The sequence below is a fragment of the Amycolatopsis sp. NPDC005961 genome (assembly GCF_040629235.1).
GTDB classification, from domain to species: Bacteria; Actinomycetota; Actinomycetes; order Mycobacteriales; family Pseudonocardiaceae; genus Amycolatopsis; species Amycolatopsis camponoti.
Map to the genome: position 1 here is coordinate 111514 of NZ_JBEXVF010000003.1, position 113640 is coordinate 225153.

General features: G+C 70.7%; 104 protein-coding genes and 2 tRNA genes (2 of these 106 cut by a window edge). 62 read left to right on the forward strand and 44 right to left on the reverse strand.

The features are described 5' to 3' along the window. From ABZ342_RS03945 to ABZ342_RS03965, 5 genes are all read right to left on the reverse strand, one after another. Window positions 1–173, reverse strand: the 5' portion of a protein-coding gene (locus tag ABZ342_RS03945; protein WP_360468500.1) for a VOC family protein. 277 nt of this gene lie to the left of the window's left edge; the window shows 173 of its 450 coding nt (coding positions 1–173); its start codon is at window positions 171–173; its stop codon lies off the left edge, out of view. A gap of 13 nt (window positions 174–186) precedes the next feature. After that, window positions 187–684, reverse strand: a complete 498-nt coding sequence (locus ABZ342_RS03950) for a pyridoxamine 5'-phosphate oxidase family protein (protein ID WP_155545029.1) — start codon at window positions 682–684, stop codon at window positions 187–189. 86 nt (window positions 685–770) lie between these two features. Then, window positions 771–1178, reverse strand: a complete 408-nt coding sequence (locus ABZ342_RS03955; RefSeq protein WP_360468502.1) for a YciI family protein — start codon at window positions 1176–1178, stop codon at window positions 771–773. A gap of 112 nt (window positions 1179–1290) precedes the next feature. Beyond that, the gene (locus ABZ342_RS03960) at window positions 1291–2415 is read right to left on the reverse strand and encodes a C40 family peptidase (protein ID WP_360468746.1); all 1125 of its coding nucleotides are present in this window, start codon (window positions 2413–2415) and stop codon (window positions 1291–1293) included. 23 nt (window positions 2416–2438) lie between these two features. Continuing rightward, window positions 2439–3401, reverse strand: coding sequence for a nucleoside hydrolase (locus ABZ342_RS03965; RefSeq protein WP_360468504.1), 963 nt, complete (start codon window positions 3399–3401; stop codon window positions 2439–2441). Between the two features lie 52 nt (window positions 3402–3453). Here ABZ342_RS03965 and ABZ342_RS03970 point away from each other — a divergent pair, with 52 nt between their 5' ends. Next, entirely contained in the window at window positions 3454–4206 is a 753-nt protein-coding gene (locus ABZ342_RS03970) for an acyltransferase (protein WP_360468506.1), read from the forward strand. Window positions 4207–4249: 43 nt separating this feature from the next. Continuing rightward, window positions 4250–4633: a DUF6234 family protein gene (locus ABZ342_RS03975; RefSeq protein WP_360468508.1), complete on the forward strand. Its 384-nt coding sequence runs from the start codon at window positions 4250–4252 to the stop codon at window positions 4631–4633. Between the two features lies 1 nt (window position 4634). Here the strand turns inward: ABZ342_RS03975 and ABZ342_RS03980 are convergent, their stop codons facing one another. Next, entirely contained in the window at window positions 4635–5960 is a 1326-nt protein-coding gene (locus tag ABZ342_RS03980) for an APC family permease (protein ID WP_360468510.1), read from the reverse strand. After that, a complete protein-coding gene (locus tag ABZ342_RS03985; RefSeq protein ID WP_360468512.1) occupies window positions 5957–6832 on the reverse strand; it encodes a carbon-nitrogen hydrolase family protein in 876 nt (291 codons plus the stop codon). Before ABZ342_RS03985 ends, ABZ342_RS03980 begins: the two co-directional genes overlap by 4 nt. A 75-nt stretch (window positions 6833–6907) precedes the next feature. Between ABZ342_RS03985 and ABZ342_RS03990 the strand changes: the two genes are divergently transcribed. Then, window positions 6908–7639, forward strand: coding sequence for an FCD domain-containing protein (locus ABZ342_RS03990; RefSeq protein WP_360468514.1), 732 nt, complete (start codon window positions 6908–6910; stop codon window positions 7637–7639). Between the two features lie 206 nt (window positions 7640–7845). Here the strand turns inward: ABZ342_RS03990 and ABZ342_RS03995 are convergent, their stop codons facing one another. Beyond that, window positions 7846–8412, reverse strand: a complete 567-nt coding sequence (locus ABZ342_RS03995; protein WP_155545038.1) for an NADAR family protein — start codon at window positions 8410–8412, stop codon at window positions 7846–7848. A 20-nt stretch (window positions 8413–8432) separates the two neighbouring features. Beyond that, window positions 8433–9689: a threonine ammonia-lyase IlvA gene (ilvA, locus tag ABZ342_RS04000; protein WP_360468517.1), complete on the reverse strand. Its 1257-nt coding sequence runs from the start codon at window positions 9687–9689 to the stop codon at window positions 8433–8435. Window positions 9690–9777: 88 nt separating this feature from the next. On the opposite strand from ilvA, the gene ABZ342_RS04005 reads away from it, so the two are divergent. Together ABZ342_RS04005 and ABZ342_RS04010 are read left to right on the forward strand one after the other, a co-directional pair. Further along, entirely contained in the window at window positions 9778–10269 is a 492-nt protein-coding gene (locus ABZ342_RS04005) for a SigE family RNA polymerase sigma factor (RefSeq protein WP_360468519.1), read from the forward strand. After that, entirely contained in the window at window positions 10266–11252 is a 987-nt protein-coding gene (locus ABZ342_RS04010) for a hypothetical protein (RefSeq protein ID WP_360468521.1), read from the forward strand. The genes ABZ342_RS04005 and ABZ342_RS04010 overlap by 4 nt, the downstream gene beginning before the upstream one ends. On the opposite strand, the gene ABZ342_RS04015 is transcribed toward ABZ342_RS04010, so the two are convergent. Next, window positions 11242–12666 carry a short-chain fatty acyl-CoA regulator family protein gene (locus ABZ342_RS04015; RefSeq protein WP_360468523.1) on the reverse strand — a complete coding sequence of 475 codons (1425 nt, stop codon included), beginning with the start codon at window positions 12664–12666 and terminating at the stop codon, window positions 11242–11244. The two genes, ABZ342_RS04010 and ABZ342_RS04015, sit on opposite strands and share 11 nt — an antisense overlap. Window positions 12667–12894: 228 nt before the next feature. On the opposite strand from ABZ342_RS04015, the gene aceA reads away from it, so the two are divergent. From aceA to ABZ342_RS04035, 4 genes are all read left to right on the forward strand, one after another. Further along, the gene (gene aceA / locus ABZ342_RS04020; RefSeq protein WP_155545043.1) at window positions 12895–14175 is read left to right on the forward strand and encodes an isocitrate lyase; all 1281 of its coding nucleotides are present in this window, start codon (window positions 12895–12897) and stop codon (window positions 14173–14175) included. 100 nt (window positions 14176–14275) lie between these two features. Continuing rightward, entirely contained in the window at window positions 14276–15883 is a 1608-nt protein-coding gene (aceB, locus tag ABZ342_RS04025) for a malate synthase A (protein ID WP_360468526.1), read from the forward strand. 183 nt (window positions 15884–16066) lie between these two features. Further along, a complete protein-coding gene (locus tag ABZ342_RS04030; RefSeq protein WP_360468528.1) occupies window positions 16067–16558 on the forward strand; it encodes a SigE family RNA polymerase sigma factor in 492 nt (163 codons plus the stop codon). Window positions 16559–16568: 10 nt separating this feature from the next. Continuing rightward, complete coding sequence (locus tag ABZ342_RS04035; RefSeq protein ID WP_360468530.1) at window positions 16569–17435, forward strand: hypothetical protein; 867 nt, start codon at window positions 16569–16571, stop codon at window positions 17433–17435. Here ABZ342_RS04035 and ABZ342_RS04040 read toward each other — a convergent pair. Next, window positions 17426–17959 carry a TetR/AcrR family transcriptional regulator gene (locus tag ABZ342_RS04040; RefSeq protein ID WP_360468532.1) on the reverse strand — a complete coding sequence of 178 codons (534 nt, stop codon included), beginning with the start codon at window positions 17957–17959 and terminating at the stop codon, window positions 17426–17428. The genes ABZ342_RS04035 and ABZ342_RS04040 overlap by 10 nt on opposite strands. Before the next feature lie 81 nt (window positions 17960–18040). Here ABZ342_RS04040 and ABZ342_RS04045 point away from each other — a divergent pair, with 81 nt between their 5' ends. Next, window positions 18041–18499: a nuclear transport factor 2 family protein gene (locus ABZ342_RS04045; protein WP_360468534.1), complete on the forward strand. Its 459-nt coding sequence runs from the start codon at window positions 18041–18043 to the stop codon at window positions 18497–18499. On the opposite strand, the gene ABZ342_RS04050 is transcribed toward ABZ342_RS04045, so the two are convergent. After that, complete coding sequence (locus ABZ342_RS04050) at window positions 18496–18912, reverse strand: hypothetical protein (protein WP_360468536.1); 417 nt, start codon at window positions 18910–18912, stop codon at window positions 18496–18498. The genes ABZ342_RS04045 and ABZ342_RS04050 overlap by 4 nt on opposite strands. A 143-nt stretch (window positions 18913–19055) precedes the next feature. Between ABZ342_RS04050 and ABZ342_RS04055 the strand changes: the two genes are divergently transcribed. Together ABZ342_RS04055 and ABZ342_RS04060 are read left to right on the forward strand one after the other, a co-directional pair. Further along, window positions 19056–19835, forward strand: coding sequence for a methyltransferase domain-containing protein (locus tag ABZ342_RS04055; RefSeq protein ID WP_360468538.1), 780 nt, complete (start codon window positions 19056–19058; stop codon window positions 19833–19835). Window positions 19836–19976: 141 nt separating this feature from the next. Then, window positions 19977–20105 (forward strand): hypothetical protein, encoded by a 129-nt coding sequence (locus ABZ342_RS04060; protein WP_277875417.1) that lies wholly within the window; start codon window positions 19977–19979, stop codon window positions 20103–20105. A 105-nt stretch (window positions 20106–20210) separates the two neighbouring features. Here ABZ342_RS04060 and ABZ342_RS04065 read toward each other — a convergent pair whose 3' ends face one another. Continuing rightward, on the reverse strand, window positions 20211–21488 hold the full coding sequence (locus tag ABZ342_RS04065) for a glycosyltransferase family 4 protein (protein ID WP_155545051.1): 1278 nt from the start codon (window positions 21486–21488) through the stop codon (window positions 20211–20213). A 125-nt stretch (window positions 21489–21613) separates the two neighbouring features. Between ABZ342_RS04065 and ABZ342_RS04070 the strand changes: the two genes are divergently transcribed. Beyond that, window positions 21614–23377, forward strand: coding sequence for a sugar-binding domain-containing protein (locus ABZ342_RS04070; RefSeq protein WP_360468540.1), 1764 nt, complete (start codon window positions 21614–21616; stop codon window positions 23375–23377). A gap of 53 nt (window positions 23378–23430) precedes the next feature. Here ABZ342_RS04070 and ABZ342_RS04075 read toward each other — a convergent pair whose 3' ends face one another. Then, on the reverse strand, window positions 23431–24498 hold the full coding sequence (locus tag ABZ342_RS04075) for an ROK family transcriptional regulator (RefSeq protein WP_360468542.1): 1068 nt from the start codon (window positions 24496–24498) through the stop codon (window positions 23431–23433). A gap of 136 nt (window positions 24499–24634) precedes the next feature. Between ABZ342_RS04075 and ABZ342_RS04080 the strand changes: the two genes are divergently transcribed. Beyond that, window positions 24635–25864 (forward strand): YbiU family protein, encoded by a 1230-nt coding sequence (locus ABZ342_RS04080; protein ID WP_360468544.1) that lies wholly within the window; start codon window positions 24635–24637, stop codon window positions 25862–25864. A gap of 48 nt (window positions 25865–25912) precedes the next feature. Here the strand turns inward: ABZ342_RS04080 and ABZ342_RS04085 are convergent, their stop codons facing one another. From ABZ342_RS04085 to ABZ342_RS04100, 4 genes are all read right to left on the reverse strand, one after another. Next, the gene (locus ABZ342_RS04085; RefSeq protein ID WP_360468546.1) at window positions 25913–26125 is read right to left on the reverse strand and encodes a hypothetical protein; all 213 of its coding nucleotides are present in this window, start codon (window positions 26123–26125) and stop codon (window positions 25913–25915) included. Between the two features lie 217 nt (window positions 26126–26342). Next, on the reverse strand, window positions 26343–26831 hold the full coding sequence (locus tag ABZ342_RS04090) for a glutathione peroxidase (RefSeq protein WP_360468548.1): 489 nt from the start codon (window positions 26829–26831) through the stop codon (window positions 26343–26345). Window positions 26832–26840: 9 nt separating this feature from the next. Beyond that, a complete protein-coding gene (locus tag ABZ342_RS04095) occupies window positions 26841–28346 on the reverse strand; it encodes a glycoside hydrolase family 57 protein (RefSeq protein ID WP_360468550.1) in 1506 nt (501 codons plus the stop codon). Next, window positions 28343–29116, reverse strand: a complete 774-nt coding sequence (locus tag ABZ342_RS04100; protein WP_360468552.1) for a class I SAM-dependent methyltransferase — start codon at window positions 29114–29116, stop codon at window positions 28343–28345. Before ABZ342_RS04100 ends, ABZ342_RS04095 begins: the two co-directional genes overlap by 4 nt. Before the next feature lie 53 nt (window positions 29117–29169). On the opposite strand from ABZ342_RS04100, the gene ABZ342_RS04105 reads away from it, so the two are divergent. Continuing rightward, entirely contained in the window at window positions 29170–29595 is a 426-nt protein-coding gene (locus ABZ342_RS04105) for a hypothetical protein (RefSeq protein ID WP_360468554.1), read from the forward strand. Here ABZ342_RS04105 and ABZ342_RS04110 read toward each other — a convergent pair. Next, window positions 29573–30418, reverse strand: a complete 846-nt coding sequence (locus tag ABZ342_RS04110) for a DegV family protein (RefSeq protein ID WP_360468556.1) — start codon at window positions 30416–30418, stop codon at window positions 29573–29575. The genes ABZ342_RS04105 and ABZ342_RS04110 overlap by 23 nt on opposite strands. A gap of 243 nt (window positions 30419–30661) precedes the next feature. Between ABZ342_RS04110 and ABZ342_RS04115 the strand changes: the two genes are divergently transcribed. From ABZ342_RS04115 to ABZ342_RS04130, 4 genes are all read left to right on the forward strand, one after another. Continuing rightward, entirely contained in the window at window positions 30662–31447 is a 786-nt protein-coding gene (locus tag ABZ342_RS04115) for an electron transfer flavoprotein subunit beta/FixA family protein (RefSeq protein WP_155545061.1), read from the forward strand. Window positions 31448–31476: 29 nt separating this feature from the next. Beyond that, a complete protein-coding gene (locus tag ABZ342_RS04120) occupies window positions 31477–32436 on the forward strand; it encodes an electron transfer flavoprotein subunit alpha/FixB family protein (protein WP_155545062.1) in 960 nt (319 codons plus the stop codon). Window positions 32437–32594: 158 nt separating this feature from the next. After that, the gene (locus tag ABZ342_RS04125; protein WP_360468559.1) at window positions 32595–33377 is read left to right on the forward strand and encodes a GNAT family N-acyltransferase; all 783 of its coding nucleotides are present in this window, start codon (window positions 32595–32597) and stop codon (window positions 33375–33377) included. Beyond that, window positions 33374–34258: a lysophospholipid acyltransferase family protein gene (locus tag ABZ342_RS04130; protein WP_360468561.1), complete on the forward strand. Its 885-nt coding sequence runs from the start codon at window positions 33374–33376 to the stop codon at window positions 34256–34258. Before ABZ342_RS04125 ends, ABZ342_RS04130 begins: the two co-directional genes overlap by 4 nt. 196 nt (window positions 34259–34454) lie before the next feature. Here ABZ342_RS04130 and ABZ342_RS04135 read toward each other — a convergent pair whose 3' ends face one another. Further along, window positions 34455–35357 (reverse strand): NADP-dependent oxidoreductase, encoded by a 903-nt coding sequence (locus ABZ342_RS04135; protein WP_360468563.1) that lies wholly within the window; start codon window positions 35355–35357, stop codon window positions 34455–34457. Window positions 35358–35507: 150 nt separating this feature from the next. On the opposite strand from ABZ342_RS04135, the gene ABZ342_RS04140 reads away from it, so the two are divergent. The 4 genes from ABZ342_RS04140 (at window position 35508) to mnmA (ending at window position 40560) form a co-directional block, all read left to right on the forward strand. Beyond that, complete coding sequence (locus tag ABZ342_RS04140) at window positions 35508–36791, forward strand: LuxR C-terminal-related transcriptional regulator (RefSeq protein ID WP_360468565.1); 1284 nt, start codon at window positions 35508–35510, stop codon at window positions 36789–36791. A gap of 44 nt (window positions 36792–36835) precedes the next feature. Then, window positions 36836–38203, forward strand: coding sequence for an MFS transporter (locus ABZ342_RS04145; RefSeq protein ID WP_360468567.1), 1368 nt, complete (start codon window positions 36836–36838; stop codon window positions 38201–38203). Window positions 38204–38267: 64 nt separating this feature from the next. Next, the gene (locus ABZ342_RS04150) at window positions 38268–39464 is read left to right on the forward strand and encodes a cysteine desulfurase family protein (protein ID WP_360468569.1); all 1197 of its coding nucleotides are present in this window, start codon (window positions 38268–38270) and stop codon (window positions 39462–39464) included. A 4-nt stretch (window positions 39465–39468) separates the two neighbouring features. Then, window positions 39469–40560 carry a tRNA 2-thiouridine(34) synthase MnmA gene (mnmA, locus tag ABZ342_RS04155; RefSeq protein ID WP_360468571.1) on the forward strand — a complete coding sequence of 364 codons (1092 nt, stop codon included), beginning with the start codon at window positions 39469–39471 and terminating at the stop codon, window positions 40558–40560. A 7-nt stretch (window positions 40561–40567) separates the two neighbouring features. Here the strand turns inward: mnmA and ABZ342_RS04160 are convergent, their stop codons facing one another. The 5 genes from ABZ342_RS04160 to ABZ342_RS04180 all read right to left on the reverse strand — a co-directional run bounded on the left by ABZ342_RS04160 (window position 40568) and on the right by ABZ342_RS04180 (window position 44983). Next, on the reverse strand, window positions 40568–41773 hold the full coding sequence (locus ABZ342_RS04160) for a DUF222 domain-containing protein (RefSeq protein ID WP_360468573.1): 1206 nt from the start codon (window positions 41771–41773) through the stop codon (window positions 40568–40570). Window positions 41774–42077: 304 nt separating this feature from the next. Further along, complete coding sequence (locus ABZ342_RS04165) at window positions 42078–42530, reverse strand: GNAT family N-acetyltransferase (protein WP_360468575.1); 453 nt, start codon at window positions 42528–42530, stop codon at window positions 42078–42080. Window positions 42531–42540: 10 nt separating this feature from the next. Continuing rightward, window positions 42541–42942, reverse strand: a complete 402-nt coding sequence (locus tag ABZ342_RS04170; protein ID WP_360468577.1) for a GNAT family N-acetyltransferase — start codon at window positions 42940–42942, stop codon at window positions 42541–42543. A gap of 68 nt (window positions 42943–43010) precedes the next feature. Next, the gene (locus ABZ342_RS04175) at window positions 43011–44054 is read right to left on the reverse strand and encodes an MBL fold metallo-hydrolase (RefSeq protein ID WP_360468748.1); all 1044 of its coding nucleotides are present in this window, start codon (window positions 44052–44054) and stop codon (window positions 43011–43013) included. A gap of 104 nt (window positions 44055–44158) precedes the next feature. Beyond that, window positions 44159–44983, reverse strand: coding sequence for a phospholipid scramblase-related protein (locus tag ABZ342_RS04180; protein ID WP_360468579.1), 825 nt, complete (start codon window positions 44981–44983; stop codon window positions 44159–44161). A 134-nt stretch (window positions 44984–45117) separates the two neighbouring features. Between ABZ342_RS04180 and ABZ342_RS04185 the strand changes: the two genes are divergently transcribed. From ABZ342_RS04185 to ABZ342_RS04200, 4 genes are all read left to right on the forward strand, one after another. Continuing rightward, complete coding sequence (locus tag ABZ342_RS04185; RefSeq protein ID WP_360468581.1) at window positions 45118–46155, forward strand: methionine synthase; 1038 nt, start codon at window positions 45118–45120, stop codon at window positions 46153–46155. An 84-nt stretch (window positions 46156–46239) separates the two neighbouring features. Next, on the forward strand, window positions 46240–46947 hold the full coding sequence (locus tag ABZ342_RS04190; protein WP_360468583.1) for a hypothetical protein: 708 nt from the start codon (window positions 46240–46242) through the stop codon (window positions 46945–46947). A gap of 11 nt (window positions 46948–46958) precedes the next feature. Continuing rightward, entirely contained in the window at window positions 46959–49139 is a 2181-nt protein-coding gene (gene ligA, locus ABZ342_RS04195; protein WP_360468585.1) for an NAD-dependent DNA ligase LigA, read from the forward strand. Beyond that, window positions 49132–49626: a GNAT family N-acetyltransferase gene (locus tag ABZ342_RS04200; protein ID WP_360468587.1), complete on the forward strand. Its 495-nt coding sequence runs from the start codon at window positions 49132–49134 to the stop codon at window positions 49624–49626. Before ligA ends, ABZ342_RS04200 begins: the two co-directional genes overlap by 8 nt. A gap of 65 nt (window positions 49627–49691) precedes the next feature. On the opposite strand, the gene ABZ342_RS04205 is transcribed toward ABZ342_RS04200, so the two are convergent. Then, window positions 49692–50345, reverse strand: coding sequence for an amino acid-binding protein (locus ABZ342_RS04205; RefSeq protein ID WP_155545079.1), 654 nt, complete (start codon window positions 50343–50345; stop codon window positions 49692–49694). A gap of 235 nt (window positions 50346–50580) precedes the next feature. Here ABZ342_RS04205 and gatC point away from each other — a divergent pair, with 235 nt between their 5' ends. From gatC to ABZ342_RS04245, 8 genes are all read left to right on the forward strand, one after another. After that, window positions 50581–50880 carry an Asp-tRNA(Asn)/Glu-tRNA(Gln) amidotransferase subunit GatC gene (gene gatC / locus ABZ342_RS04210; protein WP_360468589.1) on the forward strand — a complete coding sequence of 100 codons (300 nt, stop codon included), beginning with the start codon at window positions 50581–50583 and terminating at the stop codon, window positions 50878–50880. Beyond that, window positions 50877–52394, forward strand: a complete 1518-nt coding sequence (gene gatA, locus ABZ342_RS04215; protein WP_360468591.1) for an Asp-tRNA(Asn)/Glu-tRNA(Gln) amidotransferase subunit GatA — start codon at window positions 50877–50879, stop codon at window positions 52392–52394. The genes gatC and gatA overlap by 4 nt, the downstream gene beginning before the upstream one ends. After that, window positions 52391–53896: an Asp-tRNA(Asn)/Glu-tRNA(Gln) amidotransferase subunit GatB gene (gatB, locus tag ABZ342_RS04220; protein WP_360468593.1), complete on the forward strand. Its 1506-nt coding sequence runs from the start codon at window positions 52391–52393 to the stop codon at window positions 53894–53896. The genes gatA and gatB overlap by 4 nt, the downstream gene beginning before the upstream one ends. A gap of 3 nt (window positions 53897–53899) precedes the next feature. Beyond that, a complete protein-coding gene (locus ABZ342_RS04225; RefSeq protein ID WP_360468595.1) occupies window positions 53900–54430 on the forward strand; it encodes a hypothetical protein in 531 nt (176 codons plus the stop codon). Between the two features lie 581 nt (window positions 54431–55011). Next, complete coding sequence (locus ABZ342_RS04230) at window positions 55012–56115, forward strand: Gfo/Idh/MocA family oxidoreductase (protein ID WP_360468597.1); 1104 nt, start codon at window positions 55012–55014, stop codon at window positions 56113–56115. Continuing rightward, window positions 56112–57032: a PmoA family protein gene (locus ABZ342_RS04235; protein ID WP_360468599.1), complete on the forward strand. Its 921-nt coding sequence runs from the start codon at window positions 56112–56114 to the stop codon at window positions 57030–57032. Before ABZ342_RS04230 ends, ABZ342_RS04235 begins: the two co-directional genes overlap by 4 nt. Beyond that, on the forward strand, window positions 57029–57778 hold the full coding sequence (locus ABZ342_RS04240) for a cupin (protein ID WP_360468601.1): 750 nt from the start codon (window positions 57029–57031) through the stop codon (window positions 57776–57778). Before ABZ342_RS04235 ends, ABZ342_RS04240 begins: the two co-directional genes overlap by 4 nt. Continuing rightward, a complete protein-coding gene (locus tag ABZ342_RS04245; RefSeq protein WP_360468603.1) occupies window positions 57775–58917 on the forward strand; it encodes a Gfo/Idh/MocA family oxidoreductase in 1143 nt (380 codons plus the stop codon). Before ABZ342_RS04240 ends, ABZ342_RS04245 begins: the two co-directional genes overlap by 4 nt. 42 nt (window positions 58918–58959) lie before the next feature. On the opposite strand, the gene ABZ342_RS04250 is transcribed toward ABZ342_RS04245, so the two are convergent. Further along, window positions 58960–60168 (reverse strand): PQQ-dependent sugar dehydrogenase, encoded by a 1209-nt coding sequence (locus ABZ342_RS04250; RefSeq protein WP_360468605.1) that lies wholly within the window; start codon window positions 60166–60168, stop codon window positions 58960–58962. A gap of 65 nt (window positions 60169–60233) precedes the next feature. Between ABZ342_RS04250 and ABZ342_RS04255 the strand changes: the two genes are divergently transcribed. Together ABZ342_RS04255 and ABZ342_RS04260 are read left to right on the forward strand one after the other, a co-directional pair. Further along, a complete protein-coding gene (locus ABZ342_RS04255) occupies window positions 60234–61142 on the forward strand; it encodes an NAD(P)-dependent oxidoreductase (protein ID WP_360468607.1) in 909 nt (302 codons plus the stop codon). A gap of 37 nt (window positions 61143–61179) precedes the next feature. Continuing rightward, complete coding sequence (locus ABZ342_RS04260; RefSeq protein ID WP_360468609.1) at window positions 61180–61755, forward strand: DoxX family membrane protein; 576 nt, start codon at window positions 61180–61182, stop codon at window positions 61753–61755. 176 nt (window positions 61756–61931) lie between these two features. Here the strand turns inward: ABZ342_RS04260 and ilvD are convergent, their stop codons facing one another. Further along, a complete protein-coding gene (ilvD, locus tag ABZ342_RS04265) occupies window positions 61932–63776 on the reverse strand; it encodes a dihydroxy-acid dehydratase (protein WP_360468611.1) in 1845 nt (614 codons plus the stop codon). A gap of 93 nt (window positions 63777–63869) precedes the next feature. Further along, window positions 63870–64319: a PH domain-containing protein gene (locus ABZ342_RS04270; protein WP_196425500.1), complete on the reverse strand. Its 450-nt coding sequence runs from the start codon at window positions 64317–64319 to the stop codon at window positions 63870–63872. Window positions 64320–64665: 346 nt separating this feature from the next. Here ABZ342_RS04270 and ABZ342_RS04275 point away from each other — a divergent pair, with 346 nt between their 5' ends. From ABZ342_RS04275 to ABZ342_RS04290, 4 genes are all read left to right on the forward strand, one after another. Further along, window positions 64666–66549: an acetolactate synthase large subunit gene (locus tag ABZ342_RS04275; protein WP_196425501.1), complete on the forward strand. Its 1884-nt coding sequence runs from the start codon at window positions 64666–64668 to the stop codon at window positions 66547–66549. A 1-nt stretch (window position 66550) separates the two neighbouring features. Continuing rightward, complete coding sequence (gene ilvN, locus ABZ342_RS04280; RefSeq protein ID WP_086842284.1) at window positions 66551–67057, forward strand: acetolactate synthase small subunit; 507 nt, start codon at window positions 66551–66553, stop codon at window positions 67055–67057. Window positions 67058–67089: 32 nt separating this feature from the next. Further along, entirely contained in the window at window positions 67090–68103 is a 1014-nt protein-coding gene (gene ilvC, locus ABZ342_RS04285) for a ketol-acid reductoisomerase (protein WP_013223583.1), read from the forward strand. Between the two features lie 102 nt (window positions 68104–68205). Continuing rightward, window positions 68206–68484, forward strand: coding sequence for a DUF397 domain-containing protein (locus tag ABZ342_RS04290; RefSeq protein WP_155545093.1), 279 nt, complete (start codon window positions 68206–68208; stop codon window positions 68482–68484). Here the strand turns inward: ABZ342_RS04290 and ABZ342_RS04295 are convergent. From ABZ342_RS04295 to ABZ342_RS04310, 4 genes are all read right to left on the reverse strand, one after another. After that, window positions 68481–69344 carry a nuclear transport factor 2 family protein gene (locus tag ABZ342_RS04295; RefSeq protein ID WP_360468615.1) on the reverse strand — a complete coding sequence of 288 codons (864 nt, stop codon included), beginning with the start codon at window positions 69342–69344 and terminating at the stop codon, window positions 68481–68483. The genes ABZ342_RS04290 and ABZ342_RS04295 overlap by 4 nt on opposite strands. Before the next feature lie 70 nt (window positions 69345–69414). Then, a complete protein-coding gene (locus ABZ342_RS04300) occupies window positions 69415–70743 on the reverse strand; it encodes an ankyrin repeat domain-containing protein (RefSeq protein WP_360468617.1) in 1329 nt (442 codons plus the stop codon). Between the two features lie 147 nt (window positions 70744–70890). Next, window positions 70891–71703 (reverse strand): TIGR03620 family F420-dependent LLM class oxidoreductase, encoded by an 813-nt coding sequence (locus ABZ342_RS04305; protein WP_360468619.1) that lies wholly within the window; start codon window positions 71701–71703, stop codon window positions 70891–70893. After that, the gene (locus tag ABZ342_RS04310; protein ID WP_360468621.1) at window positions 71700–72599 is read right to left on the reverse strand and encodes a TIGR03620 family F420-dependent LLM class oxidoreductase; all 900 of its coding nucleotides are present in this window, start codon (window positions 72597–72599) and stop codon (window positions 71700–71702) included. Before ABZ342_RS04310 ends, ABZ342_RS04305 begins: the two co-directional genes overlap by 4 nt. 87 nt (window positions 72600–72686) lie before the next feature. On the opposite strand from ABZ342_RS04310, the gene ABZ342_RS04315 reads away from it, so the two are divergent. From ABZ342_RS04315 to ABZ342_RS04340, 6 genes are all read left to right on the forward strand, one after another. Next, window positions 72687–73250 carry a helix-turn-helix domain-containing protein gene (locus ABZ342_RS04315; RefSeq protein WP_360468623.1) on the forward strand — a complete coding sequence of 188 codons (564 nt, stop codon included), beginning with the start codon at window positions 72687–72689 and terminating at the stop codon, window positions 73248–73250. A gap of 124 nt (window positions 73251–73374) precedes the next feature. Beyond that, the gene (gene serA / locus ABZ342_RS04320) at window positions 73375–74973 is read left to right on the forward strand and encodes a phosphoglycerate dehydrogenase (RefSeq protein ID WP_360468625.1); all 1599 of its coding nucleotides are present in this window, start codon (window positions 73375–73377) and stop codon (window positions 74971–74973) included. A 236-nt stretch (window positions 74974–75209) separates the two neighbouring features. After that, window positions 75210–78569 (forward strand): S8 family serine peptidase, encoded by a 3360-nt coding sequence (locus tag ABZ342_RS04325; RefSeq protein WP_360468627.1) that lies wholly within the window; start codon window positions 75210–75212, stop codon window positions 78567–78569. Between the two features lie 228 nt (window positions 78570–78797). Next, window positions 78798–79835: a 3-isopropylmalate dehydrogenase gene (locus ABZ342_RS04330; protein ID WP_155545099.1), complete on the forward strand. Its 1038-nt coding sequence runs from the start codon at window positions 78798–78800 to the stop codon at window positions 79833–79835. Between the two features lie 265 nt (window positions 79836–80100). Further along, a complete protein-coding gene (gene cimA, locus ABZ342_RS04335) occupies window positions 80101–81732 on the forward strand; it encodes a citramalate synthase (protein ID WP_360468629.1) in 1632 nt (543 codons plus the stop codon). Between the two features lie 4 nt (window positions 81733–81736). Next, window positions 81737–82507, forward strand: coding sequence for a fumarylacetoacetate hydrolase family protein (locus ABZ342_RS04340; protein ID WP_360468631.1), 771 nt, complete (start codon window positions 81737–81739; stop codon window positions 82505–82507). Window positions 82508–82521: 14 nt separating this feature from the next. Here ABZ342_RS04340 and ABZ342_RS04345 read toward each other — a convergent pair whose 3' ends face one another. Next, complete coding sequence (locus ABZ342_RS04345; RefSeq protein ID WP_360468633.1) at window positions 82522–83760, reverse strand: FAD-dependent oxidoreductase; 1239 nt, start codon at window positions 83758–83760, stop codon at window positions 82522–82524. A gap of 104 nt (window positions 83761–83864) precedes the next feature. Between ABZ342_RS04345 and gltX the strand changes: the two genes are divergently transcribed. From gltX to ABZ342_RS04365, 4 genes are all read left to right on the forward strand, one after another. Further along, entirely contained in the window at window positions 83865–85343 is a 1479-nt protein-coding gene (gltX, locus tag ABZ342_RS04350; protein WP_360468635.1) for a glutamate--tRNA ligase, read from the forward strand. Between the two features lie 202 nt (window positions 85344–85545). Beyond that, window positions 85546–86280 (forward strand): HAD family hydrolase, encoded by a 735-nt coding sequence (locus ABZ342_RS04355; protein ID WP_196425690.1) that lies wholly within the window; start codon window positions 85546–85548, stop codon window positions 86278–86280. Window positions 86281–86339: 59 nt separating this feature from the next. Next, a tRNA-Gln gene (locus tag ABZ342_RS04360) sits at window positions 86340–86411 on the forward strand. Window positions 86412–86513: 102 nt separating this feature from the next. Further along, window positions 86514–86589: transfer RNA gene (locus ABZ342_RS04365), tRNA-Glu, on the forward strand. Window positions 86590–86841: 252 nt separating this feature from the next. Here ABZ342_RS04365 and ABZ342_RS04370 read toward each other — a convergent pair. After that, on the reverse strand, window positions 86842–87255 hold the full coding sequence (locus ABZ342_RS04370) for an Lsr2 family protein (protein ID WP_360468637.1): 414 nt from the start codon (window positions 87253–87255) through the stop codon (window positions 86842–86844). 953 nt (window positions 87256–88208) lie between these two features. Between ABZ342_RS04370 and ABZ342_RS04375 the strand changes: the two genes are divergently transcribed. Further along, window positions 88209–88895, forward strand: a complete 687-nt coding sequence (locus tag ABZ342_RS04375; protein WP_360468639.1) for an HU family DNA-binding protein — start codon at window positions 88209–88211, stop codon at window positions 88893–88895. 493 nt (window positions 88896–89388) lie between these two features. Here ABZ342_RS04375 and ABZ342_RS04380 read toward each other — a convergent pair whose 3' ends face one another. The 3 genes from ABZ342_RS04380 to ABZ342_RS04390 form a co-directional block, all read right to left on the reverse strand. Further along, window positions 89389–89802 carry an Lsr2 family protein gene (locus ABZ342_RS04380; protein ID WP_155545107.1) on the reverse strand — a complete coding sequence of 138 codons (414 nt, stop codon included), beginning with the start codon at window positions 89800–89802 and terminating at the stop codon, window positions 89389–89391. A gap of 197 nt (window positions 89803–89999) precedes the next feature. Further along, window positions 90000–90161: a hypothetical protein gene (locus ABZ342_RS04385; RefSeq protein ID WP_360468642.1), complete on the reverse strand. Its 162-nt coding sequence runs from the start codon at window positions 90159–90161 to the stop codon at window positions 90000–90002. A gap of 302 nt (window positions 90162–90463) precedes the next feature. After that, complete coding sequence (locus tag ABZ342_RS04390; protein ID WP_155545108.1) at window positions 90464–91141, reverse strand: HU family DNA-binding protein; 678 nt, start codon at window positions 91139–91141, stop codon at window positions 90464–90466. Between the two features lie 671 nt (window positions 91142–91812). Here ABZ342_RS04390 and ABZ342_RS04395 point away from each other — a divergent pair. From ABZ342_RS04395 to ABZ342_RS04410, 4 genes are read left to right on the forward strand one after another with little or no spacing between them, the layout of a single operon-like run. Further along, a complete protein-coding gene (locus ABZ342_RS04395) occupies window positions 91813–93555 on the forward strand; it encodes an ATP-binding protein (RefSeq protein ID WP_360468644.1) in 1743 nt (580 codons plus the stop codon). A gap of 35 nt (window positions 93556–93590) precedes the next feature. After that, entirely contained in the window at window positions 93591–94751 is a 1161-nt protein-coding gene (locus tag ABZ342_RS04400) for an exonuclease SbcCD subunit D (protein WP_360468646.1), read from the forward strand. A gap of 1 nt (window position 94752) precedes the next feature. After that, window positions 94753–98157, forward strand: coding sequence for an SMC family ATPase (locus tag ABZ342_RS04405; RefSeq protein WP_360468648.1), 3405 nt, complete (start codon window positions 94753–94755; stop codon window positions 98155–98157). Next, a complete protein-coding gene (locus ABZ342_RS04410; protein WP_155545114.1) occupies window positions 98154–99131 on the forward strand; it encodes a hypothetical protein in 978 nt (325 codons plus the stop codon). The genes ABZ342_RS04405 and ABZ342_RS04410 overlap by 4 nt, the downstream gene beginning before the upstream one ends. 261 nt (window positions 99132–99392) lie before the next feature. Here the strand turns inward: ABZ342_RS04410 and ABZ342_RS04415 are convergent, their stop codons facing one another. Then, window positions 99393–99884, reverse strand: coding sequence for a hypothetical protein (locus ABZ342_RS04415; protein WP_360468650.1), 492 nt, complete (start codon window positions 99882–99884; stop codon window positions 99393–99395). Between the two features lie 163 nt (window positions 99885–100047). On the opposite strand from ABZ342_RS04415, the gene ABZ342_RS04420 reads away from it, so the two are divergent. Beyond that, complete coding sequence (locus tag ABZ342_RS04420; RefSeq protein WP_360468652.1) at window positions 100048–102102, forward strand: glycoside hydrolase family 3 C-terminal domain-containing protein; 2055 nt, start codon at window positions 100048–100050, stop codon at window positions 102100–102102. Window positions 102103–102446: 344 nt separating this feature from the next. On the opposite strand, the gene ABZ342_RS04425 is transcribed toward ABZ342_RS04420, so the two are convergent. Beyond that, window positions 102447–103025 (reverse strand): hypothetical protein, encoded by a 579-nt coding sequence (locus ABZ342_RS04425; RefSeq protein ID WP_360468654.1) that lies wholly within the window; start codon window positions 103023–103025, stop codon window positions 102447–102449. A 52-nt stretch (window positions 103026–103077) separates the two neighbouring features. Next, complete coding sequence (locus ABZ342_RS04430) at window positions 103078–103329, reverse strand: hypothetical protein (RefSeq protein ID WP_155545118.1); 252 nt, start codon at window positions 103327–103329, stop codon at window positions 103078–103080. 99 nt (window positions 103330–103428) lie between these two features. Between ABZ342_RS04430 and ABZ342_RS04435 the strand changes: the two genes are divergently transcribed. After that, the gene (locus ABZ342_RS04435; protein WP_155545119.1) at window positions 103429–103743 is read left to right on the forward strand and encodes a nuclear transport factor 2 family protein; all 315 of its coding nucleotides are present in this window, start codon (window positions 103429–103431) and stop codon (window positions 103741–103743) included. A gap of 21 nt (window positions 103744–103764) precedes the next feature. Here ABZ342_RS04435 and ABZ342_RS04440 read toward each other — a convergent pair whose 3' ends face one another. Then, window positions 103765–104466, reverse strand: coding sequence for an IclR family transcriptional regulator (locus ABZ342_RS04440; RefSeq protein WP_051183801.1), 702 nt, complete (start codon window positions 104464–104466; stop codon window positions 103765–103767). A gap of 142 nt (window positions 104467–104608) precedes the next feature. Between ABZ342_RS04440 and leuC the strand changes: the two genes are divergently transcribed. From leuC to ABZ342_RS04460, 4 genes are all read left to right on the forward strand, one after another. Then, window positions 104609–106042, forward strand: a complete 1434-nt coding sequence (gene leuC / locus ABZ342_RS04445; RefSeq protein ID WP_360468657.1) for a 3-isopropylmalate dehydratase large subunit — start codon at window positions 104609–104611, stop codon at window positions 106040–106042. Window positions 106043–106075: 33 nt separating this feature from the next. Then, window positions 106076–106678 carry a 3-isopropylmalate dehydratase small subunit gene (gene leuD, locus ABZ342_RS04450; protein ID WP_155545121.1) on the forward strand — a complete coding sequence of 201 codons (603 nt, stop codon included), beginning with the start codon at window positions 106076–106078 and terminating at the stop codon, window positions 106676–106678. 239 nt (window positions 106679–106917) lie between these two features. Beyond that, window positions 106918–107649 carry an HU family DNA-binding protein gene (locus ABZ342_RS04455; RefSeq protein WP_360468659.1) on the forward strand — a complete coding sequence of 244 codons (732 nt, stop codon included), beginning with the start codon at window positions 106918–106920 and terminating at the stop codon, window positions 107647–107649. 664 nt (window positions 107650–108313) lie between these two features. After that, window positions 108314–111169, forward strand: a complete 2856-nt coding sequence (locus tag ABZ342_RS04460; protein WP_360468661.1) for a BTAD domain-containing putative transcriptional regulator — start codon at window positions 108314–108316, stop codon at window positions 111167–111169. Window positions 111170–111317: 148 nt separating this feature from the next. On the opposite strand, the gene ABZ342_RS04465 is transcribed toward ABZ342_RS04460, so the two are convergent. Beyond that, entirely contained in the window at window positions 111318–112271 is a 954-nt protein-coding gene (locus ABZ342_RS04465; protein ID WP_360468663.1) for an NUDIX hydrolase, read from the reverse strand. After that, window positions 112268–113640, reverse strand: the 3' portion of a protein-coding gene (locus ABZ342_RS04470) for an RNA degradosome polyphosphate kinase (protein WP_196425504.1). 1003 nt of this gene lie beyond the right edge of the window; the window shows 1373 of its 2376 coding nt (coding positions 1004–2376); its start codon lies off the right edge, out of view; the stop codon is at window positions 112268–112270. Before ABZ342_RS04470 ends, ABZ342_RS04465 begins: the two co-directional genes overlap by 4 nt.

Genomic DNA, 113640 nt, shown 5'->3' on the forward strand with positions numbered 1-113640 from the left:
ACGTCCGAGCGGACCCCGTCGAGCCCGGTGATGAGGTCGACCACGCGGCCTTCGACCGTCATCTCGCCCTCGAGCTCCAGCCCGAGCTCGGTGAAGAAGGCTTTGGCGACGCCGAGGTCCTCGACGACGATGCCGACGTGTTCGAGGCGGGCCGGCACGCGGTTGGCACTCATGTCGATCTCCTTCTCAAGCCTGCTGGCGTTCCTTCTGCCGCTGCATCAGCTCTTCGACGGCGCTGGGCAGCGTCGTCTCGAAGTCGATCAGCTTGGCCCACGTCGGCGTGACCACGATCCGGACCATGCCGTCGTAGAGCGACCGCACGCCCGCCTCCCACTCCACCCGCTGCTCGGGCGTCATCTGGTAGGTGCCGTTGAACTGCAGGTACTCGTCCGGGATGCCGTCGACCACGTCCAGCTCGACCGTGCCGCGGATCAGCAGGATCTTCGGCGGGTGCACCTCGGTGTCGATGGTCAGGGCGACCGCCGGGTGCCGGCGCAGCGCCGGCAGCTTCGGCGCGTTCGTCGACGTGCAGAGGACGATCTCCGAGCCGTTCCAGGTGAAGCCGATCGGGATCGAGCGGGGCGTGCCGTCGAGGGCGGTGTAGGCCAGCCTCGTCAGATCCCGGCCCAGCAGCTCCCGGCTGAGCGGGCGGTTCAGGACTTCGTCGATGGCGCTCTGGTCCATGGCGGTCTCCTCGTCGATCGGCGGTGCGTTCGAGCCGGGGACGGAGCTGTGGGCGGTTTCTCGACAACGCCTGATTGTGACGCAGGTCACTCAGTGATGGTCTGCATCGGGCCCCAGAACGGACGCACCTCGAGCCACTCGCACACCGGCTCGCCGCCCGCACCCGGGGCGGCCGACAGCTCCGCGGCCAGCTCGAGGGCGCGCTCGTAGCTGTCGACGTCGATGACCGTCCAGCCGGCGATGAGGTCCTTCGTCTCGGCGAACGGGCCGTCGGTGACCGGCGGGCGTCCCTCACCGTCGAACCGGACGAACGTCCCGTCGGGAGTCAGCGCCTGGTGCTCGACGAACTCGCCGGTCTCCTCGAGCCGGGTCCCGAAGTCCTGCATGTACTTCACGTGGGCCGTGATCTCCTCCGGCGTCCACTGGTCCATGGGCACGTCGTTGCCCGAAGCCGGGGCGCCGCGGTAGTGCTTGAGCAGCAGGTACTTGGCCATGGTGGTTCTCCTCGGTGCGGGTGCGGCCCATCTTGGCCGCGTTCGGCACGGGGACGCAGCCGGGCACGGGATCTCGACATCACCCGGCCAGGTTTTTGCCCGGCGGCCGCGATCAGGCCGTCGGGCGGCCGGCTCCGGCGTAGTCGTCGCCGTTCTTGCGGTAGGAGTGCACCTGCACGGCCTGGCCGGTCTGCGGCGCGTCGATCATCTGCTGGTTGCCGATGTAGAGCCCGACGTGGTGGATCTTCGTCGCCGGCTCGCCGTAGAAGATCAGGTCGCCCAGCTGCGGATCGGTCACGTGCGGGACGCTCCGGAACTGCGTGTCGGCCGTGCGCATCAGCTTGACGCCGGCGCTCCCGTACGCCGCCGTCGTCAAGCCGGAGCAGTCGAAGCCGGGGTCGTTGCCGCCGGTGCCGTTGCCGCCCCAGATGTAGGGGAGGCCGATCTTGTCGATGGCGAAGTTCACCGCGCTCAGCACCGCCGGGTTCGGCGCCGCCGCGCCCTGGCCGACCGTGCCGTAGACGTTGACCGTGGCCAGCGTCCGGTGCAGGAGCAGAGGAGCCGACTGCAGCTTCGCGACCGAGTCCCACCACGGCTGGCCCTGGGACAGGTCGGTGCCGCCGTCGCAGAGCGCGCGTCCGGTGGTCAGCGCGGCGTCGTCGATGTTCTGGACATCGGGCTTCCCGCCGGTGTAGCTCGCCTGGTACTTCGCCCAGATCGCCGGGGCGACCTGCATCGGACCGGCGGCGTTCGCCGTCGAGACGACCTTGTCGTAGAAGTCGCGCACCTCGATCGTGCCGAGCGGCTTGTCCAGCACGCCGGTGGTGCCGATCTGCCCGCCCTGCGCGCGGCCGTGGTCCGTGGTCACTTTCCCGACCGCGGCCAGCGTCACCCACGACAGGTGGCAGCCGGGGAGGTCCTTGCCGATTTTCGTCGTCGCCTTCGCGTAGCCGACCATGGCGCGCAGGGGCACGTCGAGCCACTGGCTGGTCTTGGACGCCCAGGCGTCGAACTCACTCGCTTCGGGCACCTTCGGCGGCGCCGACGTCTGCGGCGGCGTGGTCATCTTCGGAACGGACGTCGACTGCGCGACCGTCGCGGCGGCGTTCGTCGTCTCCTGCTGATCCGGCGCGAACCGGACGCCGACCACGAGCGCGGCGGCGACCACGACCACCGCGGCGACCACGACGGCGGCCTTGCGCCGACGGGGCTCAGCCTTCTCGCCGGTCTCCTCCACCGGCACGACCTCGGGCTCGTCGCTCACCGCGCGGCCCCGGTCAGCCGGTCGAGGACGAAGCCGCGGAGGCCGTCGAGGTCGGTGTCCATCGCGACCTCGATGGGGCGGCCGGGACTGAACTGCGGATCGTCCTCGCCGAGTCGTCGCCGATCGACCAGGGTCTGCCCGCGCGCCGGGCCCAGCCCGCAGTCGACGTCGACGCGGTAGGTCTCGGTGTGCAGGATCCCCGGTGAGATCGCTTCCGCGACCGCGACGGCGTCGTGCATGACCATCCGGTCCTCGCCGAACACGCGCGTGTAGTGCTGCCGGTAGGTGGACGTGAGGCCTTCGAGGGTGGCGCCGACCGGACCGGACGCCGCGAGCTTCGCCAGCCAGTCGGCGTCGACGGCGCAACGGTGCGTGAGGTCGAGCGGCACCAGCACGACCGGGACGTCTTCCTCGACCAGCACGCGGCGAGCCGACTCGGGGTCGCTCCAGATGTTGAACTCGGCGGCGGTGGTGCTGTTGCCGAAGGTGACCCCGCCGCCCATGATCACGAGCCGGGCGATCTTCGCCGCGGCGCCCGGGTGGGCGGCCAGCAGCGCGGCGATGTTCGTCAGCGGCCCGATCGGCGCGATGGTCACCGGCTCGTCGGCGGCTTCGAGGAGGTCGAGCATCAGGCGGACGGCGTCGCGCTCTTCGAGGGGACGGGTCGCCTCGGGCAGCGTGTAGGAGTGGCCCGACAGGCCGTCGCCGCCGTGGACCTCTTTCGCGTCACGCGGCTTCGAGTAGACCAGCGGTCGCGCGGCCCCGGCGGCCACCGGCACGTCGGCGCGGCCGAACAGCTCCAGCAGCCGGCGCGCGTTCGAGGTCGTGCGGTCCAGCGGCACGTTGCCGAAAACCGACGTCACACCCAGCAGGTCGACGTCCGGCGACAGCGCCGCCAGCGCGATCGCCAGCGCGTCGTCGACGCCCGGGTCGGTGTCGATGATCAGCTTCGTGCCCATCCAGCTCCCCTTGCCTGTGAACCCGTCCCGCACACAGGTTACGGTCACCGGCATGACGTCGATGTGGGGTGCGCCCGCGCTGTCGCGGGTGCGGGCCTGGCGGCGCGCACGGCGCGATCCGCGGCAGGCGAAGTTCCTGACCGCCGACTCGCTGCGCTGGGTGCTGCGCAACCGCGCGTACACGCCCTGGTACCTCGTCCGGTACTACCGGCTGCTCAAGTTCCGGCTCGCCAACCCCCACATCATCCTGCGCGGCATGCTCTTCCTCGGGAAGGACGTCGAGATCCACTGCCGCCCGGGCTACGGGCGGCTGGAGATCGGCCGCTGGGTCCACATCGGCGACGGCAACGCGATCCGCTGCCACGAGGGTTCGCTGCGGATCGGCGACAAGTCCGTGTTCGGCCGCCAGAACGTCATCAACTGCTACCTCGACATCGAGCTCGGCGCGGCCACCCTGGTCGCCGACTGGGTGTACATCTGTGACTTCGACCACGTCATCGCCGACATCCACGTGCCGATCAAGGACCAGGGCATCGTGAAGTCGCCGGTGCGCATCGGACCGGACACGTGGCTCGGCACAAAGGTCAGCGTCCTGAAGGGCACTCGCATCGGCCGCGGTTCGGTGCTGGGCGCGCACGCGGTCGTTCGTGGTGACATCCCGGACTACTCGATCGCGGTCGGTGCGCCGGCCCGTGTGGTGCGTAACCGCGAAGAGGACTACGCGGCCGACGCTGCTCGCCGTGAAGCCGTCGCGGACATGGCGCGGAAGGCGAACAAGGCGCTGCAGAAGACCCTCGAGCAGTAGATCTACTCAGGTCCTTCGTCTCCCGGCCGGACATACTGACGGCGTGGGGGAACTCCGGACCGCGTGGTCGTCGATCGTGCTGGCGCTGTGCGCCGTGGGCCTGCTGCTCGTCGTGCCGTTCTTGTTCTTGCAGGGTTTCGTGGCGAGCTTCCCGGTGTTCGGGTCGAGCGGTCACGCGGGCGACGGCTACCTGACCTGGGCGGCCTGGCTCGGCGCCGGGCTACCGCTGGTGGGCGTGATCGTCGCCGCTCTCGGGCGGCGTCGCGGGTGGACGTGGTTCTTCGGGGTCTGCCTGGTCCTGGCCGTCGCGGTCGCCGGGATGAACTGGGTCGATCACGTCCGCCACGCGCCCCCGCCCCCGCCCCCGCCGGAGCCGCGCCACTGCGTCGAGCGCAGCGGCGGCGACAACGAGTGCCCGGGCGACTGAGCTACTCCTCGAACGTCATCTCGGGCGGCGGCCGCCGGAAGCCACGGGTGATCGCCGCCAGCACGACGATGCCGATCGCCAGCCAGACCAGCCCGAACACCAGCGCGATGCCGTCCAGGTTGACCAGCAGCCACAAATCGACCACGGCACCGATCACCGGGAAGACCACCCAGGTCAGGACGCGTTTCCCGGCCCGGTCGCGCAGCCACGTCGCCAGCACGCTGACGTTGACGAACGTGAACGCCGTGAACGCCCCGAAGTTGATGAACGACGTCGACGTGCTGACATCCAGCGACAACGCGACCAGTCCGACGAGCCCGGTCAGGACGATGCCGAACACGGGCGTCGCGAACCGCGGCTGGAGCTTGCCGAAGATCCGCGGCAGGACACCGTCGCGGCCCATGGCGAACATCAGCCGCGACGCGCTCGCCTGCGCGGCGATCCCCGACGCGAACTGCGCGACGACCAGACCGGCGAGGAAGAACGACGCGAAGAGGTTGCCCCCGATCGTCGTCGCGATTTCGAACGCGGCGGACGACTCGTCGGTGAACGCGCTGCCCGGGTGCGCGAGCTGGGTGAAGTAGGCGAGCACGATGAAGATGCCGCCGCCGATAAGCGCGGTCAGCAGGATGGCGCGGGGGATGGTCCGGCGCGGCTCGGTCGTTTCTTCGGTCAACGTCGTGACGGCGTCGAAGCCGAGGAACGAGTACGTCGCGAGCGCGGCGCCGCCGGAGATCGTTCCCAGCGTGCTGCCCGCGTGGAAGAACGGCTGCGTGCTCGCCAGCGAGCCGCCGACGTGCAGCACCTGCTTGACCGAAAGAACGACGAAGAAACCGATCACGAGGATCTGGAAGGCCATCAGCACGAAGTTCGCCTTCTCGGCGATCTTGATGCCGAGCACGTTGAGGATCGTGGTCAGCAGAATAAAAGTGATCAACCAGAGCCAATTGGGCACCGACGGGAACTCGGCCGACAGGTAGGCACCGCCGATCAGCCAGATCACCATCGGCAGGAAGAAGTAGTCGAGCAGCACGGCCCAGCCGACGAGGAACCCGGCGCGCGCGTCGACCGATTTCCGGACATAGGTGTAGGCCGAGCCGGCGACGGGGTAGGTCGCGGCCATCTTCCCGTAGCTCGCGGCGGTGAACAGCATCGCGACCAAGGCGAGCAGATAGGCCGAGGGCACGGTGCCGTCGGTCGACGTCGCGACGATGCCGAACGTGCCCAGCACGATCAGCGGAGCCATGTAGGCGAGCCCGAACAGGACGACGCCGGGCAGCCCGAGCCGGCGCTGCAGGGCGGCCGGGGCCGCGGCCGTGGAGGTCATCGGTCGTCTCCTTCTCGTGGACGCCAGCGGTCCGGGTCGATGCGGCCCTGGTAGAGCGGCAGGTCGAGGGGCGCGTCCGCGGACGTGAACTGCGCCCACATGCGGTTGGTGCCCGCGGTGCCCACGCGGCGAACGCGCGCCACCTCGTCGAGGTCGATCGTGTCGGCGAGAACGCCTTCGGCGCTGCCGGGCAGTGCGCCGAGCACGTCGCCTTCGGGGCCGACGAGCAGGCTTTCGCCCATCCCGAACGGCCCGGCCGTGTTCACGCTGGCGACGAAGACCTGGTTGACGATGGCGTTCGCCCGGGCCAGCACGAGCTCCTGGGCGCGGTCGGGGGTCGTGGTCTGGACGGGGTTGAGCACGACCTCGGCACCCATCCAGGCGAGGTGCCGGGTCACTTCGGGGAACCAGGCGTCGTAGCAGATGGAGAACCCGACGCGGCCGGCCTCGGCCAGATCGGCGACGACGAACCGGTCGCCGGGGTCGTAGGGCTCGTGCGGTCGCCAGGGGAAGACCTTGCGGTACCAGCCGGCCAGCTCGCCTCGCGGGGAGAAGACCAGCGCGGTGTTGAACAGCTCGCCGTGGTCGCCTTCTTCGCAAACGGTGCCGGGCGCGAGCCAGATCCCCAGGTCGCCGGCCAGGTCGGCGAGTGCTTTGGTCCGTTTTCCGGCCAGGGGCTGGGCGGCGGCTCGGAGCTGCTCGGTGCGTTCGTCGCCTTCGCCGTCGACGCCGCAGAGGTGCAGTTCGGGGAAGGCGACCAGGCGCGTGTCCGGGAACCGGCCGAGGACGGCTTCGACCTCACCCGCGAACCCGGCGTCTCCGACGGGCCGGGGCGGGGCTTGCACCAAGGCGATCGGCAGGGGGCGCGGCATGGACGAAAAATAGTCCATCTTGAACACTTAAACAAGAGTGCTCAAGATGAGCAGTTTGTGCGGTACGGTCGATTCATGGCGACGGCAGACCTGAGCGCCCCGGCCCTGACCGGCATCCGGCGGCTGTCCGCACTGGACACCGTCCGCGCTCGCATCGCGCTCGCCGTGGAACTGGGCCTGCTGAAGCCAGGGGAGCGACTACCGGCGAACGCCGATATCGCGCGAGCGCTCGGGGTCGCCGAGATCACCGTGCGGAGGGCCCTGGAGTCCCTGGCCGGCGACGGGCTGATCGAACGCCGCCGCGGCCGAGCCGGCGGAACGCTCGTGGCCGCGGATCCGCCGGCGGAGCGAGTCCGCGAGGTCGGCGCCTACCGCGAGTCCGCGCCCGAGGTTCGTGACCTGATCGACCACCGCCTGGTTCTGGAGGTGGGTTTGGTCCAGTTGGTGGCGAAACGATCACCGGACCTCCCGCGCCTGCGGACGTTGGTCGCCCGCATGGACACGGCGACGGGCTGGGCGGAGTTCCACGAACTCGACGTCGAGTTCCACCGAACGGTGGCGGCTCCCGCCCCGGCCGCCGTGGTGGCGCAGTACGAGACGGTGCTGGCCGAGCTGTACCGGTTCTACCTGCCGTACCCGATGGCAAAGCTGCGCGAGTCGAACCGCGACCACGCGCGCTTGGTGAAGGCACTGGCAGCGGGCGACCCGGACGCGGCGGCCCGGGTGACCAGAAAGCACGTGCGCGGCCTGCACCAGACGATGTTCGTCGGCCTCGACGCAGGCGACTCGGCGACGACCGATAGTTGACGACGGCCTTGGCTGGCCACCTCTAGGAGCCGGTCACGCCGATCGGCAGGGCGCTCCGGGTGCGGCAGAAGATCGGCGGCGCGCTGATGACCGTCGAAGACGACGCCCACGGCTCGCTGTCCTCACTCCCGTGCGCTGACGGCGCGACGACACGGGTCAGACGACGTCGGAATCGTGCCCGAGCGCGCCGGTCCCCACGCCGTGACTCAGCGGGGTCGCAGCTGCTCGCGGACCTCCATCAACGCGAAGCCGAGCAGGTTCAGCCCGCGCCAGTAGTCCGGCTTGGTCGCGTTCTTCTCCTCGCGTGCGAGGCCGGTGCCCCACACCAGGTCCTTCTTAGACGCCTCGACGATCACCGCTTCGCCCGTCCCGAGCAGGAACCGGCGCAGGTCGCGGTGAGCGCGGAACTTGGCCAGGTTGCCGTCGACGACGATGTCGAACCGGTGCCGCTCCCAGGTGGCGGCGTCGAACCCCTCGACCTCGCGGCCGAGAACCTTCGCCGTCTTCGCGTCGGGCGTCTCCCGGATCAGCGCGGCCTTCTCGTGGTCACCGAACAGCGCGGCCTTGCCGGCCATCATGTAGTGCTCGGCGGTCGGGTAGACGACGCCGTCGGCCTCGAACGGGTCGACCCACCACTGGCTCAGGCAGCTCGACGTCACCCGCCCGGACTTCGTGGGCGTGTGCCCGTAGAACAGCAGGTATTCGGGCTCCGCACCCTCGTGGACCTTTTCGCGCAACGCCTCGACACTGCGGACCCCGTCGACCTTCACCATCCGCCTAGTGGACCACGGCCTTAAAGCAGGAAGTGGAACAGGGGGCTGCCCGGCTCGATCCGCTCCACCTGAAGGGGGCTCGCATCCATCCGCGCCAGCAGGCCGGGGAGGTCGGATGACCGGGCGATTTCCACGCCGACCAGGGCCGGGCCCATCTCGCGGTTGGTGCGCTTGACGTACTCGAAGCGGGTGATGTCGTCCTCGGGCCCGAGCACCTGCTCGAGGAACCGCCGCAGCGCGCCCGGCTCCTGCGGGAAGCCGACCAGGAAGTAGTGCTTCAGCCCTTCGTGCATCAGCGAGCGTTCGAGGATCTCGCTGTAGCGGCTGACGTCGTTGTTGCCTCCGGAGACCACGACGACGACGGTCTGCCCCGGCTCGACCCGGACCACGGAGCCGAGCGAGGCCGCGGCCAGCGCCCCCGCCGGCTCGGCGATGATGCCGTCGGACTGGTACATCGCGAGCATCTCGGTGCAGATCGCGCCCTCGGCGACCGACGTCAGCTCGGCGCCGCTCTCGCGGATCAGCGGGTAGGTGACCGCGCCGGCTTCGCGCACGGCGGCGCCGTCGACGAACGTGTCGAGCTCGGGCAGCCGCACCGGGTGTCCGGCGTCCAGCGCCGCGGCCATGCACGCCGCCCCCGCGGGTTCGACGCCGACGACCCGGACGTCCGGGTGCCGCTCCCGCAGCCAGCTGCCGACGCCGGCGAGGAGCCCGCCGCCGCCGACCGGAACGACCACGACGTCCGGGATGAAGCCGAGCTGCTCGATGACCTCCAGAGCGACCGTGCCCTGGCCGGCGACGGTGCGGACGTCGTCGAACGCCGGCACGAGCGTCGCCCCGGTCCGCTGCGCGTCCTCGTTGGCCGCGGCGAAGGCGTCTTCATAGGTCTCGCCGACGACGATGACCTCGATGTGCGCGCCGCCGAGCGTCGCGATGCGTTCGCGCTTCTGCCGCGGCGTGGTCCCCGGGACGTACACGCGCCCGTTCGCGCCCAGCCGCCGGCACGCGTACGCGACGCCCTGGGCGTGGTTTCCGGCGCTGGCGCAGACGACGCCCAACGCTCGAGTGGTGTCGTCCAGCTGGACGATGAAGTTGTAAGCGCCGCGGATCTTGTACGACCGGACGGTCTGCAGGTCTTCGCGCTTCACCCAGACCTGGGCGTTCACCCGGGACGACAGCCGCGCGCTCGGCTCCAGCGGCGTGCGGGTCACCACCCCGGCCAGCCGCTCGGCGGCCTTTTCGATGGTCGCCGCGGTCACCGTGTCGATGTCGTGCACCTCGATGAATCTACGACTCGCGCGTGACGGGCAACCGTCCGGCCCTCCGGCCGCATCAAAGGGGTGACGAACAGGACAGGGGGCGCCGGTGAACGACTTCACCGAGTACGTGACGGCACGGTCGGCTTGGCTGCGCAAGGTCGCGTACCTGCTCTGCGGCGACTGGCACCGGGCCGACGACCTGGTCCAGGCGGCGATCACCCGGCTCTACGCGAGCTGGCCGCGCGCCGCCCGGGCGGACAACCTCGACGGTTACGTGCGCCGCACGCTGGTCAACGTGTACTTGGCCGAGCAGCGCACGGCGTGGTGGAGACGGGTGGATCTGCGCGGCGCCGACCACGACTCGCCACCGTCGCCCGGCCCGGACCTCGATTCGGCGCTCGACCTGCGGGCCGCGCTGGACCGGCTGCCCGCGCGCCAGCGGGCGACCGTCGTCCTTCGCTACTTCGGCGACCTGTCGGTCGCCGAAACCGCCCGGGCCCTCAGGTGCTCCGAAGGCACCGTCAAGAGCCAGACCGCGAAAGCCGTCGACACGCTCCGCGGCCTGCTGGCCGAACCCATCCGGGAGGGACGGGCATGACCGACCACGAGCTGGCCACCAAGCTGAAGGAACTCGCCGACGCGCCCGCGCCGCCGCCCCGGATCGACCTCGACCGCGCCCGCCGGCTGGGGGGACGTCGTCGTCGCGCGCGGACCACGGCGCTGGTCGTCGGCTGCGCCGCGGTGGTGACGGCCGCCGGTCTGACGGCCGTGTCGGTGTTCCGGACCACGCCCCCGCCGGCACCGCCCGCCGTCCTGCCCACACCCGCCCCCGTCGCGCCGGCGCCCACCGACAACCCGCTGGTGGCGAAGGCGAGCTTCGGCTGGCTGCCGGAGCCGATCACGGGCATCGAGTACGGCGCCGGCGGCCACGGCGACTACGCGCTGGCCATCGGCCGCGGGGATCTGGCGCCGATGATCTGGCTCGCGGTGTACGACCAGGAACCGCCGTTGGACCGCAGGCACGACATGGGCGGTCGGGCGGTGCGCGTCCCGGTCCGGGTCGGCGACCGCGACGGCTACTGGGTCACGACCGATGCGCGGGACCCCCTCAACCAGGGCAACAGCTACCTGCGCTGGCCGACCCCGGACGGCCGCTGGGCCGAGCTGAACGCGTACTACCTCGCGCTTCCCGACCTGCAGCAGGTCTTGCTGCGTGTCGCCGGCGAGGTGAAGTTCGCGAACCGCGCGGTGCCCCTGCCGCTGCACGTCACCGGTCTGCCGGAGACGTTCCGCGTCGCCGACGTCAACCTGTGGCGCCGTCCCGACACCGACAACGTCCCGTGGCGGGCGGTGCTGCAGTACTCGTCGAACGGCGCGTTGGCGACGATCACGGTCACTCTCCCCGGGGGCCGCGCGGACGGCCTCGGGACGCCGGTGTGCACGACGAAGAACGGGCTGCGGGCGTGCGTCGCGATCGACCACCCCCAGGCCGCGGGCGTCACTTCGCAGGAGCTGCTGAACCGGATCACGCTGCTCGGCCCGGACGAGTCGAAGTGGACGACGCACGTGATCAGCCCTTAGGGACCGCCGGGTAGGGGACGAAGGTGCTGGTGTTCTCGTCGACGGTGAGCTGCTTGCCGATCGTCGGGAAGGCGCGCTGGGAGCAAGCCGGCCGTTCGCAGACTTTGCAGCCCATCCCGATGGGTGTCGCGGCGGCCGGCTCGTCCAGGTCGAGCCCGGTCGAATAGACGAGGCGTCCCGCGTGGCGAAGTTCGCAGCCCAGACCGACCGTGAACGTCTTCCCGGGGCTGCCGTACCCGCCGATGTTCCGCGAGATCGTGCGCGCGATCCAGAAGTAGCTCTTCCCGTCGGGCAAAGTCGCGATCTGCGTGAGGATCTTCCCCGGCTGGGTGAACGCCTCGTAGATGTTCCACAGGGGACAGGCGCCGCCCACCCGGGAGAAGTGGAACCCGGCCGCGGACTGGCGCTTCGACATGTTCCCGGCCCGGTCCACCCGAACGAAGGAAAACGGCACCCCGCGCTGCTTCGGACGCTGCAACGTGGACAGCCGGTGGCACACGGTCTCGAAGCCGACGCCGAAGTGGTCGCACAGCCGCTCGATGTCGTAGCGGAACCGCTCGGCCGTGGCCAGGAACGGTCCATAGGGGAGGATCAGCGCCCCGGCAAAGTAGTTCGCCAGGCCGACGCGGGCCAGCGAGCGCGCGGCCGGGCCGGAGAACGCCCACGAGTCGGCCAGCTCGGTGATCAGGTCGTCGTACTCGAGCAGCGCGATCTGCGAAGCCATGCGAAACGCCTGCTGCCCGACGCGCAGGCTCGGCGCCAGCCGCAGCACCCGCGTCACCGGCTCGTAGCGGTGCTGCTGACCGGCGGATTCGTCGATCCCGTCGCTGGTCACCTCGACGCCGTAACGCTGCCAAAGCCGTTCCTTCAGGGCGCCGAGCACCTGGCCGCGCTGCAGCGGGATGTCGGCCGCCATCTTCTCGGCGCGTTCGTCCAGCTCGGCGACGTAGTTCTCGCGCTCGTAGAAGAAGTCCCGCACCTCCTCGTGCGGCAACGGCGCCGCCGCGCTGCCGTGCAGGCCCAGGCCGTTTTCCGTGGTCAGCGCGGCGGTGCTTTCGACGGCGTTGCGGTAGCGGCGGTGCAGCTTGACCAGCGCCTGCGCGAGGGCCGGCAGGTTCGTGGCCAGCTCGTTGAGCTCGCTCATCGTGACGTCCACGCCGAGAACCTCGTCGAGCAGGGCTTCCTTGACGTCGGCGACCAGCCGGGACGTGTCGTTGTTCGCGAAGAACTCGGTGTCCACCCCGAACGCCTGCGTGATCCGCAGCAGCACCGGGACCGTCAGCGGACGCGAATTGTGCTCGATCTGGTTGAGGTAGCTGGGTGAGATCTCCAGCACACGAGCGAGGTCGGCCTGGCTCATCGACCGGCTTTCGCGCAAGTGGCGCAACCTCGCTCCGGCGAAAGTCTTCTCCATTCGAGCCCACCTCTCCGGAAGGTTTCCGGTCCTGAACGGTTACGTGAACGGTCAAGAACGCGGATTTTCGTGGTGATTGCGAAACGGCAATTCGCAACCTTCGCAAGGAGCCTACGTACCCTTCGCATAAATTGGCAACTTGGACAACTGGACCCGGTTTTCCCAGCCATGCGAGGGTCAGGCCAGGCAAGGCGAGCAATCGCAAACTTCGCAACACCGGGAGTACCGATGACGGAACAGGCCAAGCAGGCGGCCGCGGAGCTGGCGGCGCAGTGGGCGAACGACCCGCGCTGGGCGGGCGTGCAGCGCTCCTACTCGGCCGAAGACGTGATCAAGCTGCGCGGCAGCGTGGTCGAGGAGCACACCCTGGCCCGCCGCGGCGCGGAGAAGCTGTGGAACCTCCTCCACACCGAGGACTACATCCACGCGCTGGGCGCTTTGACCGGTAACCAGGCCGTCCAGCAGGTCCGTGCGGGCCTGCAGGCCATCTACCTGTCGGGCTGGCAGGTCGCGGCCGACGCCAACCTGTCCGGCCAGACCTACCCGGACCAGAGCCTCTACCCGGCCAACTCCGTGCCGGCCGTGGTCCGCCGCATCAACAACGCGCTGGGCCGAGCCGACCAGATCAACTGGGCCGAGGGCAACACGGACATCGACTGGTACGCCCCGATCGTCGCCGACGCGGAGGCCGGCTTCGGTGGCCCGCTCAACGCGTTCGAGCTGATGAAGGGCATGATCGCGGCCGGTGCCGCGGGTGTGCACTGGGAAGACCAGCTGGCGTCCGAGAAGAAGTGTGGTCACCTCGGCGGCAAGGTCCTCATCCCGACCAAGCAGCACGAGCGCACGCTGAACGCCGCCCGCCTCGCCGCGGACGTGCTGAACGTGCCGTCGCTGATCGTCGCCCGCACCGACGCGCAGGCCGCGACGCTGCTGACCAGCGACGTCGACGAGCGTGACCAGCAGTTCCTCACCGGCGGCCGCACCGCCGAGGGCTTCTACGAGGTCACCAACGGCATCCAGCCGTGCATCGAGCGCGGCCTGGCCTACGCCCAGTACGCCGACCTGCTCTGGATGGAGACGTCCGAGCCCGACCTCGAGGTCGCGCGCAAGTACGCCGAGGCCATCAAGGCGAAGTTCCCGGACCAGATGCTGGCCTACAACTGCTCGCCGTCGTTCAACTGGAAGAAGCACCTGGACGACGCGACGATCGCGAAGTTCCAGCGCGAGCTCGGCCACATGGGCTACAAGTTCCAGTTCATCACGCTGGCCGGCTTCCACGCGCTGAACTACTCGATGTTCGACCTGGCGCACGGCTACGCCCGCGAGGGCATGACCGCCTACGTCGACCTGCAGGAGCGCGAGTTCGCTTCGGAGAGCCGCGGCTACACCGCCACCAAGCACCAGCGCGAGGTCGGCACCGGCTACTTCGACAACGTCGCGACGGCGCTGAACCCGGAGAGCTCGACCACCGCGCTCAAGGGCTCCACCGAAGAAGCCCAGTTCCACTGATCCCGGCCGCGGCCTGACGACGTCGCCCCCCTCGTCGTCGTCAGGCCGCGTCCCTCCCCTTCTTTCCTTCCCTGCACAGCTCTGCTCGCGGAGGCACCCCATGGTTGATCGGCTGAACTACCGCATCGAGGTCACCGGCGAGGTCGACGGCCGGTTCGCGGAGATCCTGACCCCGGCGGCCCTCGACTTCCTGGCCAAGCTGGACAACACGTTCGCCGGCCGCCGTCGCGAGCTGCTCGACGCCCGTCGCGTGCGGCGGGAGGAACTGCAGTCCGGCGAGAAGCCGCTCGGCTTCCTGCCGGAGACGCGCCGGGTGCGCGAGGACCGCTCGTGGCAGGTCGCCCCGACCGCGCCGGGCCTGGAGGACCGCCGCGTCGAGATCACCGGCCCGACCGACCGCAAGATGACGGTCAACGCGCTGAACTCCGGGGCGAAGGTGTGGCTGGCCGACTTCGAGGACGCGACGTCGCCGACGTGGCACAACGTCATCGACGGCCAGATCAACCTCTTCGACGCGATCCGCCGCAACATCGACTTCACCACGGACGCGGGCAAGCACTACACGATCGGCGACGACCCGGCGACGATCGTCGCGCGTCCCCGCGGCTGGCACCTGGTGGAGAAGCACATCCGCATCGACGGCCGTCCGGTCTCGGCGAGCCTGGTCGACTTCGGGCTGTTCTTCTTCCACAACGCGCGCCAGCTCGTCGCGCGTGGCGTCGGCCCGTACTTCTACCTGCCGAAGCTCGAGAACCACCTCGAAGCGCGGCTGTGGAACGACGTCTTCCTGCTTGCCCAGCGCGAGCTCGGCATCCCGCGCGGCACGATCCGCGCCACCGTGCTGATCGAGACGATCACCGCCGCGTTCGAGATGGACGAGATCCTCTACGAGCTGCGCGAGCACGCGGCGGGCCTCAACGCCGGCCGCTGGGACTACATCTTCAGCATGATCAAGAACTTCGCCGCGCACGGCGCCGACTTCGTGCTGCCGGACCGCGCGCAGGTCACGATGACCGTGCCGTTCATGCGCGCCTACACCGAGCTGTTGGTGAGCACCTGCCACCAGCGCGGCGCGCACGCCATCGGCGGCATGGCCGCGTTCATCCCGAGCAAGGACCCGGAGATCAACGCGACCGCGGCCGAGAAGGTCCGCGCCGACAAGGAACGCGAGGCCAACGACGGTTTCGACGGCTCCTGGGTCGCGCACCCGGGCCTGGTGCCGATCTGCCGCGAGGTCTTCGACGGCGTGCTCGGCGGCTGGCCCAACCAGCTCGGCAAGCTGCGCGAGGACGTCCACGTCACCGCCGAGGATCTGCTCGACGTGGCCAGCGCCGGCGGTGAGGTCACCGAAGCGGGCGTGCGCGCGAACATCAATGTCGCGCTGCGCTACGTCGACGCGTGGCTGCGCGGCACCGGGGCGGCGGCGATCCACAACCTGATGGAGGACGCGGCCACGGCGGAGATCGCGCGCTGCCAGGTCTGGCAGTGGATCCGCAACGGCACGAAGCTCGAGGACGGCACGGCGCTGACCCGCGAGCTGGCGGTCGAATTCCTGGACGACGAACTCGCGTCGGTGCGCGCGGAGCTGGGCACCGGCAACCGCCTCGACGACGCGTACGCGATCTTCACCGAGACCGCGCTGGGCGAGAAGCTGCCGAGCTTCCTCACCACGGGTGCCTACGCGCGGTACCTCACGGACGCCCGGTAGCAGGGCTCCGAGGACCTCTACCTGACGAGGGGTCCTCGGACACCACACTGGTTGGGATGGTGTGGTCACGAACCGGTCCGGCGACGGTGGCTCCCCGTCGCCGGACCGGTTTTTCGCGTTCCGGGCAACCTCCTCGTCGACCGGCCCCGTTGAAGCGGGTGTGGGGGCGACGAGGAGGAACGCGTGAAACGCTCGGAAGAGGCGGGGTTCCGCGACTACGTCACGGCCAGGATGGACGTCCTGCGCCGGACGGGCTTTCTGCTGTGCCGGGACTGGCATCTCGCCGACGACCTGGTGTCGATCACCATCGGCAAGCTGTACCGGCACTGGCCGCGAGTGCGGCTGATGGACCACGTCGACGCCTACGTGCGCCGGGTCCTGGTGCGGACGTGGCTCGACGAGAAGTCCCGGGCGTGGCGGCGGGAAGAACCGGCGGAGACGCTGCCGGAACCGGCCGTGCTGCCCGGCGACGACGTCATCGAACGGCTCGGGCTGCTCGAACTGCTCGACGCGCTGCCGCCGCGGCGCCGGGCCGCCGTCGTGCTGCGCTACTACTGCGACCTCTCCGTCGAGGAGACCGCCGAGATCCTCGAGTGTTCGCCCGGAACCGTGAAGAGCCAGACCGCGCGCGGGCTCGACTCGCTGCGCGCGCTCGTGGCCGCGAGCCAGAGCTGAAGGAGGGGCCATGAGCAGGGAACAGTTCGACGCCGCGATCGGTGCGGTGCCGCCGTCCACAGTGGACTTCGAAGCGGTGCTGGACCGCGAACGCCGTCGCGCACGGGTGCGGCGGGTGGCGGTCCCGTGGACGGCCGCGGGGGCGGGCGTGGCGGCGGTGGCCGTCGGCGCGGCTTTCGTGCTCGCGCCCGGTGATCCGGCCGGGACTCTGGTGCCGGCCGGCACGCCTTCGGCGCCGGCGTCCCCGGATCCGTGCGCGGTCAGTCCGTACCCGCCGCAGACCGGCGCGCCGATCCCGGAAAAGACGGACGTCGCGACGCACCGGCTGACCGGTGTGCTGACCGCCGCCGTCCAGCAGCGGGTCGCCCGCGGGACGAAACTGCAACCGCACGCCGATGGCGAGTATCCGAAGGGGACGCAGCACGGGCCGCTGACCTTCAACCACGTGTTTTCCGCGCAGGTGCGGCACGAGAGCTCGTGCAGCGGCGGCGAGGACTACTTCCTGGCCGCGGCGACGACGGTCGACGGGCCGCGCAAGGGCAACGTCTGGGCGATCGTCACCCGGCTCGGCGGCAACGCCACGCCGGCCACGGAGTGCGGTAAGCCGCCCGAGAACATGCAGCAATCGTGCGAGCGGAAGGCCGGGCCGCACGGCGAGACGGTCGTCGAGGAAACACTCAAGTCCCCGGGACAGGCGACGGTCAACCGGACGAACGTCACCAAACCCGACGGCACTGGCGTCATGGTGGAGGCGCAGAACGTCGCCGACGACGCCAAGAAGCCGCACCCGAGCGGGCCGGACATGCCGTCGCCGCCGCTGAGCCTTGCCCAGCTGACCGACATCGCGCTCGACCCCGGGCTGACGCTCTACCCGTGAGCGGCTAGGAGGACCTTCGCGGCTTCGCGCGCCGTGCTCGCTTCGCCCGCGTTGCCGGTGATCGCGGCGAGCACGGTCGCGCCTTCGACGAGCGAAAACAGCCGGTCGGCGATGCTTTCGTCGCCTACGAGACCACGCAGGTAGGCCCGTACCCGGTCCTTGTGCTCACGGATCGCGGCCGCGACGCCCGGCGCCGGCTCGCCGAACTCGCCGAAGGAGTTGGTGAACGCGCAGCCGCGGAAGCCAGGCTCGGAAAACCAGTTCCGCAGCCAGTCGAACACGGCCAGCGGGTCGTCACCGCGGGCGTGGACGAATTCGCGCAACGACCTCCGCCAGCGCTCGTCGCGGCGTCGGAGGTAGGCCTCGACCAGGTCGTTCTTCGCCGGAAACGTCTGGTAGAGCCGCTTGAGCGAGACGCCCGAGCGCGCGCGGACGGCGTCCATCCCGACCGCCTGGACGCCGTGGGCGTAGAAGAGCTCCTCGGCGGCTTCCAGTAGCCGGTCGGTTGCCTCCGTGGGAGTCATGTCAGCTGCCTCTGGTGCGGAGAATGGGCGTTCTCTAGACTACCGGAGAACGCACGTTCTCCACGTCTCGAAGGAGTGCTCATGACCCCGCGTCCGCCGTTCCCGCCGTTCGACGAGGACACCGCCCGCCAGAAGGTCCAGGCCGCCGAGGACGCGTGGAACACCCGCGACCCGGAACGGGTCTCGCTGGCGTACACGGAGGATTCGGTGTGGCGCAATCGCGACCAGCACGTCGTCGGACGCGCGGAGATCGTCAGGTTCCTGACGGCGAAGTGGGAGCGCGAGCTGGACTACGCGTTGCGCAAGGAGCTGTGGGGCTTCCGCGGCAACCGCATCGGCGTCCGGTTCCAGTACGAGTCCCGCACTGCCGGCGGTCAGTGGTTCCGCAGCTACGGCAACGAACTGTGGGAGTTCAGCGACGAAGGCCTGATGCGCCGGCGGGAGGCGAGCATCAACGACGTGCCGATCGAGGCATCGGAACGCCGGATCTTCGGCCCGCGCCCGGAGTCCGAGCACGGCGTCCTGCTGCCGATCTTCTAAGCGGCCGAGCCGTCGCCGGTCCGGGGTGCACCGTGCGGGACGACCTTCACCTGCCCGGGCCGGGACTTCGCCGCCAAGACCGTAAAGCGCACGGTGACGGGCTTTCCCGCGCAGCGGAAGGAAACCGGGTAGGTGCCGGGCGCGACGGCGGCGACGACGCTTTCGCCGAACAACGCCCACGGCTGGTGTCCTTCGGTGTTGGGGGCCGGGGGTGTCGTGATGCGTAGCGCCTTGGTCGTGACAGGGGCTGCCTCACCATCGCACGCGACGGTGAGGGAGACCTTCTCGCCGGGATGTCCGCTGTAGACGGACAACTTCAGCCAGGTGGGCAGTGGTGGTGGTGACGTGGTCTGCGCGGCGGCCGCCGGTGTGAGCACGAGCAGGCACGCGGCGGTGAGGGAGAGGATCTTCATGGTGACCTCACGGAGTTCGATGCGTGTAACCAAGGCGTTTGCGCAGGCCAGGGGGTTGCCGGTCGAGATCCGACTGTGACGCTCGAATCCGCCCTGAGCGGAAGGAGGACCGGCCGGGGGCGACCTCGGACAGGCTCAGGGCCATGACGGGATCGGCGTTCGGCGGCGAAGTGAGCGAGTTCTACCAGCGGTTCCGCCGCGGCTACCCAGCCGCGGTGGGGGATGCCCTGACGGCGGCGTTCACGCTGACGCGCGACGACGTCGTGCTCGACCTCGGCTGCGGCACCGGCCAGCTCACCCGCGTCCTGGCTCCCCGGGTGGGCGCGGTGCTGGGCATGGACCCGGAACCGACGATGCTCGACCAGGCCCGCAAGGCGGGTTCGCCACCCAACGTGAGCTGGCTCCTGGGTGCGGACTCCGACGTCGGCGCGCTGACACCGGCCCTCGGCCCGCGCCGGCTGGGCGCGGTGACGGTGGCGCAGGCGTTGCACTGGATGGACCACGCGACGCTGTTCGCGGCGGCGCACCCGCTGCTGCGTCCGCGCGGCGGTGTCGCCGTGGTGACCAACGGCGAGCCGCTGTGGCTGCAGGACACGGCCTGGTCGGCGGCGCTGCGCGAGGTGGTCTCGTCGTATCTGGGGACACCGTTGCACCGGACGTGCGGCACGGACGAGACGAGCCAGTCGCGCTACGCGGACGCCCTCTCGTCGGCGGGGTACTCGGTCGATTCCCTGGTCGTCTCGTACGACGCGCCGCTGAGTGTCGAGGAGATCGTCGGTGGCGTGTTTTCGGCCATGAGCCCGGCGCAGCTGCCGGCGGTCGAGGCGCGGGCGGCGTTCACCGAGCGCGTCCGGGAGGCGTTGTCGCCGTTCGGACCACTGCGTGAGCAGGTCCGGGTGCGCGTGCTGACCGGGATCCGCTGACCGGACCTTGGCCGGCCCCCGACCGGTCACGCAAGGCGAATGGGTAGCGGCCCCTGGTGTTCCGCTTATTGTTTCCGCGGGAACCGGCGCGGATGCTCGCTGCGAGGCGCGTCCTTGCGCCGGTCGTCCCGAGGAGTCCCCATGACCAGCAGGTTGAGAGCTGTCGTCGCCGCCGTCTTCGTCGTGTTTTCGTTCTCGTTCGGTGCCGTGGTGGTCGTGACCGCGCCCGCCTCGGCGCACTCCGACTGCTTCCGGCCCTGCCGCTTCTGAGCGGGCCGCTACCTACAGTTCGGCTTCCGAGCTGCGGCTTTCGGTCGATGCTCGGTAGGCCACGGCGTCGCTTCGCCCGGGTTTGGTCGCCATCGCGACGGTTACCTACAGTTCCGGCAGCCCGGCCGCGACCGGCTCGAACGCGTTGCCGGTGGCGATCTTCGGCCGCGGCAGCTCGACGGGTTCGCCCGGCTTGGTCCGCTTGTAAACCGCGGCGGTCGCCTCGGCGATCCGGCCCCAGTCGAAGTCCGCGGCCAACCGCGACTGCGCGGCCTTCGCCCGTTTCGCGGCGGCCGGCGCGTCGTCGAGCACGGCCGTCACCGCGTTGGCCAGTTCCGCGACATCGCCGGGGCTGAACGCCAGCCCGGTCTCGCCGTGCACCACGACCTCGCCGAGACCGCCGGCCGTCGACGCCACCAGCGGCGCCTTCGCGGCCGCTGCCTCCAGCGCGACGATCCCGAACGGCTCGTACCGGCTGGGCAGCACCACGGCATCGGCTGCGGCCAGCGCCGCCCGCAGGTCGCGGTCGGAAAGGTGCCCGACGAAGTCGACGGCGCGCCGCACCCGCAGCTTGCGCGACTGCTCGACCAGCTCGTCGAAGTGTCGTCCTTTTCCGGCGACGACCACCCGCGTGCCGGGGTGGCGGCGCCGGATGCGGGGGAGCGCGGCCAGCAGGTCCTGCACGCCCTTCTCCCACTCGAGTCGTCCGAAGTAGAGCAACAGCGGCGCCCCGGCCGGGCTGTAGACCTCGCGGGCGTGGGCGATCTCCTTCGCCGGCACCTGCCAGCCGCGTTCCTCGATGCCGTTGTGGATCACCGTGACGTCGTCGGCCTCGACCTCGAAGAGGTGCGCGACCTCGCGGCGCATGGCCTGCGAGCAGGTGATGAGCGCGTCGGCGCGGTTCGCCAGCCACCACTCGACCGAGTGAACTTGCTGGTTCAGCGGGTGCGACAGCCAGCCGGAGTGCCGACCGGCCTCGGTCGCGTGGATCGTGCCGACGAGCGGCACCCGCGCGGCCTCGGCGATCGCGATGGCCGGATGGGCGACCAGCCAGTCGTGCGCGTGCACGACGTCCGGCTGCCAGCCGCGCAGCAGGTCCTGCGCCGCGCGGATCATGGCGTGCCCCATGGCCAGCGTCCAGGCGACGAGGTCGCGTTCGAACGTCACGTGCATGGGGTCTTCGGCGACCCGGATGATCCGCACGCCCTCGACGACCCGGTCGGTGCGCGGATGCGTCCCGGCGTCGGTGCCCGCCGCGTGCCGGCAGAGGACGACGACCTCGTGACCCTGCCGGGCTAGGTGGCAGGCGAGCGCGTGCACGTGCCGGGCCAGGCCGCCGATGGCCACTGGCGGGTACTCCCAGGACAGCATCAGCACACGCATGCGCAGAGGTTACTCGCGAGTCGGGACGGTCCGGCGGCGCCCGTGCCAGCCGACCGGCCAGATCGTTCGCGGAATGTGGTCCGACTCACTGGCGAGCCCGGCGATCTCTGCCACCATCGGCCGGGATGACTTCACCAGAGGACACCGGCTGGCGCCGGCTCGACCCGCCCCTGTCCACCCCGTGGACCGGCGAGGCCGGCCCGGACAACGCCCTGCCCGAGTACCCGCGGCCACAGCTGACCCGGCCGCGCTGGCTGAACCTCAACGGCGTCTGGGAGTACGCGGGCTGGCCGTCGTCGCCGGAGGAACCACGGCCGTCCGGCTACGCCGAGCGGATCCTGGTCCCGTTCCCGCCGGAGTCGGCGTTGTCCGGAATCGGCCGACGCGACGAGGTCCTCTGGTACCGGCGCCTGATCGAGATCCCGGCTGAGTGGTCTGGCCGGCGGGTCCTGCTCCACTTCGGCGCGGTCGATCAGACGGCGAAGGTGTGGGTCAACAACCAGCTCGTCGCGACGCATGAGGGCGGCTACACGGCGTTCAGCGCGGACATCACCGACGTCCTGCGGGCGTCGGGCCCGCAGGAGCTGACCGTGCGGGCCGAGGACCGCACCGACATCGAGCCCTACCCAGTGGGCAAGCAGCGCAACGCACCCGGCGGGATCTGCTACACGGCGTCGTCCGGAATCTGGCAGACGGTCTGGCTCGAGCCGGTGCCCGAGACCCGCGTCGAACGCCTCGACCTGACCCCGGACCTCACCGGCGTGACGGTGTCTCCGCAGGTCACCGGCGGTGCCGAGGTCGTGGTCGTCGTTTCGGACACGGACGGCGAAGTCGCCCGCGGCTCGGGCGCGGCCGGGACGTCGGTGCGCGTGGACGTTCCCGAACCACGCCTCTGGACGCCCGACGATCCGCACCTGTACAAATTGCGTGTCCGGCTGCTCGACCGGCATGGCGCGGTTCTGGACGAAGTCGGCAGCTACGCCGGTCTCCGGACGGTGAGCCTGCTCCCGGGCACCGAAGGCCGCCCGCGGATCGCGCTCAACGGCCGGCCCGCGTTCCTACACGGTCCGCTCGACCAGGGCTACTGGCCGGACGGCATCTCGACCGCGCCCACCGACGACGCCCTGCGCTTCGACCTCGAGAAGACGAAGGAGCTGGGCTTCAACTTCGTCCGCAAACACGTCAAGGTCGAGCCGGCACGCTGGTACTTCTGGGCCGACACGCTGGGCCTGGTCGTCTGGCAGGACATGCCGTCGCTGACGGTGTCGTTCGACGGCCCGCCCGGCATCGCGCCGGACCCGGTCCCGCGGGCCCGCGAGCGGTTCGAAGCCGAATTGATCGAAATGATCATTCAACTCCGAGCGGTCCCGTCGATCGTCGGCTGGGTGCCGTTCAACGAGGGCTGGGGCGAGTTCGACACCGCCCGTGTCGCGGAACTGGTCAAGGCCCTCGACCCGACCCGGCTGGTGATCGCGAACAGCGGGGTCAACTGCTGCTTTTCCCGCCCGGACACGGGCGCGGGTGACGTCTACGACGACCACACGTACGTGGGCCCAGGCGAGCCGACAGTCACCGATGGCCGGGCGATCGTCGACGGCGAGTACGGCGGCCTCGGTCTCGTCTTGGACGACCACCGCTGGCCGGGCCCGCCGAACGCGTACGAGATGACGACGACCCGGGCGCGGCTGACCGAGCGCTACGCGGAGGTGAGTGCCGTGCTGGAGCGTGTGGTCGTCGAGCGAGGCTTGTCCGGCGCGATCTACACCCAGACGACCGATGTCGAGAACGAGGTCAACGGCCTGCTGACGTACGACCGTCGCGTGGTCAAGGTCGACCCGTCGGTGGTCGCGAAGTGCGTGCGAGCGGTGATCGACGCCGGCTCGGCCTGAGCGGCCTCCCCGGCAGCTGTTCGCACCGGCGTCTCGCCCCGACCGGCTCGTGGTCAGCTTTCGGCGACGGCCTTGACCAGGCGATCCCGCCCGTGGTCGAGCGCCGACAACAACGCGCCGCGCAGGGCTGCGGAGTCCGTCACCGTGCCGGCCTCCACCTGAACCGGTCCCGGCGCTGCCGCGCGAACCGTTCGCCGGATTTCGGCCACGAGATCCGGCCGGCTCCCCGCCGGGCCGCCGAGCAGCACCAGGTCCGGATCGACGATCGTGCAGATCGCGGCGACGGCCCGGCCGAGCGTCACGCCGAGCAGCCGTAGTCGTTCGGCGGCCACGGTGTCGGCGGCGGCCTGGTCGAGCGTGGTCGAGATCGCGTCGATGTCCAGCGAAGGCGCGTCGGACCTGCCGAAACCCTGGTCGGCGAGAGCCGACGCGAGCGTGGATCCCGAACTGTCCAGGTAGCCGATCTCGCCCGCCAGCCCGTGAGCCCCGCGCACGAGCTGGTCGCCGACGTAAAGGCTGACGCCGAGCCCGGCGCCGATGTAGACGTAAGCGAAGCTCTTCGCCTCCCGGGCGGCGCCCTCTCGTCGTTCGGCGAGCGCGGAGAAGTTGACGTCGTTGTCGAGCAGAACGTCCCGTCCGATCTCGTCGGCCCGGAGCGTCCCCTCGGGAAAAGGTGACCCCGGCAGCGCGACGACCTCTTGCGTGACCGGGTCGACCGGGTTGGCCACCGAGATCGCGATCGCCCGCACCGGACCTGAGCCAGCTTCGGCCGCCGTGGCGACGGCGTTCCGGACGGCGGTCGTCACCGGCCGGTTGCCGGGCGGGCGCCGCTCGGTCGCCAGGACCGTCCCGATCAGGTCGGTGGTGATCGTGCGGACGCCCTGCTGGTTGACCTCCACGGCGACCACACGGCCGGCGTCGGCGGCCAGTTCGTAGAAGGTGGCGATCCGGCCGCGGCGGCCGGTCTGGTCGGTGCCGGTGGCCCGCAGCGCGCCCGCCGTCTCCAGCCGCCGGACCGACTCGGAGATCGTCGGCTTCGAGATCCCGGTGGTCGCGGCGAGCTCCGCACGGGTGGTCCGGCCGTGGACGAATACGTGGTCGAGGACTGCGCGGTCGGTCATGGCCCGCAGCATCGCCAGGCGCGGAAGCGGCCGGTCGGGGTCGGACATCGCACCTCTTGTGGCGGGAGACGGACAGGGGTTACCGTAGCCGGGACATTCTAGTAAGGAGTCCTAACCAAAGATCGTGAGGACACCGATGACGACCTCAGAGCTGCCCGCGAACATGTCCGAGGCCATCTCGCGGACCAAGCACGAGCTGCGCGCCCGGATCGGCGACGTCGCCGGCGTATTCGCCGAGGTCCGTGACGGGCTGCGGCGGGAGGTCGACGCCGTCGCCGCCGACCCGGACGCCTTCCCCGTCGTCCGATTCCGCGACATCGCCGACGGGACCGTGTCGCAGCGGACGCTCGACGCGGTCCGACGCCGTGGCTGCGCCGTCGTCAAGGGCACCTTCGCGCGCGAAGCGGCCGAAGCCTGGGACGCCGAACTGGCCGCGTACCTGGCCGACAACGACTTCGCCGGGACGTACCAGGGTCCTGCCGACGACGTCTTCGCCGGCCTCGCGTCGAGCCAGCCGCAGATCTACCCGGTCTATTGGTCGAAGCCGCAGATCGAGGCTCGGCAGCACGAGCACATGGTCGCCGTCCGGCGGTTCCTCAACTCCTTCTGGCGGCACGAGTCCGAGGGCCGCGTCTGGTTCGACCCCGATCGCGACACGGCCTACCCCGACCGCATCCGCCGCCGCCCGCCCGGCTCGGCGTCACTCGGCCTGTCCGCCCACACCGACTCCGGCTCGGTCGAACGCTGGCTGCTGCCCGCCTACCAACAGGTGTTCCGCCACGTCTTCGCCGGAAACTGGCGGGAGTACGACCCGTGGGACGGCGCCTACCGCACCGAAGTCGACGAATACCCGTCGACCGTCATGTGCTCGGCCTTCCGCACCTTCCAGGGCTGGACGGCGTTGTCGGAAATGCACCAGGGTGACGGCGTCCTGCACGTGGTGCCGATCCCGTCGGCGATCACGTACGTGCTGCTCCGCGCGCTGCAGGACGACATCCCCGAGGACGATCTCTGTGGCGCCGCCAACGGCCAGGCCCTGCCGGTGAGCGACAAGTACCACGACGACCTGCTGCCCGCGTTGACCTCCATCCCGGACGTCGAACCGGGTGACACGGTCTGGTGGCACGGCGACGTCATCCATTCCGTCGCCGACGGCTCCAATCCGGATCGCTGGGGAAACGTCATGTACATCCCGGCGAGCCCGCATTGCGCGAAGAATGCCGCCTACGCCGAAAAATGCGGTCGCGCATTCCTGGTCGGCGCGAGCCCGGGCGATTTCGCACCCGAAGACTACGAAGTGAACTGGGCCGGCCGCGCCACGATCGGCGACCTCAACGCGGTCGGGCGCGAACAGCTCGGTCTCTGACCGGCGCCACGCCGGGGCGGCCGCACTCCGCCCCGGCGTGGCCGGGAGCTACAGGTGCAGCCAGAGCCCGAGGTGCAGACCCAGGAGATGGATGTGCCCGTGGTGATGGTGGTGGCCGACGCACAGCACGCAGTGGCGAGCCTGGTCCGCCGCGTCGGACGACGGCGCGGCCGACGCGGTGCCCGCCGCGGGGCCGGCCAGCAGCAGCCCGAGTGCCACGGGGAACGCGGCCAGCGCGGCCCGTCGCCTGGAGGTAGTCATCCCATGATCCCTTCTCCGCACATCGGCGCCGGAGTGGCGTCGTGAAAAGTATTCGGTGCGAAGCGGGGGAAATGGCAGGCTGATCACCCGGGATCCGCCCGACCGGATCATGGGAATCATTTTCGGTACCGTTTCGGTGGTACCCGGATGGCCGCAGAAACCCGTCGATCCGGTGAACTCCGGGAAAGGCGGGGGACACGACGTCCCCCGCCCCGTGTCACGCCGGGAGCGCGGCCTCGATGGCCTTGACGACCGCGTCGTCCTCCGGCTCGGTCCGCGGCCGGAACCGCGCGAGGACCTCGCCGTCGACGCTGACGAGGAACTTCTCGAAGTTCCACTGGACGTCGCCGGAGGCGCCTTCGGCGTCGGCGGTCTTGGTCAGCTCCGCGTACAACGGGTGCCGGCCCTCGCCGTTGACGTCGATCTTCTCGAACAGCGGGAAGGTCACGCCGTAGGTCGTCGAGCAGAACGTCTGGATCTCGTCGGCGCTGCCCGGCTCCTGTCCCGCGAACTGGTTGCACGGAAAACCGACGACGGAGAAACCCTGGCCGCCGAAGCGCTCCTGCAGCCGTTCGAGGCCGGAGTACTGCGGGGTCAGGCCGCACTTCGACGCGACGTTGACCACGAGCAGCGCTTTGCCCGCGAGCGAGCCCAGTGAGCTGTCCTGCCCGTCGAGGGTCTTGACCGGAATTTCCTGGATGCCCATGAGTCCCTTTCAGTCGTGCTTCAGTGCCCGGGCGTCGAGGTGCCCGAACGGTCCGTCGGCGGCGCGATAGGTCGCCGCCAGTTCTTCGGCTCGTGTGCGGTCGCCGCGTCGCAGCAGTTCGGCCAAGGCGTCGAAGCGCTCGGTGTGCACCGCCGCGCGGCGCCGCGCGTAGTCCGCTGCGGAGTCCTTGGTGACCATGAACGCCCAGTCGCTCTCCAGAGCCAGCATCGCTTCGGCCACGGCCTGGTCGGCGACGGTGTCCCGGGCCGTGGTCGGCAAACCGGCAACGAGCGAAAGGAGCCGCTCCTGCAACGCCGTGTTGGCGGCGACCATGTCCTTGACCTGCTCGCCGTCCCAGACACGCCAGTCCTTGCCCGACCCCCACGACGACGCGGGCAGCTCGATCGGCTCGCCGACGAGCCCGGCGTCGAGCGCGCCTTTCAGCGTTGTCACGCGGACGCCCGCCTCGGGCAGCGCGCGCAACACGCCCTCCAGCCAAGCCGGTCCTTCGTGCCACCAGTGCCCGAACAGCTCCGTGTCGTAAGCGGCGACCACGAGCGCTTCACGCCCGTGTTGCTTCTTCAGCGAACGCAGCCGCGTGACCACGGTGTCGACGAAGTCCTTGACGTGCAGTCCCAGCACGTCCGCGGCCAGCGACGGGTCGTACGGCGCCTTGTCCGGCGGTTCGACCGTCTTCCCGGTGACGCGCGACGCCTTGAGCCCGACCTCGTGCGCCCAGGTGTGGAAGTCGCGGTAGGCGGCGTGGCCGGGGTAGCCGGCCTTCGGCGACCACACGCGGTAGGTGACCTCGAGGTCTCGTCCGAACGCGACCACGTCGCTGTCGCCGACCGGTCGCGCCGCCCAGGTGTCGCCGCGCAGCGACGGCCCGTCGACCATGAACCGCCGCACGCCGGCGGCCGCGTAGTCCTTTTCCATACCAGGCGCGTAGCCGCACTCCGGCGCCCAAATCCCCTCGGGCCGCGACCCGACCCGCAACGCCGTGTCGGCCAGGCCGGCGTTCAACGCGAACTCGCGCACCCGCGGGTCGAGCAGCGGCTGGAACGGGTGGGCCAGCGGGCCGCCGAGCAGCTCGATCGTCGAGTTGTCGACCAAGGAACGAAGGATCGGGGAAAAGCCGTGACGCCAGCGGGTGCCCAGTTCTTCGGCCGCGCGGACCGCGGTCCGGTGTTCGGCCGCGGCGAGTTCGCGCAGCGTCGGGTCGCCCCGCCACAGCGTCGACGCGTGCTGGGCGCGCAGCTGCCAGTGGCCGAGCCAGTCGTGGAACGCGCGGATGCTGTACGGGTCGTCGAGCTGCGCGGCGAGCACCGGCGTGACGCCCAGCGTCAGCACGTCCCGGCGGCCCTCGGCGGCGAGCCGCTCCAGCAACTCGACCATCGGCAGGTACGAGTGCGCCCACGCCTGGTAGAGCCATTCCTCGCCGACCGGCCAGCTCCCGTGGTGCGGCAGCCACGGCAGGTGGCTGTGCACGACGAGGCAAAAGGTGCCTTCGTTCACCGGCGCACCGCCACGGCGACCAGGTCGAGGCTCGCGTCGAGGTCGTCACCGTGGATGTCGAACCCGGTCGCCTCGATCGCGGCCACGTCGGCGAGCAGCGCCTCCGGCCAGACGGCTTGGCCGGGCAGCGAGCCCATGACCACGTCGAGCTGGGCGTCGATGATCGAACCGCCGTACCGCTCGTCGAGCGCGCGGACAGCCTCGCCGTGGTGCAGGCCGTGGAGCGCTTCGACGTCGAAACCGGCCTCGGTGAGGAGTCCGGCCAGCTCGGCCGGCGCCAGCTCACGGGTGTGGAACGGGTTCAGTGGCGTGTCGCTGTCCGGGGTGAAGGTCAGCCGGTTCGGCGTCGTGACCAGCAGTTTGCCGCCCGGCGACAACACTCGCCGGCACTCGGCGAGGAACCCGGCCTGATCCCACAGGTGCTCGATGACCTGGAAATTGGCCACGACGTCGACAGCGCCGTCGCGCACCGGCAGGAACGCCAGGTTCGCCCGCGCGACGGCGACCTCGGGGTAGCGGCGGGCGACGTGCTCGGTGGTCGGCACGTCGTAGTCCAGCGCGAGCACCCGGCGGGCCCTCGTCGCGAGGAGGCTCGCGCCGTAGCCCTCGCCGCAGCCGGCTTCGAGCACCGTCGCGTCCGCGCAGTGGGGGAGCAGGGCGAGGTAGGCGGCCTCGTGGCGGCGGAACCAGTAGTTCTCCTCGGCGATGCCGGGGACGGTCCGTTCGCCGGTCAGGTGCAGCGCCTCGGCCCGGGTGGCTGGGGTGGTCACCTCCGCGACCCTAGCGGGTGTCACGTCCGGCCCGGCCGTCTCGTTCCGTGGTCATGCAACGGACCATCACCCGCGTTCTGCTCGTCCTCTTCGGCCTGATCGAGGTCCCGATCGGACTGTGGCCGCTGATCACACCAACCGGCTTCTACCAGGACTTTCCCGGCTTCCGCACGGGCTGGGTTTCGATGGACGGCCCCTTCAACGAACACCTGCTGCGCGACTTCGGCGGCCTCAACCTGGCGCTCGCGGCGACGCTGATCGGCGCCGCCGTGATCGGCACCACAGCAGTCGCGCGGCTGGCGGCGATCGCCGCCTTGCTCTTCGGCGTGCCGCACTTCTTCTACCACCTCGGGCACGTGTCGCATTTCGAGACGATCGACCAAGTGCTCATCATCGGGTTGACGGGGCTCAGCGCGCTGGTGCCGCTGGTGCTCCTGGCGATTCCCGGCCGCCGGGTCAGTACACCGGTGACACCGTGATGCCGAGCGCGCCCGGGCCGAGGTGCGCGCCGATGACCGTGCTCGCTTCGACGACCATGCTCTCGGCCATCGCCGGGACCCGGCGTTCGATCTGCCGGCCGATCTCGAGTTCGTGGTCGCTCGCGCCGAAGCGGGTCACGGCGATGTCGGCGCGGAAGCCGCCGGACTTCTTGACCGCGAGATCGACCATCTTGGCCAGCGCCCGCCGCGTGCCGGGGACGCGGGCCAGCGGCGCGACCTCGCCGTCCTTGACCGTGAGCAGCGGCTTGATCGAGAACGCGGTGCCCAGCATCGCCTGCGCGGCGCCGATCCGCCCGCCTCGGCGCAGGTACTCCAGCGTGTCGACGTAGATGAACTCGGTGCTGGTGAAGCACCGGCGTTCGGCGGCTTCGATGACCCGGCCGGCGTCTCCGCCCGCCGCGGCCGCGCGGGCCGCCGACACCGCGGCGAAGCCCAGGCTCATCCCGGTGGTGCGGCTGTCCAGGACGTGCACCGGGATGCGCACCTGCTGGGCGGCCTCGCGGGCCGCGCGGACGGTGTCGGACATGCGGCCGGAGATGTGGATGCTGACGATGGCGGTCGCGCCGGAGGCGGCCGCTTCCTGGTAGGTCCAGAAGAACGCCCCCGGATCCGGGGGCGAGGTGGTGATCGTGTGCCCCTCTCTCATGGCGTTGATCACCTCGCCGCGGTCGAAGCGGTTTTCGTCGTCGAAGTGACCACCCAGGTTCAGCTGGATCTGGACGACTCCGATGTCCCAGCGGGAGGCGACGAGGTCGGGCAGGCAGGAGCTCGAGTCGGTGATGACGGCGATGCGCGAGGGCATGGTGGGGGAGGTTAATGCCTGACACCCACTGCGAGTATGCCGTGGTTGGTCCGATCGGACGAACGGCAGTTCGGGTGGGGCAACCGGTCGACTACCGGGACGATGGTCCCATTAGATTGCGCATCCAGGTGAATGGCGTCACCTCGGCGGGTCCTGGCGGCGGAATGGCCCTAATCTACCGGCCAGTAGAGCACTGACCCGTGGTGCGTCCGCGGGCCACAACCGGGAGGTCGAAGAAGACCCATGACCAACATCGTTGTCCTGGTCAAGCAGGTACCGGACACCTACTCGGAGCGAAAGCTCAACGGGTCCGACCACACCCTTGACCGCGAATCCGCCGACGCCGTGCTCGATGAGATCAACGAGAAGGCCGTCGAAGAAGCGCTGAAGATCAAGGAAGCCGGCGAGGGCGAGGTCACCGTGATCTCGGTGGGCCCGGCCCGCGCGACCGACGCCATCCGCAAGGCGCTGTCCATGGGCGCCGACAAGGCCATCCACGTCTCCGACGAGGCGCTGCACGGCTCCGACGCCATCGCCACCGCGAAGGTGCTCGCCGCCGCGATCGCGAAGGTCGAAGGCTACGACCTGATCATCGCCGGCAACGAGTCGTCCGACGGCCGCGGCGGCGCCATCCCGGCGATCCTCGCCGAGCTGCTCGGCCTGCCGCAGGTCACCTACGCGCGTGAGGTCACGGTCGAGGGCACGACCATCAAGGCCGTCCGCGAGACCGAGGACGGCCTGACCCGCCTCGAGGCGAGCCTGCCCGCGGTGGTCAGCGTCGGCGAGAAGATCAACGAGCCGCGCTACCCGTCCTTCAAGGGCATCATGGCCGCGAAGAAGAAGCCGGTCGAGACGTTCACCATCGCCGACCTGGGCATCGACGCGGGCGAGGTCGGCCTCGGCAACGCGTGGTCCACCGTGACCGAATCCTCGCCGAAGCCGCCGCGCACCGCCGGTGAGAAGGTCGAGGACGAGGGCGACGGCGGCACCAAGGTCGCCGAGTACCTGGTCGGCCAGAAGCTCATCTGACAACGGCTCTTCGAGGAGGATCAAAGAACATGGCTGAAGTACTCGTCCTCGTCGACCACGTCGACGGTGAGGTCAAGAAGGTCACGCTCGAGCTGCTGACCGCGGCCCGCGCGCTCGGTGAGCCGTCGGCGGTCGTCGTCGGCCCGACCGGGACCGCCGCCAAGGCGAAGCAGTCGCTGGCTTCCCACGGTGCCGCCAAGGTGTATGTCGCCGAAGGCGACGACGCCGCGAACTACCTGGTCACGCCAAAGGTGGACGTCCTCGCCGCGCTGGCGCAGCAGGCGTCCCCGGCCGCCGTGCTCGTCACCGCCAGCGGTGAGGGCAAGGAGGTCGCCGCCCGCCTGGCCGTGCGCCTGGGCTCCGGCCTGATCTACGACGCCGTGGGCGTCAACGGCGACGGCGTCATCGACCAGTCCATCTTCGGTGGCGCGTTCTCGGTGAAGTCGAAGTCCGCGAAGGGCGCGCCGATCGTCTCGATCCGCCCGGGTGCGGTCGAGGCCGAGCCGGCCGAGGGTGCGGCGGCCGAGGAGACCGTCGAGCTCCCCGCCACCGACGCGGCGAAGTCGACCAAGATCACCGGCGTCGAGCCGGTGACCGGCGGTGACCGTCCGGAGCTGACCGAGGCCTCGATCGTGGTCTCCGGTGGGCGTGGTGTCGGCTCGGCGGAGAAGTTCGACGTCGTCGAGAAGCTGGCCGACTCGCTCGGCGCGGCTGTCGGCGCGTCGCGCGCCGCCGTCGACTCCGGCTACTACCCGGCGCAGTTCCAGGTGGGCCAGACCGGCAAGACCGTGTCGCCGCAGCTGTACATCGCGCTCGGCATCTCCGGCGCGATCCAGCACCGCGCCGGCATGCAGACGTCGAAGACGATCATCGCCGTCAACAAGGACGCGGAGGCGCCGATCTTCGAGATCGCCGACTTCGGCATCGTCGGCGACCTGTTCAACGTCGCGCCGCAGCTGACCGAAGCGGTCGAGAAGCGCAAGGGCTGATCCGACGCTCCAAAGGGCCTTCCGGGACCACCCGGAAGGCCCTTCGCGCGTTTCCGGGACCTGAGAGAAGCCTGAGAACCCGCCATTAACTGAACGTGCACTAATCGGTCATCGGATGGCACTCTCCGCGGTTTCCTCCGCGCGGGTAAACCTTGACCATGACGACGTCACAGCTCCTCGTCAGCACTGATCAGGCGGGTGCCGACCTTCCCGCGGACGCTCCCCGGTACTCCCTTCTCGTCGCTCACGCGAACGAAGAAGTGGTCGCCGCGCAGAAGCTGCGTCACCGCGTTTTCGCCGAGGAGATGGGCGCGCGGCTGCACTCGCCGATCGCCGGTCTCGACGCCGACGAGTTCGACGAGTTCTGCGACCACCTCGTGGTCCGCGACGACAACACGGGCGAGATCGTCGGCACCTATCGGATGCTGCCACCGGACCGCGCCGCGCAGGCCGGGAAGCTCTACGCGGACAGCGAGTTCGACCTGAGCGCGCTCGACGCGCTGCGGCCGTCCCTGGTCGAAACCGGCCGGTCGTGCGTGCACCCTGACCACCGTAGCGGCGCCGTCGTCAGCCTGGTCTGGGCCGGGATCGCCCGCTACATGCTGCTTTCCGGCCACCGCTACCTCGCCGGCTGCGCGTCGGTCCCGCTGGTCGACGGCGGGTCGTTCGCCGCCGGCGTCTGGGACGTCCTGCGCACCAAGCACTACTCGGACGAGGCCACGCGCGTCTCGCCGCTGATCCCGTGGGACGCGTCGGGGATCGAACGCCCCGCCCGCTCGATCCTGCCGCCGCTGATCAAGGGCTACGTCCGGCTCGGCGCCAAGGCCTACGGCCCGCCCGCGCTCGACGCCGACTTCGGCGTCGCGGACTTCTTCGTCGTGCTGGACCTGCACAACGTCGACGAGCGTTACCTGAAGTTCTTCCTCGGGGTCCAGGTATGAGCCACGCCTGGATGCCGTCCTCGTCGTGCGGCGACGGCTGCCTGACCGACGCCGACCCCGTGGTCGCTTTTCCGCGGCGCGTCTTGCGCGTCACCGCGGCGGTCTTCGTCGTTTTTTCGGCGTTGCTGACGGCGCCCCTGCTGCTGGTGTCGTGGGGCCGCGAGCGTCGGGTCCGGCTGATCTTCCGCGGCGTGCTGCGGGCGTTCGGCGTCCGGCTGGACATCCACGGCGGCGAGGACTTCCTGACCGCGCCCGCCGGCCGTGGTGCGCTGGTGGTCAACAACCACATCTCGTGGCTGGACATCGTCGCGATCAACGCCCTGCGTCCGATGCGCGCGCTGGCCAAGAAGGAGATCGCGGGCTGGCCGGTGCTGGGCGGCCTGGTCCGCCGCGGCGGCAGCATCTTCCTCGACCGCGAGCGGCTGACGACACTGCCGGCCACGATGGCGTCCCTGGCCGACGCACTCAGGACGGGCTCGCTGGTGAGCGTGACGCCGGAGGGCACGACCTGGTGCGGACTGGCGTCCGGTCGGTTCACGACGGCGACGTTCCAGGCGGCCATCGACGGCGGCGTCCCGGTCCGCCCGATCGCGCTCAGGTACCGCCTCGCGGACGGCCGCGAGACGAGCCGTCCGGCGTTCATCGGCCCGGAGTCGCTGATCGCGTCCCTGCGCCGGGTCGCGGCGCTGCGCGGGCTGGTGCTCGAGATCCACATCTGCCCGGAGATCGCGCCGGGGCGCGCGGAGAACCGTCGTGAGCTGGCGGCGCTCGCCGAGGCGGCGGTGCATTCGGCGCTGGGGACGGTGCAGATCCCGGCCCAGCAGCGGCGGCGGACTACGCGTCCCCAGCCTGTCCCCCTGGTTTCGCCTCCCGCGAACTGATCCGGGCTCTGTCGCCGCGATCCGGCGACAGGCCCGGATCGGGAGGCGTTCGCGGTCTTGTGAGCGCGGGCCTGTCATCGTGATCCGATGACAGGCCCGTTCAATCGACTCCGAGTTCGCGCCGGTTCGTCTGGACTCACTCGGCTCGCGGTGATCTCGGCTCCGCACTGCCTGGGCGATCTCCAGCCCGGTCCGTTCAGCCGACAGCGAGCGTGAGCTTCCCGCCGGGATGCCCGTTCTCGCTCTCGACCTGGGCAGCGGCTGCCTCGGCGAGGGGGTAGCTCCTGCCCTGGGCGATGCGGAGGCCGTGGTCGGTCACCCAGCCGGCGATCCCGGCCAGGACCTCACGCGACTGGTCGCCTCCGCTCGAGAACGGGATGTCCAGCTCGAACGCGGCACCGTCGGCGATGGTGATGATCCGGTCTTTCGTGCCCCGCAGCTCGACCGACCCGGGCAGTACTCCGTGTCCGGTGGCGTCGAACACGGCGTCCACCGGCCCGGGCGCGGCTTCGCGGACCCGGTCAAGCCAGCCGTCGCCGTAGAGCACCGGGACGACGCCCAGCGACTTCAGGTCGTCGAGGTTCCGGCTGCCGGCGGTGCCGATGACGGTCAGCCCCTGGGCAACGGCGACCTGCGCGGCGAACCGCCCGACCGTGCCGCTGGCGCCGTGGATCAGCAGCGTCTCGCCTTCACGGACCTCGAGCAGCCTGAGGACGCGAAGCGCCGTCTCGCCGGCGACCGGCAATGCCGCGGCGTCCGCCCACGAAATGCCGGCGGGCTTCGGTGCGAGCGTCTTCGCCAGCGCGTACTCGGCGTACGCGCCGGTCTCGGACCAGCCGAACACCTCGTCGCCGACGGCGAAGTCCGCGCCCTCGCCGACGGCGTCGACGACGCCCGCCACCTCCAGACCAGGGATGTGCGGGAAGGTGACTTGAAAGCTCTGCTGCATGAAGCCGTTGCGGATCTTCCAGTCGACCGGGTTGATCCCGGCGGCCCGGATGGCCAGCCGCACCTGTCCCGGGCCGGGCTCCGGCACCGGAACCTCGGACAGCTGCAGGACGTCCGGCCCGCCGTAGGCGGAGAAGGTGATCGCTCGCATGGTGTTCCCTGCGCTCCTCGGGTCTGTGACTTCGAATGTCCTCTCCAAGGAGTCAACTCGCGCCGCTATTCCGCCGAACCACCCGGACGAGCAGTGTTCACTAGCCGGACGAGCAGGCTGCGCCCTCGCGGACGCGCCTACCTTGGACGCATGGACGCTTCCTGGTCGGATCCGCGCCACGTGCTGGATGTCGTCCAGCGGTTGTTGTCGGCGCCGCGGCCGCACCTCCTGCTCGGGTTCTCCGCCGAGCTGGGGAAGCTGATCCCGCACCGCGCGGCGGCCATGCAGACCGGCGACTGTCCGCGCAGCCCGCTCAAGGTGGTCGGCGACCAAGTGATCGCCGACGCCGTGACGAGCGTCGAGCTGCAACGGCTTGTCGACCGCAGCGAGCCGGGCAAGGCCCTGGTGGTCGACGGCGTACTGGGTGGCGTCGAGCGCCGTCTCGTCCTTCTTTCGTCGATGCCGGCGGTCGGCCAGGGCGCGGTGCTGGCTGTAGTTCCGGAGGACACCGAACTGCCGGCGGCCGAACTGGAGCTGGCCGCGCAGCTGTGGCACGTCCTCAGCACGGACGCGGGCCAGCGCGCTGCCGACCCGGGCCCGGAGGTCCTGGCCGGCAACCTCGCGGCGGCCACGGCTCGGGCCCAGGCGATCACCGACCTCGGCCAAACCCACGCGGCGGCTCTGACCACGCTCCTGGCGGTGCTGCGCTCCGGACGTCTCTCCGACGTCGTCGCCCGCCGCACCGCGGTCGACCTGGCCACCGACGCGCTGCTGGAGCTGAAAGGCGTCATCGATCGCGACCAAGCCATGTCCGAGGAACGGGCGGGCGCGGCCTTCGCCCTGCTCCGGACCCAGCTCGCCGACTTGGTCCGCCACACCGAGGTCGAAGTCGACTTGGTCGACCCGGCCGGTGACGCGTCGCTTCCACAGGACATCGCCCACACAGCGCGGACGATGACGCGCGGGCTGGTGCTCGCCGCCTTGGACCGTCCGGCGACCACGCGCCTGCGGGCGTCGTGGCGGCTCGACGGCCCGGTGCTGCGGATCACGGTCCGCGACGACAGCCCCGAGGTCGCCGACGCGATCCCCGCCCGCGGCTTGACCGACCGGCTCGCCACCCTCGGCGGTCACTGGGAGGTCGACGCGGTGCCGGGCTGGGGCACGACGGTCACCGCGGTCCTCCCGCTTGGCATCGCCGAACCGCCGGAACTTCGTCCGCTCGACCGGCTCAACCCGCGCGAGGTCGAGGTCCTCACCGGGATCTCGCAGGGCCGGCGCAACCGGCAGATCGCCGAACAGCTGCAGCTCAGCGAGCACACCGTGAAGTTCCACGTCCGCAACATCCTCGACAAGCTGGACGTCAGCTCCCGCGGCGAGGCCGCCGCGCTGGCTCGCGACCTGCGCCTGGAGCCGGTGGCGCGCCGGACGGCCTGAACCGGCTTGACCTCCAGCGGGCTGGAGGTTGCACGCTGCTGATCATGGCCTCGACGCTCGACTCCACACCCCGTCGCCGCAGCGTGCTCTGGACGGCGGAGCACCGCCTGACGACGATCGCGCTGCTGCTCGTGGTCACGCTGGTCGCGTTCGAGAACATGGGCGTCGCGACAGCGATGCCGACCCTGGTCGCCGACCTTCACGGGTTGTCCCTGTACTCGTGGCCGTTCACGATCTTCCTCATTTCGAGTGTGGTCGCGACGGTGCTGTCGGGCCGGATCGGCGACCGCCGTGGCCCGGCGCCGGCGCTGCTGGCCGGTCCGGTGTTGTTCGCGGTGGGCTTGGTCGTCGCGGGGACGGCGAGTGGAATGCCGACATTCCTCTTCGGCCGCGCCTTGCAGGGCTTCGGCTCGGGGCTCCTCCTGGTTTCGGTTTCGCTCCTGATCGCGTCGACGTTCACCGACCAGGAACGCCCGGTGATCTACGCGGCGAACGCGGCCGCCTGGGTCCTGCCGGCGGTGATCGGGCCGTCCCTGGCCGGAGTGGTGACGGTCGGCATCGGCTGGCGCTGGATCTTCCTCGGCCTCGTTCCGCTGGTGGTCATCGGGGCGGCGATGCTGGTGGTGGTCATCCGTCGCCTACCTGCGCACCTGCCGTCCGCCGGCGGCCATCGCGCAGGTGTGGTCAAGGCGATCGTCGCGGCCCTCGGCGTCGCGGCGTTGACGTGGGCGGCCCAGCACCAGTCGTTGCCGGCCCTCGTCTACGGCGCGGCCGGGCTCGTCGCCCTGGGCTGGGCCCTCCGGACACTGCTCCCGACCGGAACGCTGTCATCCCGCCCCGGCCTCCCGACGGTCATCACCTCCCGTGCCCTTATCGCGGGCGCGTACGCCGGAATGGAGGCGTATCTGCCCCTGACGATGAGCGCGGTCCACGGCTACAGCCCGGCGCTCGCCGGCCTGCCACTGACGATCACAGCCTTGGGCTGGTCAGCGGCCTCTGCGGCGCAAGGCCGGTTCCTCAACTGGTCGAGGGAGGCATCCCTCCGCACAGGGTTCTGGCTGGTCGCGGCCGGTTTGGTTTGCTTCGGCCTCGTCTCCCAGCCCTGGTTCCCCGCCTGGACGGCGTTCGTGGCGTGCGCGGTCGGCGGCGCGGGCATGGGGATCGCGATGCCGGCGATCTCGGTCCTCCTGCTGCGCTACTCACCCGAGGGTGAACGCGGCTTCAACACCTCGGCGATGCAGCTGGCCGACTGGGTGGGCTCCGCGCTGCTCATCGGCCTGGGCGGCGTCCTGCTCGGTCTGGTGGGCTCGGTTCTCGATCCGTCACCGGCGATGGCCCTGCTCACAGTGGCCTTGGTGGCACTGGCGCTGCTGGGGGTTCGGCTGACCGGACGCTGGCCGTCAAAGGTGTGACAGCCCACTTCGAGGGCCAGGGTGGGCTTCGTCACGCGGTGGAGCGGACTACCCTGATGGAGCGATGACCTATCTCGACCACGCGGCGACCACTCCGATGTTGCCCGAAGCCGTAGCGGCGATGACCGAGGCGCTGTCCAACGTGGGCAACGCCTCCGCGCTGCACTCTTCGGGCCGTCGCGCCCGGCGGATGGTCGAGGAAGCCCGTGAAACCATCGCCGATGCCCTGGGCGCCCGTCCTTCCGAAGTGATCTTCACCGGCGGCGGCACCGAGAGCGACAACCTCGCACTCAAAGGCATCTTCTGGGCCCGCCACGACGAGCGGGAGCAGCGTCGCCGCATCTTGGTGGGCGCCGCGGAGCACCACGCCGTACTGGACACGGTCGAATGGCTCGAATCCCACTGCGGCGCCGAGATCACGCTGCTGGAGGTCGACAGCCAGGGGCGCGTCTCACCCGACACCCTCCGAGCGGCGATCGCGGCGGATCCCGAAGCCGTGGCGCTGGTGACAGTGATGTGGGCCAACAACGAGGTCGGGACGATCAATCCGATCGCCGAGCTGGCCGCGGTCTGCGCCGAGTTCGACATCCCGCTCCACACCGACGCGGTCCAGGCCGTCGGCGCCGTCCCGGTCGACTTCGCGGTCAGTGGCGCCGCCGCACTCACCTTGACCGGACACAAGCTCGGTGGCCCCTTTGGCGTGGGTGCCCTCCTGCTCGGCCGCGATGTGACGTGCGTCCCCCTCCTGCACGGCGGAGGCCAGGAACGCAGCGTTCGTTCCGGCACCCTCGACGTCCCCGCGATCGTCAGCTTCGCGGCTGCGGTCCAAGCCAGTGTCTCGACCAGGGCTGACTACGCAAAGCGTGTCGAGGAGCTCCGCGACGGACTCATCGAAGTCATCCAGCGTGAAGTACCCGATGCCATCCTCAACGGTGACAACGGTGACCGGCTCCCCAGCCACGCTCACTTCACATTTCCTGGTTGCGCCGGCGACAGTCTGCTGATGCTGCTCGACGCCAAGGGCATCGAATGCTCGACGGGGTCCGCGTGTACAGCAGGCGTCGCCCAGCCGAGCCACGTGCTGCTCGCCATGGGCGCCGATCCCGCAGCTGCTCGGGGGTCTCTCCGTTTCTCTCTCGGTCACACATCCACCGCCGCGGACGTCGAGGCGGTAGCCGCCGAGATCGGCGGAGTCGTCACGCGAGCCCGGCAGGCCGGCTTGGCAGGAATGCGCAAGCAGAACCAGAAGCAAGAGGTGTAAGGCAATGCGGGTTTTGGCCGCGATGAGCGGAGGAGTGGACTCGGCAGTGGCCGCGGCACGTGCGGTCGATGCGGGGCACGACGTCGTCGGCGTGCACCTGGCGCTGTCGGCCAAACCCGGCACCTTGCGCACCGGGTCACGCGGTTGCTGCACCATCGAAGACTCACACGACGCCCGGCGGGCCGCTGACATCCTCGGAATCCCTTTCTACATCTGGGATTTCGCGGAGCGCTTCACCGAAGAGGTCGTCGAGACCTTTGTCGGCGAATACGCCGCAGGCCGCACGCCGAACCCGTGTGTCACCTGCAACGAGAAGATTAAGTTCGAAGCTCTCCTCGAAAAGGCGATGGCTCTCGGCTTCGACGCCGTCGCGACTGGCCACTATGCGCGCCTCTCCGTGATGGACGGCGTGCCCGAGCTGCGCCGCAGTGCCGACAGCGGCAAGGATCAGTCCTACGTACTCGCCTCCCTGACCGCAGAGCAGCTGAGCCACGCCATGTTCCCTTTGGGTGACTCGTGGAAGACCGATGTGCGTGCCGAGGCGGAGCGGCGCGGTCTGTCCGTCGCCAACAAGCCGGACAGCCACGACATCTGCTTCATTCCGGACGGCGACACCAGGAAGTTCTTGGAGAACCGCCTGGGGCAGCGCCCTGGCGAACTCGTGGACGCGGAGACCGGCGCGGTGCTCGGCCGTCACACCGGAGTGCACGGATTCACCGTCGGACAGCGTAAGGGACTCGGGATCGAGGCCCCGGCGCCTGACGGCCGTCCTCGCTATGTCCTGTCGCTCGAACCGGTTTCCGGCTCCGTCAAAGTCGGCTCCGCGGCAGGGCTCGGGATCAAGACGATCGAGGCCGACCGCGCGATCTGGCCCAGTGGCCAGCCGCTGACCGAACCGACTGAGTGCATAGTGCAGGTCAGGGCGCACGGGGGCATCGTCGACGCGGTCGCCGACGTGGACTCCGACACCATGACGGTGCATCTGCGCGAACCGCTGCGTGGGGTCGCCCCGGGTCAGGTCGTCGTGCTCTACCGACCGGATGCCGATGGCGGGGACATCGTCCTGGGCAGCGCGAAGATCTCGGGCACGCGCTGACCCTCGGTCATAGCCGTGGCTTCTTGCGGCTCCGATTCGTTCGCCGCCGGCCTGAACTCATCGACGGCGGTGTTGTCGAGTGCGTCCGCCCGGCTGGTGTCGCGACGTTCACCGTGCCGTCGGAGGTGACTTCGTAGTCCCAACCGGGCCGGCTCTTCAGCCTGCGGTGCCGCGAGCAGTACGTGACCGGCTGATCGGCGGCTCCGTCGCTCTCGCCCTGAGCCCGGGTCGCTTCGATCCCGCAGTTCTGCGCAGGGCGCGTGCATCCGGGCTGCCGGCACTCGCGGTCCCGGACCCGGATGAACTCGTCGTGCGCCGGATCCAGCGGGTACCGGGTCGGTGACAGCTCGATCGCTCGGCCAGTGCGCGGATCGGTGAGGACTCGTCGGAGCGTCGTGTCGGAGCCGCTGATGATGCGACGTGCCACTGCGGCCGCGATGGGTCCGCGTCCGGCCAGAACTGCCGGCGAGTCGTTCACACCGAGATAGGTCGCCAAGTCGACGTGCAGGAACACCTCGGTGCGCTCGCTAGGGCCGCCCATTCCGCTGAGCAGCAGATCCATGGCGACGTCCGCCCGGAGCTGATCCAGCGTTCGAGACTCGTCGGAGGTCTTCAAGGCTCGGGCAGCTTGGTCGATACGTGTGTAGGCCGCGGTCGCCTTCTCGGTGGTGGCGTTGTTGATCGAAAGACTGGTCACGCCGGTGTCCTGATGGTGCAGAGCCAGCCGCCGTTCGACGAAGCTCCGTTCGGTGCGCTGCGCCGCGCCTTCCGGATCGGCTTTCGCCGCCGCATAGGCCGCTGCCCGGCGGACCTGGGTGGCATTGCGTCCTGGAACGCGGTCCTCGAGCGTGGCGTCGACGAGGCGTACGTGGTCTCTGGACAACCATGCCGTCGCATCCGTGACCTTCATGGCGCGATACAGGTCGAGCCGTCCGTCGTCCATGAGATTGAGCATTCGGGGAAGCCGGGCGATCAGCGCGTTCGCCGCCGAGACCATGGTGCCGGCCCGATGTTCCGTGATGGACAGGGCCAACGCCACTTCGGAAGCTGTACCGGGCGCCCGTCTCCGGCGCACGCTGAGGTCTGCGATCGCCCGTAGTTGCAGGGCTTGCAGCTTGGAGATCTCGGCATCGGTGATGCGCATCAGATCGACGAGCTGGTCGTCTTTCATGCGTTGCAGCACATCCGGGTCGGCCCGGACGGTTCTCAGCACGAACGGGAGCTCGTCGTGAGTGCTCGAGGAGCCGGCGGGAGGGACAAGTTTGCGGAGCGGTTGCGAAGCTGTCATGAGCCCGACGGTACGAGGCCTCGCGGGAAATGTCACCGAGATTCAGAAGAATGGGTGGTAAAAGGGAGCGAACGGTCCTTTCGCGCCCTTCGCGACTTGACGTACGCGAATTGATTCGGAATGGTTCGCGTGCGTGTACGTCTGCGTCGCCGATTCCGGGAGGAAGCTGATCGAGTCAACGTCCTATTTGGACAAAGAAGAGTCCGTTGTATTGCAACGACTTCGATGCTCAGAGCGTGAGCTTGAAACCGGTGTGGCTGGGAAGGAAGCCGAGCCGCTCGTAGAACCGGTGAGCGCCGGTCCTCGAGACGTCCGATGTGAGCTGTACGAGTGCGCATCCGCGTTGTCGAGCCTCGTCGATCGCCCAGTGCATGAGGTCGGAGCCGAGCCCGGAGCCGCGATGGTCGGCGTGGATCCGGACGGCCTCGACCTGGCCGCGAAGGGCGCCGCGCCGGGCAAGGCCGGGGATGAGCGTCAACTGCAACGTCCCGACCGGTTCGTCGTCGGCGGTCACGACGACCAGCAACTGGTTCGGATCTGCGTCGATTTGCTCGAAAGCGCTCAGGTAGGGCGCGAGGTCGTGGGGGTCGTCGCGCGCCGCGCCGAGCTGGTCGTCCGCCAACATGCGCACTATCGCGTCGATGTCCTCACGCCGTGCCCTGCGGATCGTGTAGTCGCTCACCGCGCCAGTATCACAGGACGCGGGTGAACCCTTGATAGCTTTGCTCGAACCCGAAGCGCGCGTAGAACTCCCGCAGGTCGGCGCGCTTGAGGCCGGAATCGAGGTGGAGGCGGCTGCAACCTCGTCGACGGGCTTCGTCGATGCCCCAGGTCAGAAGCGCGCTGGTCACTCCGCGCCGCGCGGCGCGGATGCCTTCGAGCAAGCCGCGGGTCGCGCCTTCCCATGCAAGCCCTCGCAGCACCGTCAGCTGGGCGGTGCCGGCGACGCCGTTGACGTCCTCGGCGACGACCAGCGTGACGTGCGGGGTGTTCATGAGCTCTCGAAGTGCGGCTGCCAGCGGCTCGCCCGGCGCACCGAACAGGCGCACGATCGCCTCGATGTCCGTCGCCCTGGCACGCCTGATGACATCCATTTCACCCAGTATGCAGGACGCTCGACCGAGCGTTATAACTGCGACGAAGTGGCTACCCTCAGTGCCGGTCAGGGGATCGTGTAGTGGTGGACACCTTCGACGATCTGGGCGGTCAGTTTGCCCTGGGACACCAGCAGGTCGAGATGTGCCGCAGTCTCGAGGACTGCGAGTGTCTGGTTGAACGAGTCCATTTCGGACAGTTTGCGGTTGCGGCGGGTCCAGCCGATCCGGTGCGCGGCCTCGAAAGCGGTGCTCGCGCCGGCGGTGATCTGGGAGCCGATCGTCTCAAGGCGTTGCCGATGATGTTCCAGCAGTTCGTCGACCCGTGTATGCACGCTTTCGGACACCGGACCGTGCGCGGGAAGCATGCGGCGGTCCGGCATCGCGCGCACCAGGCGCAGCGAGTCGATGAAGTCGTTGAGCGGCAACTCGGCCGGCACGGGCTGGAATCCGATCGAAGGCGTGATGTGCGGCAGCACGTGATCGCCGGAGAACAGCAGATCGGCGGTGTCGTCGACGAACACGACATGGCCGGCCGTGTGACCGGGAGTGGCGACGACGTCGAACTCGCGACCGGGCAGGATCGAGCGTCGTCCCGGAGTCAGCCACTCGTCGGGAGCTTCCCAGAGGTCCGCCTCCGTGTGCCGGCGATCCGTGCCGAAGTCGCGGGCCAAGGCCTCGACGACTTCGCCGGCGCCGGCCTGGAACAGCAGGTCGATCTGGGCCTCCATCGGCAGCCGGTCGGGGTTGCCGGAAGCCTTCAACGACGGCTCTTCGTCCTGGCCCAGAGCGATCTTCGAGCCGAACTCGCGCCGAAGGACGACGGCCTGTGAATAGTGGTCGCGGTGCACGTGGGTCACGAGGAACTCGCTGACGTCGGCCAGTTCCGCACCGATCCCGTCGAGTGCATTCGCGAGCTGTTCCCGAGCTACGTCCAGCGCCCAGCCCGAGTCGACCAGGACCAGCTTCTTGCCGTCGGTGACCGCGTAGACGTTGACCGCGCGCAGAGCATCGTTGGGTAGAGGCAGCGGGATCCGGTAAACGCCGGCCGAGACCTCGTAGATTCCGGGCTCGGTCCAGTTCCTGTCGCTGCTTTCCGGCAACGGTTCCACGGTGACCTCCGTCCCGGCGAGACTGCGATGTCCCGGCCTCCATTCACCCTGAGCCGTGCCGGGCGCGCTGTCCACCTGGGGGAGCTGAGACGCCGGTCACTCGCTCAGTTGGTGTCCTGCTTCAGGGCGGTGTCGATCGTGAGGGCCGCGGCGACCACCATGCTGGCGAGCGGATCGGGCAGCGGGTGGGGGATTTCCACGACGTAGTTGTCGGCGGTGGTGAAGGCGGCCTTGAGGAACCCGCCCCACGTCTTGGTCACTCGGGCGACCTCGGTGTCGGCGTGGTCGCGGATCGAGAAGTTCCAGGCCCGCCAGTTCTCGGCGAAGATCCCGCCCACCGAGCGGCCGTCGACGACGAAGCCGAAGCGGATCTTTCCGAAGACGTTCTCCTGGACGATCTCACCGATCGGAGACTCGTCGGCCCTGGTGACGAGGAAGCGCGACTTGAAGACCTTGGCGGGCCGCGTCACCTTCAGCACGGTGCTGTGGTTGGCGTCCCGGACCTCGAACTTGTGGGTCAGGAACTGGTCGTAGTTGGTGAGCAGCCGGATTGCCTTCTTCAAGGTGCTCTGCCCGACCTCGACGACTCCGCCGAGCCGGTTGCCGTGCTGGTCGAAGACGCCGAACTCGTTGGCCATCTCGATCAGCTTCGCGCGTTGGTTGACCACTAGGACCGGCTCGGTGAACAGCGTCCCGCCGCCGGCGCGCGCGGCTCCTCGGCCGCGCGTCGCGCGACTGACCTGGTCTTGGACGCGTGCCGGATCGTGGGCCCGCTCGATGTCCAGCTCGATCAGCTCGGAGTCGCTCGGTGGCGACGCCTGATCGGCCGGCCGGGTGTTGGTGGTCCAGGCCCGGCCGTCCCACCAACGGTGCAGACGGGGGTCCCGCGCGTCGGGATACCAGCCCGGTTGCGGTGGCGAACTCGTCATGGCGGGTGAGCCTATCCGCGCTGACCCCGCCACGGTGCCGGTAAAGGCAAATGCGGCGTATGTCTGTCTCCGGACGGCTCGGTGCGGCAGCCCGGTCGGCGCCGCCCGCGGGTGGTCGACCAGAATCGGTGGTCGTGAATGAGCGAGCTTGGCCCAGCGGTGCCGCAACGGCGATCGGCTCGATGCCGGGCACGGACCCCGCGGAAGCGGCGGAGATCCTGTTCGGCGAGCTGCCGGACTTCCCGCACCTGCCGGAGTTGCCGGCCCGCGGCGTCGGTGCCGACATGCTCGGCCGCACCGCCGCACTGCTGGTCGACTTGGCCGTCGAGGTCGTGCCGAGCGGCTACCGCGTGGCGGCGCGGCCGGGCCACGAGCACCGCCGGGCCGTCGACCTGCTTCGCTGGGATCTCGACGCCGTGCAGGAGGCGCGGGAGAAGGCCGGCGCCACCCCGCCGGTCTTCAAGGTCCAGCTGGCCGGCCCGTGGACGCTCGGTGCCGGGATCGAACTGCCCCGTGGCCATCGGGTGCTCACCGACCAGGGCGCCTTGCGGGACTTCACGTCCTCCCTGCTGGACGGCCTCGCCGGGCACGTCGCGAAGGTCCAGGCCAGGACCGGGGCACCGGTCGTCGTCCAGTTCGACGAGCCGTCCTTGCCCGCGGTGCTGGCCGGTGGCCTGTCGACGCCGTCCGGCTACGGAAACGTCGCCGCGGTGCCGGAGCCCGAGGCCCGTGACCTGCTCGCGACGGTGATCGACGGCGCGAAGGCGATCACCGGCCGGCCGGTGGTCCTGCACTGCTGCGCCGCGAAGCCACCGCTCGGCCTGCTGCGCGACGCCGGAGCCGACGCTCTGGCTTTCGACCTCGCGGCGCTCGACGGCGCCTCCGCCGCGTTCCTCGACGAGATCGGCGAGGTCTGGGACGGCGGGGCGACGCTGTTCCTGGGCGCGGTCCCGACGAATGCGCCCGGGTCTCCGCTGACCCTGAAGGACGTCGGCGAGCCGGCGTTCCGGCTGGCCGACCGGCTCGGCTTCAACCGCAGCGTCCTCGCCGAACGTGCGGTGCCGACCCCCGCGTGCGGCCTCGCCGGAGCCACGCCGGAATGGATGCGCCGGGCCCTCTCGCTGACGCGCGATCTCGGCAAGGCCTTCCTGGAGCCCCCGGAAGGCTGGTGACGGAATCCGGCGACTCGCCGACGTCCGCGCGGCCCGGCCAGTAGCGTGGCGGGGTAGCCGACCGAACGAGGACCACCCGTAACCATGCGCCTGTTCCGCCGCAAGAACACCGCCGCCGCCGATCCGCCCGACCCGCGCACCGCGTGGCCCGATCAGCACGTACCCGATGACCCGGCGGCGGCCGCGGACGCGTTCTGGCGCGGTTGGTACGACCTGCTGCCGATGATCAGCGCGGCGCTCGGCGAGGGTGAACCGCACCGGGTGGAGCACGAGCTCTGCCAGCTGGTCGAGGCACTGCACCCGCGGCTGCACTTTTCGCTCGAACGTGGTCGCCGGGCGATCTACGCCCTGGTCGTGACCGGTCAGGAGGACCCGGAGCTGCGGCCGTTCACCGACGCGTGGCGGGCCGCGGCGCCGCCGGAAGACGCGATCTGGGAGTACCACGACTCGGTCCCGCCGGTTCCCGATCCGACGGAGGTCACCGTCAACCTCGGCGAGCACCGGATCGCGCTGGCCGACGTCCGGGTCGTCGCGCAGGTCGACGAGGACGAACACGTCGTCGACGTCGCCGTCTTCCACCCGGGCTTCGCCGACCTCGACGAAGCCGCCCGGCGGACCATGACGTTCCTGCCGCTCGACGCGACATTGGGTGAACGTCTGGCCGCCGAACGACTACGGCGCGTGGAGACCGCGGCGGCCGAGCCGGCCGGTGCGATCACCCTTCCGGAGTTCCGTGAACTGGTCCGCGGACTGGCCAGCGGTACCGACGAAATTGTCGGTCCCCCCGACTAGGGTTACCACCCGTGAGCAGCACCGAACTTCCCCAGGACCAGGTTGCGGCGGTCGACGCCCCGGTGGCCGCCGAGGACGTCGCCGACGTCCCGGCCGAGGTTCGCGAGCGGCACGCCGCCCTCGCGGAGGACCTGCGCAACCACCAGTTCCGCTACTACGTCCTGGACTCGCCGATCATCTCCGACGGGCAGTTCGACGAGTTGCTCGGCGAACTGCAGCGGATCGAGGACGCACACCCGTCGCTGGTCACGCCCGAGTCGCCGACCCAGCGCGTCGGCGGCACCTTCTCGACCGAGTTCACCGCGCACGACCACCTCGAGCGCATGCTCAGCCTGGACAACGTGTTCGACCGGGACGAGTTCCTGGCCTGGGTGGAACGCGTCGAGAAGGAGGTCGGCCGCACCGAGTTCCTCGCCGAGCTGAAGATCGACGGCCTGGCGATCAACCTCTTGTACGAAAACGGTCAACTCACCCGGGCGCTCACTCGCGGTGACGGACGGACCGGCGAAGACGTTACGCTGAACATGCGCACTCTGGACCAGGTGCCCGAGACTCTCACAGGCACCGAGCAGTTCCCGGTGCCCGCTCTGGTCGAAGTCCGCGGCGAGGTCTATTTCCGCGTCGAGGACTTCCTCGAGCTGAACGCGAAGATGGTCGAAGCGGGCAAGCCGCCCTACGCGAACCCGCGCAACACCGCGGCCGGTTCGCTGCGCCAGAAGGACCCGAAGATCACCCGTGAGCGCCGGCTGCGACTGATCTGCCACGGTCTCGGCAAGCGCGAGGGCTTCGAGCCGCAGCGCCAGTCGGAGGCGTACGACGCGCTGGCCGCGTGGGGGCTGCCGGTGTCGCCGCACAGCAAGGTCCTGACCACGGCCGAGGAACTCACCGAGCACATCGTCTACTGGGGAGAGCACCGGCACGACGCCGAGCACGAGATCGACGGCGTCGTCATCAAGGTCGACCAGGTCGCGCTGCAGCGCCGGCTGGGCACGACGTCGCGGGCGCCGCGGTGGGCGATCGCTTACAAGTACCCGCCGGAAGAAGCGATCACCACGCTGCTGGACATCCAGGTCGGCGTCGGGCGCACCGGACGAGTGACCCCGTTCGCGGTCACCGAGCCGGTCACGGTCGCGGGGTCGACCGTCGCGCGCGCCACCCTCCACAACCAGGAGGAAGTCAAGCGCAAGGGCGTGCTGATCGGTGACCGGATCGTCATCCGCAAGGCCGGCGATGTCATCCCCGAGGTCCTCGGGCCGGTGGTGGACGCGCGCACGGGCGACGAGCGCGAGTTCGTCATGCCCACCCACTGCCCGGAATGCGGCACCGAGCTCGCCTACCAGAAGGAAGGCGACAAGGACATCCGCTGCCCGAACACGCGGTTCTGTCCCGCGCAGTTGCGGGAACGGCTCTTCCACCTGGCCGGGCGCGGCGCCTTCGACATCGAGGTCCTCGGGTACGAGGCCGCGGTCGCGCTGCTCGATGCGCGGGTGGTCGCCGACGAGGGTGACGTCTTCGACCTGAACGAGGACAGCCTCGCCGAGGTCGAGCTGTTCCGCACGAAGGCCGGCGAGTTGTCCGCGAACGCGCGAAAGCTGCTCGCGAACCTCGACGTGGCCAAAGATCGGCCACTGTGGAAGGTGCTGGTCGCTTTGTCGATCCGGCACGTCGGGCCGACCGCGGCGCAGGCGCTGGCCCGCGAGTTCGGCTCGATCGAGCGGATCGAGCAGGCCACCGAAGAGGAGCTCGCGGACGTCGACGGCGTCGGCCCGACCATCGCGCACGCGACGCAGGAGTGGTTCGAGGTCGGCTGGCACCGGGAGATCGTCGAAAAATGGCGACGCGCCGGCGTGCGGATGGAGGAGGAGCGCGACGAGTCGATCCCGCGCAACCTCGAGGGCCTGTCGATCGTGGTGACGGGTTCGCTCGACGGCTTCTCCCGCGACGAGGCCAAGGAGGTCATCATGGCCCGGGGCGGCAAGGCCGCCGGGTCGGTCTCGAAGAAGACCTCGTTCGTCGTCGTCGGAGATTCGCCTGGTTCGAAATACGACAAGGCCGTGCAACTCAAGGTGCCGGTGCTCGACGAAGCCGGCTTCCGCGTCCTGCTGGAGCGGGGGCCGGAGGCGGCGCAGGAGGTGGCGCTGCCGGCCGGCGACGAGACCGTCGAAGACGAGACTGGGGAGACGGATGGGTGATGTCGAGATCCGGCCACCGCGGCCCGAGGAGTACGCCGCCGCGGGCGAGGTCACGGTCCAGGCTTACGAGGCCGATGGTCACTTGGCCGGTGATGTCGGTTATGACGCGAAGCTGCGTGACGTCGCGAGCCGGGCCGAGCTGGCCGAAGTGCTCGTCGCCGTCGATGCGACGGGGGAGGTGCTTGGCACCGTGACCGTCGTGCGGCCGGGGTCGCCGTACGCCGAAATCTCGCGTCCGGGAGAGCTGGAGTTCCGGATGCTCGCGGTGGCGCCGTCGGCGCGTGGTCGCGGTGTCGGCGAGGCGCTGACGCGGGCCGTGCTCGGCCGTGCGCGGGCGCTGGGCATCCCCAAGGTGGTGTTGAGCAGTCTCGACCGGATGCAAACCGCGCACCGGCTTTACGAGCGGCTCGGGTTCGCGCGCCTGGCCGAGCGGGACTGGCGGCCGTTTCCGCACATCAGCCTGATCGCCTACCAGATCGACGTCTGACTTGGCGTTCGTCGAAAAGGGGACGAGCCGACACGGCCTCGTCCCCTTTTCGGCAACGTGCGGGGCTAGCCGTCGAGGACGACCGCGACGATCCCGGCGAGGTGAGCCAGCCGGGCGACCTCGGCCGCTCGGAAGGCCGGGCCGCCGGGGCGGGCGACGAGCAGCGCCTTGCCCGGCTTGCCCAGCGGCGTGGCCGCCAGCTCGGTGCCCAGTTCCTTCCACGTCTCCGGGATCCAGGCTTCTTCGCCGTCGAGGACCGTCGCGCGCTCGAGCGGCAGCCAGGGCAGGTCGGTGATCGGGGTCTCCGGCGCGGCGCTCGACGACGCCAGCCGGAGGGCGCCGGTCTCGGAGTGTTCGACGATCATCGCCCAGCCGGCGCGCACGATCCGGGGCACGCCTTCGGCCAGGATGTCGAGGCCGGACTTCGGCTGCGCGGCGATCTCTTCGACGAGTTCGAGCTCGCGGTGCGTGTCGAGCACGCCCGCGTAGGGGCGGACAGCGTCCACTTCGACGCCTTCGACACTCTCCGCCGCCGTGATGAGCGCGTCGGGCAGCCGACCGGACGGGAGTTCGACCACCAGGTCGTCGACCGCCACTCCGGTGCCGCGCTCGACGACGTCCACGCTGAGGATGTCGGCGCCCACCGTGCCGAGCGCCGTGGCGACCGCGCCGAGGGTTCCCGGGCTGTCCGGAAGGAGGACCCGGATCAGGAACGACACGACGCGCCCCTCTCGCCTCTGGCGTCCCAGCCTTGCCGTGGGACGCTCGATGCCGGTCGCCGATTGTGACAGACCCACCCGGCCAGCGGACCCTCTGTCCGCCGGGCGGGACGTCGGTGTCGCCGGACGGCACCCGGCCTGCGCCGGGCGTAACCCAGTCGAGTCCGCCGACGTCGTCACCATAGACTTGCAGCTTCCGAGACAACCCGCACAGCACAACCCGGGAGTCACCCGCGTGCCCAACATTTCCCGAGACGAGGTCGCGCACCTCGCGAAGCTGGCCAGGCTGGCCGTGACCGACGACGAGATCGACGTCTTCGCCGGCCAGCTCGACCAGATCCTGGACTCGGTGGCCAAGGTGAGCGAGGTCGCCGCCGCCGATGTGCCGCCGACGTCGCACGCCGTGCCGCTGACGAACGTCTTCCGGGAGGACGTCGTCCGCCCCGGGCTCACGCAGCAGCAGGCGCTGGCCGGCGCGCCGGCCGCCGAGGACGGCCGCTTCCGGGTGCCGCGGATTCTGGGGGAAGAGCAGTGACCGAGCTCATCAAGCTGACCGCCGCGGAACTGGCGGAAAAAATCCACACGCGTGAGGTGTCCGCGGTCGAGGTCACCCAGGCCCACCTGGACCGGATCGCCGAGGTCGACGACCACATCCACGCGTTCCTGCACGTCGACACCGAGGGCGCGCTGGCCGCGGCCAAGGCGGTCGACGAGGGTATCGCCGGTGGCGGCGCGCCCGCGTCGGCGCTGGCCGGCGTGCCGCTCGCGCTCAAGGACGTCCTGACCACCGAGGGCGTGCCGACGACCTGTGGTTCGAAAACGCTCGAAGGCTGGATCCCGCCGTACGACGCGACCGTGACGCGCAAGCTGCGCGAGGCCGGTGTCGTGATTCTCGGCAAGACGAACATGGACGAGTTCGCCATGGGCTCGTCGACCGAGAACTCGGCGTACGGCCCGACGCACAACCCGTGGGACCACGCCCGCATCCCGGGCGGGTCGGGCGGTGGCTCGTCGGCGTCGATCGCGGCGTTCGAGGCGGCCATCGCGATCGGCACCGACACCGGTGGCTCGATCCGGCAGCCCGGGTCCGTCACCGGCACCGTCGGGGTCAAGCCGACCTACGGCGGGGTGTCGCGGTACGGCCTCGTCGCTTTTTCGTCGTCGCTCGACCAGGCCGGGCCGTGCGCGCGGACGGTGCTCGACGCCGCCCTGCTGCACGAGGTCATCGCCGGGCACGACCCGCTGGACTCGACCTCCATCGACGCGCCGGTGCCGCCGGTGGTCGCCGCGGCCCGTCAGGGCATGACGGGTGACCTCAAGGGCGTCAAGGTCGGCGTCGTGAAGGAGTTCGGCGGCGACGGCTACCAGCCGGGCGTGGAGCGGTCGTTCCAGGCCGCGGTCGAGCAGCTGCGGGCGCTCGGGGCCGAGGTCGTCGAGGTCTCTTGTCCGCATTTCGTCTACGCGCTGCCCGCGTACTACCTGATCGCGCCGAGCGAGGCCTCGTCGAACCTCGCGCGGTTCGACGCCATGCGCTACGGCCTGCGCGTCGCCGACGACGGCAACCACAGTGCCGAAGAGGTCATGTCGCTCACCCGCGAGAAGGGCTTCGGCGCCGAGGTGAAGCGGCGCATCATGCTGGGCACCTACGCGTTGTCGTCCGGCTACTACGACGCCTACTACGGCTCGGCGCAGAAGGTGCGCACGCTGATCACGCGTGACTTCGCTGCCGCGTTCGAAAAGGTCGATGTCCTCGTTTCGCCCACGACGCCGACCACGGCGTTCAAGATCGGCGAGCGCGTGGACGACCCGATGGCGATGTACCTCGCCGACCTGTGCACGATCCCGTCGAACCTCGCCGGCAACGCCGCCATGAGTGTGCCGAGCGGGCTGTCCGAGGAAGACGGGCTGCCGGTCGGCCTGCAGATCATGGCCCCGGCGCTCGCCGACGACCGGCTCTACCGCGTCGGCGCCGCCTATGAGGCCGCCCGTGACGCCGCCGCCGGTGGGGCGCTCATCCACAAGGTCCCGGAGCTGGGAGGAACGAAGTGACTGCCGTGGCCGAGTTGATGGACTACGCCGACGTCGTCGAGCGGTTCGACCCCGTGCTGGGGCTCGAGGTGCACGTCGAGCTGAACACCAACACGAAGATGTTCTGCGGCTGCGCCAACGAGTTCGGCGGCGAGCCGAACACGAAGGTCTGCCCGACCTGCCTCGGCCTGCCCGGGGCGCTGCCGGCGCTTAACGGCAAAGCCGTCGAGGGGGCGATCCGGATCGGTCTCGCGTTGAACTGCGAGATCGCCGAGTGGTGCCGGTTCGCCCGGAAGAACTACTTCTACCCGGACATGCCGAAGAACTTCCAGACGTCGCAGTACGACGAGCCGATCGCCTTCAACGGCTACCTCGACGTCACGCTCGACGACGGCGAGGTCGTGCGCGTCGAGATCGAGCGCGCGCACATGGAAGAGGACACCGGGAAGTCGCTGCACGTCGGCGGCGCCACCGGCCGGATCCACGGCGCCGAGCACTCGCTGCTCGACTACAACCGGGCCGGCGTGCCGCTGATCGAAATCGTCACCAAGACGATCGAGGGCACCGGCGAGCGGGCTCCCGAGGTCGCGCGGGCGTACGTGAGCGCGCTGCGGGATCTGCTGCGCGCGCTCGACGTGTCCGACGTCCGCATGGACCAGGGCTCGCTGCGGTGCGACGCGAACGTTTCGCTTATGCCGAAGGGTGCCACCGAGTTCGGCACGCGCACCGAGACGAAGAACGTCAACTCGCTGCGCAGCGTCGAACGGGCCGTTCGCTACGAGATGACGCGGCAGGCGGCGATCCTCGCCGAAGGCGGCAAGATCAAGCAGGAGACGCGGCACTTCCAGGAGGCCGACGGCACCACGTCGCCCGGCCGGACGAAGGAGACCGCGGAGGACTACCGGTACTTCCCGGAGCCCGACCTGGTCCCGATCGCGCCGGCGCGCGAGTGGGTCGAACAGCTGCGTGGCACGCTGCCGGAGATGCCGTCCGAGCGGCGGAAGCGGATCCAGACCGAGTGGTCGCTTTCCGACGAAGCCCTGCGTGACCTGCTGAACGTCGGTGCCGTCGACCTCGTCGCGGCCACGGTCGAGGCCGGCGCTTCGCCGGACGAGGCCCGCGGCTGGTGGGTCAACACCCTGGCGCAGGAGGCGAACGCCCGTGAGGTCGAGCTGGCCGATCTGACGATCACGCCGAAGCAGGTGGCCGAGGTCATCGGGCTGGTGTCCTCCGGCGAGCTGACGAACAAGCTCGCCAAGGAGGTCGTCCAGGGCGTGCTCGCCGGTGAGGGCGAGCCGCGCGAGGTCGTCGAGAAGCGCGGGCTGAAGGTCGTCTCGGACGACTCGGCGTTGCTCGCGGCGATCGACGAGGCCTTGGCGGGGCAGCCGGACGTCGCGGACAAGATCCGCGGCGGCAAGGTCGCCGCGGCGGGCGCGATCGTCGGCGCGGTCATGAAGGCGACCAAGGGGCAGGCCGACGCCAAGCGGGTCCGCGAGCTGATCATCGAACGCGTCGGTTCCTGACCGTTGTCGTTCTCCGTCAAAAGCGTCACCTGGCGCGAGTGGCTCGGCCTGGCGGCCGGGCTGCTCGCGCTGGGCTCGATGTTCCTGCCGTGGACCACGCTGAGCACCAACAAGCCGGACATCGAGGACATCCTCGCGCAGCTGGACCACAGTGACGTCGTCCGCGACGCGTGGCACTCGAGCTTCTTCGCGTGGTGCCCGCCGCTGCCGTTGCTGCTGGCCGGGCTGGTCGTGGTCTTTTTCGGGCGAATCCGGAAGGCGCGGGTCAGCGGCCTGCCGCACCTGTGGCTGGCGGTCGCCGTGGCGGCACTGCTGCTGATGGTCCTCGGCTGGTTCACGCTGGACTGGGAGTTCGACGCCGACCAGCGTGGCATCTTCGACGCCGCCGGCATCGCCATCGGTCCCGGCTTCGGCCGGTTCCTCGGGTTGCTGGCCGCGCTCGTGTCGTGCGTGGCCGCTTTCTTGGACATGCGAGCGGCGCGGGCCGAGAGTCGGCAGCCGCGGAAACGTGAGCCTCGTAGCAAGAGCCGCTGACTCCTTCCCGGCGACCCCGCAACGGTTGAAGTGATGGCGGGCCGGTTTGCGAGGTGACGGCCACGCAACCGCTGAAGGTTGTGGGCTGTAGCGGCCTTCGCTTTCGCTCGGGTCGAGTCGTCCGTTCCGGTTGAGGGCAAGAGGTGACAACGTTGACATTCTTGGCGGCCGTTGCGTGAGAAAGCGCTTTCTGAGACGGTCGAAGAGGCGGGCCGCAGAAGGCTGTGGGCGGTCGACGGGAGAAACCGGCGACGTTGCCGAAGGATCTGCACGGCGAACGGAATCTGCCAATGACGGGTCTCTGCGGCGGAGGGAGTGCCTCGGCGGCGAGCCGCCAGGCGGAGGGAGTGCTTCGGCGGCGGGGCCGCCAGGCGGGAGGCGTACTTCGGCGGTGGGCCGGCCGGAGGGCGCGCTTCGGCGGCGGGGCTGCCAGGCGGAAGGCGTGCGCCGCCGAAAGTCTGTCCGGCGTTAGCGGTGCGCAGGCGGAAGAGTCGAGCGGCGCATAGCGAGTCGCGAGGGCCCGCGACCCGCGAGGGTCCGGCGGTGGAAGGCGTGCGACGGGCGGCGAGAAGGAGTGCGGGTTGGCTCAAGGAAAACGCTTGCGGGTTGCCGTCGTCGGCGCTGGGGCTATTGCTGACAGCCACCGCGTCGCCTACCAAGCTCGCCGGGATGATGTCGATCTCGTGGCCGCTGCCGATGTCGATGAGGGTCGGGCCCTTGCCTTCTGTGCGGCCACCGAGCACGCCAAGCCCTATCGCGATCTCGATTCCCTGCTCGCCGAGCAGGAACCCGACCTCGTCTCGATCTGCACACCGCCGGGGCTGCACGTCGAACAGACCAAAAGAGTCCTCGAGTGCGGTGCCTGGGTCTGGTGCGAGAAGCCGCCTTGTCGCTCGCTCGCCGAGTACGACGAGATGACCTCCGCCGAACTCGAGGGGGGTCCGTATGTCTCTTTCGTCTACCAGCAGAGGTCCGGGTCCGGCGTTGCCCAATTCCGGGAACTGCTCGCGAAGGGCGAACTCGGGCGTCCGCTCGTCGCGCATTGTCAGACCACCTGGTACCGCGATGCCGGCTACTACGCCGTTCCGTGGCGTGGTCGTTGGGCGACCGAAGGCGGTGGGCCGGCCATGGGTCACGGCATTCACCAGATGGATCTGCTGCTCCACCTGCTCGCCGACGACGGCGACGAAGTCAGCGGGGACGGCGAATGGGCCGAAGTCCAGGCGATGACCGCACGGCTCGTCCACGACGTCGAGACCGAGGACGTCTCCACCGCGCTCGTGCGGTTCGGGTCCGGGGCGCTGGCCACCGTCGTCAACAGCGTCCTTTCGCCCGACGAAGTCAGCCGGATCCGGATCGACTGCGAGCGGGCCACCGTCGAGCTCACGCACCTCTACGGCCACCGGGCCGAAAACTGGCGGTACACCCCCGCTCCGCACGTTGCCGGAATTCCGACCGAACCGGCCGAGGACGTCGGCAGCTCGCACGCCGCCGCGCTCGGGCCCATTTTGGACGCCTATCGGACCAGGCGGCGGCCTCCGTGCAGCGGGGCTGACGGGCGGCGGGTGCTGGAGTTCGTCGCCGCTCTCTACAAGGCCGCCTTCACCGGGCGAATCGTGCGCCGCGGGGAGATCGGGCCTGGGGATCCCTTCTACCGGGACATGGCCGGGGTGAGCGCGGGATGAGCGCGGCGATCACCGTCACGCACCGGCACGGCGACCGCGTGACCGTCGAGGCCGCCGGGGTCCCGCTCATGTCCTATGTGTACAAACCGGACCCCGTCGCCTACGAGTCGCGCAAGCCCTACACCCACCCGCTGCGCACGCTGCGGGGCCGGCGCGTCAGCGGCTACCGGCCTGCCGACCACCGGTGGCACAAGGGCCTGCAGATGACGTCGAGCCACCTGTCCGGCCAGAACTTCTGGGGTGGCCACACCTACGTCCCCGGCCACTGGTACCAGGACCTGCCCGACCGCATCGGCTCGATGCGCCACGACGGGTTCGCCGGCTTCACCGTCGATGGCGATCGGCTGACCTTCACCGAACGGCTCACCTGGGTCGCCCACCGCGGTGACGAGTGGGCGCGCGAGCGGCGGGACATCGTCGTCCACTCCGTCGAACCCGGCGAGGGTGCCTGGGCGATCGACTGGGGCATCGAACTGACCAACGTCCGCGACGCGCCGCTCGTGTTCGGCAGTCCGACCACCGCCGGCCGCGAGCAGGCCGGGTACACCGGGCTGCACTGGCGGGGCCCGCGTGACTTCGGCGGTGGCCGCGTCTTCGGGCCCGGTGGTCTCGACGGCGACGACATGATGGGCACGCAAGCGCCGTGGCTGGCCTTCGTCGGCGAACACGACGACGTCGACGCGCACTCGACGCTCGTCTTCGCGCATTCGCCGGAAAACGACGAGGCGATCCACGAGTCGCACTGGTTCGTCCGGAGCAAGGACACGCCCATGGTGGCCTTCTCGTGGGCGTTCTTCGAAGAGTTCGCCCTCCCGCCGGGGGAGAGCTTCACGTACCGCTACCGGGTTGTCGTCGCGGATGGAGCGTGGGACCGCGATCAGGTGACCGGGTACCTCGACAGGCACGGATGGTCATGAACGAATTCCCCCTACCGGGTGGCATCGGCGTTTCGCACCTGCGCGCCTACGACTGGGAAGCCGAGGACGGTGTCCGCGGGGGCAGCCCGCACCTGCACCTCGCCTGCACCGAGGCCTACGTCGTCACTGCCGGGCGTGGCGCCGTCCAGACGCTGAGCACCGGCGGGTACGCCGAGACGCCGCTCGAGCCCGGTGTGATCGCGTGGTTCGCGCCGGGGACCATCCACCGGATGGTGCAGGGCGGTGGCCTGCGCGTCACCGTCCTCATGCAGAACAGCGGCCTGCCCGAGGCGGGTGACGCCGTGTTCACTTTTCCGCCCGACGTGCTCGCGGATGCGGAGACCTACGCCGAGGCTGCCGCGTTGCCGAAAACCGACGAGGCCGCCAAAAGGCGTCGTGACCTGGCGGTTCGCGGCTACCTGCCGCTACGCGAAGCGCTGCTGGACGGCGATGCCGAGCCGCTGCGGACTTTCCACCGGGCGGCCGTCGCGCTGGTGTCGCCGAAAATCGGAGACTGGGTACCGCGCTGGCAGGCCGGGGCGCTGAAGGCCGCCGAACTGACCGGCGCGCACCTCAAGGCCCTCGCCGACGGCGACGGGAGCCACCTCGACCAGTCGGGCGTCCGGGTCGCGACCCCGTCGAACCCCGACGGCTACGGCATGTGCGGGCGTCGCGCGGAATACGACATCCCGGGTGTCACCTCGCCGTACGGCGAGGAAGCCCTCGACCAGGAAGGCCGGCGATGAACCAGACCGCCATCGGAGTGCTGCTCAACGGGGTCACCGGCCGGATGGGCTACCGGCAGCACCTGCTCCGGTCGGTGCTGGCCATCCGCGAGCAGGGCGGCGTCGAGCTACCCGACGGCACCCGCGTGCAGCTCGAACCGATCCTCGCCGGGCGCAACGCGGCGAAACTGAAGGAACTCGCCGACCGGCACGGCTTGACCGCGTGGACGACCGACGTCGATTCGGCGCTGGACGACGTCCGGATCTACTTCGACGCGCAGCTGACGTCGGCGCGCGAGCCGTCCGTGCGCAAAGCGATCGCCGCCGGCAAGCACGTCTACGCCGAGAAGCCCCTGGCCGACACGTTGCCCGCGGCCCTGGAGCTGGCCGGGCTCGCGCGGGACGCCGGGATCTGCCACGGCGTCGTCCACGACAAGCTGTTCCTCCCCGGGCTGCGGAAGCTGCGGCGGCTGGTCGACGGTGGGTTCTTCGGCCGGATCCTGTCCGTGCGCGGCGAGTTCGGCTACTGGGTCTTCGAGGGCGACTGGCAGGAGGCGCAGCGGCCGAGCTGGAACTACCGCGCCGAGGACGGCGGCGGGATCGTGCTCGACATGTTCTGCCACTGGAACTACGTGCTGGAGAACCTCTTCGGCGCGGTCCGCGCCGTGACCGCGAAAGCGACCACGCACATCCCGCGCCGCTGGGACGAGCAGGGCGAGCCGTACGCGGCGACGGCCGACGACGCCGCGTACGGCATCTTCGAACTCGAGTCGGGGGCCATCGCGCAGATCAACTCGTCGTGGTCCACGCGGGTCTTCCGGGACGAGCTGGTCGAGTTCCAGGTCGACGGCACCGAGGGCAGCGCCGTCGCCGGCCTGCGGCGCTGCCGCGTCCAGCACCGCTCGGCGACGCCGAAGCCCGTGTGGAACCCCGACCTGCCGGCCACCGAGCCCTTCCGCGAGCAGTGGCAGGAGGTGCCGGACAACGCCGAGTTCGACAACGGCTTCAAGGCGCAGTGGGAGGAGTTCGTCCGGGACGTCGTCGCCGGGCGGCAGCACCGCTACGACTTCTTCTCCGCCGCGCGCGGGCTGCAGCTCGCAGAGGCCGGGTTGACGTCGTCGGCGGAGGGACGACGGATCGAGCTGAAGCCGCTGGCGTGAGCCGGTCCAGGCGCGGCGACCCGGAAGCGCGCCGCCGCCGGGTCAGTCCTTGCTGTTGCCGCCGCCGGCCATCGTCGGCGTGATCAGCACGACGCGGTCGTCGCTCGAGACCGGCGTGCCGCCGTCCTTGTTGACCGTGCCCGCCACCGCGAGCTGCGGGTTGATCATGCTCATCCCGGCGAGCCGCCCGAACGTCTCCGGCGGCTTGCCGGTCTTCCCGTCCAGGACGACCAGGGGTTTCCCGGTGACCGCGCCGTCCTTCGACACGGGAACGTCCTGCAGGTTGCCCGCCAGCGACGCGCCGACCGCGACGTAGCCGCTCGCGTCGACGAAGTCCGCGCAGCCCGCGACGCCCGGCTTGTCCGGCCACGTCCACGCCGGCGTCGCCAGCGGCTGCCCGGCCTGCACCCGGTAGAGGGTGTCCTTGTCGGCGAGCCGGTCGGTGACCCAGACGCGGCCACCGTCGGCGGACGCGCACAGCCCGCCCGGGGCGTGCAGCCCGGCCGCCACGGTCAAGGAGCCGTTCGGGTTGCCCGCCGCGGCCTTGCCGGACGTGTCGATCCGCAGCACCTTCCCGGCGAGGGAGCTCGGGTCGGCCGCGGCGTTGGGGTCGCCCGCGTCGCCGGTGGCGACCAGCAGCGCGCCGCGGTTGTCGGCGCTGATCGCGCCGCGGTTGCCGGTCGCGCCCTTCGGGATCCCGGTGAGCACCGGCTTGGCGGCCTGGCCCTTGGCGAAGCGCACGACGCGGTTGTCCGTCGCCGTGGTCACATACGCGAACACGAGCTGGTCCTCGACGTACGACGGCGACAGCGCGAGTCCTGTCAGGCCTCCGTCGCCGGCCGCCTGGACGTCGAGCTTCGCGAAGTCCGTGGCGTCCTTGCCCGCCGTCGCCAGCATGACGCGGCCGCTCTTGCGCTCGCCGGCCAGCGCGCTCGGCGTCGAGCCGTCACCCGGCAGGCCGGCCACGGCGGCGACGGTGTCCAGGCAGGTCGCGATCACCGCCGGGTCGAAGTCCTTGCAGCCCTGCGGCGGCGGCACGGGGGTGGGTGACTGGCCGGGCCGCGCCTGCTTGCCGTCGCCGCCGGAATCCGAGCCGGGCCCCTGGACCTCGGGCGGCGATTCGGGGCTGGGCACGGGCGCGGGGCTGAAGGTCTGGCCCGCCGCGGTGTCGTCGAACCGCGCGCACCCGGCGGGCAGCAGGACGCCGCAGGCGAGGATCGCCAACAGGGCCGAGCGGTACCGGGTGCGCATGATCGCCCAGCCTAGGGCCCGGTGCGTGAACCATGGGTGAGTACTCCTGGATTACGTTGGGGATCATGACGCTGACCGTGCTGGTGCCCGACGACGAGGGCCTGACCGTGCTCGCCGAGGTGCCGCGGGTGCTGCCCGTGCGCCATCAGTGGGGCGAGCAGGTGCCGCCCGAGGCGGCGAAAGCCGAGGTACTCATCCCCGGCAAGCACCCGCCGGGCGAGGAGCTGTGGCGCACGCTGCCGAACCTGAAGCTGATCCAGCTGCTCTCCGCGGGCGCCGAGGACTGGGTCGGCAAGGTGCCCGACGGCGTCCTGCTCTCGACCTGCCGGGGCGCGCACGGCGGGAGCACCGCCGAGTGGGTCGTCGCGGCGCTGCTGTCGATGTACCGGAAGCTGGACGTCTTCGGCGCGGCCCAGCGCGAAGGCCGGTGGGAGCGGCAGAGCACCGACACGCTGCAGGGCAAGCGCGTGCTCGTCATCGGCGCCGGTGACCTGGGGCAGCACCTGCGGCGGCGGCTCGAGCCGTTCGACGCGCGCTGCACGATGGTCGGGATGACCGCGCGCGACGGCGTGCACGGCGTGCGGGAGCTGCCCGCGCTGCTCGGCCTGCACGACGTCGTCGTGCTGATGGTGCCGCTGACCTCGCGCACCCGCGGGATGGTCGACGCGGAGTTCCTCGCCGAGATGCGGGACGGCGCGGTGCTGGTCAACGTCGCCCGCGGCGCCGTCGTGGACACCGACGGCCTGGTCGCCGAATTGACCACGGGCCGGCTGCGCGCCGCGCTCGACGTCACCGATCCCGAGCCGCCGCCGCCCGGGCACCCGCTGTGGACGGTGCCGGGGCTGCTGCTGACCCCGCACGTCGGCGGGGCCGTGCGCGGCGTGCGGGGCCGGTCCTACGCCGTCGCCGCGGCCGAGATCGCGCGGTACGCCGGCGGAGAGCTGCCGGACAACCTCGTGCACGGGGAGTACTGAGCTCGCCAGGCCCGCGCCGATCCCCTACCCTTCGCGCGTGAGCAGTGGAGACGACTTTTCGCAGCAGCCCACCAGCCTCCTCTCGGACGTCGAGGACGACGGACCCGACGACACCCCGCGCCAGGGAGGGCTGGGCCTCGGCCTGCTGATCTTGCGGCTGGCGCTCGGCGTGACCATGGGTGCGCACGGCCTGCAGCACCTGTTCGGGCTGTTCGGCGGGCCCGGTATCGGCGGGTTCGCGCGGATGCTGGAGACGTTCGGCTACCACAAGCAGACGACGTTGCTGTCCTGGATCACGGGGATCGCCGAGGTCGGCGGCGGGGTGCTGGTGATCGTCGGGCTCTTCACGCCGCTCGCGGCGGCGGCCCTGCTCGGGGTGGCGGCGAACGCCGTGTACGCGAAGTTCCACGGTGGGTTCTTCGAGGGGCAGGGGCAGGGTTTCGAGTTCGAGCTGCTGCTGGGGGCTTCGGCGTTGAGCCTGCTGTTCACCGGCTCGGGGCCGATTTCGCTGGAGCGGAACACGCCTTGGCGGAAGCGGCCGTTGCCGTTGGGGCTGGTGTCGCTGCTGCTGGCCGCCGCGGCGGCTGTGGTGGTCATCGTTTTGACGCGTTAGGGCTGGGGACAACTCGGCGGCGCGGGGCGGGCCTGTGGACAACCCGCCCTTGCCGACCGGGAAGTGTCGGTGCTCGCCGGTAACGTTGAAACCGGGGGTCCCCCTCACGGCCGGGGTCCCTGGACGCCGAAAAGGCCGCCCCGGAAACGGGACGGCCTTCGCGGCTTGAGCCAGGCTTACTTGTTCACGTCGCGGACCGCGCCGGTGTCCGCCGACGTCGCCATTCGCGCATACGCTCGCAGCGCCGCCGTCACCGGGCGCTGGCGGTCCTTCGGCTGCCACGGCCGCTCCGATGCCTCCATCTTCGACCGCCGCTCCGCCAGGATCTCCGGGTCCACCAGCAGCTCCAGCCGGCGCTCGTGGATGTCCAGCAGGATCCGGTCGCCGTTCTCCACCAGGGCGATCAGGCCGCCTGCCGCCGCCTCCGGGGAGATGTGGCCCACCGAAATGCCCGATGATCCGCCCGAAAACCGGCCGTCCGTGATCAGGGCGCACTTCTTGCCGAGGCCGGATCCCTTGAGGAACGCCGTCGGGTGCAGCATCTCCTGCATGCCCGGGCCGCCCGCCGGACCTTCGTAGCGGATCACCAGCACCTCGCCCGGCTGGATCTCCTTCTTGAGGATCGCCGACACGGCCTCCTCCTGGCTCTCCAGCACCCGCGCCGGGCCCTCGAAGTGCCACAGGTCCTCGTCGATGCCCGCCGCCTTGATCACCGCGCCGTTCTCGGCGAGGTTGCCGCGCAGGATCGCCAGGCCGCCGTCCTTCGTGTACGCGTGCTCGACGTCGCGGATGCACCCTCCCGCCGCGTCCGTGTCCAGCGAAGACCACCGGTTCGAGGTCGAGAACGCCTGCGTCGTGCGGACTCCGCCCGGTGCCGCGTGGAAGAGCTCCAGAGCAACAGCGGAAGGCGAGGAAGCCCGGATGTCCCAAGAACCGAGCCACGACTCGATGTCCGGGGAGTGGACCGACCGGACGTCGGTGTTCAGCAGGCCGCCGCGGTACAGCTCGCCGAGGATCGCCGGGATTCCGCCGGCCCGGTGGACGTCTTCCATGTGGTAGTCGGAGTTCGGCGCCACCTTCGACAGGCACGGCACGCGGCGGCCGATCGCGTCGATGTCGGCGATCGTGAAGTCGACCTCTCCCTCCTGGGCGGCGGCGAGGATGTGCAGCACCGTGTTGGTCGAGCCGCCCATCGCCATGTCGAGGGCCATCGCGTTCTCGAACGCCTCGCGAGTGGCGATCGAGCGCGGCAGGGCCGACTCGTCGTCGTTTTCGTACCAGCGCTTGCACAGCTCGACGACCGTGCGCCCGGCCTCCTCGAACAGCGCGCGGCGGGCGGCGTGCGTCGCCAGCGTGGAACCGTTGCCCGGCAGGGAGAGGCCCAGCGCCTCGGTGAGGCAGTTCATCGAGTTCGCGGTGAACATGCCGGAGCACGAGCCGCAGGTCGGGCAGGCCGAGCGCTCGACGATGTCCAGCCCGTCCTCGTCGACCTCGGGGCTGGCCGACGCGGCGATCGCCGTGATCAGGTCGGTCGGCGCCTGCGCGACACCGCCCACGACGACGGCCTTGCCGGCCTCCATCGGCCCGCCGGAGACGAACACGACCGGGATGTTCAGCCGCATCGCGGCGTTGAGCATGCCCGGGGTGATCTTGTCGCAGTTGGAGATGCAGACGAGGGCGTCGGCCTGGTGCGCGTTGACCATGTACTCGACCGAGTCGGCGATGATCTCGCGCGAGGGCAGCGAGTAGAGCATGCCGGAGTGGCCCATCGCGATGCCGTCGTCGACGGCGATCGTGTGGAACTCGCGCGCGACGCCGCCGGCTTCCTTGACCGCGCCGGCGACGATCTCGCCGAGGTCCTTGAGGTGCACGTGGCCGGGCACGAACTGGGTGTAGGAGTTGGCGATCGCCACGATCGGCTTGCCGAAGTCGCTGTCGGTCATGCCGGTGGCGCGCCAGAGCGAGCGGGCGCCGGCGGCGTTGCGGCCGTGGGTGGTGGTCCGGGAACGGAGAGGCGGCACGGCGAACTCCCAGGTCGGATGCGGGGCCAGGCGGAGGTCCGGGACGCTCCGGCGAAACTGGTCCTACCAATTTAGCCCACGGGTGCCCGGGGGTTACTCGCTGGGCGACGTCTCGGGCTTGGCCGGCTTGACGTCGTCGGCGCTCAGCAGGCCGCTCGGGTCGGCGACGAGACCCTCGCTGACCAGCGAAAGCACCGGCAGGTGCCGGGTACGCACGGTCGGCAGCGGCACCTTCGTGTCGTCCTCGAGCACGGCCTGGACGCGCGACTTCTTGGTGATCGCCAAGCCCTTCAGTGCCGACCACGGCACGTCGCGGTGGCCGAACATCGTGCGGACCGCCAGCCCCGAGCGCGTCGCGACCGTGCGGGTCCGGATCACGAACACCGCGAGCGCGATCGGGAAGATGTAGAGCCATTGCAGGTACGGGATCTCGCCGAGCGCGATCGGCGTCACGCAGATCGTCAGGAGGGCGATCGCCATGAACGACGTGCGGGGGATCCGGAAGACGGCCTTCCGGCCTTCGTCCTGCTCTTTTTCGGCCACCCCGAAATGGTGCACCGCCCCGCGGACCGGCCCGGACCCGGGTCGGACGCCAGTGACGTGCGCCGCCCACGTGTCCACGATGCGGACACGCCATCCCGCAGAGTTGACACCTGAGAGACCTTCGGACTAGCGTCAGCGTCGTGACACCGCTGACCGGCCTCGTACTTCCCAAGCGCGTCGACGCTTAGGGAAGACTTTCCGCTGCGTCGACGCGCGAACCCTCGTGCGACCTTACGGTCGGCGAGGGTTTTTTGTTGCCCTAGGGAAGAGATTCCCCGCCCCACCGCACCGATAGAGCTCAAAAAAGACCCGAACGAGTGACACCGAGACCCACGAGGCAGAACCGATGACCAGTGCCACGTCGCGCAGCGACGCGAAACCCGGGCCGACGCCCGGAACGCCCGGAGCACGTCCGAAGCCGGCGCCCCCGGCGGGAACCCCGGTGCGCGTCACCGGCGCGCAGTCCCTCGTGCGCTCGCTCGAGGCGGTCGGCGCCGAGGTGGTCTTCGGCATTCCGGGCGGCACCATCCTGCCCGCCTACGACCCGCTGCTGGACTCGACGAAGGTCCGCCACATCCTGGTCCGCCACGAGCAGGGCGCGGGCCACGCCGCCACCGGCTACGCGCAGGCCACCGGCAAGGTCGGCGTCTGCATGGCGACCTCGGGCCCCGGCGCGACCAACCTCGTCACCCCGCTGGCCGACGCGAACATGGACTCCGTCCCGGTCGTCGCCATCACCGGGCAGCAGTCCCGGGCGCTGATCGGCACCGACGCGTTCCAGGAAGCCGACATCTGCGGCATCACCATGCCGATCACCAAGCACAACTTCCTCGTCACGGACCCCGCGGAGATCCCGCGGACCATCGCCGAGGCGTTCCACCTGGCTTCGACGGGACGGCCCGGCCCGGTCCTGGTGGACATCCCCAAAGACGTGCTGCAGGAGATGACCTCGTTCTCCTGGCCGACCGAGCTGCGGCTCCCGGGTTACCGCCCGACGCTGCGCCCGCACGGCAAGCAGGTCCGCGAAGCCGCGAAGCTCATCGCGAAGTCGCGCCGCCCGGTGCTCTACGTCGGCGGCGGCGTCATCAAGGCGGACGCGCACGAGCAGCTGAAGCAGCTCGCCGAGCAGACCGGCATCCCGGTCGTCACGACGCTGATGGCGCGCGGCGCGTTCCCGGACTCGCACCCGCAGCACCTCGGCATGCCGGGCATGCACGGCTCGGTCGCCGCGGTCGCCTCGATGCAGCGCTCCGACCTCCTGATCGCGCTCGGCGCTCGGTTCGACGACCGGGTCACCGGCCAGCTGGAGTCGTTCGCGCCGGACGCCGCGATCGTGCACGCCGACATCGACCCGGCCGAGATCTCCAAGAACCGCAAGGCCGACGTGCCGATCGTCGGCGACTGCAAGGAGATCATCGGCGAGCTGATCACCGCGGTGACCACGGAGTTCGAGCACGGCGGCAAGCCCGACCTGACCGACTGGTGGACGCTGCTCGACGACTGGCGCAAGACCTACCCGGCCGGCTACGAGTGGCCCGACGACGGTTCGCTGTCGCCGCAGTACGTCATCGAGCGGATCGGCGAGCTCGTCGGCCCGGACGCGGTGTACGCCGCCGGTGTCGGCCAGCACCAGATGTGGGCCGCGCAGTTCGTCAAGTACGAGAACCCGCGTACCTGGATCAACTCCGGCGGTCTCGGCACCATGGGCTACGCGGTGCCCGCCGCGATGGGCGCGCAGTTCGGCGTCCCCGGCACGCCGGTGTGGGCGATCGACGGCGACGGCTGCTTCCAGATGACCAACCAGGAGCTGGCCACCTGCGCCATCGAGGGTGCGCCGATCAAGGTCGCCGTCATCAACAACGGCAACCTGGGCATGGTCCGGCAGTGGCAGAACCTCTTCTACTCGGAGCGGTACTCCAACACCGACCTCGGCACGCACAAGCACCGGATCCCGGACTTCGTGCTGCTGGCCGAGGCCCTGGGTTGTGCGGGCCTGCGCTGCGAGACGAAGGAAGACGTCGACGCCACCATCCGCCGGGCCATGGAGATCAACGACCGTCCCGTCGTGATCGACTTCGTGGTGGGGAAGGATGCCCAGGTGTGGCCGATGGTCGCCGCGGGCACCGGCAACGACGAGATCATGGCGGTCCGGGGCATCCGGCCGCTGTTCGACGACGACGAGGTTTCGGTGGAGACCACGGAAGCCGCCGCGGAAGGTGGCGAGCACTGAGATGACCGTCCACACGCTGAGTGTCCTGGTCGAGAACAAGCCCGGTGTGCTCGCGCGCGTTTCCGGCCTGTTCTCCCGCCGCGGTTTCAACATCGAGTCCCTCGCCGTCGGGCCCACGGAGAACCCCGAGGTGTCCCGCATGACGATCGTGGTCGCTGTCGAAGAGCTACCGCTCGAGCAGGTGACCAAACAGCTCAACAAGCTGGTCAACGTGATCAAGATCGTCGAGCTGGAGCAGTCGACCGCCGTGCAGCGCGAACTGCTGCTCGTGAAGGTTCGCGCCGACAACACCGTGCGCAGCCAGGTCCTCGAAACCGTCCAGCTCTTCCGCGCCAAGGTGGTGGACGTCTCCCCGGAGGCACTCACCGTCGAGGCCACCGGGACGTCCGACAAGATCGGTGCGCTGCTGCGGATGCTGGAGCCGTATGGCATCCGCGAGCTGGTGCAGTCAGGCATGGTCGCGGTGGGGCGGGGCGCCCGTTCCATCACCGCCACATCACCGCGTTAACGAAGTAAGTCAGGAAAGGAAGCAGTACCCCCATGGCAGTGGAAATCTTCTACGACGACGACGCCGACCTCTCGATCATCCAGGGGCGCAAGGTCGCTGTCATCGGCTACGGCAGCCAGGGCCACGCCCACTCGCTGAGCCTGCGCGACTCCGGCGTCGACGTCCGCATCGGCCTGCCCGAGGGGTCCAAGTCGCGGGCGAAGGCCGAGGAGCAGGGCCTGCGCGTGCTCACCCCAGCCGAGGCGTCGGCCGAGGCCGACCTGATCATGATCCTGGCTCCGGACACGAAGCAGCGCTTCATCTACGAGCAGGACATCGCGCCGAACCTCAAGGACGGCGACGCGATCTTCTTCGGGCACGGCTTCAACATCCGCTACGACCTGATCAAGCCGCCGGCCAACGTCGACGTCGCGATGGTCGCCCCGAAGGGCCCGGGCCACCTGGTCCGCCGCCAGTTCGTCGACGGCAAGGGCGTCCCCGCGCTCATCGCGGTCGAGCAGGACGCCTCCGGCAACGCCCAGGCGCTCGCCCTCTCCTACGCGGCCGCCATCGGTGGTGCCCGCGCCGGCGTCATCAAGACGACGTTCACCGAGGAGACCGAGACCGACCTCTTCGGCGAGCAGGCCGTGCTCTGCGGTGGCGCGTCCGCGCTGGTGCAGACCGGTTTCGAGGTGCTCACCGAGGCCGGCTACGCCCCGGAGATCGCCTACTTCGAGGTGCTGCACGAGCTGAAGCTGATCGTCGACCTCATGTACGAGGGCGGCATCGCGCGCCAGCGCTACTCGATCTCCGACACCGCCGAGTACGGCGACCTGACCCGCGGCCCGCGCGTCATCTCGCCGGCGGTCAAGGAAGAGATGAAGAAGATCCTCGGCGAGATCCAGGACGGCACGTTCGCCCGCGAATGGGTCGCCGAGGACGAGGCCGGCCGGCCGAACTTCACCAAGCTCGAGGAGCAGGGCAACCAGCACCCGATCGAGGCGACCGGCAAGAAGCTGCGCGACCTCATGTCGTGGGTGGACCGGCCGATCACCGAGACCGCCTGACGCTTTTCGCAACACCGTCTTGTTTCGCAAGACGCTGAAGGGGACGCCCGCTCGGGGCGTCCCCTTCAGTGCGTTCGGTGGTCGTTTCGCTACGCTTGCGACATGAGTGAGCAGCCGGTCGACGACAAGGCGCACATCCGGCACCACCTCGACTTCACGAAGGCCGAGTGGATCCGGGCCGAGCCGGAGGGCGTCACCCTCGACGACTGCGTCGAGTACGCCTTCATCGAGCACACCGACGGCGTCACCTACACCGCGATGCGGCAGTCGTCGAAGCCCGACGGCGTGATCCTCGTCTTCACGCCGGGGGAGTGGGACGCGTTCGTCAAGGGCGTCCGCGACGGCGAGTTCGACCTGCCCGAGGATCTCGCCGAGGCCTAGAGCTTCGCCGCCAGCGCGGGGATCGTGCCGAGGTCGCCGGCGATGCCGAGGTGGTCGCCGTAGTCGCGGGACTCGACGACCAGGCCGTCGCGCACGCGCATCGAGAAGATGTTGGCGATCCGCACCGGCTTCCCGGCGTACTCGCCCTGGTAGGCGAACTCGCCGATCAGCACCTCCGGATCGGTGCCCCGGTAGGTGACGAGGTCGGCGACCGCGAAGCCCGGGTTCATCGCCTTGCCCGCCTGGAAGTGCTCGCGGATCTCGTCGCGCGTCCGGATCACCGCGGAGCCCGGCAGGAACGGGTGCGTGACGTGGGTTTCTTCCGCGTACAGCTCGGGCAGCTCGTCCCAGCGCCCGCCCGCGACTCCGAAGACGAGCCGTTCGAGCACTGTGTCCGCGCTTTCCGGCGTGACGGCGGACAGCTCGCGCGGCGGCGCCTGCTCGTAAGCCCCGGCCAGCCGGCCGACGCCGTCGCGGATCGCGGCGAGCCGCAGGTAGTCGTGGTAGTCGCGGGAATGGACGATCAGGCCGTCCCGGATGCGCAGCACCTGGATGTTGGCCGTCGTGGTCGTCCGGCCGGTTTCGACGGACTCGGCGTCGTAGTCGTATTCGGCGACGATCACCTCGGGGTCCGTGGTCTCGTGGACGACCACGTTCTTGCGCTTGAGCCGGACCGCCCCGGCGAGGACGCCGGTGAACCGCTCGTGGACGGCGGCGCGGCCGTCCAGGCGCGTCGGGCGTGGCACGGCCTGCGGATGCTCGACGACGGTGTCTTCGGCGTAGAGCGCGGACAGCTCGCCGAACCGTCCTTCGCTGATGCCGTCGGACAGGGCGGCGAAGACGTCGCGGGGTTTGGTCATGGATTCTCCCAGTGGGCAAAACGGAGTCTGTAGTCCGTCTTTGACGATACGGACTACAGACTCCGGTTGTCTACAGGGAACGCAGGAGGTCGCGGGCGGCCGGCTGCTCGCACACCTCGGCCCACTTCTCCGGGGTGCTGTCGAAGAGCGCGTCCCGGGCCTCGAGGTCGGCGCCGTTCTCGACGAGGACGCGGACCGCCTCCAGGTGCCCGGACTGCGCGGCGAGGTGCAGGGCCGTGACGCCTTCGCCGTGGTTCGGGCCACCGAAGGTGCCGATTTGGTTCACGTCGGCGCCGAGGTCGAGGAGCGTGCGGATCGCGGCGACGCGCCCGGTCGCCGCCGCCCAGGTCAGGGCCGTGCCGCGGTAGACGTCGGCGTCCACGGCGGCGCCCCGCTCGACGAGCGTGCGCAGCGCCCGCGTGCGGTCGTTGCGCGCCGCCCACGACAGGGCTTCGTTCTTGGCCTCGACGGGGTCGTCGGCCGGGTGCCAGGCCGGGAAACCGCTGTGCGGGCGGTAAAAGCCCCGGTGTGCGCCGGCCGCGGGGTGACCCGGGCGCAGGAGCTCGTCGAGCAGGTCCGCGTCGCCGAGCCCGGCCGCGACACGCAGGTTGCCGGGTGCCCGGCTGTGGGGCGCGAGCTTCTCCGCGCCCTCGCGGTGACCCCAGAACAGCGCGACGACCAGGGGCGTGCCGCCGTCGCCGCGGGCGGAGACGTCGACCGGCGCCCCCGCGTCGAGCAACAGGTCGAGCAGGAGCGGGAGGTTGCTGTACGCGGCCTGGTGCAGCGGCGTCCAGCCGTGGACGTTGCCGCGGGCCGGATCGGCGCCGTGGTCGAGGAGGATCTTGCTGAGCCGCTCGTCGCAGGTGGCGCCGGCCATGCCGAGCAGGTCGTTGCCGTTGGTGCCGCGGGCGGTGACGAGCCCGGGGAACTCGCCGAGGAGCGTTTGCAGGGCTTCGGGGTCCCGTGCTTCGACCGCGCGGTACGCCCGCGCGAACGGCTCTCCACTGTCCACAAGGGACTTGACGTGGTCGCGGAGTTTGCGCCAGGAAACGAAACCGTGCTCGCGGGCGACGACCACGAGTGCGCCGTCCCGGTTCAGTGGCTGTCCCCAGCGCTCGAACGGCTCTCGCGCACCGGGGGTGTCGTCCTCGGCGGACGCGAGCAGGCCGAGCGCGCGTTCGGCGTAGTAGTGGACGTCCTGGTGGTACGGGTGCTGCAGCGTTTCGCCGTGTTCCGTGACGCGCCGGACGTACGCCTGGAGCTTCGGCCAGCTCGGGAAACCGTGGTCGCGGGCGATCCGGAACTGCGCTTCGGAGAGCTTGACGCCTTCGGCGCGGGCGAGGTCCTTCGCGCGTTTGCGGAGCTGGTCCAGGCTGGGTTTGGCGGGCAGCGTGCCCATGGTGCCTCCTTTCCTCGAGCGCCCGTGGTCCGCCGGCACCGGGCAGGAAAGAAGGTGCGGAGCTGGTGGTGCGGTGCTGCGGGGGTGGGCTCGGCCCTTTCCGCGGACGGGACGCGGCCCTCACCGCGTCCCGCCAGCGTACCTCGATCACGGCAGGAGATCGGCCAGCCTGCGGTAGGAATCCGGGGTGCGGGCCAGTACCTGGACGCAGACGTGGTCGGCGCCCGCGTCGAGGTGGGCCCGGATCCGGTCGGCCACCGCCTGTTCGCCGGTCGCGACGACGGCGTCGACCAGGCGGTCGCTGCCGCCGTCGGCCAGGTCCTCCTCCGTGAAGCCGAGCCGGCGCAGGTTCGCCTGGTGGTGCGGCGCCTGCCGGACGTAGAGATCCACGTGCTCCCGGGCCACCGAAGGGAAATCGTCCAGGACCACGGCCTGTTCGACCGCCAGGTACTTGTCCGGCCCGAGCCGTTCCCGGGCCGACGCCGTGTGCTCCGGCGGGACGAAGTACGGGTGGGCACCGTCAGTGCGCTCGGCCGCCAGGTCCAGCAGCTTCGGGCCCAGTGCCGCGAGGACCCGGCGGGGTCGCGGGGACGGCTGCGGCAACCCCGGCAGCTCGGCCGCGTCCATCCCGTCGAGGTACTCGCGCAAGGCCGTCAGCGGTCGCGCGCCCGGCCGGTGCCCGCCGAGGCCCGCGATGAACCGGCCCGGGTAGGCCTCGCCCAACGCGCGGATGGCGCCTTCCGCCGCCAGCGGGGACCGCTGGTCGAACCGCGCGACCCCGGTGGCGACGGTCAGCTTCGACGTCGCCGCGAGCAGCAACCCCGCCTGCGTGAACGCCTCCCGGCCGGCGTACTCGCCGAACCAGATCGCGTCGAAGCCGAGTTCCTCCACTTCGGCGGCTGTTTCGCGCAGCTCGGTGATCGGGGCGCCGTCGAAGAAACGCCAGATTCCCACGCTCATCGGAGCACCTCCGGGGCCAGGTCGAGCAGGACGTCCACAGTGGACTCGAAGGTGGCCGCCGACGGGGTCAGCAGCACGTGGTCCGCGCCCGCGTCGAGCAGCTCGTCCAGGCGCTTCGCGATGGTGCCGGCGTCACCCCACAGGACGAGGTCGTCGACGAAGCGGTCGCTCGGCCCGGCGATGTCGGAATCGGTGTAGTCGAGCCGTTTCCAGCCCGCGAGGTAGACCGTGACGGAGTACTCGCGCGACTGAGCCACGCGGCGCCGCACGCTCTCGCGGGCGTCCTCGCGGCTGCCGAGCAGCACGGTCTGCTGCGGGATCAGCAGCTTGTCCGGCCCGAGGATCTCCCGCGCGTACGGCGTGTGCGAGACGGGCTGGGCGAACGGGTGCGCGCCGTCGGCGTGGTCGCGCGACAGCTCCAGCATCCGTGGCCCGACGGCGGCCAGCACGCGCGGAAACGCCACCGGCGAGGGGCTTTCGGCCGCGGCGGCGTCCATTTCGGACAGATAGTCCCGCATCCGGTCGATCGGCCGGTAGTCCTCGCCGAGCTTCGCCGCCTGGAACGCGTGCCCGACGCCGATGCCGAGCACGAACCGGCCCGGGTGGGCCTGGGCGAGCGTCGCCCCGCCCTTGTGCGCGGTCGTCCCGCGCCGCAGCCAGGTGTTCGCGATGCCGGTGCCGAGCACGACCTCCGGCACCGAAGCGAGCAGGTCGCCGAAGTGGGCGAACACCTCGCGGGAGCCGGGTCCTTCGCCGCTCCAGACCGAGCGGTAGCCGGCGCCGGCGAGACGGCGGGTGGCCCCGCGCTCGACGTCCGGGGGCGGTTGCAGGGGCGCGCTCGGCAACCAGGCGCCGATCGCGCCGAGCCGGGCCCGCGTGTCTTCGACCAGGGTCATCCTCGTTCCCTCCAGTAATGTGAGGCTGCCTCCGGTTAATATACGGAGGCAGCCTCCGATTGGCTACCCGGTAGGGTCGGAAGGGCGATGACCGAAGTGAAGCCGATGCGCGCGGACGCCCGCCGCAACTACGAGCGCCTCCTGGAAGAGGCGCAGCGCGCCTTCGCCGAACACGGCGTCGAGGCGTCGCTGGAAGACATCGCGCGCCGCGCCGGGGTCGGCATCGGCACGCTCTACCGGCACTTCCCGACGCGGGAGGCCCTGCTCGAGACGCTGCTGCGGGCCCGGTTCGACGCCCAGGCCGAGCGCGCGCGTGAACTGCTCACCGATCCCGGGGCCCTGGCCGCGCTGCAGACCTGGCTGGCCGGGCTCGGCGACGCCACCGGCACGTTCCGCGGCCTGGTGGAACTGACCGCCGACGCGCTCAGCGACGAATCATCCCGTTTGTACGCGTCGTGCCACGCCATGCGCGAGGCCGGTTCCCATCTGGTGGAACGCGCGAAACGCGAAGGCGAGCTTCGCGCCGACGTCACGACGAACGAGCTTCTTCTCTTGCTGCACGCGGCATCCTGGGCGGGTGGGCACCTGCCGGGCCCGGGAGGCATGCAGCGCCTCCTGGCTCTTGTTTTCGAGGGATTACGAGCGAGTTAACACCGTGAGAAGCCAGCAGGTGGCCCAGCGGGTTAAACTCCGCCTCGACCGGGGCACAACGGCGTGCTGAGACCCTTATGTCGACCCAAAGCGTCCTGGAAGACCAGATAGTGGGAGCCGCATCGTGAGCAAGCCCAACAAGCCCGTCGTTCTCATCGCGGAGAAGCTCGCCCCCTCCGTGCTGAGTGTCTTCGGTGACGAGGTGGAGGTCCGGCACGTCGACGGCACGGACCGGTCCGCGCTGCTCGAGGCGGTGAAGAGCGCCGACGCGCTGCTCGTGCGCTCCGCGACGAAGGTCGACGCCGAGGTCTTCGGCGCCACGACGCAGCTCAAGGTCGTCGCCCGCGCCGGCGTCGGCCTCGACAACGTCGAGGTCCCCGCCGCCACCGAGCGCGGCGTCCTGGTCGTCAACGCGCCGACGTCGAACATCGTGTCCGCCGCCGAACACGCCGTGGCGCTGCTGCTGGCCGTCGCGCGCCGGGTCCCGGCCGCCAGCCAGAGCCTGCGCGCCGGCGAGTGGAAGCGCAGCTCGTTCTCCGGCGTGGAGCTGCAGGGCAAGACCATCGGCGTGGTCGGCCTCGGCAAGATCGGCCAGCTGTTCGCCCAGCGCCTCGCCGCGTTCGACACGCACATCATCGCCTACGACCCCTACGTCTCGGCCGCGCGCGCGGGCCAGCTCGGCATCGAGCTCGTCACCCTCGACGAGCTGCTGTCGCGCGCCGACGCCATCTCCATCCACCTGCCGAAGACCCCGGAGACCAAGGGCCTCATCGACGCCGAGGCGCTGAAGAAGACCAAGCCGGGCGTCATCATCGTGAACGCCGCCCGCGGCGGGCTGATCGTCGAGCAGGACCTGGCCGACGCGCTGCGCTCGGGCCACGTCGGCGGCGCCGGCATCGACGTCTTCGTCACCGAGCCGACCACGTCCAGCCCGCTGTTCGAGCTGGACAACGTCGTCGTGACGCCGCACCTGGGCGCGTCGACGGCCGAGGCGCAGGACCGCGCGGGCACCGACGTCGCGAAGTCCACGCTGCTGGCGCTGCGCGGCGACTTCGTGCCGGACGCGGTGAACGTCTCCGGCGGCGGCGCGGTGGGCGAGCACGTCCGCCCGTACCTGTCGCTGACGCAGAAGCTCGGCCAGCTGCTCACCGCCCTGAACCCGACGGCGCCGGCATCGGTGACCGTGCAGGTCAAGGGCGAGATCTCCAGTGAAGACACCGCCGTGCTGCAGCTGGCGGCGCTGCGCGGGGTGTTCACCGGCGTGGTCGAGGACCAGGTCACGTTCGTCAACGCGCCGCAGCTGGCGGAGAAGCTGGGCGTGCAGGTCGAGCTGGAGACCGAGACGGAGAGCCCGAAGTTCCGCAGCCTGGTCACGGTGCGCGCGGTGCACGCCGACGGCGCGGTGCTGACCGTGTCCGGCTCGGTCACCGGCAAGGACGAGGTCGAGAAGCTGGTCGAGGTCAACGGCCGCGGGTTCGACCTGCGGGCCGAGGGCACCGTCCTGCTGGTCGAGTACGGCGACCGCCCGGGTGTCATGGGCCGCGTCGGGACGCTGCTCGGCGAGGCCGGCATCAACATCGAGGCCGCGCAGATCAGCCAGACGACCGACGGCTCCGACGCGGTGATGCTGCTGCGCGTCGACCGCCACATCGACGCCCACCTGCTGGAGCCGATCGGCGCTTCGGTCGGGGCGCACACGATCCGCGCCGTCGACTTCAACTGACGCGAAGCACCACAAAGGCCCCCTCGCCGTTCGCGGTGAGGGGGCCTTCGCGCGCAATCACATCTGGATAACGGAGTCCTTTGCCTACGTAAGTAGGTGTTTTGGGGCATTAGGTTCTCTCCGCGAGGTCGAACCACGCGCCGTCGAGGGCACGGCGCGGTCGCCGTGCTTCACCGTCGGGGGTGCTAGGAGCGGCTGGCAGGTTCGGGTCCAGACCTCGAGTAAGGGGCCGACTCATGAGCAGATCCCGCTTACCCGCTCGCGTAACGACGGCGTTGTTCGCCGTCGTGCTGGCGGCCGCGCTCGGGGCGCCGGTCGCGAGCGCCGCTGACGCACCTCTCGCCGACGGAGTGGCGCCCGCGAAGATCGACGCGAACCTGCAGGGCAAGGTCGCGCCGCGGCTGGGTGCCGCGCAGGGCCGCGTCACCGCGTTCGTCGAGCTGGCCAAGAAGCCCGCCGTCGACGCGTTCACCGCCGCGCAGCCGCAGGGCAAGGACCAGGCCAAGCGCGCCGCCAAGGCCGCCAAGGCCGACACCGCCGCCGCCGTGGACTCGGTCCTCGGGCAGCTGCGGTCCGCCGACGCCAAGCCGCAGGTCGTCACCCGGACCGCCAACGCCGTCCCCGGCGTGGTCGTCACGGCCGACGCCGCGAAGCTGCGCGAGGTCGCCAAGCGCGCGGACGTCGTTTCGGTGCGCACGGTCGTGCCGAAGACCCGCACCAACGCCAGCGCCGAGCAGCTGACCAACACGCTCGCCGCGTGGCAGCAGACCGGCAAGTTCGGCGACGGCGTCCGCGTCGGCGTCATCGACGACGGCATCGACTACACCCACGCCGACTTCGGCGGCCCCGGCACGCCGGCCGCGTACAAGAGCGTCGACAGCACCAAGCCGACCCCGCTCTTCCCGAGCGCCAAGGTCGTCGGCGGCACCGACCTCGTCGGCAACGACTACGACGCCGCGACGCCCGGCAAGACCACCCCGGCGCCGGACCCGAACCCGCTGGCCTGCGGTGAGCACGGCACGCACGTCGCCGGCACCATCGGCGGCTTCGGCGTCACCGCCGACGGCAAGACCTTCAAGGGCGACTACAAGAAGCTGGACGCCAAGAAGGTCGACGCGATGCAGATCGGCCCGGGCACGGCGCCGAAGTCGCTCCTCTACGCCATCAAGGTCTTCGGCTGCGCGGGCTCGACGAACGTCACCTCGCAGGCGCTGGACTGGGCGCTCGACCCGGACGGCGACGGCGACTTCACCGACCACCTCGACATCGTCAACCTGTCGCTGGGCTCCGACTTCGGCGCGCCGGACGACCCGGACTCGCTGTTCGTGCGCAAGCTCGCCGCGAACAACGTGCTCCCGGTGATCTCCGCGGGCAACGGCGGCGACATCAACGACATCGCCGGCTCGCCGGGCAACACGCTCGAGGCGCTCACCGTCGCCAGCACCCGCGACGCGGGCGTCCTGCGCGACGCCGCCGAGGCCACCGCGCCGACCGCGGCCAAGGGCCAGAAGACCGGGCAGTACAGCCAGAACTACACCGGCTACGACACGCTGAACCTGACCGCGCCGGTCGTGGCGCTGTCCGCGGCGAACAACGCGGGCTGCGCGCCGTACTCCGCGGCGGACAAGGCGAAGGCTGCCGGCAAGTTCGTCTGGCTGGAGTGGGACGACAACGACTCGACCCGCGCCTGCGGTTCGGCGGCCCGGGCGAACAACGCCCAGGCGGCCGGGGCGAAGGGTGCGCTGCTGTCGTCCACTTTGGAGCACTTCAGCGCCGGCATCGCGGGCAACGCGGCGATCCCGGTGTTCCAGTTCACCGGTTCCGCGACGAAGACGCTGCGCGCGGCGCTGACCGCGGGCACGCTGCAGGTCCGGCTCTACGGCGCCGGGCGCGCCTCGATCCAGACCTACGACAAGACCATCGTGGACACCCCGAGCTCGTTCACCTCGCGCGGCACCCGCGGCCCGGCGCTCAAGCCGGACGTCGCCGCGCCGGGTGACACGATCACCTCGGCGTTCCGCGGCAGCGGCAACGGCCGGACCGTGCTCTCGGGCACGTCGATGGCCGCCCCGCACACCGCGGGCATCACCGCGCTGGTCCGCCAGTCCCACCCGGACTGGTCGGTCGAGGAGGTCAAGGCGTCGGTCGTCGACACCGCCGGCCACGACGTCGGCGACGGCGCGGGCCACACCTACGCGCCGCAGCGCGTCGGCAGCGGCCGGATCGACGCCAAGGCGGCGCTGGACAACCAGGTGCTCGCCTACGTCCAGGACGACCCGGGCGCGGTGAGCGTCAGCTTCGGCACGGTCGAGGCCTCCGGGCCGGTGACGCTGTCGAAGACGATCAAGCTGGTGAACAAGGGTGTCACGCCCGCCGAGTACACCGTGGGCTACCAGGCGGTCAACGCGCTGCCGGGTGTCGAGTACACAGTGGACAAGCAGTCGGTGAAGCTGACCCCGCGCGGCACCGCCAAGGTCAAGGTGACGCTCAAGATCACCGACCCGAAGGCGCTGCGCAAGGTCATGGACCCGACCATGCAGGCCACCCAGGCCGGCCTGGCGCGGCAGTTCGTCGCCGACGCTTCGGGCCGCGTCGCCTTCACGCCCACCAGCGGGGCCAAGGTTCCGCTGCGGGTTTCGGTCTACGCCGCGCCCAAGCCGGTGTCGACGATTTCGACGCCGCAGTCGGTGAAGTTCGGCGCCGACGCGACCCAGGGTGTGCTGAACCTGAGCGGCAAGGGTGTCGACCAGGGCTCCGGCGCGCAGCGCTACCGCTCGCTGATCAGCGTGCTCGAGCTGCAGGCGGAGTCCCCGCAGCTGCCCGAGTGCGACGCGGACGTGGTCACCGACTGCACGGTGAACAAGACCGCGAAGGGCGGCGACCTCCGCTACATCGGCGCGGCGTCCACCGCGCCGCTGGCGAAGGAGCAGGGTGAGCCGGAGAACGCGATCCTCGCGTTCGGCCTGTCCACCTGGGGCGACTGGGCGAACATCGGCAGCAACACCTCGCCGTTCGTCGACATCGACACCACCGGGGACGGGACGCCGGACTTCGAGACCTACGTGACCAAGGCGACGGCCACGGACGTCCTGCTGGCCGTCACGGTCGCGCTGACCCCGGGCTTCCCGCAGGTCGACGTGCAGGCCGTCAACGGCCAGCTCGGCGACGTCGACACGAACGTGTTCGACACGAACGTGATCACGCTGCCGGTTTCCCTGGCGGCGCTGGGCATCGACGCGGGTGCCGACAGCCACCGCATCTCCTACACGGTGGGGGTGAGCGGTTTCTACGTCGCGCCGGGCACGACGAACGGGCTGATCGACTACGTCGGCACGCCGCTGTCGTTCGACGCGCTCGCGCCGGGCTACTCGGTGCAGGGCGGCGGCGACGCCGCACTGGGCTACGTCGCGAAGCCGGGAACGGCGCTGGTCGTGAACCGGAACGCCGCCTCGGCCGCGGCCGACGGGGCACTCGGGCTGCTCGCCATCGAGCACCACAACGCCGCGGGCAACCGGGCGAACGTGGTCAAGGTGGACGCCGCCCAAGGTGCCCGGCCGGGCAACGACCGTCAGCCGATCGGGGCTGGTCACCGCTAGTCGGCGGCAAGATCGATCTGTGCAGGAACCGGGGCGTCTCCGGCGGGTTTCCGCCTGGGGCGCCCCGCTCTTGTTAACCCGATCGGGTGTCTCACCCTGCGGGAGGATGCGGCATAAGGGTGGTGCGGCTACGGCCGTTTGTCTACGGCCGGTAACCTTCCGGCTGCTGGCGTTTTGTTGCGGTGGGCCATCGGTGCATCCGGTGGCCTCGTCGACGGAGGTGTGTGGATGCGGCTCGCGGTGATCCCAGGAGACGGGATCGGGCCCGAGGTGGTCTCCGAGGCGTTGAAGGTGCTCGGCGAGGTAGTACCTACGGCGGAGATCACGAACTACGACCTCGGCGCCGCGCGGTGGCACGCGACGGGTGAGCTGCTCCCGGAGTCGGTGCTGGGCGAACTGCGCCAGCACGACGCGATCCTGCTGGGCGCGGTCGGCGACCCGTCGGTACCGAGCGGCATCCTCGAGCGCGGCCTGCTGCTGCGCCTGCGGTTCGAAATGGACCACCACGTCAACCTGCGCCCGGCGCGGCTGTACCCGGGTGTCCGGGGACCGCTGGCCGACGCGGGCGACGTCGACATGGTCGTCGTGCGGGAAGGGACCGAGGGCCCGTACGCGGGTACCGGCGGCCTGATCCGCAAGGACACCGAGCACGAGATCGCGACGGAGGTCAGCGTCAACACGGCGTTCGGCGTCCGCCGTGTCGTCGCCGACGCGTTCAACCGCGCCGAGCTCCGCCCGCGCAAGCACCTGACGCTGGTGCACAAGACCAACGTGCTGTCGTTCGCCGGCTCGCTGTGGTCGCGGATCGTCGAAGAGGTCTCGCTGGAGCACCCGGACGTGACGGTCGCTTATTCGCATGTGGACGCGGCGACCATCCACCTGGTGACCGACCCGTCCCGGTTCGACGTGATCGTGACGGACAACCTGTTCGGCGACATCATCACCGACCTCGCGGCGGCGGTGACGGGCGGAATCGGCCTGGCGGCGAGCGGCAACCTGGACATGACCCGCCGCAACCCGAGCATGTTCGAGCCGGTCCACGGCTCGGCGCCGGACATCGCGGGCCAGGGCCTGGCCGACCCGACGGCGGCGGTCCTTTCGGTAGCGCTGCTGCTGGACCACCTGGGCCAGAAGGAAGCGGCCCGGCGGATCGAGGCGTCGGTGGCGTTCGACTTGGCGACGCGGGACCAGGCTTCGCCGGGTGCGACGACGGCTGTCGGGGACCGGTTGGCGGCGCTGGTTTCTTCCAACGTGCGCACGGGCTGAGGTTTTCGGCTTCGGGAGAGCCCCGCACCCTGGTGGTGCGGGGCTTTTTCGTGCGTCCGGCGTTCCCGGATGGTGGGAGCTTGACCCAAGTTGTGGACTTCCCCGGAAACCCTGTGGCATGATGCGACCGTGACCAGCTTCGCGATCATTATCATCGAGCGCGCCGGACGGTAGCTCCACAAGAGCACCCGGCGCGCAACCTCTCGCACCCATGCGGGAGGTTTTTTTGTTGCCTCGAAACGCCCGAACTCGCTAGGAGAAGACCGTGACCCGCCAGGAGCCCGCCGATACCCCCCTCGGCGATGCCTTCCACCTCTACGACACGACCCTGCGCGACGGTGCGCAGCGTGAGGGCATCTCCTACTCCGTCCAGGACAAGCTGGCCGTCGCGCGGCTGCTGGACGAGCTGGGCGTCGGGTTCATCGAAGGCGGCTGGCCGGGGGCGCTCCCCAAGGACACGGAGTTCTTCTCCCGCGCCGCGAAAGGCGAGCTGAAGCTGAACCACGCGGCCCTGGTCGCGTTCGGGGCCACTCGCAAGGCCGGCACCACCGCCGAGGCCGATCCGCAGGTCCGGGCCCTCCTCGAGAGTGAAGCCCCGGTCGTCACGCTCGTCGCCAAGTCCGATCTGCGCCACATCGAACGCGCCCTGCGCGTGGACGTCGACGAAGCCTGCGCGATGGTCAAGGACACCGTCGCCTTCCTCGTCAAGGAAGGCCGGCGCGTCTTCCTCGACGCCGAGCACTTCTTCGACGGCTACGCGTACTCTCCCGAAACCTCCCTCAAGGTCCTCGACGCCGCCGCGCACGCGGGCGCCGACGTCCTCGTCCTCTGCGACACCAACGGCGGTCAGCTGCCGCTCGGGCTCGCCGAGACCGTCGGGACCATCAAGGAAAAGACCGGGTTCCGTCTCGGAATCCACTGTCAGGACGACACTTCCTGCGCCGTGGCGAACTCCGTCGCCGCGGTGCAGGCCGGCGTGACGCACGTCCAGTGCACCGCCAACGGTTACGGGGAGCGGGCCGGCAACGCCGACCTCTTCGCCGTGACGGGAAACCTCGTGACCAAGCTCGGCATGGACGTCCTCCCGACCGGAGGAGCGGCCGAGCTGACCCGGGTCTCCCATGCTCTTGCCGAAATCGCGAACCTCGCCCCCTACTCCCACCAGGCTTACGTAGGGGCGTCGGCTTTTGCCCACAAGGCAGGGCTGCACGCGAGCGCGATCAAGGTGGATCCGTTGTTGTACAACCACATCGATCCGTCTTCCGTCGGCAACGACATGCGGGTGCTGGTCACCGAGATGGCCGGCCGGGCCAGCCTCGAGCTCAAGGGACGTGAGCTCGGGGTCGACCTCGCCGGCCGGCCCGAAGCGCTGACGAGCGCCATCACGAAGGTCAAGCGCCTCGAAGCGGAAGGCTGGTCGTTCGAAGCGGCCGACGCCTCCCTCGAGCTCCTGCTCCGCCAGGAGGCCGACGTCCCCGCCGAGGCGCCGTTCGAGCTCGAGTCCTACCGCGTGGTCCTCGACCACCGCCCGGACGGCGAGGTGATGGCCGAGGCGACGGTCAAGGTGCACGTCGGCGGCCAGCGCGTCATCGCCACCGCCGAGGGCATCGGCCCGGTGCACGCGCTCGACGCCGCGCTGCGGAAGGCGCTCTCCCCGCACCTGTCCTGGTTGGACAGTGTGGACCTGGCCGACTACAAGGTCCGCATCCTCCAGGGCCACCCGGGCACCGACGCGGTGACGCGCGTGCTGGTCGAGAGCACCGACGGCGAACGCGAGTGGACCACCGTCGGGGTGCACGGCAACATCGTCGAGGCCAGCTGGCTGGCCCTCTGCGACGCGCTCGTCCACAAGAGCACCACCGTGGCCCCGGTCACCACCCGGCCGGACGTAGACTGACCGAGTGCGCCTAGCCCGTATTGCTCATCCCGGTGGAGTCGCGTTCGCTTCGGTCGAAGGGGACGGTGACGACGCCCAGGTCCTGGAGATCGCCGAGCACCCGTTCGGCCAGCCCAACTTCACCGGCAAGCGGTGGCCGCTGGCCGACGTCCGGCTGCTCGCGCCGATCCTGCCGTCCAAGGTGATCGCCGTCGGCCGCAACTACGCCAAGCACGCGGCCGAGTTCGGCAACGAGGTGCCCAGCGCCCCGATGCTGTTCCTCAAGCCGTCGACCACGGTCGTCGGCCCGAACGCGGCCATCCGCCGTCCGTCGAACGTCGGCCGCGTCGACTTCGAGGGCGAGCTGGCCATCGTCATCGGCCAGCCGGTGAAGAACGTGCCCGCCGCCCGCGCCGCGAGTGCGATCCTCGGCTACACCGTGGCCAACGACGTCAGCGCGCGCGACCTGCAGAAGGCCGACGGCCAGTGGGGCCGCGCCAAGGGCTTCGACACGTTCTGCCCGCTCGGGCCGTGGATCGAGACGTCGCTCGACGCGTCCGACCTGTCGCTCAAGGCCGAGGTCGACGGCGAACTCAAGCAGGACGGCCGCACGTCCGACCTCGTCCACAAGATCCCCGAGCTGGTCGAGTTCGTCTCCGGCGTCATGACGCTGCTGCCCGGCGACGTGATCCTGACCGGCACGCCCGAGGGCGTCGGCCCGATCGAGGGCGGCCAGAGCGTCTCGATCACCATCGAAGGCATCGGCACCCTGACCAACCCGGTCGAGAACATCTAGTCCCCGCTTTCGAATCAGCGCTGTGCCGGCTCCATCGGCCGCCGGGCGAACGCCGGAGCGTGCTCCGGCCGCAGCCCGAGGCCGAGGAGCCGGGCCGGGAAGTACGACAGCCGCGGGAACCGCGCGAACGCCTTGATCATCGCCATCGGCGGGCCGTTGCGCTTGCCGGTCATCACCCCGCGCACCACGGTCCGGTGCATCAGGCGCTGCAGCCCCTGCACCATCAGCGTCGGCGCCAGCCGCCGCGAACGCACCTTCGCCAGGTCCGCCGGCGACGGGCGGCCGCGCCGCAGCGGCTCGGCCAGCAGCGTCGCCGCCGCGACCGCGTCCTGCACCGCCAGGTTGATGCCGACCCCGCCGATCGGCGACATCGCGTGCGCGGCGTCGCCGATGCAGAGCAGGCCGTCGGTGTGCCACCTGCGCAGCAGGTTGAGCCGCACGTCGAGGAACTTGACGTCGTCCATCGTCTTCAGCTCGTCCACGCGGTCGTGGAACTCGGGGCAGATCCGCGTCACGTTCTCCCGGAACGCCTCGATGCCGTGGTCGCGCAGGTCTTCGCCCTTCGGCGCGAGGTAGGCGACCTGGTAGAAGTCCGGCCGGGGGAGCGGCACCGCGAACCGGCGGTCCCGCATCTTCGGCAGCAGCATGTTTCCGGCCTCGCCGTCGCCGCGGGAAAGCCGGAACCACCAGACGTCGAACGGGCAGTCGTACTCGCGGGGCACCAGACCGGCCTCACGCCGGGCCAGCGACCAGCGTCCGTCGGCCGCGATCACCAGGTCGGCGCGGATCTCACCGGTCTCGCCTGTCGCTGTGCGGTAGGTGACGCCGGCGACGCGCCCGTGCTCCCGGACCAGGCCGGTGCACTCGGTCTCCATCCGCTGGACGAACGTCGGCTCCTTGCGCGCGCTCTCGGCGAGCAGGTCGAGGAAGTCCCACTGCGGCACCATCGCGATGTACGGGTGGGGGACCTTCAGCCGGGTGAAGTCGGCCAGCTTCATCAGCGTGCCGTCCTCCTCGGGGAAGCCCGCGGCGGTCAGCTCACTGTGCGGCAGCGCGTGGAACTTCTCGCCGAGGCCCAGCTCGTCGAGCAGCGTGAGCGTGGACGGGTGGACCGTGTCCCCGCGGAAGTCGCGCAGGAAGTCCGCGTGCTTCTCCAGCACCGTCACCTCGACGCCGGCCCGTGCCAGCAGGAGCCCGGTGACCATCCCGGCCGGCCCGCCACCGATGACGACGCAGCCCGTGCGCTCGGTCATCTCCACCATCTCCCCATCTATTCATCGCTTGTTGAATAAGTTGAGGATGCACCCGGCCGGTCCCCGGCGTCAAGCGATGTGGCGACGGATACGCTGATCGGGCTATGAGTGAGACATCGGTGGTACGCGCGCGCTTCTGTCCTTCGCCGACCGGCACCCCGCACGTCGGGCTGATCCGCACGGCGCTGTTCAACTGGGCCTTCGCCCGGCACAACCAGGGGCAGCTGGTCTTCCGGATCGAAGACACCGACGCCGCCCGCGACTCGCAGGAGTCCTACGAGCAGCTGCTCGACGCCCTGCGCTGGCTCGGCATCGACTGGGACGAGGGCCCGGAGGCCGGCGGCGAGTACGGGCCGTACCGCCAGAGCGAGCGGCGGGCGATCTACGCCGACGTCGCCGCGAAGCTCCTCGAAGCGGGGGAGCTGTACGAGGCGTTCTCCACCAACGAGGAGGTCGAGGCGCGCCGCAAGGCGGCCGGCCTGGACCCGAAGCTGGGCTACGACAACTTCGACCGCGACCTCACCGACGAGCAGCGCGCCGCGTACCGCGCCGAGGGACGCGCGCCGGTGCTGCGCCTGCGCATGCCCGCGAAGGACCTCGCGTGGACCGACCTGGTCCGCGGCGACATCAGCTTCCCGGGGGGCACGATCCCGGACCCGGTGCTGGTGCGCGCCAACGGCGAGCCGCTCTACACGCTGACCAACCCGGTCGACGACGCGCTGATGAAGATCACGCACGTCCTGCGCGGCGAGGACCTGCTGCCCTCGACGCCCCGCCAGATCGCGCTCTACGAGGCGCTGGAGCGCGTCGGCGTGGCGGAGTTCACGCCGGAGTTCGGCCATTTGCCGTACGTCATGGGCGAGGGCAACAAGAAACTGTCCAAACGCGACCCTTCGTCGAACCTCTTCAACTACCGCGACCGCGGCTTCATCCGCGAGGGCCTGCTCAACTACCTGGCCCTGCTCGGCTGGTCGATCGCCGACGACCGCGACGTCTTCAGCGTCGAGGAAATGATCGCCGCCTTCGACGTCACCAAGGTCAGCGCCAACCCGGCGCGTTTCGACGTCAAGAAGGCCGAAGCCATCAACGGCCAGCACGTGCGGGCGTTGCCGGCGGCCGAGTTCGTGAACCGCGTCACGCCCTATCTGGTCACCGCGGGTGTCCTTCCGGAATCGCCGAGCGAGGACCAGCTGGCCCGGGTGACCGCGATCGCGCCGTTGGTCCAGGAACGCGTCACGGTGCTTTCGGACGCGCCCGCGATGGTGCGTTTCCTCTTCGTTGCCGAAGACGACTTCGCGCCCGAAGAGGACGCGGCGGCGAAAAACCTCGGCGAAGCCGCGCAGCCGGTGCTCGCCGCGGCGGTCGCCGCGCTCGAAGCGCTGCCGTCGTGGGAGACCGAGGCCATCGAGCAGGCCCTCAAGGACGCCCTTGTGGACGGTCTGGGTCTCAAGCCCCGCAAGGCTTTCGCGCCGGTTCGCGTCGCCGTGACCGGCCGGACCGTTTCCCCGCCGCTGTACGAGTCGATGGAGCTGCTCGGCCGCGACGTCTCTTTGGGACGTCTTCGCCGGGCATTAGTCGGATAACCGAAAGAAGACGGCTCGCCAACTGGGAGTAGAGCGACTGCGCCGGAACAGGCGAGCGGCAATCACCTCTTTGGCAGCGTCGCGAACGCTGCCGTTGCCCTAGCCTCACTGGGTGGATTTCGCTTTGGCACCCCGGACCCCGTCGCGAACCGTCCCCGCCGAGGCGGCGCCCGAGCCCTGGGCGCCGCCGGCGCTGCGGCTGGTGTGCCTCGACATCGACGACACCCTGATCGACTGCACCGCCGCGATCCGCCGGAGCCTCCACATCCTCACCGGCCGGGGCGACCTGTGGCCGTTGTGGGACCTGATCACCGAGGAGCACGTCGCCCTCGTCGTCGCCGGTGAGATCGACTACACGACGATGCACCAGCGGCGCACCGACTGCTTCCTCGCGGAGATCGGCATCCTCGCCGACGACGAGCAGGTGAGCTCGTTCGAACGTCGCCGAAGAGAGCTGCTCGACCACTCCTGGCAGCTGTTCGGCGACGTCCTCGACTGCTTGGAATGGCTGCGCGCCGCGGGCTTGCTGCTCGCCGCCGTGACCAATGCTTCGGGTGTCCACCAGCGCAAGAAAATCGCCGACCTGGGGCTCGCGCCGTTCTTCGACCACGTCGCCATCGCCGGCGAGCTCGGGGTGGCGAAACCCGATCCGGTGATGTTCCACACGGTCTGCCTCGGCCTGGGCTGCGCACCTGCCCAGGCCGTTCACGTCGGGGACAAGCTCGACACGGACGCGATCGGCGCCCGCGACGCCGGCCTGGGCGCGGTGTGGCTCGACCGCGACGACATCGGCGAGCGCGCGCCCGAGGGCGTCCACCGGGTGGCGGGCCTGGCCGAGCTGCCTGAGCTGCTGGTTTCGGAGTACGCGACGATCGGCGTCCCCGCCCAGCGTGGAAGTGGCACCCCCGCGTTCACCGTCCGGAACGGCGTGCTCTAGTATTTCTTCTCGTGCGGTGCTGAGCCGGACCGGTTCTTCAGGTCGGCAAAGTACCTCACTGGGGTATGGTGTAATTGGCAGCACGACTGGTTCTGGTCCAGTTAGTCTAGGTTCGAGTCCTGGTACCCCAGCTGCGGAGAGTGACCCCCCTGCAGAGCGAGAAATCGCCTCTGGTAAGTTCTCTCCAGCAAGAAAAACAGAAAAGCCCCTGGGAGACCAGGGAAAGATCCTAAGCCCCCGTCGTCTAGCGGCCTAGGACGCCGGCCTCTCACGCCGGTAGCGTGGGTTCGAATCCCATCGGGGGTACCAGCAGTAACCGAGCCCGTCTGACCCAGGTCAGGCGGGCTTTTTGGTGCGCTCGCGATCCTCTCCGCGGTCCGAGCGGCTCTCCGGCGTCGAGTGTCCAGGGGTGGTCGTTTCGGCGGCGAGCGGGCTCAGGAGCCCGTCCGGCCGGGCGAACCTGGGGAGTGGCCGTCGGCGACGAAGGTGAGTCGTCCGCGCCGCCGACGGGCCGGATGGAATGACCTCGGTGGTCTCCCCAGTGGGCTGCCGTCGCCACGGTTACTTCTTGGCGGCGGCGACCTTCTTGCGCGGCGCGCGCTTGCGCGGAGCCGGCGCGGGGGCCGCGGCCTCGGCCGCCTGAGCGGCTTCGTAGGCCGAAATCACCTCGGAAGAGAGACGACCGCGCTCGGACACCTCGTAGCCGTTCGCGTTCGCCCAGGCACGGATCTGCTGGTTGCGCTCGCGGTCGCTCGTGCTGGTCGTGGTCGACTGACCGGTCGCGACGCGCACCTTGCGGCCCCCGGTGCGCCGGGCGGCCGCGATGTAGCGGGCCAGCTCGTCGCGCAGGGCGGTGGCGTTTTCGTCGGAGAGGTCGATTTCGTACATGACGCCGTCGAGGGTGAACGGGACGGTGTGGGCGGCGGGGGTACCGTCGATGTCGTCGAGCATCTCGACGAGGACCTTCTGGGCCATTCCTGCTCCTTGAAACGGTATATACCAGTTGAGTGGCGGCGGTGACCGAGCACACGAATGTCGTGCTCTTCCGCGGAGTATATCCATACCGGCCGGTTTGCGGAGATATCTCCGTACCGGTATCGAATACGGCGAGCCCCGCTGAAGCCCCGCTGGAGAATTGTCCGGCGCGGTGGCGAACCCGTATTCGGCCGCGCCGGCCACCTCGCCGGCGTTCGCGCTTCCGATGCCGTGACCGTGGTTCCCGTCCCGCCCCGGTGAGTCCACATCGGACCTCGAGGCGGCCGACGTCGACCGTGGAGACACGCTCACCCGCGCGAGGCGAGCGCCAGGCCCCCGGGTCGGACCGGGTCGACAGGGCTCATCGGTTCTCCTCGGCGGGACGGTGGGGCGGACGGCGGGTGCGGGACCGCCTCGGCGGGATGCCGGCAGACCTCGCTCCGGCAGGGTGCCGCCGCGAGCGGTGCCGCACCGACCGGCGGCGGCACCGGGACGAGCACGAGCGGCCTGGGCCGGTCACGACGCACCGCCGCTGTCGCTTGGCCGCGCCCGCATTGGCTTCCGCCACGTACAAAGGCTTCACGTCCACCGTTCGACCGGGCGAACGGTGGACTCGGCTGCCGCGAACGACCGCACGGCCGGCGTTCGCGTCCCGTGCCGGGGGCTTCGCCTTCGTTGACCCGCTTGGGTTTCTTGCGAGTCCAGCTCGAACAACTGAGCGATTGGCGGCCTGTCCTATATGGACAAGATGCGCGTCTTCGCGATGAATTCGCAGGTCAGCGGCCATCGCGTTCTTTTCCGTGTCGAAGGAGCGGGCCCGGAGGACGAGACTTCCCCGGCGACACAACGGAGTTCTCGACCACCCCTGTTTGGATTTTCGGCCGTCCTGGTAATACTCTGTGTGACGTCGGCCGAGATGGGCCTGACTGTTGGTTCCACTATGGAGGACTGGAATGACGAACAAGGCCCAGCTGATCGAGGCGCTGTCGGAGCGTCTGGGCGACGACAAGAAGGTGGCTGCGCAGGCCGTTGACGGTCTGGTGGACATCATCATCCGGACGGTCAACAAGGGCGAGAAGGTCAACATCACCGGTTTCGGTGTCTTCGAGAAGCGCGCTCGCGCCGCTCGGACCGCGCGCAACCCGCGTACCGGTGAGGCCGTGAAGGTCAAGAAGACCAACGTGCCCGCGTTCCGCGCCGGGACCACGTTCAAGGACGTCATCTCCGGTTCGAAGAAGCTCCCGAAGGCGACCCCGGTCAAGCGCGCCACCGCCACGGCGACCCGTGCGACCGCGACGAAGGCCGCTGCCGCCGCTCCGGCCAAGGCGACCACGACCCGCACCACGCGTGCGGCTGCCGCGAAGCCGGCCACCACCACGCGCGCGACGACCACGCGGACCCGCGCCACCGCGGCGAAGCCGGCCGCGAAGGCCACCGCCACCAAGGCGGCCCCGAAGACCGCGGCCAAGGCTCCGGCCCGGGCCACCGCGGCGAAGGCCACCACCGCGGCCAAGGCCACCACCACCCGCGCCAAGGCCGCCGCGAAGCCGGCTGCCGCCGCCAAGCCGGCCGCTGCGGCGAAGAAGCCCGCCGCTGCCAAGGCTCCCGCCAAGCGCACCTCGGCCGCCAAGAAGAAGTAGCAGCACCCAGCTCGACCGGAAGGGCCCCGCACCAGCAGGTGCGGGGCCCTTCGGCGTTTCGCGTGGACGACGCCGCCGCACCCTGGATTCCGGCTGTCGTACAGGCGGTACTGATCGCCGGAGCCGGGCGACCGGAAGGCTGCGAGTGCGCGTAAGGCCAGGAACGCCGAGGCTTCTGCCTTCGGCCGTGAGGGCGGAACTGCTCAAGCGTGTGCTTCGGCGCCTTCGACGGCGCGCGCCTCCTGCAGAACCGGTGCGAGGCACTCGGCAACGACCCGGTGGACGAGCAGCTTCCCCTTGGGGCCGCATCACCCGGTGCGGGCGAACCCGCCTGCTTGCCGAGGCTCAATACCGAATCAACGCCCCGCTGATTCACGTTCGCGGGTCAGCGACCCACGTCAGAGGGCGGAAAGGGCCTCCACCGGCGGCGAGGACGGTGCGTCCCCGCCGCCGACGGGCCGCGTGCGATCTCTCCCCAGTGATCTGCCCGCCGTCACTTACGGGCGGCGGCGACCTTCTTGCGCGGGGCGCGCTTGCGCGGCGCCGCCACCGGGGCTTCGGCCTCGGCCACCTGGGCCTGCTCGAAGGCCGTGATCACCTCGGAGGAAAGGCGGCCGCGCTCGGAGACCTCGTAGCCGTTCGCGTTCGCCCAGGCGCGGATCTGCTGGTTGCGCTCGCGGTCGCTGGTGCTGGTCGTGGTCGACTGGCCCGTCGCGACGCGGACCTTGCGGCCACCGACGCGCCGGGCGGCCGCGATGAAGCGGGCGAGCTCGTCGCGCAGGGCGGTGGCGTTGCCGTCCGAAAGGTCGATCTCGTAGGTGACGCCGTCGAGGCCGAATTGAACGGTCTGGGCGGCGGGGGAGCCGTCGATGTCGTCCAGGATCTCGACGAGGACTTTCTGGGCCACGGGAATGCTCCTCAAGCTGGATGTGCGTCCGGGGAACGTGACGTGTGACAAGCTGCACAATGACCGACGTTCTCCCGTGGAGTGTATCCACCCGGGGATCGGTACGGCAATTTCCCCGCCGCTTCCCGCGATTCCGCAGTCCTGATAGGACGCTCCGCGCCGGTTCCACTGTGGAGGCCCGGCCCGGCGATTCCGGCTTACGCGGAACCCGCATCGCCTTCGGGGCCGGACGGATCCGTCTCCTCGTCGGCGGAGTCCGCGAGGTTCGCTTTCGCGGCCGCCTCCTTGGCCTCGTTGATGAGCTGCCGCGAGTGGGCGAGCTCCGCGTCGGGGTCTTCCCGCTTCTCGTTGGCCGCCATCACCACTCCTCGCCTGGGGTCTTCGAGCAATTCCTTTCTTACGGCTACCCGCCGGAGCGGGCGGGCAACCATCGGGGCGGCGATCGTTTCTCCGGTGTGGGTATTCCGGAATCCGGCGGCTTTGATTCCTGCGGCAGCCCACCCGCCCAGGTGGTCCGTAGGGCCGGCCGGGACCGGTTCCGCGTTCTCCGGCCCGCCAGCGCACTCCGGCGCGCGGTGAACGCCGTTCCCGCGCCGGCCCGGGAACGCCGAAGGGCCCCGCACCGGTGTGGTGCGGGGCCCTTCGGAGAGAGGCTCGTGAACTACTTCTTCTTGGCAGCCGACGTGCGCTTGGCCGGGGCCTTGGCGGCGGCCGGCTTCTTCGCGGCGGCGGTCTTGGTCGCGGCCGGCTTGGCGGCGGCCTTCGCCCGCGTGGTGGTCGCCTTCGCCGTGGTGGCCTTGGCCGCCGTGGCGCGAGCCGGGGCCTTGGCCGCGGTCTTCGGGGCCGCCTTGGTGGCGGTGGCCTTGGTGGCCGGCTTCGCGGCGGCGGCGCGGGTCCGCGTGGCCGTGGCGCGAGCGGTGGCCGGCTTGGCCGCGGCCGCACGGGTCGAGGTGGCCCGCGTGCTGGTGGCCTTGGCCGGGGCGGAAGCCTTGGCGGTGGTCGCGCGGGTGGTCGTCGACGCGGCGGTGGCGCGCTTGACCGGGGCGGCCTTGGCCAGCTTCTTGGAGCCCGAGATGACGTCCTTGAACGTCGTGCCGGCGCGGAAGGCGGGGACGTTGGTCTTCTTGACCTTCACGGCCTCACCGGTGCGCGGGTTGCGGGCGGTGCGAGCGGCGCGAGCGCGCTTCTCGAACACCCCGAAGCCGGTGATGTTGACCTTTTCGCCCTTGTTGACCGTCCGGATGATGATGTCCACCAGACCGTCAACGGCCTGCGAAGCCACCTTCTTGTCGCCCAGACGCTCCGACAGCGCCTCGATCAGCTGGGCCTTGTTCGTCATTCCAGTCCTCCATAGTGGAACTAGTCACGGCCCATCTCGGCCGACACTGCACACGGTATTACCAATACCGCACAAAATCCAACCGGAGGTCGAAATATTTCCTTGCGAGGGCGCTGGTTCCGCCTCTCGAAGGACCTCTGTGAGAGGCGCACCGGAATGGGAACCGAACCTCGACCATGGCCCTGAGCAGGCAAAACACTATAGCCAGGCCGTCCACAGTGGTCGTCCATATAGGACCGGAGCCCTCTCGGAAGACTTTTTTCGCGACACGCCGGGCCGGGGCCTCCCGGCGTGTGGCCGGGGCCACCCGGAGCCCGATCCCGCGCAGCGGCGGGAGTTCCCGGACCCGCCGGCGGGGTCGCCGGGGCACCCGCCGGAAGCCCGCCGGCGCCGCTTCGCCGTGGGGCCAACGCAGTAACGCCCCGCCCGCCCTCGGCGACCTCTCCGGGGCGTGGCGAGGTCCGTTGCGGCGCAACCGGTGGCGCCCGCGCCGGAACACGGTGAGGCGAAAAGGATCTTCCCCGTGGGGTGAACTCACTCGTTCGGCCCAGCCACGGCCGCCGGTGACGACTCCGGTGCGCAGTATGCGCAACGCCGTGTTGGGCGCGGGACTGTCGGTCCGGCGAGCTAGTCTGCGGCCGGAGGAAGCGCCGGGTGAGACAGGGAGAACCGTGGACCAGGACACGCTCACCACCGTGGTCGGCCGGGTGGCCGGCACCGAGGATTCGACGCCGCTGCAGTTCCACGTGGCCATCGATCCCGAGGCCTACCTGCAGCTCGACGACGTCGTCGTGACCCGGCGGGAACTCCCCGGCCTGGGCGAAGTCACGTCCTTCGGGGTCGTGACGCAGGTGAGCGCGCGGCACGAGGGCGCCAGCTTCGGCAGCGACGTCTTCCTGATCTCCGACGGTGTCCTGCCCGCGCAGGTGCAGGAGATCGCCGAGATCGCCACCACCCGCGTCGAGCCCGAGTGCTACGTGCCGCCGCGGCCGGGGGCCGTCGTCCAGCGCGCCGTGGGGGAGGATCGCGCGCAGGCGCTGTACTTCGACAACATGACCCGCCAGGTGGCGGTCGGGCTGGGGCGGGACGGCGAACCCGTCTACCTCAACATGGACTTCCTCGACGGCACCCGCGGCGCGCACGTCAGCATCAGCGGTGTCTCCGGCGTCGCCACCAAGACGTCGTTCGCGTTGTTCCTGCTGCACTCGATCTTCCGCGGCGGTGCCCTGCCGAACGCCCACAACGCCAAGGCCCTCGTCTTCTCGGTCAAGGGCGAGGACCTGCTGTTCCTCGACACCCCGAACGTCCACCTCGACGAGAAGCTCAAGGCCGAGTACGCCAAGCTCGGCCTGCCCGCGGAGCCCTTCGCGTCCGTCGGCTTCTACGCGCCGCCGACGCCGTCGGACACCACGGGGAAGCCTTACGTCACCGGGCGGACCTCGGGCGTCGGCGCGTTCTGGTGGACCATCGCGGAGTTCTGCGCCAAGGACCTGCTGCCCTACGTCTTCGCCGACGCCGAGGACGAGCGCAACCAGTACACGATGGTCATCCACCAGGTCGCGAACCGGCTGCGGCTCGACAGCACCCCGGCGGGCAAGGACGGTGCCGCCAACGTCGACGGCGTCCTGTGCCGCACCTACGCCGAGCTCGTCGACGTCATCTGCGAGCGCGTCACCGACGAGGAAACCCGCGCGAGCTGGGCGGGTGCGGTCACCGGCGCGGGCACGGTCAACGCCTTCATCCGGCGCCTGCGCTCGAGCCAGCGCGCGCTCAACGGCCTGATCCGCGGCGATCTCACCGACCACTCCGCGCGCTCCTTGTCCACGGAGAACCAGCAGGTGACCGTGGTGGACATCCACAACCTCGTCGAGCGCGCGCAGCGGTTCGTCGTCGGCGTCACGCTCGCCGCGGAGACCGCGCGCAAGGAAGCCGCCGGCCCGGGCGGGCTCCTGTTCACCATGCTGGACGAGCTGAACAAGTACGCGCCGCGCGAAGGCAGCAGCCCCATCAAGGAGGTGCTGCTGGACATCGCCGAGCGCGGCCGCTCCCTCGGCGTCATCCTGATCGGCGCGCAGCAGACGGCCAGCGAGGTCGAGCGCCGCATCGTCAGCAACAGCTCGGTGCGGATCGTCGGGCGCCTCGACGCCGCCGAGGCATCGCGGCCCGAGTACGGCTTCCTCCCGGCCAGCCAGCGGGTCCGCGCGACGCTCGCCACGCCCGGCACGATGTTCGTGAGCCAGCCGGAGATCCCGGTGCCGATCGCCGTCGGCTTCCCGTTCCCGGCCTGGGCCACGCGGCTTTCCGAGGCCGGGAAGGTGCCGTCGACCACCGCTTCCTCGAAGAAGTCCGATCCTTTCGCCGGTTTGCCGACGGGCGGCAGCGACCCGTTCGGCGACGACCCGCCGCCGTTCTGAGCCCGCCGCCCGCTACCTGAACGGAAGGACGAAGTGTGAAGTTCCTGCACACCTCCGACTGGCACGTCGGCAAGACGCTTAAGGGCCGCAACCGCCTGGACGAGCAGCGGGCCGTGCTCGGCGAGATCGTCCGGACCGCGCGCGACGAGGCGTTCGACGCGATCCTCGTCGCGGGCGACCTCTACGAGACCTCGGCGCCGTCGGCCGCCGCGCAGGAGCTCGTGGTCCAGGCGCTGATGGCGTTGCGCGACACCGGCGCCGAGGTCATCGCGATCGCCGGGAACCACGACCACGCGGCGACCTTCGAGGCGTACCGGCCGCTCCTGCGGAAAGCGGGCATCCACCTGACCGGGAACCCGCGGCCGGTCGCGGACGGCGGGGTCGTGTCGTTCGACGCCCGCTCGACCGGCGAGCGTGTCAACGTCGCCGTGCTGCCCTTCCTTTCCCAGCGCTACGCGGTCCGCGCCGCCGAGCTGCTCGCCGGCACCCCGGCGGACAACGTCGGCGAATACGACCAGCGCGTGCGCGACATCCTGGAACACCTCAAGTCCGGGTTCTCGGCCGGCGCGGTGAACCTCGTCATGGCGCACCTGACGGTGACCGGCGGGACGATGGGCGGCGGCGAGCGCGCGGCGCAGTCCATCTTCGAGTACCACGTGCCCGCCACGGCATTCGGCGCCGATCCGCACTACGTGGCGCTGGGCCACCTGCACCGGCGCCAGTCCCTGCCCGCCGCCTGCCCGGTGCACTACAGCGGCTCGCCGTTCGCCGTGGACTTCGGCGAGCAGGACAACAAGAGCGTCATCCTGGCCGTGGAGGTGACGCCGACGACGCCGGCGAAGATCACCGAAATCCCGATGACCGCGGGACGGCGGCTGCGGACCGTCCACGGCACGGTGGCGGAGCTGGTCGGCCGCGCCGAGGAGTTCGGCGAGGACTACCTCCGCGTCTACGTCCGCGAAGCGACCAGGGCCGGGCTGCGTGAGGAGATCCAGGAAGCCCTGCCGAACGCCCTGGAGATCCGCATCGATCCGGAGTTCGCCGCCCCGGTGACGACGGCGGGCGGCGACCGCGCGATCGCGGACCGTTCGCCGGGGGAGCTGTTCGCCTCCTACTGCGAAGAGCGGACGGTCGAGGACAAGCGCGTCCAGTCGCTCTTCGCGCGGCTGCACGACGAAGAGACGAGCGGGGTGTGACATGCGGCCTGTGCTGCTGGAGATGACCGGCTTCGCGTCGTTCCGCGACAAGACCGAAGTCAGCTTCGAGGACACGGACTACTTCGCGCTCGTCGGGCCGACCGGCGCCGGCAAGAGCACCGTGATCGACGCGCTCACCTTCGCCCTGTACGGCTCTGTCGCGCGCTGGGACCACGAAGGGCTCGTCGCGCCCGCGCTCGCCCCGACGGCGAACCGGGCCACCGTGCGGCTGGTGTTCGACGCGGGTGGCGCGCGCTACCACGTCGTGCGCGAAGTCCGGCGCAGCGGCGGGAAGAAACCCACGGTCAGCGTGAAGAACGTCCGCCTGGAACGGCTCGCCGACCCGGCCGCGCTCGGCGGGCCGGAGGACGACGCCGACCCGGTCGCCGCGGACTCCGAGGTCACCCCGGCCGTCGAACGCCTGCTCGGGTTGACGTTCAAGCATTTCTGCACCTGCGTCGCGCTGCCCCAGGGCGACTTCGCGGAGTTCCTGCACGCCAAGGCCGCCGACCGGCAGAAGATCCTGATCAAGCTGCTGGGCCTGGAGGTCTACGAACGGATCGGCCGTCGCGCCGGCGTCACGGCGGAGCAGCAGAAGCAGCGCGCCGCCGTCCTCGCCGAACAGCTCGGCAGCTACGCCGACGCGACCGAAGAAGCCGTCGAAGAGCTTTCCGCGCGGATGACGGCACTCGCGGACCTCGACGCGCGGGTGAGCGCGGCCCTGCCGGGTTTGTCCGACGCCACCCGCGTCCACGACGAAGCGCGGCAGCTGGTCGCGACGCTCACGCGGGAGCTGGGTGTCCTCGACGCGCTGGAACGCCCGGACGGCGTCGAAGACCTCGAAACCCGGCGCCGCGCCGCGGCGGACGCGGCCACGACGGCCCGGGCGGGATTGGACACGGCCGAGACGGCGGACGAAGCGGCCCGCGCCGCCCTCGCCGCCGCGCCCGCCCGCGGGGAGCTGGAACGGATCCGCGCCGCGCGGACCGAGGTCGCCGAGGCCGAGAAAGCCCTCCCGCGCCTGGAAGAGGCGGCGACCGCGGCAGCGGCGGCGAAAGCGGCCGCCACCGCGGCGGCCGCCGAAGCCGTGGCCGCGGTCGACGCGGCCCGCAGGACCCGGGACACGACCGCGCGTGCCGCCGAGGACGCCGCCGCCGAAGCCGCGCGGGCCCGGCAGGACCGCGACCGGCTGGCCGGGCTGCGCACGCCTGCGGATCTCGGGGACCTGTCGGCGGATTCGGCGCGCGTGGCGAAACGCCTCGCCGGTGCCGACGCGCGGCTGCGCGCGGCCGAGGCCGCGGACGCCGAAGCGCGCGAGGCGCTGGGCGCGCAGCCGGACGTCGCTCCGCTGGCCTCGGCCCGGTCCGACGCCCGCACGCTCTACGCGTTGTGCGAGGCGCAACGGAAGGCCGCGCCCGAGCAGGCCGCGCGCCGGAAGGAGCTCGAAACCGCGCGGGCGTCCTTCGCGAGCGCCGACGCCGGACTCGTCGCGGCGAAGACCGCGCTGGGCGAAGCCGAACGCACCGGGCAGGCCCTGGTGCTGCGGGCCGGCCTCGTCGCCGGGCACGCGTGCCCGGTGTGCGAGCAGGAAGTCACGACGGTGCCGGACGCGGGCGGGCACGCCCACCTGGCCGAGGCCCGCGAACGCGTCGAGCACGCCGAACGCGAGCGCGCGGCGGCCGAAGCCGTCGTGCGCAAGCTGGAGCGGGCCGTGGACCGCGACGCCGACGCGGCCGTGTCCGCGGCCGCGCAGGCGGAAGAACTGCGTGCGGTGCTCGCCGAGGTCGACGGGCCACCGGAGTCGCCGGTGCTGCGGCGCCCGGTCGAGGCCGCCTTTTCCGAGCAGTACTTCGCGGATCTCGTCACCGCCGTCCGGGAACGCGGGGAGTGGCTGTCGGCGACGATCGACGGCCGCACCCGCGTCGCCGAAGCCGCGCGCGCCGCGGACGCGGAACTCGCCGCGGCCCGCGCCGAACGCGCGGCGGCGCGGAACGACGCCGACGTCGTCGAAAAGTCGTTCGCGGCGGCCAGGGAAGCACTGCGGGCGGCTCGGGATCCGCTGGTGGAGCTGGGCGCGCCCGCGATCGACGGCGATGACGTGCCGGCGGGCTGGCAGCGTCTCACCGCGTGGGCGGCCGCCACGCTGGAAGAACGCCGGGCGGCGCTGGCTTCCCGCGAGGCGGCCGCCGAAGCCGCGGGCAAGGAAGCCGTCGTCGCGGGCGAGGACTTCAAGACCGCCGAGCGGGAAGCGGAGCAGCGCCGCACCCGGGCGGTCGACGCGGGACTGGCCGAGCAGGCGGCGAGCACCGAGCTGGCGAACACCCGGCGCCGGCACGGCGAACTGGCCGCCACCCTGGAGGGCGCGCCCTCGGCCGAGGTGGTGGCCGAGCAGCTCGAGAAGGTCGCCGAACTCGAACGAGCCGCGAAGACGGCCGACGCGGACCTGCGGACCGCCCGCGCGACAGCGAAACAAGCCGCGGAAGCCCAGGCTCGGATCGCCGGCCAGGTCGACGCCGAACGGCAGCGGCTGTCCCGGGCGCGCGACCCCTTGGTGGGGCTCGGCGCCCCGCCGATCGACGGAGAGAGCCTCCTCGGCGCGTGGACCGCGCTCACGGACTGGGCGGCCGGGCAGGCGAAGCAGCACCGCGAGCGAGTGGCCACGGCCACGACCGCCGAGGGCGAAGCCGCCGAAGCGTTGCGAGTGGCCGAACGCGCGGTCGTCGACGACGTCACCGCGCTCGGCGTCTCCCTGGACGAAACCGGCGCGGTGCGCGACCGCGTCCCGGTGGCCGTCGCGGCGGCCCGGGCGCGGGCCGAGGGCGACCACACGGAGATGAAGCGGCGCGTGGCGCGCGTGGCGGGCCTGCACGGCGACATCGCGGCCGCGGAGTCCGAAGCGCAGGTCGCGCGGCTGCTCGCGGATCTCCTGCGCTCGGACAAGTTCCCGCGCTGGCTGATCGCCGGGGCGCTCGACACGCTCGTCGCCGAAGCGTCGGCGTCGCTGCTGGAGCTGTCCGGTGGTCAGTTCGAGCTGACCCACGACAAGGGCGACTTCCTGGTGGTGGACCACAACGAGGCCGACGCCCGCCGCCCGGTCAAGACGCTGTCCGGCGGGGAGACGTTCCAGGCGTCGCTCTCGCTGGCGCTCGCGCTGTCGTCCCAGCTCGGCGCGATGGCCGCCGAGGGCGCGACCAAGCTCGAGTCGATCTTCCTCGACGAGGGGTTCGGGACCCTGGACGAGGCCACCCTCGACGTCGTGGCGTCCACATTGGAGAACCTGTCGGCCACCGGCTCCCGGATGGTCGGGGTGATCACGCACGTGCCGGCGCTCGCCGAGCGCGTGCCGGTGCGGTTCCTGGTCACCCGCGATGGCACCGGCTCGCACATCAGCAGGGAGGGCGCATGACGGCCGTGGCCGGGATGAACTTCAGCGTCGACTCGTGGGACCCGGGCTACGGCAGCTCGATGGAGGCCGAGGAGCTGGCGCGCTCCGGCGCCGAGGTCGAGCTGGAAGTCGAGGTGCCGGTCTCGGAGTGGACCCCCATCGACCCGTCCCCGGTGTCGCCGCCCGAGGCGGTGCTGTTCGTCGACGGCGTCCGCCGCATCGACGCCCGGGTGTGGATCGACGACCCGGCGGGCATGAACTCGGCGTCCATCGGCCTTTGCGCGTCGTACGCGGCGGGAGTGGTGTGCTGTTGCTCGGGGCGCGCCCACGTCGTCGCGACCGACGTCCGGCGAGGGGTGTTCACGGTGGCTTCGGAGGCGGGTGACATCCCGACGTCGGCGGGGGTCTACCGCGCGTTCCGCGCCGCGGCCAAGGAGGACAAGCCGCTGCCGGTGGTGCTCTCGTCGGCGTTGCAGGAGCAGCTGGCCGAGGCCGAGCTCGACACGGCGGCCGAAGCGCGCCGGGCGATCGCCGGCCACGTCGGCAGCGACCTGCTGGTGGTGGACGGCCCGTTGAGCGGCCGCACGCACCTGCCCCGGGCGGTCGGGTTCATCAAGAGCCACCAGACGACGTACCTGCCGGGCGACCTGAACGCGATGGTCGGCAGGCTGGGCCCGCACCAGCGCACCCCGGTGTTCCTGATGGGCACGACGTGGGTCCGGCATTCGTGGTACCTGCGCCTGCCCTCGGTGGGCGGCCCACCGTGGTCGGGAGTGGTGCGCGTCGAGGCGGCGCCCCACCTGGGGCGCGAAGAGGTGGCGGGGCTGGCGAACCTGACGCAGTCGGTGCTGGGACGGTTCGCGTCGGTGGAGTACAAGGACTCGCGGGCGCCGCAGAACCTCTATCCGATCGCGGGGCTGGAGCGGGACCTGCGGCATCGGCTGGGGGATCAGCAGTTCGTTTACCGGGCGCTGAGGGTGGCCGCGGTTCGCTGAGACCCGGTCGGACCCCCGCCCTTCCCTGGGGGGCGTGCCCTTGGCCAGTCTATCGGCGCCCCCGGACGAAACCCGGTCCGAAGACCCGCGGCGGCGCCGGTTGTCCACAACCGCGGAGCGGTGTTGACAACTCGAATCCTCCGCCGCGCATAGACCGGCCCGGCGGTCCACACCGCCGGGCCGGAATCCGCCCTCTGGGGGTGGGCGGCCCCGGGACGGCGGCCTGGGGACCGCCCGACCCGAGGTGTCCTTTGTGGATGGTCAGCTCAGCGAGCCGTCGCCCGTCTGCGGCGCCCCCGCCGGCTTGACCGCGACCTGCGGCTTCGCCGGCTTCACCGGCTTGGTCGACGTCGTCGGCGGCTTCGGCTTCGTGCTGGCCGGCGGCTTCGGCTTCGCTGTCGACGACGGCGGCGGGGTGCCCACGATGGTGAACGTCTGGGTCGCCTTGCGGCCGTCCGTGCACGTGAACGTCGCGCTGTACTTGCCCGGCGTCGTGATCGCCGTCGTGTGGCCGCCGACGCGGCCGAAGTTGCCGCCTTCGGACCACACCAGCGGTGCCGCGAACCCCTTCGACGTCACCGCCGTGGCCGGGGTGCAGCCGCCGCTGGCCGCGTACGTCTCCGCGTCGACCCGGCCCCCCGGCTCGGCCTGCTGGGTCAGGCCCCAGCTGACCTCGGCGGCTTCGGCCGGGAGCGCCACCGTCAGCGTCGCCGCCCCCGCGGCCGTTAGTCCGATCAGTGTTTTCTTCAGCATGATCCGTCCCCTCTCCTGCGTGTCCCCTCCACGCTTGAGCCGCGAAAACGGTTGAGCCACGGAAATGTTCAAGTACGTGAACGACTATCGAGTCTATGTTTCCTGGTCACGTATGCGTTAGCTTGTCCGCCGTTGATCCCGTTCAGTGACGAGGGAGACCGCGATGCGCAACGGCCCACTGATCATGGCCGCCGTACTGGGACTGTCGATCGCGGCCCCCGCCACCGCGGATGCCCAGCCCTGGCGCGACGCCCGTCAGTCGCCCGACCGCCGCGCCGCGGAGCTCGTCGCCGCGATGACCCTCGACGAGAAGATCTCGCAGCTGCACCTGCAGCCCGACGCCCAGCACCAGCGGTTCGTGCCGCCCATCCCGCGCCTGGGCGTGCCCGGCTTCCGGATCGCCAACGGCCCGGCCGGCATGGGCCCGGCCGACGACAAACCGCAGAAGCCGGCCACCGCGCTGCCGGCCACCATGGCGCTGGCGTCGACCTTCGACACCGGCCTCGCGCGCCGCTACGGCCGCCTCATCGGCGACGAAACCCGCGCGCTCGCCCACAACGTGTCCGAAGGTCCCGACATCAACATCGCCCGCGTCCCGCGCAACGGCCGGACGTTCGAGGGCATGGGGGAGGACCCGGTGCTGGTCGGGGACATCGGCGCCGCCGACATCCGCGGCATCCAGGAGAACGGCACCATCGCCGAGGTCAAGCACTACGCGGCGAACAACCAGGAGACGCAGCGCCAGAGCATCGACGAGCACATCGACGAGCGCACCCTCAACGAGATCTACCTGCCGCACTTCGAACAGGCGGTCACCGAAGGCCACGCGGGCTCCGTCATGTGCGCCTACCCGAAGATCAACGGCGTGTTCACGTGCGAGAACCCCGCGCTGCTGCAGGACAAGCTGCGCGACGACTGGGGGTTCAAGGGGTTCGTCCAGTCCGACTGGGGCGCCGCGCACAGCACCGTCGGGTCGGCGAACGCGGGCATGAACCTCGAAATGATCGACGGCACCTGGTACGGCGAGAAGATGAAGCAGGCCGTCCTCGCCGGGCAGGTCAGCGAGCAGCGCGTCGGCGAACTGCTGCTGCCGCGGTTCCGGACGATGTTCGCGTTCGGCCAGTTCGACCACCCGCCGACGCTGACGCCACTGCCGACCGCGCGGCACGACGCCGCCGCGAAGGAGTTCGCCGAGCGCGGCATGGTGCTGCTGCGCAACGAGCACGCCCAGCTCCCGCTCGACGACCGCGCGGTGCGCTCGATCGCGCTGATCGGGCCGTTCGCGACCAAGGCCAAGACCGGTGGTGGCGGCAGCTCCGCCGTCATCCCGACGTCCACAGTCGACCCGTTGCCCGGGTTGCGGCAGCGGGTTCCGGGAGCGACCGTGACCCTCGACGACGGCAGCGACCCGGCGCGCGCGGCTTCCGCGGCGAGCGCCGCCGACGTGAGTGTCGTGATGGTCGGCGACAACGAGGCCGAGGGCAAGGACCGGCACAGCCTGGCGCTCGACGGCAACCAGGACGCCCTCGTCGCGGCGGTCGCGGCGGCGAACCCGCACACCGTGGTCGTGGTGAAGAGCGGCGGGCCGGTGCTCATGCCGTGGGCGTCGTCGGTGCCCGCGATCCTGCAGGCGTGGTACCCGGGCCAGCAGGACGGCGCCGCGGTGGCGGGCGTGCTCTTCGGCGACGTCGACCCGTCGGCGAAGCTGCCGGTCACGTTCCCCGCGACGGACGCCGACACCCCGGCGAACACGGCGGCGCAGTTCCCGGGCGTCAACGGCGTCGCGACGTACTCGGAAGGCCTGCAGGTCGGCTACCGGTGGTTCGACGCCCAGGGCAAGACGCCGCTGTTCCCGTTCGGGCACGGCCTGTCGTACACGACGTTCGCGTTCTCCGGGCTGTCGGTGCGCAACACCGGCGACGGCGCGACGGCGACGTTCACGGTCCGGAACACGGGCCAGCGCGCCGGTGCCGAGGTGGCGCAGCTGTACCTGGGCTTCCCGGCGGCCGCGGGCGAGCCGCCGCGGCAGCTGAAGGGGTTCTCGCGGGTGGAGCTGGCACCGGGCCAGGCCCGCCGGGTGGCTATCGACCTGGACGCGCGCGACTTTTCGGTGTGGGACACGGGCCGCCACGCGTGGCGGCCGGTGCGGGGCGGGTTCACGGTCCAGGTGGGCGACTCGTCGCGCTCGCTGCCGCTGCGGGTGCCGCTCACGCGTTGACGGTCACGGCCTCGCGGAGTTGTCCACAGCCCCGGCGTGATGTGGATCAGCGTGGCCGAGCCGGGGCTTCGCCGGGCTTTTCGTCGGCGGGACTCGATACGCTGGAAGCGGGCAGGCCCCCAGGGAGGGCGGGGTCTGGTGTGGGGGCGGGGTCCCGCAAAGTCGCAGTGGCTCGCTCACTCGCAGCTCCGCCAATGTCTTGAATAAGTCATTCAGGACACCGCAGCCACGCCAGCGCCGCGGAAACAGCCCCCTTTGGCTCCGCCCCCCGACTTTGCCGGGGCCCTGCCCAGGGAGGGCGGGGTCTGGTGTGGGCGGGTCTGGTGTGGGGCCCGGCGGCCGCTTCAGGCCTTGCAGCCCGGGGTGACCGCCGCCGCGGTCACCAGCTCGCGGGACTCCACCAGCGGCGCGACCGGGTCGTACGTGCCGTCGACGTCCTGCTGGGCCTGCTCCAGCGCCTTCACCGCCGGATTCTGCGAAGCGATGTCGCCCGGCTTCGCGCGGTCCAGCGCCGTCTTCGCGTCTCGGGCGCGGTCGCGGGCCGTCGCATACTTTTCGGCGAACGCCTTCCGGACCGTCTCGGCCAGCGGCACCGGGGCGGGCGGGAGCGCCGCCAGCCGGTCGACGACCTCGCCCGCGCGGTCCGCGATGCCGCCCAGCTGCTCGCTCAACGCCTGTTGCGATTCCTGGACCGAGTGCGGCTGGGACGTCGACGGCGCCGCCTCCTCGTTGGTGCGCTTGCGGTAGCCGTGGATGGCGGAGCAGAAGCCGTCCAGCCAGGCGCGCGTCGCCGGGTCGACGGCCGGCGCCGTGGTGAGCGTCGCCGGGGCCGTCACCGTCACGGTCGGCGCGGTCGGGGCCGGCGGCTCCGTGCACGCGGCCAGTAGCAGGCAGGCGCCGAGCAGTCCCAAGACGATCTTCATGGCTTCCCCTCACGCTCTGCGGGTACACGCGCGAGCCGGCCCGGCGGTTGCCTCAGGCCGCGGCGAGCGTCCCGCCCAGCGCGAGCCTGCCATCGTCGGTCAGTTCCGCGCGAGTCCACTGCCCGACGGTCACGACCGGCCCCCGCGCCGGCCGGATCAGCCCGGCCCGCGCCAGCTCGTGCGCCGTCGCCTGGTCGCAGCACGGCAACCCGTCGACCCGCAGGTCCGGCTCGCAACTGCAGGTCAGCTCGGCCCGCCCTGCGCCGACGGCCCGCAGCATCGCCAGTGCCCTTCTGTTCAGCATGGTCTTCCCCCTCCGTGGAGCTGTCCTGAAGGAGACGTGACCGCCGTCACCGAATACGCGGCTTTCGCGAGGTTCCCCCGAACGGTGCACCATGAGCCCATGACGGATTCGATCGGCGACCCGGCGGTGCGCGCGTTCATCGACGCGCTGAACGCGGGCGACCGCACAGCGTTCCGGGCCGCGCTCACCCCGGACGCGACGATGTCGGACGACGGCACGGACCGCGATCTGGCGGACTGGACGGAAAAAGAGATCTTCTCCAGCCAGGGCCGGCTCGAGGTGGAAGCCGCGGAGGACGAGGGCCGGAAGTTCGTCGCGAACTACTCGAACTCGACGTGGGGCGCGATGCGGACGCGGTGGGCGTTCACCGTTCGCGACGGCAAGGTGGCGCGCTTCGAAACGGGTCAGGCTTAGCCACCGGCGCGGTTCCCGGCCCTAGAGCCGTTCCTGCAACGCGTCCGCCGCCGCGAGCAGGTCCGCCGCCCAGCGCGCGCCCGGCTTGCGGCCGATGCGCTCGATCGGGCCCGACACCGACACCGCCGCCACGACCGTGCCCGCCGAATCGCGGACCGGCGCCGAAATGCTGGCCACGCCCGGCTCGCGTTCGGCCACGCTCTGCGCCCAGCCGCGCCGGCGCACTTCCAGCAGCGTCCGCTCGCCGAAGACCGCGTCGGCCAGGATCGTGCGCTGCGTGTGCGGATCCGCCCACGCAGCCAGCACCTTCGCTCCGGAGCCCGCCGTCATCGGCAGCCGCGAGCCCACCGGGACCGTGTCGCGCAGCCCGCTCGGCGGCTCGGCCGTCGCGACGCACACGCGCTGCACGCCGTCGCGGCGGTAGAGCTGCACGCTTTCCCCGGTGACGTCCCGCAGCTTCGGCAGCACCACGCCGGCCGCGTCGAGCAGCGGGTCCGTCGAGCCGCCGGCCAGCTCGGCCAGCGCCGTACCGGGACGCCAGCGGCCGTCGGGACCCCGGCGCAGCAGCCGATGCACCTCGAGGCCGACCGCGAGCCGGTGCGCGGTGGCCCGGGGCAGGCCCGTCCGCGTGCACAGTTCCGCCAGGCCGCAGGGGTCGTCCGCGACCGCCTGCAGGACGGCCACTGCTTTGTCCAGTACTCCGATACCGCTATGCTGTCCCACGACCCGATACTAGCGTCCCGCACTTTGGGAAGTCCAGCATCTGGGAAACCCTGAACTCGAGCTGCGCTCCTCCTTCGCGGCTCGCATTCGCCCCCGCGGTGCGCGCCCGAGTTCCGACGTCGAACCGTGGAAGGAGCCGGAGATGACCAGCCCGACCGGCAAGGCCCGCACACTGGCGGAGAAGGTGTGGGAAAGCCACCTCGTGCGCCGAGGGGAAGGCGCCGAACCGGACCTGCTCTACATCGACCTCCACCTGCTGCACGAAGTGACCAGCCCGCAGGCCTTCGACGGCCTCCGCCTGGCCGGCCGGCCGCTGCGCCGCCCCGACCTCACCATCGCGACCGAGGACCACAACGTCCCGACCGTCGACATCGAGCTCCCCATCGCCGATCCGGTCTCGCGCACGCAGGTCGACACCCTTCGCCGCAACTGCAAGGAGTTCGGTGTCCGGCTGCACCCGATGGGTGACGCCGAGCAGGGCATCGTGCACGTCATCGGCCCGCAGCTCGGCCTGACCCAGCCCGGCATGACCGTGGTCTGCGGCGACAGCCACACCTCGACGCACGGCGCGTTCGGCGCCATCGCCTTCGGCATCGGCACGTCCGAGGTCGAGCACGTCATGGCCACGCAGACGCTTCCGCTGCGCCCGTTCAAGACCATGGCGATCACGGTCGACGGCGAGCTGCGCCCCGGCGTCACGGCGAAGGACATCATCCTCGCGGTGATCGCCAAGATCGGCACCGGCGGCGGCCAGGGCTACATCCTCGAGTACCGCGGCAAGGCCATCGAGGCCCTGTCGATGGAAGCCCGGATGACCGTCTGCAACATGTCGATCGAGGCCGGCGCGCGCGCCGGGATGATCGCTCCGGACGAGACGACGTTCGCGTACCTGAAGGGCCGTCCGCACGCGCCGAGCGGCGCCGACTGGGACGCGGCGGTCGAGAACTGGCGGCAGCTGCGCACCGACGACGGCGCCGAGTTCGACGCCGAGGTGCACCTCGACGCGAGCGCGCTGACGCCGTTCGTGACCTGGGGCACCAACCCCGGCCAGGGCCTCCCGCTGGGCGCCGACGTGCCCGACCCGGAGCAGATCCCGGACGAGAACGACCGCATCGCCGCTGAAAAGGCCCTGTCCTATATGGACCTGAAGCCCGGGACGCCGCTGCGGGAGATCTCGGTGGACACCGTCTTCCTCGGCTCCTGCACCAACGGCCGGATCGAGGACCTGCGGGCCGCGGCCGAGGTGCTGCGCGGGCGGAAGGTGGCGGACTCGGTCCGCATGCTGGTGGTTCCCGGCTCCATGCGGGTCCGCAAGGCCGCCGAGGAGGAGGGCCTCGACGAGGTCTTCACCGCCGCGGGCGCGGAGTGGCGCCAGGCCGGCTGCTCGATGTGCCTGGGCATGAACCCGGACCAGCTGAAGCCGGGCGAACGCAGCGCGTCGACGTCGAACCGCAACTTCGAGGGCCGGCAGGGCAAGGGCGGCCGGACGCACCTGGTGTCGCCGCTGGTCGCCGCCGCGACGGCCGTGCGAGGCACGCTGTCGTCGCCGGAAGACCTGCTGACCGCCGCCCGCTGACCTGCTGCCGACCTCCTGAGAGGAGCTCCCACCATGGAACCGTTCACCCAGCACACCGGCGTCGGCGTCCCGCTGCGCCGGTCCAACGTGGACACCGACCAGATCATCCCGGCGGTCTACCTCAAGCGGGTGACCCGGACCGGCTTCGAGGACGGGCTGTTCGCCGCGTGGCGCGGTGACCAGGACTTCATCCTCAACACCGAGCCGTTCAAGAGCGGCAGCGTGCTGGTCGCCGGCCCGGACTTCGGCACCGGCTCGTCCCGCGAGCACGCCGTCTGGGCGCTGATGGACTACGGCTTCCGGGCCGTCATCTCCGCCCGGTTCGCCGACATCTTCCGCGGCAACTCCGGCAAGGGCGGCCTGGTGGCCGCGCAGTGCGAGCAGCACGACGTCGAGCTGCTCTGGAAGCTGCTCGAAAACGAGCCCGGCACCGAGGTCACGGTCGACCTCGAGACCAAGACCGTGCGGGCCAAGGACTTCACCGCGCCCTTCCAGATCGACGACTACGTCCGCTGGCGGTTGCTCGAAGGTCTCGACGACATCGCTCTGACGTTGCGCCATGCCGGTGAGATCGACGGCTTCGAGGCGGCCCGCCCGTCCTGGAAGCCGACGACGACGCCGGTCGCCGCGGGCTAGTTCTTCTCGGGGCGGGATTCCTTGCTTCCCAAGGGGTCCCGCCCGTCTCGACCGGCTTTCGACACGACACCAGACGGACCTCCGGCGGCGCTTTCGGGGCCGCATCGCGAGGCGGAACCCGTCCCCCGGCAAGGGAAGGATTCCGCGTCCCGTCTGGAATTTGTGCTGCCTTGGTAATACCGTGTCGCTAGTCGGCCCTCCGCGGCCGTGGACGAAGACTTCCTTCTTGGAGGACTGGAATGGCCAACAAGGCCCAGCTGATCGAGGCGCTGACGGAGCGCCTGGGCGACAAGAAGGCCGCTTCCGAGGCGGTCGACGGTCTGGTCGACATCATCATCCGGACGGTCAACAAAGGCGAAAAGGTCAACATCACCGGCTTCGGGGTGTTCGAGAAGCGCGCCCGCGCGGCGCGGACGGCCCGGAACCCGCGGACCGGCGAGGCCGTGAAGGTCAAGAAGACCAACGTGCCCGCGTTCCGCGCGGGAACCACCTTCAAGGACGTCATTTCCGGCGCGAAGAAGCTGGCCAAGGCCGCGCCGGTCAAGCGCGCGACGGCAGGTACGCGCGCATCGACGACGACGCGGGCGACGACGCCCCGCGCGGCGGCGGCGAAGCCGGCGGCCGCTCGGGCAACGGCAACGCGGACCCGCGCGACGGCGGCCAAGCCGGCGACGACAACGCGCGCGACAGCGTCGAAGGCAGCCCCGAAGACGACCACGACCCGGGCGAAGGCGGCTCCAGCCCGCTCGACTGCGGCGAAGCCGGCGGCCGCGAAGCCGACGACGGCGGCGAAGGCCACGACGACCCGGAGGACGACGGCCGCGAAGTCCACGACGGCGGCGAAGACGACAACGGCGGCGAAGCCGGCGACGGCCCGGAAGACGCCTGCTGCCAAGGCGCCTGCCGCTGCCGCCAAGACGACGGCCGCCAAGGCGCCGGCCCGGCGCACCTCGACGGCGAAGAAGAGCTGACCGCCCGAAATTGTCGGACCCCTGCGGTAACGTGAAATCGGGGGTCCCCTGGGGGGTTACCCCTGCTGGGCGTGCGACTTTCCGGTCAGGGCCCCGTGCGGTGCGCGGGGCCCTGCCACGTTTCCGGGCCCGGTGGGGAGAAGCGATCCGGCGCGGACGGCCGGTGTCCCGGGGAGCCGGGTCGCACTCGCTTACTCGCGGGGAACGGGAGTCGCTTCGCGCGCCCGAAGGTCAGCAAGCACCTCCCGAAAGCTCGCGTACGCAGAGGCTCGGCTGGCCCGCCCAGAAAGTCGGCTCGCCTGCCCGGGAGGTCGGCTCGCGTACGCAGGCGGTCGGCTTGCGTGCCCGGGCGGTCGGCTCGCGTGCGCAGGCGGTCGGCTTGCGTGCCCGGAGAGTCGGCTCGCGCCGCCCAGGAAAGTTGCCTCTTATGTCCGGGAGTTCGGCCCACCTCTCGGGAGTCGGCTCGAGCGCTCGGAGGGGGCTCGCCAACCGACTGCCCAGGTAAGCCAACCGACCCTTCGGGTACGCGAGCCGACTGGTGACCGTTCGGCTCGCGCCGGCGTTACTCACTGCCAAGATCGGCCGTCCGAACGGGACCCGTGCACCACCCGCTCGGAGCACCCGATCACCCCGGGACCGGTTCCGCCCAATTTCGCAAAGTTGCTTGAGCGCCCGGCCGAGTGATGCCACGCTGCCCTCCTCGGGGTCCGCGTCCGGCGGTGCCCCGCGGCGTGCGAACCTGGGGGCGACCACCATCGACATCCGGCTACTCGGCCCGTTCCAGGTGATCGCCGGCGGTTCGCCGGTCGTGCTGACCAGTTCCCGGCAGCGCGCGCTGCTCGCGACGCTGGCCTTGTCCGCGGGCCGCCTGGTGTCGATCGACGCGCTCGCGCGCGGCGTCTGGGGCGAGGAGCCGCCCGCGCACATCCGCGGCAGCCTGCAGACCTACGTCATGCGGCTGCGCCGGCTGTGCGGCGAAGAAACCGTCGTCACCGAACCGGACGGGTACCGGCTGGTCGTCGACCCGTCCCGGGTGGACGCCCTGCGCTTCCTCCGCACCCTCGACCAGGCCGCCGCCGCGACGGAACCCGCCCGTCGCCGGGGCCTGCTCACTGCCGCGCTCGCCGCCTGGGGCGGGGCGCCCCTCGAGGGCGTCGGTTCCCCCGCGCTGGCCGCGGAATGGGGCCCGCTGCTGACCGAGCGGTACCTCTTCGCCGTCGAGCAGCGCATCGACCTCGACGCCGGGCTCGTCCCCGATGCCCGGCTCGTCGCCGAGCTGACCGACCTCGTCGCCCAGCACCCGCTGCGGGAGTCGTTGTGGGAACGGCTGGTGCGCGTCCTGGCCCGGTCCGGCCGCCGCGCCGAAGCGCTGGCCCGCTACGCCGGGCTTCGCGCGCTGCTGGCCGACGAGCTGGGCGTCGAGCCGGGGGAGGACCTGCGCCGCCTGCACGCCGAACTGCTCACCGCCGACACCGAGCCGGCAGTGCACACTGTGCCGCGGCAACTGCCCTTCGACGTCCCCGGGTTCACCGGCCGCGGTCCCGAACTCGCCGAACTGGACCGCCTTCCGCCCGGCGGCGCGTCCGGCATCGTCGTCATCGAAGGCACCGCCGGCGTCGGGAAGACGTCGCTGGCCGTGCACTGGTCGCACCGCGTCCGCGACCGCTTCCCCGGCGGCCAGCTGTTCCTCGACCTGCGCGGCCACTCCGCAGACACGCCCGTCACCCCGGAGGCCGCCCTGGCCGGGTTCCTCCGCGCCCTCGGCGAACCGGCCGAGACGCTGCCTTCCACAGTGGAGGAACGCTCGGCGCTCCTGCGCAGCAGGCTGGCCGGCAGCCGCACGCTCATGCTGCTCGACAACGCCCGCGACGCCGACCAGGTCCGGCCGCTGCTGCCCGGCCCCGGCAACCTCGTCGTCGTGACCAGCCGCAACCAGCTGCGCGGCATCGTCGCGCGCGACGGCGCCCGCCGGATCGCCCTGCGCTCGTTCGACGACCAGGACGCGACGGCGTTGCTCGCCGGCAGCGTCGGACCGCAGCGCCTCGCCGCCGAACCCGACGCCGTCGCCGAGCTCGTCCAGCTCTGCGGCCGTCTCCCGCTCGCGCTGGCGCTGGCCGGGGAACGCGCGTCGCGGTTTTCCGGCGTGTCGCTCGCGGGGATCGTCGAGGAGCTGCGCGACCAGCGGCTGCGGCTCGACACCCTGCGCGACCCGCAGGACGCCGGCACCGACCTGCGGGCCGCGTTCTCGTGGTCGTACAAGGCGTTGCGCCCGGCCGCCGCGCGCTTCTTCCGGCTGCTGGGCCTGCACCCCGGCCACGGCTTCAGCCTGTCGTCGGCCGCCGCGCTGGCCGGGGCGGACCTGCGGGAGGCCCGCGAGCTCGCCGACCAGCTCGCCGCCGCGCACCTGCTCAACCAGCCCAGCACCGACCGCTACCAGTTCCATGACCTCCTGCGCGTCTACGCCGCCGAGCTGGTCGAAACCGAGACGACGGCGGCCGAACGCGCGGCCGCGCGGCGCGGGCTCCTCGACTGGTACCTCGCGAGCGTCGCCGAGGGGACCAAGCTCGTCCGTCCCGACCTGCTCACCGACGACATCACGCTCGGCGCCCCGCCGGTGCCCGCCGTCCGGTTCACCCAGCACGAGCAGACGATCGCCTGGTACACGACCGAGCGCACCGCCCTCACCGCGCTCGTCGGCGTCGCCGCCGAAAACGGCTTCACCGCCCACGCGTGGAAGCTCGCCTGGCTGCTGCGAGGGTTCTTCGCCGAACGCCACGACCGCGACGACTGGATCACGACCGCACGGACGGCGGTCGCGGCCACTCGCGACGCGGGCGACAACACCGGCCTGCAGTACAGCGCGAACAACCTCGGCTCGGCCTACCTGCGCACGCTCCAGCCCGACAAGGCGTTGGAAGCCTTGGAGGAGGCGCGCGCGGCATCCGAAGCGGGCGACGGCACGGCACTGGCGGTGGCGATCCTCTCCAACCTGTCCGGCGCGTACTACGTCCGGGCCGAGTACGCCGAAGCCGAGCGCTACGCCCTCCAGGCGGTTCGTCTCGCGCGCGACCACGGCCAGCGGACGTTCGTGCCGCACGCGCTGCTCAATGTGAGCGCGAGCCGCATCGGCCTGCGCAACTACGACAACGCCGCCGAAGCCGCCCAGGCGGCGCACCAGGCGTTCGCCGACCTGGGCGACCGCTACCACGCGGCGCTGGCGCTGGGAAACGTCGCCGAAGCACTCGAAGGCGCCGGGCGGCAGGACGAAGCGGAGAAGGCGGGCCTGGAAGCGCTCGCCGAGCTGAAGGAGCTGAACGCCGACTACGGCACGATCGACGTCCGGATCACGCTCGGCCGCCTGAAGCTCCGCACCGGCCGGGACGCGGAGGCGCGGGAGCATTGGGCCGAGGCGCTGACCGTCTGCCAGCGCCTCGGCGACCCGCGTATCCCGGAGATCCGGGCCCTGCTGGCGACGGTGCCGACAGACGGGCCCCCGTCCCGGGATGCGCCGTACCCCTAGCCCGGCGCAGCCCAGCGGGACCCGGATCCAGTACACCAAGATCGACTGTCACGGCGCTGTCTTGCGGCGGCGGGGGTGGCCGACGCAAAGCCGGGAAAGCCGCCAAGCGGTGGCTGTCCACATCACCGCCGGTGTGTGGACAACCGGCTCAGGAGCGGGTCGGGGAAGGGGCCGGCAGTGCGCTCGGGTGGTAGTCGGCCGCCAGCAGGACCGGGCCCTCCTCCGCCGTCGGTGGTCGGAACGACAGGACCCAGAACGAGCCTTTCTTGCTCGGGACCACGCCGCCGCGGGCGGCCGGGAGCTCTACTCCGTCGCGGTCGGCCAGGGCGCTGACCAGGTCCGGGATCACTCCGCCCTGGCTGCACACCACCGGCGTCCCGCCGTCGCCCGCGACCGCCAGCAGTCGCGCCAGGCCCAGTACCGGGTCCGGCCAGTAGCCCTCTTCCGACAGCAGCGGCTCGTGCCGCACCTCGATACCGGTGTCCTCGGCGATGCCGTGCACCGTCTGCACGCACCTCAGCCGCGGCGCCGCCAGCACGCGGTCCGGACCGTACAACGCCAGCACCCGCCGCAACGCCGATGCCTGCCGCAGCCCCGCCTCCGACAACGGCCGCAGGTCGTCGTCGCCCGTCCAGTCGTCGCGCTTGCCCGCCTTCGCGTGCCGCACCAGCACCAGCGTCGTCAGGCCCACCGGCACCTCGCAGAAAGCGCGCAGCACCCGCACGTCCTCCGGCCGCGTCAGCAGCTTCTCCGCGGCCGTCGGGTCGAGCCAGCGCAGCTCGTCGACCTCGTCGTTCACGGCGAACGCGCCGGACACCGCTTCGGCGCTGAAGTAGTCGACCGTCTTCGGGACCGTGCCGGAGCCGGTGCGCGCCGGCACCGGGTACGCCGTCCGGGTCAGGTAGCGGCCGAGGACCGCCTCGAACCCCGTCTCCTCGCGCACTTCGCGCACGGCGGCTTCGGCGGTCGTCTCGCCGGGGTCGAGCTTTCCCTTGGGCAACGACCAGTCGTCGTACCGCGGGCGGTGGACCAAGGCGACCTCGGTCGCCTTCCCGACGCCGCGCCACAGCACCGCGCCGGCCGCCCGTACCTCCTGGGTCATCCGGCGGCCCCGTGCAGCTTCGCCAGCTCCAGCTGGTGGTCACGCACGCGCGAGCCGTCGGCCGGGAACGGCGACCACTCGCCGCTCGCGGTCAGCACCCAGCACCGCGTCGCCGGGTCCAGTGCCGAGTCGAAGATGTTGTCGAGCTGCGCGGTGAGCTTCGGGTCCTTGACGCGCACCAGCGCCTCGATCCGCCGGTCCAGGTTGCGGTGCATCATGTCCGCGCTGCCGATCCAGTGCGTGCCGCCGGCGCGGAAGTTGAAGATCCGCGAGTGCTCCAGGAACCGGCCCAGGATCGACCGGACGTGGATGTTCTCGGAAAGCCCTTCGACGCCCGGCTTCAGCGTGCAGATCCCGCGCACCACGATCTCGACCGGCACCCCGGCCTGCGACGCGTGGTAGAGCGCGTCGATGATCTGCTCGTCGACCAGCGAGTTGCACTTGATCCGGATGCCGGCGTGCTGGCCGGCCCGCGCCAGTTCGATCTCTTCGCCGATCGCGCGCACGATGCCGCGGCGGATGCCGTGCGGCGACGTGAGGATCGTCCGGTAGGTGTCCTGCCGCGAGTAGCCGGTGAGGACGTTGAACAGGTCGGTGACGTCGGCGCCGATGCTCGGGTCGGCGGTGAACAGGCCGATGTCCTCGTAGAGCCGCGCGGTCTTCGGGTTGTAGTTGCCGGTGCCGATGTGGCAGTAGCGCCGGATGGTCGAGCCCTCCTGGCGCACGATCATCGACACCTTGCAGTGCGTCTTCAGCCCGACCAGGCCGTACACGACGTGCACGCCCGCGCGCTCCAGCGTCCGCGCCCAGGTGATGTTCGCCTGCTCGTCGAAGCGCGCCTTGATCTCCACCAGCGCGACGACCTGCTTGCCCGCCTCGGCGGCGTCGATCAGCGCGTCGACGATCGGGGAGTCGCCCGACGTCCGGTACAGCGTCTGCTTGATCGCGAGGACCTTCGAGTCGGCCGCCGCCTGCTCGATGAACCGCTGCACGCTCGTGGAGAACGAGTCGTACGGGTGGTGCACCAGCACGTCACCCTCGCGCAACGTCGCGAAGACGCTCTTCGGCGTCTCGCGCTCGCCGAACGCGGGGTGCGTCGCCGGCACGAACGGCCGGTCCTTCAGCTCCTTGCGGTCCACACTGGACAGCTGGTGCAGGCAGGTCAGGTCGAGCAGGCCGGGCACCTCGACGACGTCCGCCGGGTCGACGTCCAGCTCGCGCAGCAGCAGTTCGAGCATGTGCTCGCTCATGTCCTGCGCGACCTCGAGGCGCACCGGCGGGCCGAACCGGCGCTGCGCGAGCTCGCGCTCGAGGGCCTGCAGGAGGTCTTCGTCACGGTCTTCGTCGACCTCGAAGTCGGCGTTGCGGG

Excerpts from the sequence above, each read along its gene's own strand:
- ABZ342_RS03995 (WP_155545038.1), bottom strand. The coding sequence starts at position 8,412 with ATGGTGAAGGTCGACGGGGTCCGCAGTGTCGAGGCGTTGCGCGAAAAG.
- ABZ342_RS04015 (WP_360468523.1), bottom strand. The coding sequence starts at position 12,666 with ATGGAGAAGACTTTCGCCGGAGCGAGGTTGCGCCACTTGCGCGAAAGC.
- ABZ342_RS04465 (WP_360468663.1), bottom strand. The coding sequence starts at position 112,271 with ATGACCCAGGAGGTACGGGCGGCCGGCGCGGTGCTGTGGCGCGGCGTC.
- ABZ342_RS04055 (WP_360468538.1), top strand. The coding sequence starts at position 19,056 with ATGACGGGATCGGCGTTCGGCGGCGAAGTGAGCGAGTTCTACCAGCGG.
- ilvC (WP_013223583.1), top strand. The coding sequence starts at position 67,090 with ATGGCAGTGGAAATCTTCTACGACGACGACGCCGACCTCTCGATCATC.
- ABZ342_RS04435 (WP_155545119.1), top strand. The coding sequence starts at position 103,429 with ATGACGGATTCGATCGGCGACCCGGCGGTGCGCGCGTTCATCGACGCG.
- ABZ342_RS04305 (WP_360468619.1), bottom strand. The coding sequence starts at position 71,703 with ATGAGCGTGGGAATCTGGCGTTTCTTCGACGGCGCCCCGATCACCGAG.
- ABZ342_RS04245 (WP_360468603.1), top strand. The coding sequence starts at position 57,775 with ATGAACCAGACCGCCATCGGAGTGCTGCTCAACGGGGTCACCGGCCGG.
- ABZ342_RS04405 (WP_360468648.1), top strand. The coding sequence starts at position 94,753 with ATGCGGCCTGTGCTGCTGGAGATGACCGGCTTCGCGTCGTTCCGCGAC.
- ABZ342_RS04255 (WP_360468607.1), top strand. The coding sequence starts at position 60,234 with ATGACGCTGACCGTGCTGGTGCCCGACGACGAGGGCCTGACCGTGCTC.
- ABZ342_RS04310 (WP_360468621.1), bottom strand. The coding sequence starts at position 72,599 with ATGACCCTGGTCGAAGACACGCGGGCCCGGCTCGGCGCGATCGGCGCC.
- leuD (WP_155545121.1), top strand. The coding sequence starts at position 106,076 with ATGGAACCGTTCACCCAGCACACCGGCGTCGGCGTCCCGCTGCGCCGG.
- ABZ342_RS04375 (WP_360468639.1), top strand. The coding sequence starts at position 88,209 with ATGACGAACAAGGCCCAGCTGATCGAGGCGCTGTCGGAGCGTCTGGGC.
- ABZ342_RS04425 (WP_360468654.1), bottom strand. The coding sequence starts at position 103,025 with ATGAAGATCGTCTTGGGACTGCTCGGCGCCTGCCTGCTACTGGCCGCG.
- ABZ342_RS03950 (WP_155545029.1), bottom strand. The coding sequence starts at position 684 with ATGGACCAGAGCGCCATCGACGAAGTCCTGAACCGCCCGCTCAGCCGG.
- ABZ342_RS04345 (WP_360468633.1), bottom strand. The coding sequence starts at position 83,760 with ATGACCGAGCGCACGGGCTGCGTCGTCATCGGTGGCGGGCCGGCCGGG.
- leuC (WP_360468657.1), top strand. The coding sequence starts at position 104,609 with ATGACCAGCCCGACCGGCAAGGCCCGCACACTGGCGGAGAAGGTGTGG.
- ABZ342_RS04120 (WP_155545062.1), top strand. The coding sequence starts at position 31,477 with ATGGCTGAAGTACTCGTCCTCGTCGACCACGTCGACGGTGAGGTCAAG.
- ABZ342_RS04275 (WP_196425501.1), top strand. The coding sequence starts at position 64,666 with ATGACCAGTGCCACGTCGCGCAGCGACGCGAAACCCGGGCCGACGCCC.
- ABZ342_RS04145 (WP_360468567.1), top strand. The coding sequence starts at position 36,836 with ATGGCCTCGACGCTCGACTCCACACCCCGTCGCCGCAGCGTGCTCTGG.
- ABZ342_RS04110 (WP_360468556.1), bottom strand. The coding sequence starts at position 30,418 with ATGCCCTCGCGCATCGCCGTCATCACCGACTCGAGCTCCTGCCTGCCC.
- ABZ342_RS03985 (WP_360468512.1), bottom strand. The coding sequence starts at position 6,832 with ATGCCGCGCCCCCTGCCGATCGCCTTGGTGCAAGCCCCGCCCCGGCCC.
- ABZ342_RS04250 (WP_360468605.1), bottom strand. The coding sequence starts at position 60,168 with ATGCGCACCCGGTACCGCTCGGCCCTGTTGGCGATCCTCGCCTGCGGC.
- ABZ342_RS03965 (WP_360468504.1), bottom strand. The coding sequence starts at position 3,401 with ATGGGCACGAAGCTGATCATCGACACCGACCCGGGCGTCGACGACGCG.
- ABZ342_RS04150 (WP_360468569.1), top strand. The coding sequence starts at position 38,268 with ATGACCTATCTCGACCACGCGGCGACCACTCCGATGTTGCCCGAAGCC.
- ABZ342_RS04060 (WP_277875417.1), top strand. The coding sequence starts at position 19,977 with ATGACCAGCAGGTTGAGAGCTGTCGTCGCCGCCGTCTTCGTCGTGTTT.
- mnmA (WP_360468571.1), top strand. The coding sequence starts at position 39,469 with ATGCGGGTTTTGGCCGCGATGAGCGGAGGAGTGGACTCGGCAGTGGCC.
- ABZ342_RS04115 (WP_155545061.1), top strand. The coding sequence starts at position 30,662 with ATGACCAACATCGTTGTCCTGGTCAAGCAGGTACCGGACACCTACTCG.
- ABZ342_RS04420 (WP_360468652.1), top strand. The coding sequence starts at position 100,048 with ATGCGCAACGGCCCACTGATCATGGCCGCCGTACTGGGACTGTCGATC.
- ABZ342_RS04045 (WP_360468534.1), top strand. The coding sequence starts at position 18,041 with ATGACCCCGCGTCCGCCGTTCCCGCCGTTCGACGAGGACACCGCCCGC.
- ABZ342_RS03990 (WP_360468514.1), top strand. The coding sequence starts at position 6,908 with ATGGCGACGGCAGACCTGAGCGCCCCGGCCCTGACCGGCATCCGGCGG.
- ABZ342_RS04235 (WP_360468599.1), top strand. The coding sequence starts at position 56,112 with ATGAGCGCGGCGATCACCGTCACGCACCGGCACGGCGACCGCGTGACC.
- ABZ342_RS04140 (WP_360468565.1), top strand. The coding sequence starts at position 35,508 with ATGGACGCTTCCTGGTCGGATCCGCGCCACGTGCTGGATGTCGTCCAG.
- ABZ342_RS03980 (WP_360468510.1), bottom strand. The coding sequence starts at position 5,960 with ATGACCTCCACGGCCGCGGCCCCGGCCGCCCTGCAGCGCCGGCTCGGG.
- ABZ342_RS04290 (WP_155545093.1), top strand. The coding sequence starts at position 68,206 with ATGAGTGAGCAGCCGGTCGACGACAAGGCGCACATCCGGCACCACCTC.
- ABZ342_RS04240 (WP_360468601.1), top strand. The coding sequence starts at position 57,029 with ATGAACGAATTCCCCCTACCGGGTGGCATCGGCGTTTCGCACCTGCGC.
- ABZ342_RS04430 (WP_155545118.1), bottom strand. The coding sequence starts at position 103,329 with ATGCTGAACAGAAGGGCACTGGCGATGCTGCGGGCCGTCGGCGCAGGG.
- ABZ342_RS04090 (WP_360468548.1), bottom strand. The coding sequence starts at position 26,831 with ATGGGCATCCAGGAAATTCCGGTCAAGACCCTCGACGGGCAGGACAGC.
- ABZ342_RS04010 (WP_360468521.1), top strand. The coding sequence starts at position 10,266 with ATGACCGACCACGAGCTGGCCACCAAGCTGAAGGAACTCGCCGACGCG.
- ABZ342_RS04170 (WP_360468577.1), bottom strand. The coding sequence starts at position 42,942 with ATGGATGTCATCAGGCGTGCCAGGGCGACGGACATCGAGGCGATCGTG.
- ABZ342_RS04050 (WP_360468536.1), bottom strand. The coding sequence starts at position 18,912 with ATGAAGATCCTCTCCCTCACCGCCGCGTGCCTGCTCGTGCTCACACCG.
- ABZ342_RS04190 (WP_360468583.1), top strand. The coding sequence starts at position 46,240 with ATGCGCCTGTTCCGCCGCAAGAACACCGCCGCCGCCGATCCGCCCGAC.
- aceB (WP_360468526.1), top strand. The coding sequence starts at position 14,276 with ATGGTTGATCGGCTGAACTACCGCATCGAGGTCACCGGCGAGGTCGAC.
- ABZ342_RS04415 (WP_360468650.1), bottom strand. The coding sequence starts at position 99,884 with ATGCTGAAGAAAACACTGATCGGACTAACGGCCGCGGGGGCGGCGACG.
- ABZ342_RS04035 (WP_360468530.1), top strand. The coding sequence starts at position 16,569 with ATGAGCAGGGAACAGTTCGACGCCGCGATCGGTGCGGTGCCGCCGTCC.
- ABZ342_RS04075 (WP_360468542.1), bottom strand. The coding sequence starts at position 24,498 with ATGACCGACCGCGCAGTCCTCGACCACGTATTCGTCCACGGCCGGACC.
- ABZ342_RS04070 (WP_360468540.1), top strand. The coding sequence starts at position 21,614 with ATGACTTCACCAGAGGACACCGGCTGGCGCCGGCTCGACCCGCCCCTG.
- ABZ342_RS04455 (WP_360468659.1), top strand. The coding sequence starts at position 106,918 with ATGGCCAACAAGGCCCAGCTGATCGAGGCGCTGACGGAGCGCCTGGGC.
- ABZ342_RS04410 (WP_155545114.1), top strand. The coding sequence starts at position 98,154 with ATGACGGCCGTGGCCGGGATGAACTTCAGCGTCGACTCGTGGGACCCG.
- ABZ342_RS04105 (WP_360468554.1), top strand. The coding sequence starts at position 29,170 with ATGCAACGGACCATCACCCGCGTTCTGCTCGTCCTCTTCGGCCTGATC.
- ABZ342_RS04325 (WP_360468627.1), top strand. The coding sequence starts at position 75,210 with ATGAGCAGATCCCGCTTACCCGCTCGCGTAACGACGGCGTTGTTCGCC.
- ABZ342_RS04130 (WP_360468561.1), top strand. The coding sequence starts at position 33,374 with ATGAGCCACGCCTGGATGCCGTCCTCGTCGTGCGGCGACGGCTGCCTG.
- ABZ342_RS03970 (WP_360468506.1), top strand. The coding sequence starts at position 3,454 with ATGACGTCGATGTGGGGTGCGCCCGCGCTGTCGCGGGTGCGGGCCTGG.
- ABZ342_RS03955 (WP_360468502.1), bottom strand. The coding sequence starts at position 1,178 with ATGGCCAAGTACCTGCTGCTCAAGCACTACCGCGGCGCCCCGGCTTCG.
- ABZ342_RS04295 (WP_360468615.1), bottom strand. The coding sequence starts at position 69,344 with ATGACCAAACCCCGCGACGTCTTCGCCGCCCTGTCCGACGGCATCAGC.
- ABZ342_RS04040 (WP_360468532.1), bottom strand. The coding sequence starts at position 17,959 with ATGACTCCCACGGAGGCAACCGACCGGCTACTGGAAGCCGCCGAGGAG.
- ABZ342_RS04330 (WP_155545099.1), top strand. The coding sequence starts at position 78,798 with ATGCGGCTCGCGGTGATCCCAGGAGACGGGATCGGGCCCGAGGTGGTC.
- ABZ342_RS04125 (WP_360468559.1), top strand. The coding sequence starts at position 32,595 with ATGACGACGTCACAGCTCCTCGTCAGCACTGATCAGGCGGGTGCCGAC.
- ABZ342_RS04370 (WP_360468637.1), bottom strand. The coding sequence starts at position 87,255 with ATGGCCCAGAAGGTCCTCGTCGAGATGCTCGACGACATCGACGGTACC.
- ABZ342_RS04300 (WP_360468617.1), bottom strand. The coding sequence starts at position 70,743 with ATGGGCACGCTGCCCGCCAAACCCAGCCTGGACCAGCTCCGCAAACGC.
- ABZ342_RS04135 (WP_360468563.1), bottom strand. The coding sequence starts at position 35,357 with ATGCGAGCGATCACCTTCTCCGCCTACGGCGGGCCGGACGTCCTGCAG.
- ilvN (WP_086842284.1), top strand. The coding sequence starts at position 66,551 with ATGACCGTCCACACGCTGAGTGTCCTGGTCGAGAACAAGCCCGGTGTG.
- ABZ342_RS04085 (WP_360468546.1), bottom strand. The coding sequence starts at position 26,125 with ATGACTACCTCCAGGCGACGGGCCGCGCTGGCCGCGTTCCCCGTGGCA.
- gltX (WP_360468635.1), top strand. The coding sequence starts at position 83,865 with ATGAGTGAGACATCGGTGGTACGCGCGCGCTTCTGTCCTTCGCCGACC.
- aceA (WP_155545043.1), top strand. The coding sequence starts at position 12,895 with ATGACGGAACAGGCCAAGCAGGCGGCCGCGGAGCTGGCGGCGCAGTGG.
- ABZ342_RS04385 (WP_360468642.1), bottom strand. The coding sequence starts at position 90,161 with ATGGCGGCCAACGAGAAGCGGGAAGACCCCGACGCGGAGCTCGCCCAC.
- ABZ342_RS04315 (WP_360468623.1), top strand. The coding sequence starts at position 72,687 with ATGACCGAAGTGAAGCCGATGCGCGCGGACGCCCGCCGCAACTACGAG.
- ABZ342_RS04180 (WP_360468579.1), bottom strand. The coding sequence starts at position 44,983 with ATGACGAGTTCGCCACCGCAACCGGGCTGGTATCCCGACGCGCGGGAC.
- ABZ342_RS04200 (WP_360468587.1), top strand. The coding sequence starts at position 49,132 with ATGGGTGATGTCGAGATCCGGCCACCGCGGCCCGAGGAGTACGCCGCC.
- ABZ342_RS04390 (WP_155545108.1), bottom strand. The coding sequence starts at position 91,141 with ATGACGAACAAGGCCCAGCTGATCGAGGCGCTGTCGGAGCGTCTGGGC.
- ABZ342_RS04080 (WP_360468544.1), top strand. The coding sequence starts at position 24,635 with ATGACGACCTCAGAGCTGCCCGCGAACATGTCCGAGGCCATCTCGCGG.
- ABZ342_RS04065 (WP_155545051.1), bottom strand. The coding sequence starts at position 21,488 with ATGCGTGTGCTGATGCTGTCCTGGGAGTACCCGCCAGTGGCCATCGGC.